This window comes from Streptomyces sp. NPDC005774, from assembly GCF_042871645.1.
Lineage (GTDB): Bacteria > Actinomycetota > Actinomycetes > Streptomycetales > Streptomycetaceae > Streptomyces > Streptomyces pratens.
Genome location: NZ_JBIAIV010000030.1, coordinates 1 through 92,641, shown reverse-complemented (window position 1 = coordinate 92,641; position 92,641 = coordinate 1). Strand labels below are relative to the sequence as shown.

Here is a 92,641-nt window from a genome sequence, read left to right as displayed (position 1 = left end):
TCCACGCCAAGGCCCGCACCGGCACCATCCGACGTCACCTCATCCAGGTTCCGGCCCGCATCGCCCGCCCGGGACGACGCATCGTGCTGCACCTGCCCCAACACTGGCGCTGGGCCGACGACTTCACCGACCTGTTCACCGCCACCGGCCAGCGCATGCAGACCTGACCCACCGGACCCCCGCCCGCCCATCGACCTGGAAACCCTCGGAGAACCCGCCACCGGCAGCGGCAACCGGAAACGCCTGCTGCCGGAAACCGAAAAACCACCCCGAAAGCAATCACACCGCGTGATCAGGGATCACGCGGTGGATCGAGGCTGAGCGGCGGGGCGTCCGGCAGACACGCAGGAATCCGGCAGAAACACGAAATAACGACGCCCCCCCTCTCCCACCGCCCCGCCCCCGCCCGGGACGGTTCTTCTGCGCCCGGACCTGTTCCGAACCCCGGCGACGCTCCGCCGACCTACCAGGAAACGGTCCTGACACCCTGCCGGACGGGATATCGGCGCCCCGTGACAGGAACCGACGTGACGCGTTGGCACTCATGCTCTACGGGGATCCGGGACAGCGCGCAGTGATCGCTCCTCCCAAGCCCCCACGGCACACCCCCATACGTGTGCCGCTTTTCCGATGAGTCGAGAACAAGGAAGTCACGTGCCCCTGTCGACACACCGACGTCTGGCCATGAGCGCCACCCTGATCGCCGCCCTCGCCGGCGGTCTCGCCCCCGCCACCGCGGCCTCCGCGGCACCGGCAGCCCCCACGGCCCCTGCCGGCCCCGCGACCCCCGCCGGCCCCGCCGCCCCCGACATGGACGGCGTGGCCGCGGCCCTGAACTCCGCCATGGCCAACGGCGCTCCGGGCGCGATGGCCCGCTTCACCGGTCCCGACGGCGTCCAAACGCGCACTGCCGGCGTCCGCGACCGCAACTCCGGCGAGGCCATGGACACCCGGGCACGCTTCCGCATCGGCAGCGTCAGCAAGACCTTCTCCAGCGTTGCGCTGCTCCAACTGGTCGACGAGGGACGGCTGGAGCTCGACACACCGGTCAACCACTACCTTCCCGGACTGCTGCCCGACGACCGCATCACGGTCCGTCACCTGCTCACCCACCGCAGCGGCCTGGCCGACTACACCGAGGCCATGTTCGCCAAGACCGTGCCCGGCTTCGAAGCCGTGCGCAACCGCGTCTTCACCTACCAGGAGCTGGTCGACCTCTCACTGGCCGAACCCCGCACCACCGAGCCCGGTGTGGCCTACAAGTACTCCAACGCCAACTTCGTCGTCGTCGGCATGCTCATCGAGAACGCCACGGGGACCTCGGTCGCCAAGCAGTACGAGCGGCGCATCATCAACCCGCTGAAGCTGCGTCACACCTCTTACGTCCACCCGGAGACCCGGATCGAGGGAGCGCACGTGCGTGGCTACCTCCACCCCGACGAGGCGGGGGCGCCGCTCGTCGACTCCACGGAGCAGACCGCCTCCTGGGCCCAGTCGGCCGGCGCGGTCATCTCCGACCCGGCCGACCTGAACACCTTCACGACCGCGCTGATGCGGGGCAGGTTGCTCTCACCTCGGATGCTGGACGCCATGACCACGGTCACCCCGACGGACGCCACCCAGACCCGCTTCTACGGACTCGGGCTGCGCCGCTACGACCTGTCCTGCGGCACCCAGGTGTACGGGCACACCGGCACCGTGCAGGGCTTCTACACGTATGCCTTCGCCACCCGTGACGGCCGGCACGCGCTCTCCGCCATGGCGAACACCTCGAACCGGGGCGCGGCGAACACGGCGCTCGGCGGGACGCTGGAGGCGGCCTTCTGCGGGAAGGAGACCGCGCCCGCGGCGTCGTCGACCAAGGCGCCGCGCACGCTCTCCGCCCTGCCGGCGGAGGCCGACCTGCCCGAGCGCCGCTGAGGCCGGCCTCGGCCTGAAGCCGCGGCGGACGGAAGACGGGGCCGACGGCGCGCATCGTGCACCGCAAGGGATGCAGGACACCGTCTCGCCCGGGGTCTGCCTCACAGCTCCTTTTTTCGGCCTGGCGCGCCCCGGCAAACTGTGATCTTGAGGTGTATTCAACGTCGAGGAGAGTGCCCCGTGCGCGCGCACGACCAGGGAGAAGAACGATCAGGGACGAAGGTCGGCACCCCGGCGGAGGCGCCGGCCGGCCCGGAGCGATGCGCCGGAACGTCGATGTGCACCTGGACGGCGTGGAGCCGGCCCTCCACGGCCCTGACCCTGGCCGCCGCGTCACGGGCAGCCTCGGCGGCCCCGACCTCTCCCCCGCGGATCGCCTCGGCCAGGCCCACGGCGTCGTGGTCACCAAGGGCGTCGTCACGGAAGGCGTGCCCCCGGTCCGTTCCTCGGAAGTCGTCACCGGTGGCACCGCCCCTGAACGTGTGGATGATTGCCCGCCATCATTCCTTACCGGCGAGTAACAGGCGAGGGGGCGGCGAGTCCGAGTCGGGGCTCCGCGGTCCGCGACACGCCACGGTCGGCGAGACGCGTGACGCCGAACCACAACAGCACGCCGGTGGCGAGCAGCACGAAGGCCGCGCAGTTCACGATGGTCGGGTTCACCCAGGCCGGAACCAGGTCGTAGTGCGCGTTGCACTTGTTGCTCAACGGGAACAGCCCGTTGAACTCCTCGATGTGGGCCGCCCGGTAGGTGCTGTCGTACGTCTGGTGATGGGCGTACTCGCATGCCTCGCCGACGTCGAACGCGCCGCTGAGCGCACCCCGGACCCAGGCGACGCAGCCGACGAACAGCGCGAGGGACCACAGGCGCGCCCACCACAGCGGGCGCTGCCACGATCCGTCGCGCAGGCCGACGGGGATGCGGTAGAGGTTCCAGAGGCTCCACAGCAGCCACGCGACGAGGAGCCCGGAGACGGCGAGCACACCGATTGCCTCCACGCGCCATTCCTTAGGGTCCGTCCGGGCCTGCTTGTTGCTCCAGCACCCCGACAGGGGCGTGGAGTTGAACCGGACGAAGCCGGCGGGTCAGAAGTTGATGCTGCCGATCATGCCCGCGATGTTGGTCGTCAGCTCACTGATCGTAGGCGCGATCGTCGACGACGCCATGTAGAAGCCGAGGAGCATGCAGATGACCGCATGCCCTGCCTTGAGGCCCGACTTCTTGATCAGCAGGAAGACGATGATCGCCAGCAGCACTACCGCCGAAATCGAGAGTGCCACGGCGGCTCACCTCCAAGGATCCCAGGACGACAGGGGGGTAGGAATATGGGGGCAGATAAATCCACACAGCAGCCAGCAGGTTCATACCCACTATGCGCTAACGATCATAACTATCCGTACGTGCGCATCGGTCGGCGCACGGCCGCACAAGGGGGCGCATGGCCAATATGGTCATGGCATGACGACCGACGCTGACTCCTTCCCCCGACGGCACGCCCGCACCCAGCGCTTCACGCTCGGCGCGCCGCGATCGTTCACCGTGGCACCCGACGGTTCCCGGGTGGTGTTCCTGCGTTCCGGTTCCGGTACGGACCGGGCGAATTCGCTGTGGGTGCTCGACCCCCAGGACGGCGGGGAGCGCGTGGCGGCCGACCCGCGCGCCCTGCTGGGCGGCGCCGCGGAGAGCCTGTCGGCCCAGGAGCGGGCCCGGCGCGAACGCAGCCGCGAGGGAGGCGCCGGCATCGTCGGCTACGCCACCGACGGGGAGGCCGAGTTGGCCTCTTTCGCCTTGTCAGGACGGCTTTTCACAGCCGGGCTGCGGGCCGGGGCGACGCGTGAACTGCCCACTCCGGGGCCGGTGATCGACCCCCGGCCGTCACCCGACGGGCGTCACATCGCCTACGTCGCGCAGGGTGCGCTGCGGGTCGTCGGAGCGGAGGGGGCGGACGACAGGGCCCTGGCGACCCCCGAGACGGAGAACGTCACCTACGGGCTCGCGGAGTTCATCGCGGCCGAGGAGATGGGGCGTTCGCGGGGCTTCTGGTGGGCGCCCGGGTCGGACCGGCTGCTGGTGGCGCGCGCGGACGACACGCCGGTGAAGCGGTGGTGGATCTCCGACCCGGCCCATCCGGATCGGGAGCCGCAGCGGGTGGCGTACCCGGCGGCGGGGACCGCGAACGCGGAGGTGCGGCTGTTCGTGATCGGGCTGGACGGGGCGCGTACGGAGGTCGTGTGGGACCGGGCGCGGTACCCGTACATGGCGCATGCGCACTGGTCAGCGGCGGGTGCGCCGCTGCTGCTCGTACAGGCGCGCGACCAGCGCAGTCAGCTGTTCCTGGCGGTGGACCCGGACACCGGGGCCACCCGGATGGTGCACGCCGACGAAGATCCGGTTTGGCTTGATCTTTTCGCGGGGGTGCCCTGCTGGAGCCCTTCCGGGCAGTTGGTCCGGATCACGGACGAGGGGGGCGCGCGACGACTCGCCGTCGGCGAACGCCCTTTGACCGGACCGCAGTTGCACATCCGCGCGGTACTGGACGTATCGGACGACGACGTACTGGTATCGGCGTCGGCGGGAGCGGAACCGGGATCGAGGCCGGGGTCGGCGGACGGCGGCCCGGAGATCGGCGAGGTGCACGTCTACCGGGTGAACGAACTCGGTGTGGAGCGCGTCTCCCAGGAGCCCGGCGTGCACTCCGCGGTACGCGCCGGGGGCGTGACCGTCCTGGTGTCCGCGACACCGGACCGGCCGGGGGCACGGGCGCGGATTCTGCGTGACGGGAAACCGACGGCGACTGTCCGCTCGTACGCCGAAGACCCCGGTATGCCCCCTCGGTTGACCCTCACCCAGGGGGGCGCACGTAAAATTCCGTGCGCCGTGCTTATGCCAACGGACTACCACGGTGACACTCCCCTCCCCGTCCTCATGGACCCCTACGGCGGCCCGCACGGCCAGCGCGTGACGGCCGCACACAACCCCCACCTGACCTCGCAGTGGTTCGCCGACCAGGGCTTCGCGGTGATCGTCGCCGACGGACGCGGCACCCCCGGCCACTCCCCCGCCTGGGAGAAGGCCGTCAAGGACGACATCGCCGCGATCACCGTCCAGGACCAGGTGGACGCGCTCCAGGCCCTCGCCTCCGACTTCCCGCTCGACCTGAGCCGCGTCGCCATCCGGGGCTGGTCCTTCGGCGGCTACCTGGCGGCCCTCGCGGCACTGCGCCGGCCGGACGTCTTCCACGCGGCCGTGGTGGGCGCCCCGGTCACCGACCTGCGCCTGTACGACACCCACTATCAGGAACGCTACATCGGCCACCCGGACGAGCAGCCGGAGGTCTACCGCCGCAACTCGGTGATCGACGACGCGGGCCTGGTCGACGCCGCCACGCCGCACCGCCCCATGATGATCATCCACGGACTGGCGGACGACAACGTGGTGGTCGCCCACTCACTGCGCCTGTCCTCGGCCCTCCTCGCGGCCGGCCGCCCCCACGAGGTGCTGCCCCTCTCCGGCGTCACCCACATGACCCCTCAGGAGGAAGTCGCCGAGAACCTCCTCCGCCTCCAACTCGACTTCCTCAGGCGCTCGCTGGGCCTCACGGGCTGACCATGGCAAGGAACCACAGGGGGCACAACGCCGGGCGGGCACACATCATTTCCTCGCCGGCCCGGCGGAGGGCCGCAGCCGCCACGTCATCACCGCCCGTCCCGCCAGCAGCACGAGGACGACGACCGCCACCAGCCGTACACCGCTCCAGGTCGTATCGACGATGGGCTTCTGCAGCGGCGATTCGACGTCCAGCCGCTCCGACATCTCCACGACGGCCACCACTGGGACCAGCATCCGGAAGGGAAGACCACGCAGTCCGCGATCCCGTGCCAGGTTCCCGGCCAGCCCCAGCACAGGCCCCGTGACACAGGCGACCACGCACCAGAGCAGCGTCTTCGAGGCGAAATCGCCCCAGGAGACATAGGGCGTCGCCCAGGGGGGGTCGCCCCGGTCGAGCGTCAGGTACTGCCCCTGCCCCAGCTTCGTCAGGTAGTACGCGATCACGGCGGTGACCAGGGACGCGGGGGCCAGGACGACCGACTCGGCCCTGGACTCACGGGCGAGGCCGACGCAGAACGCCAGTGCCGCCCACGACCATCCCGCGGACAGGACCAGATGTACGGGGTGGCCGACCGGATCGGTGGCATTGATCAGCAGGGGTCCGAGCACCCCGAGCACCACACCGATCGTCAGCGCGGCCGAGGAGGCCAGGATGCGGGAACGAAAGCGGGAACCGGTACGGGTGTGGAAGCCCGTGCGCGAAGCCGACACGATGTCCGAAGGGTCCTTTCAGTGGCCGGATCGGGGCGCGGAGAGCCCCCGATCCGGCCGGAGCCTACGGACAGCCGCCGTGAGGGACCACCGGGAGCCCGGATTCAGGACATCCTCGAACACGCACTCGCCCCGCTCCAGGCAGGAAGACCCGAACTGCCTTAACACGGACGCAACTTCAGGGAAGCGGTGCCGATATACGGACACGCGAGGCTGTTCGGCGTACGGCCGTGCGGGTGCCGTGAACGGGCCGGGGCGCGCCATGTCACCCCGGCCCGTTGCCCTGCCGGGCCCTGCCTGAACCAGCCCAGTCCGGTCGGTCCGGTCGGTCCGGTCGGTCCGGTCGGTCCGGTCGGTCCGGTCGGTCCGGTCGGTCCGGTCGGTCCGGTCAATAGAACCGGTCGGCGGCGGCTTCCCCTACGGGACCACCTGCTTCTCCTCCGCGAAGTGGCACGCCGAGTCGTGGGCCGCCGGGCCTCCGGCCTTGCGGAACACCTCGGGGACCGCCAGCAGCGGCACCTCTTCGGCGCAGCGCGCCTGCGCCTTCCAGCAGCGGGTGCGGAAGCGGCAGCCGGAGGGGATGTTGGTGGGGGACGGGACGTCGCCGGTGAGGATGATCCGCTCACGGTGTTCCCGTGCCGTCGGGTCCGGTACGGGGACGGCGGACAGGAGGGCCTGCGTGTACGGGTGGGTCGGGTGGTCGTAGATCTGGGTGTCGGTGCCGATCTCGACGATCCGGCCCAGGTACATCACGCCAACCCGGTCGGAGATGTGCCGGACGATCGACAGGTCGTGGGCGATGAAGACGAACGCCAGGTCGAACTCGGACTGGAGCCGGTCCATCAGGTTGATGACCTGGGCCTGGACGGAGACGTCCAGCGCGGAGACCGGTTCGTCGGCGACGATCACCTCGGGGCGCAGCGCCAGCCCGCGCGCGATGCCGATGCGCTGGCGCTGGCCGCCGGAGAACTGGTGCGGATACCGGTTGATGTACTCCGGGTTGAGCCCGACCACGTCGAGCAGGTCCTGGACCTTCCTGCGCCGGTCGCCCTTCGGCGCCACCTCGGGGTGGATGTCGAAGGGTTCCCCGATGATGTCGCCCACCGTCATCCGGGGGTTGAGGGAGGTGTACGGGTCCTGGAACACCATCTGGATGTTGCGGCGGACGGCCTTGAGTGCCTTCCCCGACAGCTTGGTGATGTCCTCGCCCTTGTAGCGGATCACGCCGGCCGTCGGCTTCTCCAGGTGGACCAGCATCTTCGCGACCGTCGACTTGCCGCACCCCGACTCGCCCACGATGCCCAGGGTCTCGCCCCGGCCGAGTACGAAGTCGACCCCGTCGACGGCCTTCACCGCGCCGATCTGCTTGCGGATCAGGATGCCCTGGGTCAGCGGGTAGTGCTTGACCAGGCCGGAGACCTCCAGGATCGGCTCACCGGCAGGCCCACCGGCAGGCCCGGCGCCCGCCACGCCCGTCGCGTCGGCCGCCCCGCCCTTCTCGAAGCCCGGCTTTCCGCCCGCCTCACCCCTCGACTCAGCCATGCAGGCACTCCCTCCAGAAGTGGCAGGCGCTGCCGCGGTCGGCGTCCGACTCGGTGACCTCGTACAGCGGCGGCTCGTCGGTGCGGCAGACGTCCTGGGCCATCGGGCAGCGGGGGTGGAAGGCGCAGCCGGGCGGGATGCTCATGAGGTTGGGCGGCAGTCCCTTGATGGCGTAGAGCTCCCCGCCCTTCTGGTCGAGGCGGGGGATGGAGTCCAGCAGGCCCCGGGTGTACGGGTGGGCGGGGGCCTTGTAGATGTCGTGCACGGGGGCCGACTCGACGATCCGCCCCGCGTACATGACGGCGATCCGGTCGGCGACGTCGGCGACCACGCCGAGGTCGTGGGTGATGAGGATGAGCCCCATCCGGTACTCGCGCTGGAGTTCCGCGAGGAGCTCCATGACCTGGGCCTGGACGGTGACGTCGAGGGCGGTGGTCGGTTCGTCGGCGATGATCAGGGCCGGTTCCAGGGCCAGCGCCATGGCGATCATGATGCGCTGGCGCATGCCGCCGGAGAACTGGTGCGGGTACTGCCTGACCCGCTCCCGGGCGGCGGGGATGCGCACCCGGTCCATCAGCTCGACGGCCTTGGTCCGCGCGTCCTTCTTCGACATGCCCTGGTGCACGACGAACATCTCGCCGAGCTGGTCGCCCACGGAGATCACCGGGTTGAGGGAGGACAGCGCGTCCTGGAAGATCATCGCCATCTCGGCGCCCCGGACCTTGCGGCGCTGTTCCTCCTTCAGGGTGAGGAGGTCACGGCCCTGGAAGACGACCTCGCCGCCGGTGATCCGGCCGGGCGGCATGTCGAGGATGCCCATGATCGCCTGCGCGGTCACCGACTTGCCGGAGCCGGACTCGCCGAGCACCGCGAGCGTCTCCCCCTCGTCGACGCCGTAGCTGACGCCGTTGACGGCCTTGGCGACACCGTCCCGGGTGTGGAACTCCACGTGCAGGTCGTGTACTTCGAGCAGCATGGCGGCGGCTCACCTCAGCTTCGGGTCGAGGGCGTCGCGCACCGCGTCGCCGAGCATGATGAACGCCAGGACCGTGATCGCGAGGGCGCCGGAGGGCCACAGCAGTGCGTGCGGGGCGTTGCGGATGTAGGGCGAGGCCGAGGAGATGTCGATGCCCCAGGAGACGCTGGGCGGCTTCAGCCCGACGCCGAGGTAGGACAGGGTCGCCTCCAGCGAGATGTACGTGCCGAGCGCGATGGTCGCCACGACGATGACCGGGGCGATGGCGTTGGGCGCGATGTGCCGGAGCATCAGGCGGGAGTTGGAGGCGCCGAGCGCCCGCGCGGCCTGGACGTAGTCGTTCTGCTTGACGGTGATGACCGAGCCGCGGGCGATGCGGGACAGCTGCGGCCAGCCGAGCAGCACGATGAAGCCGATGACGGGCCAGACGGTGTTGCTGGTGATGACGGACAGCAGCACCAGCCCGCCGAGGACGACCGGGATGGCGAAGAAGACGTCGGTGAGCCGGGACAGGAGCGAGTCCGACACCCCGCCGAAGAAGCCGGCCAGCGCACCCAGGACGCTGCCGAGGATCGCGACGCCGAGCGTGGCGCAGACACCGACCGTGACGGACGCACGGGCGCCGTAGACGGTACGGGTGTACACGTCGCAGCCCTGCCCGTTGAAACCGAAGGGGTGACCGGCCTGCGAGCCCTCCTGCGCCTTGGCCAGGTCGCACTTCAGCGGGCTGCCGGAGGCGATCAGCGAGGGCCACAGGGAGATGACGATCAGGAAGAGGATCACCAGGGCGGAGACGATGAAGACGGGGTTGCGGCGCAGGTCGCGCCAGGCGTCGGACCACAGGGAGCGCGGTTTGCCCTGCGGTCCGGTGCCGTCCGGCCCGCCCGGGACCTTCTCGAGGGTCTCGGCCTCGTCGACGCCCAGGTCCATGGTGCCGCCCATACCTGTCCCCGCGATGGCGCGGTCGGGGTCGAAGTGTTGTTCAGGCATAGCGGATCCTCGGGTCGAGAACAGCGTACAGAAGATCGACTACGAGGTTGGCGACCAGGAAGACCAGCACGAGGACGGTCACGAAACCGACGACGGTCTGGGTGTTCTGCCGCAGGATGCCCTGGTAGATCTGGTAGCCGACGCCGTGGATGTTGAAGATCCGCTCGGTGACGATCGCGCCGCCCATGAGGAAGCCGATGTCGGCGCCGATGAAGGTGACCACCGGGATGAGGGAGTTGCGCAGCAGGTGCCGGGTGATCACCCGGCGCCGGGGCAGCCCCTTGGCGATGGCGGTGCGGACGTAGTCGGAGCGCCGGTTCTCGGCGATGGAGGTGCGGGTCAGCCGGGTGACGTAGGCGAGGGAGACGGAGGCCAGCACCAGGCCGGGCAGGATCAGCTCGTCGAACGGGGCCTCGGAGGAGACCGACGGACTGATCCACCCCCACTGAACCCCCAGCAGCAGCTGGAGCAGCAGACCGGTGACGAAGGTGGGGACGGAGATGACGACGAGGGTGAGCAGCAGGACGCCGGTGTCGACGGGGCGCCCCCGGCGCAGTCCGGTGACCACGCCGAGGGCGATGCCGATGACGATCTCGAAGAGGATCGCGATGACCGTGAGCCGGATGGTGACGGGGAACGCGGTCGCCATCAGCTCGGTGACCTTCTGGCCGTTGAACGCCGTACCGAAGTCGCCGGTGAAGACGTTCCCCATGTAGGTCAGGTACTGCTGCCAGACGGGCTTGTCGAGGCCGAACTCCTTCTCCAGCCGGGCGGCCGTCGCCGGGTCGCAGCGCCGCTCGCCGCAGAGGCCCGCGATGGGGTCACCCATCACGTTCACCATCAGGAAGATCAGCAGCGTGGCTCCGATGAACACCGGGATCATCTGGAGCAGGCGCCGGACGACGTAGCGTCCCACGACGGATCAGCTCACCTTGATCTGGTCGTACACGGGGACGCTGAAGGGGTTGAGCTTCACGTTGGACAGCCGCTCGGACCAGCCCGCGCTGCCGTTCTGGTACCACAGCGGGATGGCGGCCATGTTGTCGCGGACGACCTCCTCGGCCTGCTGGAACAGGCCGACGGCCTTGGCGGTGTCGGTCTCCTGGTTGGCCCGGTCGACGAACTCGTCGAAGTTCTTGTTCGACCACTTGCCGTCGTTGGAGGAGGCGTTGGTGTAGTAGAGCGGCTGGAGGAAGTTCTGGATGAGCGGGTAGTCCATCTGCCAGCCGGCGCGGAACGGGCCGCTCATCTTCTGCTGGGTGATCTGGTTGCGGAAGTCGGCGAAGGTGCCGACCGGGTTGCCGGCGCAGGCGCGCTCGTTGTCCAGCGCGTTGTTGATGGAGTTGCAGACGGCGTCGACCCAGTCCTTGTGGGAGCCGGTGTCCGCGTTGTAGGTGATGGTGACCTTGCCGCCGGGCAGGCCGCCGCCCTCCTGGATGAGCTTCTTGGCCTCGTCGGGCTTGTACTCGCAGGCGTCACCGCACAGTCCGTCCTGGAAGCCGCCGTCCTTGCCGAGGACCGGGGAGGTCCAGTCGGTGGCGGGGGTGCGGGTCTTCACGAAGAGGGTCTCGGTGATCTGGTCCCGGTTGATCGCCATGGACAGGCCCTTGCGGACCTTCTCCGAGCCGGTCTTGTTCCAGGCCTTGTCGTAGAACGGGAAGGCGAGGGTCTGGATGATGCCGGCGGGGGTGTTGAGGTAGCGGTCGCCCAGGTCGCTCTTGACGTTCTTCAGCTGGGCGGCGGGGACGTCGTCGACCAGGTCGAGGTTGCCGGCGAGGAGGTCGGTGTAGGCGGTGTTGTTGTCGGTGTAGACCTTCAGGTCGACGCCGCCGTTCTGCGCCTTGTCGTTGCCCGGGTAGTCCGCCCACGCCCGCAGGGACATCTGCGAGCCCTTGGTGTACGTGTCGACGGTGTACGGGCCGTTGCCGACCGGCTTGGCGACCCAGGCGTCGTGGTCGTCGAAGAAGGCATGGGGCAGCGGGGCGAAGGCGGCGTAGCCGAGGGTGTCGGGGAAGGTCGAGAACTTCTGGGTGAGCGCGATGGTGAAGGTCAGTTCGTCGGTGACCTTGAGCCCGGAGAGCGTGTCGGCGGTCTGTTCGCCCTTCTCGGGGTGGGTCTTGTCATAGCCCTCGATGTAGCCGAAGAAGTAGGCGTTGCGCTGGTTGTTCTTCAGGCTCGCGCCGTAGTTCCAGGCGTCGACGAAGGACTGGGCGGTGACCTTCTCTCCGTTGGAGAAGGTCCAGCCGTTCTTGACCCTGACGGTGAAGTTCTGCGAGTTCTTGGTCTCGATGGACTCGGCGAGCATGTCCTGGGCCTCGCCGGTCTCCGGGTCGTAGCGTTTGAGACCCCGGAAGATCATGTCGAGGACCTTGCCGCCCTGCACCTCGTTGGTGTTGGCCGGCTCCAGCGGGTTCTGCGGATCGCCCCAGGAGGCACTCAGCGCCGCGCCGGTCTCACCGCTGCCGCCGTCACCGCCACCGCAGGCCGTCGCCGCGAGAGCGACCGCCACCGCGCATACGGCCCATTTGGCGTGCGTGGCTCCGCGCATGGAGTGCCTCCTCGTACGTACGCAGGGGTGCGCTGACGCTTTACGCCAATATCGGCGCAAAAAGCGCGGGCCGCACTTGCACAACACCTGTACGGGGACGACTCCCACCATATGTACGTGTGCATGGCCGGGTCCGCTGTACGTGTGCATGACCGGGTCCGCCACGTGCATGACCGGGTCTGCCGCGCATGCGGCCGCGGGACCGCCACCACCAACGGCTGCTGCCCGCCCCTTTCCGGGGCGGGCAGCAGCCGTTGGTGGTGCTTCGCGTCGTGTGCTCCGAGTCACTCCTTCTCGGCGGACTCTTCCTCCAGGGCCTTCAGCGCCGGGTCGAGGACGATGTCCTCGCCACGGGCCTCCGTGGTCGGGTCCTCCGGGAAGTGGCAGGCGGTCAGGTGCCCCTCACGGTTGCCGGAGATCTGGACGAGCGGCGGCTCCTCGGTGGCGCACTTGTCCTGTGCCTTCCAGCAGCGCGTGCGGAAACGGCAGCCGGACGGCGGCATGATCGGCGAGGGCACGTCCCCGGCGAGCCGGATGCGCTCCCGGTTCTCGCTCTCGTCGTCCATGGCCACCTCGGGCACGGCCGACAGCAGGGCGTGGGTGTAGGGGTGCCGGGGCCGGTTGTAGATGGAGTCCCGGTCGCCGACCTCGACCACCTTGCCGAGGTACATCACGGCCAGGCGCTGCGAGAAGTGCCGGACCACCGCCAGGTCGTGGGCGATGAACAGGAAGGCGATGCCCAGCTCTTCCTGGACCTTCTGCAGCAGGTTGACGACCTGGGCCTGGATCGACACGTCCAGCGCGGAGACCGGCTCGTCCGCCACGATGAGCTTCGGGTTGAGCGCGAGGGCGCGGGCGACGCCGATGCGCTGGCGCTGGCCGCCGGAGAACTCGTGCGGGAAGCGGTTGTAGTGCTCGGGGTTGAGGCCGACGAGCTCGAGCAGCTCACGGACCCTCTTCTCCCGGCCGCCCGCCGGGTCGATCCCGTTGACCTCCATCGGCGACCTGATGATGGTGCCGACGGTCTGCCGCGGGTTCAGCGAGGAGTACGGATCCTGGAAGATCATCTGGATCTCGGAGCGCACCGGGGCCAGCTGTCTGCGGGAGGCGTGCGTGATGTCCCGGCCCTGGTACTCGATCCTCCCGCCGGTCGGCTCCAGGAGCCGCGTGATGAGCCGGCCCGTGGTCGACTTGCCGCAGCCCGACTCACCCACCAGACCGACGCTCTCTCCGACGCCGACCGTCAGGTCGATCTTGTCGACGGCCTGCACGGCGCCGACCTTCCGTTTGATCGGAAAGCCGCCGTAGATCGGGAAGTGTTTGGTGAGGCCCTCGACCTTCAGCAGCGTCTCGGTCGACGCGCCGGCGGAGCCCTGCTGTGCGGGGAGGGTGAGGTTGTCGCTCATGTCTCGGATCTCCCTAGCGCAGCCGGGGCTGGATCTTGTCGATGAAGATGGTCTGCTTCTGCTCCGCCGTCAGGTGGCACGCGGTGGCACGGCCTTCGCCGAGCGGCGGACGTTCGGTGCTGCACAGGTCGCCGGGCACCTCGCCCGTGAAGGCGCAGCGCGGGTGGAAGGGGCAGCCGGAGGGCGGGTTCAGCAGGCTGGGCGGCGATCCGGGGATCGGGTTGAGCGCCTGCGAGGTGTCGCCGCCGAGGCGCGGCATCGAGCTGAGCAGGCCCCAGGTGTAGGGGTGCTTGGGCTCACGCAGCACCTCACGGACACTGCCGCGCTCCACGGCCCTGCCCGAGTACATCACCAGCAGGTCGTCGGCCATGTCGGAGATGACGCCGAGGTCGTGGGTGATGAAGATGATGGCCGAGCCGAACTCCTGCTGGAGCTCCTTGAGCAGATCGAGGATCTGCGCCTGGACGGTCACGTCCAGGGCCGTGGTCGGCTCGTCGGCGATCAGCAGGTCGGGGTCGCAGATCAGCGCCATGGCGATCATGACGCGCTGGCGCATACCGCCGGAGAACTGGTGCGGGTAGTCGTCCACCCGGGTTCCGGGCTGCGGAATGCCGACCTTGGCCAGCATCTCGATCGTCCGCGCCCGCGCCTCCTTCTTGGAGGCGCCGGTGTGCTTCATGTACGGCTCGGCGATCTGCCGGCCCACCGTGTAGTACGGCGAGAGCGCCGTCAGCGGGTCCTGGAAGATCATCGCGACCTTGTTGCCGCGGAGCTTCTCCATCTCCTTCTCGGCCGTGGTGACCAGGTCCCGCCCCTCGAGGAGGATCTGGCCCTCCACGGTGGTGTTCTTGGAGTTGTGCAGGCCGAGCACGGTCAGGTTGGTGACGGACTTGCCGGAGCCCGACTCACCGACGATGCCGAGCGTCTTGCCGCGTTCGACGTCGAAGGACAGTCCGTCGACCGCCTTGACGATGCCGTCCTCGGTGGAGAACCGCACCCGCAGGTCGCGGACCGAGAGGAAGGCATCCGGCCCGGTCGGGGCCGTCCCGCCTTCGGTCTTGGTCAGAGTGGTCACGGTGTCTCTCCTAGCTGAGGCGCACGCGCGGGTCGATGTAGGCGTACGCGAGGTCGACGATGATGTTCAGGATCAGGATGAAGAAGGCCCCGAACAGCATGACGCCCATCGTCACCGGCAGGTCCTTCGTCAGTGACGAATCGACCGCGAGCCGTCCGATACCGGCCAGGTCGAAGGTGAACTCCGTGACCACGGCACCGGACAGCAGTGCGCTGAGGTCCATACCGAGGATCGTGACGATCGGGATCAGCGAGCCGCGCCAGGCGTAGCGGAAGAAGACGTACCGCTGTCTCATGCCCTTGGCACGGGCGGTGCGGACGTGCTCCTCCTGCAGTTGCTCGATCATGGTCGAGCGGGACATACGGGTGTACTGAGCGGTGAAGATCGTGGCCATCACGGCCCACGGAATGATCAGGCCGGCGGCCCAGGTGAACGGGTTCTCGGTGAAGGGACTGTACTTCGGGTTGTCCATCCAGCCGGTCTGGTAGACGAAGATGCCGAGGGCGATGGGGCCGAGGAAGTAGATCTGGAACGAGCTGAGCACGATCGAAGCACCGCTGACGGCCTTGTCGGCCGCCGTGCCGCGCTTCCACGCGGCGAGCAGACCCGTGCCGAGGCCCACGATCAGGAAGATCACCAGACCACCGACGGTCAGCGACAGCGTCAGCGGGAAACGGTCCATGATCGAGTCCCAGACGAACTCGCCGCTGTCGAAGGACATCCCCAGACACGGCGCGGAGCAGTGCCCCTGAGCGAAGTCCCGCCCGGCCACGATCCCCCTCATGAACTCCCAGAACTGGGCGGTGATGGGCTTGTCCAGGCCGAGGTTCTCGCGGATCACCGCGATGTTCTCCGGGGAGCAGTTCTTGCCGCAGGACAGCTCGGCGAAGTCCTGGGGGATCGTATAGAACAGGAAAAACGTGAAGGCGCCGATCAGGAACATGATGACGACGGCGCCGATCAGCCTGCGGATGAGGAACTGAAGCATGGCGGGTGGATGCTCTCTTCGAAACGCGGCGGCAGGGAGGGGGTACCGGCCGCGGGGGTGCGCTCCGCCTGGCGCACACCCCCGCGGTCAGCCGAGCTGACGGGTTACGGCTTCTTCAGGTACAGGTCGTTGATGTCGATGTAGCTCGACTCGTTGCTGTACCTGGCGCCACCGATGTTCGAACCGTAGAGCTGGATCTGCTTCGAGTAGTAGACCGGGGCGGCCGGGTTGATCTCCTCCACGATGCGGTGGTGAGCCTTCTCCCAGGTCTTGGCGGCCTCTTCCGGCTCCTGGGTCAGTGCCTTCTTGATCAGGTCGTTGACCTGCTTGTCGTTGATGTGCGAGTAGTTCGACGCACCGTCGGCGACGAGTTCGCCGTCGTAGACCGGGGTGATGACCGTGGACGGCGACGACCAGTCCTGGCCCCAGCCGGTCATGTAGAGGTCGTACGGGTTCTTCAGCTTGCCGATCTGCTCGTAGTAGCTGGCGCGCTCGATCTCCTTCGCCTGGACGTCGTAGCCGATCTTGTTGAGCGCGTCCTTGATGATGACCATCTGGGCCTGGCCGCGCGGGGTGTTGGAGTAGGCGTAGGTGAGCTTCGTGCCCTCCTTGACACCCGCCTCCTTCAGCAGCTCCTTGGCCTTCTCCGGGTCGCCGTTGGGCTTCTTCAGCTTGCCGAACGGGTCGTAGGTCGGGTCGTAGTTCGGCAGGGTCGGGGCGAGCAGACCGCCGGCGACCTCACCGCCGTAGCGACCGCCGTCCGCCTGGACCATGGACTGGCTCGGGATCGCGTGGGTGATCGCGTCACGGACCTTCTTGTCCTTGATCCGGTCCAGGTTGAAGGTCAGCTGCCACACGTAGGGCTGGTAGCCCTGGACGGTGCGCTTCTTGGAGTCCGCGTTGCCGATGACCGTGGACATCTGGGCCGGGTCCACCGAGTCGGTGAACTGGATGGCGTTCTTGGCCTCGCCCTGGTCGGCGGTCAGACGCTTGGTCTGGCTGGACTGGTCGATGGTGCTGCTGAAGTTGTATCCGTCGACGTACTGGTGGCGCACCGCGTCCGTCTTGGCGTCCCACTGGTCGTTCTTGACCAGCTTCATCGACTTGCCCGGCTTGTGCTCGGCGATCTTGTACGGGCCGAGGGACTTCGGGGCCTTGTCGTACTTCTCCTTCGTGTCCGCCTTCTCGGGCACGATGGAGTAGCCGGCCATGGCGAGAGCCTGCGGAAGGTCCGGGCGGGGCTGGTCGAAGTGGAAGACGACCGTCTTGTCGTCCGGGGTCTCCAGCACGGAGTCCGGCAGGTGCTTGCCCTTGTAGGGGCCCTCCGGCAGCGCCTTGCGGTAGTCGTTGCCCGAGAGCCAGGACTGGACGAAGGTCGGACCGTCGAAGATGACCTTGGAGTACAGGCGCTCGATGGTGTGACGGACGTCGGCCGAGGTGATGGCCTTGCCGTCCTCGTCCTTGACGCCGTCCTTGAGCTCGAACGTCCAGGTCTTGCCGTCGTCGGAGGCCTTGCCGGAGTCGGTGGCGATGTCACCGACGACCGTCAGGTTGCCGTCCTTGTCCTCCTGGAAGTTCGTCAGACCGCGGTGGATCAGGTTGGAGAACTGACCGGCGTCACTGACGTAGATCTGCCCCGGGTCCATGTGGGTCAGGTCCGACTGCATGTACACGTTGATGAAGCCACCGGACGTGGCACCGGCGACCTCTGCGGCCGGACCGTTGGACGCGGCGGCGTCACCGTAGGCGACCGGGTCCTGCTGCTCGGCAGCGTCCTTCTGGGACTTGGAGTCGTCCTTGCCCTTGTTGTTGCTGCCGCCGTCGCCGGAGCAAGCGGTCAGGGTCAGCGAGCCGGCCACGAGGGCGACGGCTATGGCACGCACGGTACGCGTTCTGATGGGCTTCATGATGCGGATGCACCTACCTGTCATTAGTTGTCCACGAGTGCTGCCTGACGGTCCGGAAGCCGGAACGGGGGCGGCAGCTCCCCCACCCACCAGTGGACGGTTCAGCGTCCGGTCTTGGGGTCGAATGCGTCCCGGACGGAGTCTCCGAGAAGGTTGAAGGAGAGCACGAAGGCCACCAACGCGATGCCGGGGAAGAACATGAACATCGGGTCCTGCTCGTACACCTCGGCACCGATGGCGAACATCCGGCCCCAGTCCGGGGTCGGCTCGACGAAGCCGACGCCGATGAACGAAAGGAAGGCGATGGTGAGGATCGTGCTCGGCAGAATGTAGGTGGCCTGCACCAGGATCGGCGTGACGACGTTCGGCAGGATCTCCTTGCGCACGATGCGCCAAGGAGAGGCACCGGACACCTTGGCGGCCTCCACGAACTCCCGGTCGGCCAGCGACAGTACGGAGCTGCGCACCAGACGGGCCAGGCTCATCCAGCCGAGGAACCACATCACCAGAGTGATCGCCACGGCTCGCAGGTAGGTGGGGGTCTCGTCCTGCGGGGAGACGAACATCGCGGTCACCACGGGCATGAAGGCGATGAAGAACAGCTGTTGCGGGAAGGCCAGGAAGAAGTCGGTGACCCGTCCCACCCAGTAGTCCACCCGGCCCCCGGAGTAGCCGCTGACCATGCCGATGAGCACGCCGGTCACCACGCACAGGGTCGTGATGACGACGGCCATGTACAGCGAGGTCCGCATGCCGTACAGCAGCATGGTGAACACGTCACGGCCCAGCTTGGGCTCGACACCGAACCAGAACTCGCCCGACATGCCGCCGAAGGAACCGGTGGGCATGGCGAAGTCGTCCAGAAGGAACGGGAAGTCCGGCTCCTGGGCGTAGAGCGTGTAGGGATCCTTGCCGTACACCTTCGCGATGAGCGGTGCGAGCGCGGAGACCACGAAGAAGAAGATCACTACGTACGCGGACACCACTCCGGTGCGGTCGCGCTTGAAGCGCTGCCACATCAACTGCCCGGGGCTGTGGCCCTCGAGCTTCTTCGGCTCCTGGGCGTCGCCCTGCGGCTCGCTCTCTTTGTCCAAGACGAAAGAGGCCTCAGCACCCTCGATCTCTATTGGACTCGTCATGATTCGTCCGTTTCACAGGTGTTGGAGGTCGTCGGGAGTGCACAAGCGGTCCCACGGCCTTCGCACGGCGTACGTCATTCGAAGCGCGCGACTGGAACAGCGACTGGAGGTCGACCCCATCGCCGGGGGACCCTGGCCCACGACCGACGCCGGCCGGTCACGGGCCGGGGCAGTCAAGGAAGTTCGCGACGCCGGATCGCTGCCTCGGCCACGAGAGCGGGAACAGGAACGGGAACAGGAACAGGATCGAACGCACCCACGGGGCCTACACCTGTCATCGGGGACGACGCGACCCATATGGCGTTTATGACACCTCGCATGGGTTCCTCCTCATGAATCCACTGGTTCACCGCAAGGGGGAGCACACGACATGTCTTCGTTCACCGCCCGTCGCTGGTGTCGGAGATCGTCAGGTGCCCCCTGGCCCGCGGGCCCGCATCGATGACGCGTGGCCCGTTCGGCCGAGTTCTACGCGCCTAACTATCTGCCATGCGACAAGACCGAACCACACCCCCGAGGTCTCGGTTCGATCACAGCTAGGTACCACATCTTCCAAAATCCGGACAAAGGGTTTCGTCGGAGATCCCTGCGAAACGGACTTGTTACACATCTATCGGGAGTGCGCGTCCGTATATCGGACACGTGTCTTACGAAAAGCCATTGCGAATGGCGCGGCCCCGTGCAAGGTCCTTAAAGGACTGTCGTGCACTCAACACGCTTGAGCGGCAGGGCCGTTGGCCACCGGGCCGCGCAGCGGGCGTGAATCGGAACGCGAATTCGGCCACGCCGACGCGACAACCGTCCGCTTCGGGAGAAGGGTAGTGGGCATCGCCCGCTTCAGGGGCATCTCCCGGGGAGATCGAGGGTTATCCCTACCGTTCCTGGTCAGGGAGCAGGAGTGGGTTCTGGACCCATTCCCGCTCACCGCGGACATCCTGAACGGTGTGGGGTGTCCTGGCCGCCCGCGTTCGCTCCGCGTCCGGTGGCACGGAGCGTGTCCGTGGTCCGGGAAGGCGGCGGCGGGGTCCCTCACCCCGGGGGTATCCGGTCCGGCTTGGACGGTCCGATGCCCGCATCCATCGCTCCGGTGGGTGCGGGGCGGTGTCGTCCGACGCCGGATGGGATACCCCTGGGCGCGTCGTCCGATCGCGATGCCGGCGGCATCGATGGGGGTGCCCCCTGCTTGAGCGCAGTCGAGAGCTTGGGGGAGGATGGTCCTGCGGGTGGTGCTGGTCAGGGGTTTCTGCCGGTGCTGGGCGCCCCACCGGGAGGTGCAGGCCGGGTCCACGGCGATGACGGTGATCCCCGTCCGGTCGGCCATCGAGGTCAGGCGGGCGCGGAGCCGGCCGGTGGGCAGACCGGAGACCAGCCGCCGGAACCGCCTTTTGCGGCCGTGCTTCTCGCGGGTCTTCTCCGCGGTGAAGTCCAGGTCCTCCACCGCGATCGCCCGCACCCCACAGCTTCGGGCCCAGTGCAGCAGCCGGGTCAGGGCGTGGCGGACCTGGGCGTCGCGGTGGCCGGCGGTGCCGGTCAGGTCGTAGGAGAAGCGGCGCGGGGTGCCAATCGGGTTGCCGTGAACATCGAGGCGCCAGGCGGCGAGGTGGTCGGCGTTGGTATCCACCCCGATCACCCCGCCGGACAGCGCCGCTGCCAGGGGAATCGTCTGCGTGACGGGGGTCTGCCAGGAGGCGGTCGCATACCAGCGGCCCCGGGCCACGTCGTGGTGGATGCGGTGGGCGATGGCCCGGTTGGCCTCCACCCTGTTCCGACGTGTCTCCGCCTGCTGATCCGGGGCGAGTTCCGCCGCCCGCACGAACGGCACCGGGCACCCCTGCGGTCAGGGGTGCCCGGTGCCGTATGTGCCCGCGTGCGCGGGCGGGGTGCCGGCCGACGTGTCGGCCGACGACGTGTCAGCCGTGCTTGGCGCGGCTCACGGCGCGGGCGCGCTCGCGACCGTCCAGGTTCACCTTGCGGATACGCACGGACTCCGGGGTCACCTCGACGCACTCGTCGTCGCGGCAGAACTCCAGCGACTGCTCCAGCGACAGCTTGCGCGGCGGGACGATCGCCTCGAACGAATCGGCCGAGGCCGACCGCATGTTGGTGAGCTTCTTCTCCTTGGTGATGTTGACGTCCATGTCGTCGGCGCGGGAGTTCTCGCCGACGATCATGCCCTCGTACACCTCGGTGCCGGGGTCGGTGAACAGCACACCGCGCTCCTGCAGGTTGGTCATCGCGAACGCGGTGACAGCGCCGGCCCGGTCGGCGACCAGGGAGCCGTTGTTACGCGTCGTGAGCGGTCCGAACCAGGGCTCGTGGCCCTCGTGGATGGAGTGCGCGATACCGGTGCCCCGGGTCTGGGTGAGGAACTCGGTACGGAAGCCGATCAGACCACGCGAGGGCACCACGAACTCCAGGCGCACCCAGCCGGAGCCGTTGTTCGACATGTTGTCCATGCGGCCCTTGCGGACGCCCATGAGCTGCGTGACCGCGCCCATGTGTTCCTCGGGCACGTCGATCGTCATGCGCTCGACGGGCTCGTGCACCTTGCCGTCGACCTCCCGGGTGACCACCTGCGGCTTGCCGATGGTGAGCTCGAAGCCCTCACGGCGCATCTGCTCGACCAGGATCGCCAGTGCCAGCTCGCCGCGGCCCTGCACCTCCCAGGCGTCGGGGCGGTCGGTGTCCAGGACGCGCAGCGAGACGTTGCCGATGAGCTCGCGGTCCAGCCGGTCCTTGACCTGGCGGGCGGTGACCTTGCGGTCCTTCACGGCCGCCTTCGCGTCGGCACCCTTGCCGGTGCTGCCGCGGCCGACCAGCGGCGAGGTGTTGGTGCCGATGGTCATGGAGATCGCCGGCTCGTCCACGGTGATCAGCGGCAGCGGAACCGGGTTCTCCGGGTCGGCCAGGGTCTCGCCGATCATGATGTCCGAGATGCCGGCGACCGCGCAGATGTCACCCGGGCCGGCCTTCTCGGCGGGCTTGCGGGTGAGCGCCTCGGTCATCATCAACTCGGAGATCCGCACGTTCTGCACGGACCCGTCGCGCTTCATCCAGGCGACCGTCTGGCCCTTCTTCAGCTCGCCCTGGTGGACGCGGAGCAGGGCGATCCGGCCGAGGAAGTTGTCGGCGTCCAGGTTGGTGACGTGGGCCTGGAGCGGGGCGCCCTCGTCGTACGTGGGGGCCGGGATGTGCGACAGGATGGTGGAGAAGAACGGCTCGAGCGAGTCCGAGTCCGCCGGGACCGTGCCGTCCGCCGGCTTGGTCAGCGAGGCGATGCCGTCACGGCCGCAGGCGTAGACGATCGGGAACTCGATCTGGTCCTCGTCGGCGTCCAGGTCGAGGAAGAGGTCGTAGGCCTCGTTGACGACCTCGTCGATACGGGAGTCCGGCCGGTCCGTCTTGTTGATGCACAGGATGATCGGCAGCCGCGCCTGGAGCGCCTTGCGCAGCACGAAGCGGGTCTGCGGCAGCGGGCCCTCGGAGGAGTCGACGAGCAGCACGACACCGTCGACCATCGACAGGGCGCGCTCGACCTCGCCACCGAAGTCGGCGTGGCCGGGGGTGTCGATGATGTTGATCGTGATCGGGTCCCCACCGTCCTTGGGGTGGTACTTCACCGCCGTGTTCTTGGCCAGGATCGTGATGCCCTTCTCACGCTCCAGGTCGCCGGAGTCCATCATGCGCTCGTCGGCCTGGTCGAGCTGGTGGGCGGCGAAGGCACCTGCCTGCTTGAGCATGCCGTCGACGATGGTGGTCTTGCCGTGGTCGACGTGGGCGATGATGGCGACGTTGCGGATGTCGTGACGCTGGATGGACAAAGCCATGAGTTGGCGTACTCCCGGAATGGTGAGAAGCGCCCTGCGCAGACGGCTGTGGTGCGCGGGCCCTGCCGGGCTGAACACGCCACGGCCTCTCCCCATGGTACGGGCCCTCGGCACCGGGGGCTCGCCCTCCTCGTCCGGAGCGACCCCTGGGGCCCGTCACACGGGGTGATCAGGACTGATCAGGACTCCGCGTCCGAGTCCGCATCCGAGTCCGAGTCCGAGGCGGAGTCCGGGTCCGGGTCCGATTCCGAGGTGGAGACGGAGGCGGACGGCTCGGTGGACTCCTCCCCCGGTGTCCGGGCCGGGCCCCCCGCGCCCTTCTTCAGATAGCCCATGTCCTCGTAGACCGGGGTGCGGAACCCGAAGGCTCCGGCGTTGACCAGGTCCTTGCGGGCGGCGGTGAGCTGGGGGCGCTGGTAGAGGGGGATCGAGCCGGCCACCGCCCAGATACGGGCGTCCGCCTTGCGGATCAGCTCGGCGCGCTTCGCGTCGTCGAGCGTCGCGAGGGCCTGGTCGAAGAGCTGGTCGACCTGGTCGGTGCCGACGCGGGTGTAGTTCTGCCCGACGTTCAGCGAGCCGTCGGCCGCCGGAACCGGCTTGGCGTAGACCGGGCGGGCGTCGGTGGCGGGGAAGGCGGTGGCGGGCCAGGAGTAGAGGGCGAGGTCGTACTCCCCGGAGGCGATGTGGTCCGTGAAATAACTCTCGTCGTCGACCTTGGTGATCTCCGTACGGATGCCGACCCGCTCCAGCATCTTCGTGATCCGTTCGGCCACGGTGGCGAGGACCTCCGAACCGGGCCCGGAGGGAAGCACGAAGTCGAGCGTGAGCGCCTTGCCGTCCTTGGCGAGCGGGGCGCTCCCGGCCTGGGCCGGGGCGGCGGTGCCCAGGGGCGCGTAGGCGCCGGGGGCGCTGCCCCGCTTCAGCCGCGTGTGCTGGGTGCCGTCCTGGGCGAGGTGGCCGTCCCCGTTGTTGCCGTCGCCGTTGTTGCTGTCGCCGTTGTTGCTGTCGCCGTTGTTGCCGTCGCCGTTGTTGCCGTCCCCGTTGTTGCCGTCGCCCTGGGTGCCCCCGTCGTCCTCGGTGTCCCCGCCGTCGCCCTCGCCGACGATGTACGTGCCGTCGCCGGCGCCGTCCGCGGAGTCCTTGCCGGACGATCCCGCTTTCTCGCCCTTCCCGCCGGCGGCCTTGTCCTCCTTCTTCTTCACCGGGCCGCCCGGTACCCAGCCTGCGTCCGCGAGCAGGGCCCGCGCCTCCTCGGCGTTCTCGTCGCCGAGGGCGCCGCTGCCGTCGGCGTAGGCGGTCTGCCCGGCGAGCGCGAGATGGCTGCCGAGGGGCTCGACGGGCAGACCGAGCGGCTTCAGGATCGCCTCCGCCAGTTCCCGCCGGTCCAGGGCGCGGGCCACGGCGCGGCGGACCCGTTCGTCGGCGAGGGGGCCCTCGGCTCCGTTGAGAGCGAGCTGGGTGTAGGCGGGCTCCAGCGACTTGCGCACCTCGAAGCCGCTGAGGGCCCGCTGCTCACGCGTGAGCTCCGCGGCGGCCTCGCGCCGCTCCTCGCGTGCGGAGATCTCCTCGTCGGCGGCCTCCTCGTCGGAGCCGTTCGCGACGGCCCAGGAGCGCAGGGCCTTCGCCGCGGACCGCCCGTCCCCGAGACCTGCGGCTCCGGGGCCCGTCAGGGACTTACCGTCCTCGGCCGCACCGCCCGGCGCGCTCCCGCTGGTATCCCCGCTCGCGCTCCCGCTCGGGCTCCCACTCGGGCTCCCACTCGTATCCCCACTCGCGCTCCCACTCGTGCCCCGCGGGCCGGCGGCGACGGAGATGCGGCGGGCGGCCGTGGCGTCGACCTCGGCCAGGTCCAGGGTTCCGGCGGTGAGCGCGGCGACGCGTTCGTCGTGGGGCACCTCGCGCAGCACGATCGTGGAGAGCCGGGCCGGTTCGCCCCACCAGCGTGCGTTGCGGGTGAGGGTGACCTCGTCGTCCTCGCGGTCGACCTTCTTCACCTTGAACGGTCCTGCGGTGACCTTCAGCTTCGTGCGGGCCCCGTCGTTGAAGGAGTCCGGGGTGCCCATGACGTCCTTCGGGTACAGCGGTGCGAACAGCGACTTCCAGTCGGCGTAGGTACGGCTGAAGGTGACCTTGACCTCCAGGTCGCCCTTGCCGCGCTCGACCTTCTCGATGCGGTCGTAGCCGGCGTTGCGGGCGGTCCAGTAGGCGGAGTCCTTGCCGGACAGGGCTCGCCACTGGGCGGTGAAGTCGGCGGCGCCGATCTCCCGGCCGTCGCTCCAGACGGCCTGCTGGTTGAGCTTGTAGAGGACGACCTGCTTGGGCTCGGTCTCGACGACCTCGGCGAACTCCAGGTAGTCGGGGTTGCGCGCCGGACGGCCCCGGCTGTCCATCCGGAACATCGACGGCAGCACGACCTGGGCGATCCGGGCGGTGGTGGCGTCGGCGTCCGCCTGGAAGGTGTTCAGGGTGTCCGGGACGGTGTCCACGCCCCAGCGCAGGGTGCCGCCGTCGGCGATTCTCGCGCGGTCGGCGCGGGCGATGTCCCCGCCGGCGAGGGGCCGGCCGGCCGGGTCGTCCTTGGAGCTGCATCCGGCCAGCGCGGGCACCGCGAGCGCGCCCGCGGTGAGGAAGGCGACCGATCGCATGACCGCGCGCGGGCCGACGCCGTCGTGGGACATCTCTGGTTACCTCCGTGAAGCCGCGGACGTTATGATCACTTTTATTGTTATTTAGATCTCATCTGATGTATGCGGCCACTGAAGAGGAAAGGGTTCGGCAACCAAGAGCGACACGGCGGCCACGGAGCGGAAGGGCACCCGTACGGCGCACAACAACCACACGGTGCACCCATGCGCCTCGGCCAATCGATGCACATCCCTTCACAGCGCAAGGTGTGACGCGCAACACTCGCAGGCGCATGAACGTTGCCGCCTTGGGCCTGAAGGACCCTGAAGGACCCGCGAGAAGTGAGGGCAAGTCATGTCCGTGCACGACGAACTGGCATCCGTCCAGCGCAGTCTCGACGACCTGATCCGGTCGGTGGGACGCCTGGAGAAGCAGCTCGGCAGCGGCGGCCTGGAGATGCGCCGCGTCCGGTCCGACACCAACCATCTGCGCGAGAGCGTCGCGCTGCTCCGGGAGACGGTCGTCACCACGGCCGGCGTACCGAAGCGGCCCGATCTCGTCACCATCTCCGACGCACCGTACGACCCGTCCCTGTGGGTGGACTCGGACGACGAAGGGCTCGGCGTGCGCGACCGCCGCGCCCCCTGACCCCCTCCCCCTCCACTCCCCACCCCGCAGGATCCGCCGCGCCCCCCTGACCCCGACCGGAGCGGACAAGTGGCCACTGGTACGGAACCTCCCGCCACAGACACCCAACCTCGACGTACCGGCGTGAGAACCGGTACCCGCGCCACGATCGCCGCTCCGCACCTGCGGACCGACCGCTGGTGGCTGGCTCCGGCCGCCACCGCGGCCGGTCTGCTCGCCTTCGTCGTCTACTCGACCTGGCGGGCCCTGTCGAACGCGGACTACTACGCGGCGCCGTACGTCTCGCCGTTCTACTCCCCGTGCCTCGCCGAGAACTGCGAGCCGATGCGCGGCGGGCCCAACTGGGAACTGTTCGGAAGCTGGTGGGGCCTCTCGCCGGCGATCCTCATCCTGATCTTCCCCCTCGGCTTCCGCCTGACCTGCTACTACTACCGCAAGGCCTACTACCGGGGTTTCTGGGCGTCCCCACCGGCCTGCGCGGTCGCCGAGCCGCACAAGAAGTACACCGGGGAGACCCGCTTCCCGCTGATCCTACAGAACATCCACCGGTACTTCTTCTACGCGGCGCTCCTGGTCGCCGTGGTGCTGACCTACGACACCGCCCTCGCCTTCCGCGACGAGCACTACGCGTGGGGCCACATGGGGCTCGGCACCCTCGTCTTCCTGGTCAACATCGCGCTGATCTGGGCGTACACCATCTCCTGCCACTCCTGCCGGCACATCGTCGGCGGCAAGCTCAAGCACTTCTCCCGGCATCCCGTGCGCTACCGGATGTGGCAGTGGGTGGGCCGGCTGAACGCCCGGCACATGCAGCTCGCCTGGGCGTCGCTGGTGAGCGTGGCGGTCGCCGACCTCTACGTCTATCTCGTCGCGTCCGGCGCCTTCGACGATCCGCGCTTCTTCTGACCCCCCGAGCGCTCTGCGCGTTCTGTAATGTCTGCACGTTCTGCGAGTTCTGCGAGTTACATGAATTCTGCGAGTTCTGCGAGTTACATGAGTTCTGTGAGTTCTGGCAGGTTATGGCGGTTTCCGACGAGTGGGGCCTTTAAATGACCGTGGTCGACCGGCAGGAATGGGACGTCGTCGTGGTCGGTGCGGGCGGTGCCGGGCTGCGCGCCGCCATCGAGGCACGCGAGCGGGGCGCCCGTACGGCGGTGATCTGCAAGTCGCTGTTCGGCAAGGCCCACACCGTGATGGCCGAGGGCGGGATCGCCGCCGCCATGGCCAACGTCAACACCGGCGACAACTGGAAGGTCCACTTCCGCGACACCCTGCGCGGCGGGAAGTTCCTCAACCAGTGGCGGATGGCGGAACTGCACGCCCAGGAGGCACCGCGGCGGGTGTGGGAGCTGGAGACCTGGGGCGCGCTGTTCGACCGGACGAAGGATGGCCGGATCTCCCAGCGCAACTTCGGCGGCCACGAGTACCCGCGCCTCGCGCACGTCGGCGACCGCACCGGCCTGGAGCTGATCCGCACCCTCCAGCAGAAGATCGTCGCCCTTCAGCAGGAGGACTTCCGCGAGACCGGGGACTACGAGTCCCGGCTGAAGGTCTTCCAGGAGTGCACGGTCACCCGCGTGCTCAAGGACGGCCGCCACGTCTGCGGTGTCTTCGGCTACGAGCGGGAGTCCGGGCGCTTCTTCGTCCTTCAGGCACCCGCCGTGGTCCTCTCGACGGGCGGCATCGGCAAGTCGTTCAAGGTGACGTCCAACTCGTGGGAGTACACGGGCGACGGCCACGCGCTGGCGCTGCTGGCCGGGGCACCGCTGCTCAACATGGAGTTCGTGCAGTTCCACCCGACGGGCATGGTCTGGCCGCCGTCGGTGAAGGGCATCCTGGTCACCGAGTCGGTGCGCGGCGACGGCGGGGTGCTGCGCAACTCCGACGGCGAGCGGTTCATGTTCGACTACGTGCCGGACGTCTTCAAGGAGAAGTACGCCGAGTCCGAGGAGGAGGGCGACCGCTGGTACGACGACCCGGACCACCACCGCCGTCCCCCCGAACTGCTCCCCCGCGACGAGGTCGCCCGCGCGATCAACGCCGAGGTGAAGGCGGGCCGCGGCTCCCCGCACGGCGGGGTCTTCCTGGACGTGTCCACCCGGATGCCGGCCGAGGTCATCAAGCGCCGGCTGCCGTCGATGTACCACCAGTTCAAGGAGCTGGCGGACGTCGACATCACGGCGGAGGCGATGGAGGTCGGACCCACCTGCCACTACGTGATGGGCGGCATCGCCGTCGACTCGGACACGGCGGCGACGCGCGGGGTACCGGGTCTGTTCGCGGCCGGTGAGGTGGCCGGCGGCATGCACGGCTCCAACCGGCTGGGCGGCAACTCCCTCTCCGACCTGCTGGTGTTCGGGCGCCGGGCGGGCCGGCACGCGGCCGAGCACGCGGCGGGACAGGACCGGGAGCGGCTCCGGGTGGACGACGTCCAGGTGGACGCCGCCGCCGCGGAGGCGCTGCGCCCGTTCTCGGCGGAGAGCGAGAACACCGGCGGGAGCCCCCCGGAGAATCCGTACACCCTGCACCAGGAGCTCCAGCAGACGATGAACGACCTGGTCGGCATCATCCGTCGTGAGCCCGAGATGGAGCAGGCCCTGCGGAAACTGGCCGAGCTGCGGGGACGCGCCCGGCGGGCCGGTGTCGAGGGGCACCGGCAGTTCAACCCGGGGTGGCACCTCGCCCTGGATCTGCGGAACATGCTGCTGGTCAGCGAGTGCGTGGCGCGGGCCGCGCTGGAGCGTACCGAGTCGCGCGGCGGCCACACCCGCGAGGACCACTCCGCGATGGAACGCGCCTGGCGCAACGTCAACCTGCTGTGTGCGATGGCCGATCCGACGGACGGCGTCGCGGCCACCGACCCGGAGCGCGGCCAGATCGTCCTGACCCGTGAGACCACCGAACCCATCCGCCCCGACCTGCTCGCCCTCTTCGAGAAGGAGGAGCTGGTCAAGTACCTCACCGAAGAGGAGCTGTACGAGTGAGCAGCTATGAGGCCGGCTTCAAAGTGTGGCGGGGGGACGTGCGGGGCGGCGGTCTGGAGGACTTCCGGATCGAGGTGCACGACGGCGAGGTGGTCCTCGACATCGTCCACCGGCTCCAGGCCACCCAGGCCCCCGACCTCGCCGTCCGCTGGAACTGCAAGGCGGGCAAGTGCGGTTCGTGCTCGGCCGAGATCAACGGCCGCCCGCGACTGCTGTGCATGACCCGGATGTCGGTGTTCGACCGGGACGAGACGATCACCGTGACCCCGCTGCGGGCCTTCCCGGTGATCCGCGACCTGGTGACGGACGTCGGCTTCAACTACACGAAGGCCCGCGAAGTGCCGGCCTTCGTGCCGCCGGAGGGGGTGGGGCCCGGCGAGTACCGGATGGCGCAGGAGGACGTGGAGCGGTCGCAGGAGTTCCGCAAGTGCATCGAGTGCTTCCTGTGCCAGGACGTCTGCCATGTGGTCCGCGACCACGAGGAGAACAAGCAGGCTTTCGCCGGACCGCGGTTCCTGATGCGGGTGGCGGAGCTGGACATGCATCCGCTGGACGCGGCCGACGAGTCCGGTCTGGACCGGGGACGCACGGCGCAGGACGAGCACGGGCTCGGCTACTGCAACATCACCAAGTGCTGCACGGAGGTGTGCCCCGAGGGCATCAGGATCACGGACAACGCGCTGATCCCGCTGAAGGAACGGGCGGTGGACCGCAAGTACGACCCGCTCGTCTGGCTCGGGACCAAGATCCGGCGCCGGTCGGCGCCCTCCTGAGACCCCGGGCCCCCGACGTCCCTGGCGCCCCCGGGCACCGGGGCCCGGGGGACTCAGGGGCGGGGACTCAAGGGCCGGGGGACTCAAGGGTGTGCGCCGGTGTCTCCGCCGGGGTGCGCACCGCCCGTAGATAGCCGGAGTGCGCCACCTGGCCGAGGAACGTCAGCCTGGTGGCGGTGGTCATGTGCTTCTCGAAGGCCTCCTTGATCCCAGGCCACTTCGGATGCCCGAAGTCGCCCAGGACGACAATGCCGCCGGGCGCCACGATCCGCTCGGCCCACTCCAGGTCCGCGGCGACACCGGCGGCCGAGTGGTCGCCGTCCACGATGATCACACCGTAGGAACGGTCGGAGACCAGAGCCCGTACCTCGGGGTCCTCGGAGAAGCCCCGCTGGATCCGGGTCGCCGTACCGGCCACACCCGTCATGGCCAGGTTGGCGCGCACGGCCGCTTCGCGTACGGGGGTGCCGGAGGCGTCGTCCGTCAGGGAGGCGCCGGGCTGGAGCTGCGTCCCCGCGAGCGGGTCGACGATGGTCAGCTTCGGATCGCGTCCGGCACGCTCCATCATCCGGATCAGGCCCGCGCCGAACATGCCGTACAGCGTGCCGATCTCGAGGATCTCGTCGTTCGGCGGATCGAGCAGGGGCACGGCGGAGAGCTTGCCGCAGATGTTCATGGTGCCGCCGGCGATCCGGCCGACGCCGAGCGCCTCCAGGGCGACGAGCAGCCGGAAGGCCTGGGCGACGTTGCGTTCCGCGCCGTCGCGGTCCCCGGTGACCTCGGTCAGCTCCTCGATGCTCCGCTCCAGATGGGAGGCGGAGGGAAGCCGGGACGCGCCGCGCCCCGTCCCGTCGAAGAAGAGCTCCAGGGGACGCTGGCGGTTGTGCAGTGTCTTGAGCTCCTGCCGCGACGGTTCGCCCGCGGTGTCCGCGAGGGCACGTCTGATCTGGCGCTGGATGCGCTGGTCGATCAGGTCGACGATCGGACGCAGGCCGCGCCGGGCGACCTTGCTGGTGAGTAGCGCGCGCATGGGTCGGTGATCCTCACAAGGGTGGGAGGTGGCACCGACCGTAGGGGGCCGACCGGACACCCCCAACGAACACCGCCGTCCCACTGCGAAAACTCTCGATGCCGACGGTCTGCCGTCATGGGGTGTCCACCCAGTCTTTCCGGTACGCGGCCCAGTCCTCCTCCGTCGCCGCGAAGTCCACATAGAGGGCGACACCGAAATCCGGCCGGTCGGCGTCGGCGCGGGACAGCCCGAGCCGCACGCCGCGGACGGCGGCCGGAACGGTCTCGGCGTGGGCCCAGTGGCCGAACCGGTTCTCCTTGAAGAAGGGCAGACCCATGAGCAGGTCGGTGCCGAGCGGGGTGGCCTCCAGCGCGAGCGCGGTCTGCTGGGCGACGTACCCGCCGTAGGTGCCCTCCAGCGGCTGCATGGTGTCGTACGACATGACCGCGATCTGGTCGACGCGGCGCGCGACCTGCCCGAAGAACTCCTGCGACCACCACTTGGGATGACCGGTGACCGCGCCCCAGAAGGAGTGGAAGCCCGGGAGCGGGTCGATCTGGTGGGCCGCGACGGACAGGGGGACGCCGCGGGAACCCGTCTCCTCGTGCAGGGCGTCGAGCAGCGTGAGGTAGTCGCCGTCGCCGGAGTGCAGCGGCTCCAGGTCGAAGTGGACGCCGTCGTAACCGGTGTCCAGGATCTCCCGGGTGGACCGGAGGATCGCGGCACGGGACTCGGCGCGCTCCAGGTGCAGCGCCTCGGGGTGTTCCGGGGCGAGGATGTCGCCGAGCCAGGCCTGGACCCGGACGCCGGGTATCTCCCGGTGCACCGACTCGATCAGCCAACGGGCACGCGGGTAGGCCGACTTCGGCAGGCTTCCGTCGTGCTCGAGCGGACCCGAGTGGACGTACAGGTCGCGTATCCCGGTGCCGTCGAGCTGCCGGGCGAGGGCGGTGACGTCGGCGTCCTTCTTCCGCCCGTCGACCCAGGCGTGCCCGAGCCAGATGGCGTCGCGGCCGCGGGTGTACGTCCCGTCGGCCGGGTCACCGGTGAAGTTGACCCGCAGCACCGTCCCGGCGGTCAGCAACGGCACCAGCACCACGAGCACCACCGCGAGCACGGCCCACGTGAGCCGGCGCTTCCAACGCCGGGGCGGCTTCCCCTCGCCCGGCTCGGGACGGGTGTTCCCCTCCTCGCCGGATCCGGACTCGCCCGGCTCGATGGGCACCGTGGGCCCGGTGGGCTCCGCGGGCGCCATGGGCTCATCTGACTCCGCTGACTCGGGCTCCGTAGGCCCCATGGGCTCCGTACGCTCCGTGCGTGACATCGCGCGTCCCCTCCGCCGCCGGCCCCGTCCGGACCCGCGGCTGATCTTGAGGAGGAGGACGAGGACGGGGACACCGCGGTTGCGGTCGGGCGACGGTGGGCGCCTGACGTACGCGCACGTGCCCGTCCAGGGGGGAAGGCGGGGGGTACGGCGGGGAGGGTGCCCGGCCTTGGGGCCCATCGGTACAGCGGTTGACGCCAAGCCGGTGATCATGCCCTCCGGCTGGGGTTCGCCTACTCGATGTCGTGCTCCTCGGCTTCGGCGAAGGCCCGGTACGGCGAGGCGACCGACGGGTGGCGCCCCGCGTTCTTGCCCGTCTTGATCGTCAGCTTCTTCGCGATCTTGGGGACGGGGACACCCCTGTTCTTCAGCGCGACGGCGAAGGTGAGCATGTCGTCGTCGATGACCTTGGGGCATCCGCCGTGGTTGCCCTTGGCGGCGGCACTCTGCCGGGTGCTGGGACTGCCCGGTGGGCAACCGGGCGCGGCCGGGGATCAGGCGCGGCGTGCGGCCCAGACGATGCGTTCGGTGCGCACGGCCAGATCGTCGCGGAGCAGGATGCTGCGCGGGCTGTCGGTGTCCAGGAGCTCAGCAAGCGCGGTGAGATCCTCGGGGCTGAGCGCTCCTTCGGCGGTGCTGCGGATGCGCTGCAGGCCAATGAGGGCGTAGCGGCCGATCGCTGCACTGCGGTCGCCTTCGATGTTCACGGCGATGGTGCGCTCGGCTTCGACGGTGAATCCGGCGGCGGTCAGCATCGGCCCCCAGTCGGCGCCGCGGTGGGGCACGTGCTCGGCGTGGAAACCCTCGGTCGCGGTGTGGCAGCGTTCTTCGAGGCCGGGCCGGTTTTCCGGGGCGTCCACGGGCAGGAAACGGGGGAAGCCGGCCAGCTCGACGACGGCGAACAGGCCGCCGGGCGCGAGCATGTCGTGGACGCTGCGCAGGGCGCGGTCGGGGCGGGCCATGTGGTGCATCGAGGCTGAGGCCCACACCAGGTCGGGTGAGCCGAGACCGGGCCAGCCGGAGGTGTCGAGGTCGACCTGTACGGTGCGCACGTGCTCCTCCACTCCACGGGTACATGCCTTCTCGCGCAGGCGCTGGAGGTGTCCGGCCGAGGTGTCGACGGCGGTGACGTGCGCCTCGGGGAAGCGGTCGAGGAGGGCGAAGGTGCCCGCTCCCGTGCCGCAGCCCAGATCCACGATCTGGCGGGGCCCGGTCTTCAGCGGTAGCCAGGCGGTGATGGAGGCGATGTGCTCGGCGAGCACCTCGGCGTCCAGGTCGAGGATCTCGGCCTGGACGCCGTTGTCGTGGTCTCGGTGGTGGTCGTGCCGGGCTTCGTGGTGGGAGGTGTGCTGGTGCGCTTGGGTCATACCGGCACCGTAAGCCGGTCATGCGCGTGCAGCAGGACTGCTTGCTGTTTACGCAAGAAAACGCCTCTGCCTGTGGCCCCTTACGCACGATGCCACACGCGATGACCACCCGGCGCGGCCCACGCCTTCACTCGGAGGCGTCCTGCGCATCGCCGTAGTCGCTGCCCTCGCGCTGGTGGCCGCGGCGGGCGTCGCGGTCGAAGATGCCCAGGATCTCGCAGGGGCCGCCCTCGGCGCCGATGGCGTGCGGCATCATCGTGGGGAACTCGGCGGCCTGGTTGGTCTCGATGCGGAAGCGGCGGTGGCCGAGCATGAGGATCGCGGTGCCGGACAGGACGACGAGCCATTCGCGTCCTGGGTGGGCGCGCATGCGCGCGGGGTTCTCGGGCGGCGGTTCGGTCATGCGCTGGCGCACCACACTCACGCCGGGGTCGCCCTTGACGGGCCAGCGCATCCGGCCATGGGCGCCGTCGATCATCGGGCTGGTGACGACGTCGTCGGCGGCGGTCTCCACCAGTTGATCCAGGGTGGTGTCCAGAGCGCGGGCGAGGGTGACCAACTGGTCCAGCGCGAGGCGGCGCCGGCCGTTCTCGATGCGGCTCAGTGAGGACTGGCTGAGGTGGGCGCGGGTGGCCAGTTCTTCCAGGGACCAGCCCTGTGCCACCCGCAGGGCGCGGATGCGTTTGCGTACGAGGCTGTCCAGCTCTTCATCTTCTTGCGTCATAAGCAACACGGTATGCCCCTGATGCAAACCGGGGTTAGCGTCGTGTGCAGATGGTCCGGAACGTCTGGGACCACGCACGACGGAAAGGGTGGGGCCATGTCTGACCTCGCCGCGGCACAGGCCACCACCGACTGACGCTTCCGCGGCGCCCGCAAGCCGCACGACCTCCCCTCCCTTTTCGGCGACCGGACCCGGTCCGGCACCGAGCCCTGCCTGTCCTTCGTCCGAGAGGAACCCATGAGCACGAACCAGCCCCTGCCGGGAGCAGCCGACCACACAGGAGGCGGGGGCGCGCCGGATGCGCGTCAGCTGCGCACGATCCTGATCGCCGTCTCGATCGCGTTGATGGCCGTCATCGCGTCGGTGTCCGGGCTGAACGTCGCCCAGACCCACATGGCCGTGGAGTTCGGCGCCTCGCAGAACACCGTCTTGTGGATCATCAACATCTACACCCTTGCCCTGGCCGCGCTGCTGCTGCCGCTCGGCGCCGTCGGCGACCGCCTGGGCCGCAAGCCCATGCTGATCACCGGGCTGGGTGTCTTCGGCCTCGCAAGCGTCGCCGCGGGTCTGGCGCCGACGGCCGAGGTGATGCTCGCCTCGCGCGTGGCCGGCGGTGTCGGCGCAGCGATGATCATGCCGATCACCCTGGCCGTCATCACCTCCACCTTTCCCAAGGAGCAGCGGGGCAAGGCGATCGGTGTGTGGACCGCTGTCGCCGGAGGCGGCGGCATCCTGGGCATGTTTCTCTCCGCGCTCCTCGTCGACGTCGCCGACTGGCGCCGGCTGTTCGTCCTGCCGGTGGTCCTGGTCCTCGTGGCCCTGGCCATGACGGTGAAGTCGGTCCCCAACTCCCGCGAGCACCCGCGCCATTCCTTCGACACCGTCGGCGCGCTGGTCTCCACCGTCGCCGTGGTCGGCCTCATCTTCGTCCTGCATGAAGGCCCCGAGCGCGGCTGGACCGCGCCCGTGACGCTGATCAGCCTCGCCGTCGGCCTCGTCACCGCCCTCAGCTTCGTGGCCTGGGAGCTGCACCGCCGCGATGCCTCCCTGCTGGACGTACGCCTCTTCCGTGAGCGCAGCCTGGCCGGCGGCTCCATCACGCTGCTGGTCGTCTTCGGCGTCCAGGCGGGCATCGCCGTGGTCCTCTTCCCCTTCTTCCAGGCCGTCCTCGGCTGGTCCGGCCTGCTGTCCACGGTCGCGATGATGCCCATGGCCGTCATGATGATGATGGCCTCCGGCCTGGCCCCCCGGCTCGCCGCACGCATCGGCGCCCGCTCGACCATGGCCACCGGAATCGCGCTGGCCGCCCTCGGCCTGACGCTCATGGCCCTGTTCGTCTCCGTCGACGGCGGCTACCTGTCCATCCTGCCCGGCCTGCTCGCCATGGGCACCGGGATGGGCCTGTCGATGACGCCCTCCACCGAGGCCATCACCAGCTCCCTGCCCCGCGAGGAACAGGGCGTGGCCTCCGCCCTCAACGACGTCACCCGAGAGTTCGGCACCGCACTCGGTGTCGCCCTGCTCGGCGCGCTCCTGTCGGCCGGCTACCGCAACGCCATCGACGACGAACTCGACGGCATCCCGAACGGCGCCGCGGACACCGCACGCGAAGGCATCGCCAACGCCGTCGAGGTGGCACCCAGCGCCGGCCCGCACGCACAGAACCTGCTCCATGCCGCCCAGCAGTCCTTCGTCGACGGATGGCAGCAGGCCATGTGGACCGGCGCCGCCGTCATGGCAGCGCTCTTCGTCCACGTCGCCCTGCGCGGCCCGAAGAACACCGCCCCCGCAGCGTCCTCGCACAAGGCAGAGACCAGCGGCACCATCCCCGCCTGACCTTCGTGTCCGGGCCTGCCTCCTCCGGACGCTCGGCCCTCTGCCTCCACGTCGCGTCCAGCACCGCGACCAGCACCGCGACCAGCACCCGCAGGTGCCCTTCGGCGTCCTCGTCCAGGCTCGGGATCACGCGTCCCCTCCGCCACCGGCCCCGTCCGGACCCACGGCTGATCTTGGGGAGGAGGACGAGGACGGGGGCACCGCGGTTACGGTCGGGCGGCGGTGGGCGCCTGACGTACGTGCACGTGCCCGTCCAGGGGGAAGGCGGGAGGTGCGGCGGGGAGGGTGCCGGTCAGCGGGAACCCGGCCTTCTCGGCGACCCGGCAGGAGGCCGTGTTGTCGACCTGGTGCAGCAACTCCAGGCGGATCAGGCCCTCGTGGGCGAAGGCCGTGAACGCCCAGTCGGCCAGCGCCGTCAGAGCGCGCGGGGCCACTCCCCGGCCCCGCGCGTGGGCGGCGGTCCAGTAGCCCACCTCGGCGGAACCCGAGCCCCTGGCCGCGCACTTGAGGACCACGTTGCCGACGAGCCGCGCCGCGGTGCCGGGTGCCCGCGTCTGCACCGGCGCCCCTTCCCGTGTCTCCTCCGGCGTCTCCTCCACGGCGAACGAGAACCGGTCCCCCGCCTCCCGGCCCTGCTGCTGCGCCGTCACCCAGCGCGCCGCGCTCGCCTCGTCGTGCACGTCCTCACTCGTCCAGCGGCGCAGCGCCTCGTCCCGGTACAGCTCGGCCAGGCTCGCCGAGTCCTCCGGGCTCCAGGGCCGCAGGGTGAGGGTGCCGGCCGTCAGGTGCATCGGAGTCGTCTGCATACGGCGAGGGTAGGAGGACGGGCCGCCCGGCTCCGGAGCGGGGTCGGGCGGACGGACGGGTGAGGTCAGAAGAGGCTCAGGAGGGCCTCTGCGGGGTCGGTGAGGGTGGTGTCGGCGCCGGGGAGGGGGAGTTCGAACCAGACGGTCTTGCCGCGGGGGGTGCGGCGGGAGCCCCAGGCCGCGCTGAGCAGGCCGACGAGCTGGAGGCCGCGGCCGCCCTCGTCGGTGTCCCGGGCGCGGCGGCGGCGCGGCTGGACCAGGCCGGCGTCCCAGACTTCGCAGACCAGGGTGCGGTCGAGGAGGAGACGGAGCCTGATCTCGCCCTCGCCGTACCGCAGGGCGTTGGTGACCAGCTCGCTGACCAGGAGTTCCGTGGTGTCGACGAGGGGTTCCAGGTCCCAGGCGAGCAGTTGGGTGCGGGCGTACTCACGGGCGCGGCCCACGCTGCGGGGTTCCCGCGGCAGTGCCCAGTCGCCGACGGAGTCGGCGGGCAGCCCCTGGACCCTGGCCATGAGCAGCGCGATGTCGTCCTCGCCGTGGTGGGTGTCGAGGGTGTTGAGGACGTGGTCGCAGACGTCCTCCAGATTCCGGGTGTCGGCACGCGGTGGCACCGAGCCGTCGTAGGGGGCGTCGCCCGACGGCCGGGCGGGGTCGGTGAGGGCGCCCACGAAGGCCCGGAGGCCCTCGTCGAGGGGGTGGTCGCGGCTCTCGACCAGTCCGTCCGTGTAGAGCGCGAGCAGGGCGCCCTCCGGCAGTTCGACCTCGACCTCCTCGAAGGGTTCCCCGCCGACGCCGAGCGGCAGGCCCGGCGGCACGTCCAGCATCAGTGCGGACTCGCCGGGTTCGACCAGGACGGGCGGCAGGTGGCCCGCGTTGGCGAAGGTGCACCGCCTGGTCACCGAGTCGTACACGGCGTAGATACACGTCGCCAGGTAGATCTCGGAGAGGTCGGCCTCCCGGGGGCGGCGGGCGGCCCGGGTCGCCTGCTGGACCCCGCCGGGGGCACCGAGGCCCCGGGCGATCTCGTCCAACTGGGAGAGGACCTCGGCGGGTTCGAGGTCGAGCTGGGCCAGGGTACGGACGGCGGTGCGCAGTTCACCCATCGCCACCGCGGCACGCAGACCTCGCCCCATCACATCCCCGACGACCAACGCGGTGCGGTGGCCGGGCAGTTCGATGACGTCGAACCAGTCGCCGCCGACCTCGCCGGCCCGGCCGGTCGCCGCGCTGCCGGGCAGGTACCGGCAGGCGATGTCGAGGCCGGACGCCTCCGGGTCGCCGGGCGGGAGCAGGGACCGCTGCAGTATCAGGGCGCGTTCGTGTTCGCGCCGGTAGAGGCGGGCGTTGTCGATACAGACGGCGGCGCGCGCGGCCAGCTCCACGGCGAGTTCTCGGTCGCGGTCCCCGAACGGCTCGCTGCCCTTGGTACGGGCGAACTGGGCGAGGCCGACCACCGTGTCGTGGGCGACCATCGGCACGGCGAGCGTGGACCGCACCAGCCCGCCCTCCTCGCCCGGCACGGTCCGCGGGCGGGCGGTGCGCAGGGCGTCCGCGCACGGCGAGTTGAACGCGTAGTGGTGGACGGCGCCGAGCTTGACGGGCTCCCCGGTGACGCTGAACGGCGCGTCGGAGACGGCGCTGGCGAAGGCGACACGGCGCACCTCCGCGCTGCCGTCGGCGAGGCCCGGCGGGGTCTCGTCGCCGGCCAGCAGTCCCTGGTAGAGGTCGACGGTGGCCAGGTCGCAGAAGCCGGGGACGGCGACGTCGAGGAGTTCGCGGGCCGTGGTCTCCAGGTCGAGGGAGGTACCGATCCGGGCGCCGGCCTCGTTGAGCAGGGCGAGATTGCGTCGCGCGGAGGCGGCCTCGCGGGCGGCGGCGCGGCGGGCCGTGATGTCCGTCGCCAGCCATGCGATGCCGATGGGACGGCCGCTGCCGCTGTGCACCCGGTACAGGTTGATGGACCAGTGACGGTGCCCCTCGGCGCCCGGCACGAAGCCCGTGACGTGCATGTCCGTGATGGATTCGCCGGTGTCCAGCACCCTGCGCATGGTCGCGTCGACCCGCTCGGCCTCACCGCGCGGCAGATAGTCGTGGACGTCCTTGCCCCGGTGGTCGTCGGGCGTACCGCCGAAGATGGAGGCGAACCGCTGGTTGGCGCGGCGAATCCGCAGGTCGGGGTCGATCAGTAGGAATCCGAAAGGAGACTGACCGAAAATGGCCTGCGAAGCGGCAAGATCCGTCTCGATACTGCGCAGGGTGCGCACGTCGACGACGATGCAGACGGCCGCCCTCTCGCCCTCCACGGTACGCGTCGGCATGACGTAGACCTCGGCGAGGGCCTCCCCGCCGGGCTCGCCGCCCTCCCCCGTCCCGGGGAGCCGGAAGGGGACGACCCCGGTCCACTCCCGGCCGTCGAGGATCTCGGCCATCTTGCGCTGGCCCCGCTCACGCCGGTCCGGGTCGATGAAGGCCGCGATGGGGTCCGTCCCGACGGCCCGCTCCGCCGGGACGCCGAAGATCTGCTCGGCGCGCAGGCTCCACTGGTCGACCAGTCCGTCGGGGCCGATGGAGAAGGACGCGACCCTTATGTAGTCGTACATGGATCCGGGAGGACTGACCTGCCACGTCCCGCCCGCCGACGGGACGTCACCTGCGGGCGGACGGCCGCCGAAAGAAGTGACGGAGGACGAGGTGCCGGCGGCCGAGCTGCCGGTGGCCGGCAAGCGGGCGGACGAGGCATCGCCGGAAGAGAGGCCGTCCGCAGCCTCGGCTCTCGCGCCGCCCGACGGGTCCTTGGACTCCGTGGCCTTCGCTGGTATCTCGCTCACGCGAACCGTCCCCTCCAGCTCACCGCGTCCGGCACCGGTCACCGGGGGCGGCTGCCCGCAGTATCCAGCACTACGGCGCCGCACAACACGGTGTTCACGATCACAGCACGGTCCCGATGCTTTTCGGTCCGGACTGTGAGAACACTCCCAGTCTTCTAACCAGCGGACACGTCATCGAACCCCCTTCATCGACAACCATCAGGGGCCTGAACCGGCCGTTCGACAGGGACGGCCCGTACGTACACCGGCGAGGAGCGGCACAGCGCCTCATTTCAGCCGGGGGCGAACGCTCACTTCGGCACCGCGAGTTCGAACCACACGGTCTTGCCGACCTCGCCGGGCCGGGTGCCCCAGCGGCGGGTGGTGCGGGCGACGAGCTGCAGTCCGCGTCCACCCTCGTCCCCGGGCCGGGCGACCCGCTCGTGCGGAAGTTCCGGCAGCGGGTCGGAGACCTCCACCCGCAGAACCGGGTCGAGGCCGAAGGGGCGCCACAGGCAGACGTCTATGGGGCCGGTGGCGTACCGCAGGGCATTGGTGACCAGTTCGCTGACCAGCAGGGTCACGAGATCACCGACGCCGTCGAGGCCCCAGCCGTGCAACTGGGCCCGGACCCTGGAGCGCGCGGCACCCACGGCGCCCGGGTCGGCGGGGAAGGTCCACGTGACGTGGTCGCCTCCGGTGTCGATCACGTGGATCACTTCCGTCACTTCCCTGTCGGCAAGTCCACCCACACCCTTCTCCATGGGGACTAATAGTCCTATACCCGACATTCGGGGCCGAATACCGTCCGTGCGGCGCATCATGGCACCCCCGGCGGCGGGACGGCTCCCCGCCCCGCCGCCCCGCCCCGCGTCACCGCCGAACGCCACCGCCCGCCCCGGCCGCTCCGCGCTCCGGCGCTCACACGGGCGCGAGGGCTTCTTCCACCAGCCCGGCGGACAGCCAGCGCACCCCCGCCTCGGCGCTGTACTCACCACCGTCCGGGGCGATGTGCCGCAGGAAGCCCAGGTCCTGGCCGATGGTGACGACGGGTGGTTCCACCACGCCCCTCGGACGGCGCTGGCCCGGCCCGACGGCGGCGAGCAGCCCGTTGCACAGACACTGCCGGCCCTCCGTCTCCTCGAGGGTTCCGCCCTTGCGGACATGGGCGGCGGCGGGCTCCGCCGGGCAGCGGTAGCCGATGGTGCCGCGGTCGGTGCGATACAGGGTCCGCAGACAGCCCAGGTCGCAGACGCGGGTACGGACGGCACTCGTTCCCGCGTCGGCGAGGGTGCCCGGCAGGTCGGCGACCTTGAACGGGAAGGAGGTCGGGGAGGCCGCCGGATCATTACGCACCGTCAGCTCACCCGCGAGCTCACGCACGATCAACTCCCGCCGCAGCCCTTCCCCCAGGCCCGACTCCTCGCAGAGCGCGAAGACGCTGCCGACCTGAACGCCCGCCGCGCCCGCCGCCCTGGCCCGGCGGACCTGCTCCGGTCCGCACCGGCCGCCCGCGATCCAGAACGGCAGACCGAGAGCGGCCATCCTCGTGAAGTCGGGTGTGTCCCGGGGTCCGTAGACGGGGTCACCCTGCTCGTCCAGGCGCAGGGGGCCGCGGGGCGGGGCGCCGTGGCCGCCCGCACTGTACCCCTCGACGACGAATCCGTCCGGCCTGGTCTCCTCGTCGCGGTTCAGATACGCGGCCAGGGCGGGCAGCGAGACGATGGCCAGGACCCGGGGCCGGCGCAACGGACCGGGGCCGGCCCCGCGCAGCACCGGAGCAGGGTCGAAGCGAAGCTCGTGCGGCTGGTCGTCGCCGTCCACGTCCACCCGTGCGAGAACCGGCTCCCGCCGGGCGAGCCCGCGCGCGATCCGGGGGACCTGCGCGGGAATGCCCGCGCCGACCAGGACGTAGTCCACGCCGGCCAGGATCGCCCCGAACATCGCCGGGAGGGTGGCCGGCTGGACCTTCTCCAGGTAATCGACGCCGACCGGGCCGCCGTGCCCTTCCTTGGCCAGCCACACCTCGCAGAAGTTGGCGACAACGGTCAGCGACCGGGACGGGCACGTCTCGGCGGCCGTCATCAGGGGCGTGGCCGCGAACCGCTCTCCTTCCCGGATCCCGCCCTCCACGAAGTACCGGTCCCGGACCGACCCGGCGAGTTCCGGTACGGGAAAGGCCGCCAGCGCCCTCCTGAGGTGCCCTCCTGGGTCACCGGACTGCAGCCCCCGGATCAGCAGGGTGTCGAGGGCCGTACCGGAGACCACGCCCAGCTGCCCGGTCCGCGCGACGGCCCGGGCGAGCCGCCACCCGGACACCCCCAAGCCCATTCCCCCCTGGATCAGCCAGGGCAGTTCGGAAGTTGTCCGGGGTGCGTTCATGAACCCCCACTCACGTTCGCCGCAGGGCCGCAAGCCCGCAGTGCCGCAGTGCCGCGGGGAGCCAGCCCGGTACCGTAACTTACGGCACCGTAGGTACGTGCGGGCACCCGGGTGCCCGCGAGGATCCGCGCAGGCGGTCCGCCCTCGAACGGGAACAGGAGCGGGCGGCCGCGTGACGTGAAGCGGGGCGGGATGGGACGGGGTGGGCTACGCGAGGTCGCCGGCAGCGGCCAGATCGTCGAAGAGCGACTGGTCGACGGGAGGCACCCGGTCCCGGTCGGCGTACGAGAACCAGGCCACCTCCTCGATCTCGCTGCTCGGCACCAGTTCCCCCCGGTACTCGGCGGTGTAACAGGCCATCCGCACGACGGCACCGGCCGGGAGGCCGGGCCCGCCGGCCTCGTACGTCCCCACATGGGCAGCGGTCCGCGGGTCGAGCACAACCGTCAGCTCTTCCTCGATCTCGCGCAGCAGGGTCTCCAGGTCGCTCTCCGCACCCTCGCGCTTGCCGCCGGGGATGTAGAAGACGTCCTTTCCCCGTGGCCGCGCGCAGAGAATCCTGCCGCCCTCCACATGCACCCACGCCACCGTGTCGATCAGGACCGACATCACTCCGCCTTCACCCTGGGAAACCCGGTCGGGCAGGACCTTAGCGGGGCGGCGTCACGCTTCGACCTGTACCTGTACCTGTACCTGTACCTGCGCACGGCACGTCCGACGGTCGCGGACCGCGACCGGAGCCGTCCGGGCTCCCCCTCACGAAACCCGACGACTCCCCGCCCGGCGACCGACTCGCCCGCGGAACGCCGGCCACTGCCCATGCCCGGCCGGGTCCGTGGGAAATCAGTCGGCGGGTGTCGCGTTCCGCCCGATGCGCTCGACCCAGTACAGCCGCTTGTGCCCGCGGCCGTCGAGACTGTCCGCGATCTTCTGCGCCTCGGCGCGGGTCGCGTACCGGCCCACGCGGTAGCGGTTGCCGTTGTCGTCCTGTCGCACCACGAGCCAGGGAAGCATGGACGCACTGTCGTTCATCGCATCCCTCCGCTTCCCGTCCGCGACCCGTGCCACGCCCCACCCGGTAAGGAATCCCCAATCCGCATATGCCCGAGCGTACGCCTTACCTTCACGCAGCGAATACGGCTTTGCACAATAAGGTACGCAACCGGCCATGACGCAGGGGGCGCATCGCGGCGAATGCGCCGTACACAAGTTCGATGCATACGGTCAGGGACATACCGCCCCCACGCCCGCCTCCCGGGGGCCACCTGCGAGAACGGCCAGATTCGTACGGCGCCCGAACGGGCATGCCGCTGCCCGTCCGGGCGAGCGAACGCCCGGGCGGGGCGCAGAGGGAGCGCTTCAGGGTCGGCGACGGCTCGGAGTCGCGGTCCGTGACGGCCTCCGGTTCCGGCCGCCGGTTCGGCTACTTCACCGGGAGGTGGTACGCGACCCGGTACCGGTCGGCGGGGATCACCACGTCGGCCGTCTCGACCGGGCGGCCCGAGGCGTAGTACGTGCGCTGGATGACCAGGACGACATGGCCGGGGACACCGCCGAGCAGCACCAGTTCCTCGGCGAGGCCGGGGCGGGCGCCGACCTCCTCGGTCACGTTGTCCACGATCATGTCGATGGCGCGCATGCGCTCGACCACGCCCATGCCCCCGAGGGGGCCCTCCTCGGGCAGCATCACGGGCGTCCGGCCGGTCAGGGCGAGCGGCTCCCAGGACGTGGAGAGCATCATCGGCTCGCCGGCCTCCCGGAAGAGGTATCGAGTGCGCATCACTCTGTCCCCCGGCTCGACCTCGAGCCGCTCGGCGACGGCCCCGCGGGCGTCGGTCTGCTCGCTGCTCGACTCCCAGGTGCCGTGCACGTCCCCGTCCGCCTGCTCCTGCCGGAAGGGGGTGGCGCCACGCTCCGGACGGAACCCGGAACGGGCCACGCGCCGGGGCACGGGCTGCTCACGGACGTACGTCCCCGAACCGGAGCGGCCCTCCACGAGACCCTCCGCCATGAGCACCTTGCGCGCCTCCAGCGCGACCGTGTCGGAGACGCCGTACTCCTCGCGGATCCTCGCCTGGGACGGAAGGCGGGTATGCGGGGGCAGCCGACCGTCGACAATCTTCTTACGGAGATCACCCGCGACGCGCAGATACGCCGGCTGCTCACCGAATGTCACTGGCCGCTCCCATCAGGTTGTACAGACAGCGACAGCGTGGCAACCGCAGGTTGTACCAGGCAAGTAAAGGCCAAAGAATCACTCGAAGTGATGACAGGCTCCGGCGGGGGTCTTCACGCAGGCTCTTTCTCCCCGCTACAGCGAGCCTCACACCTCGATACGGTCCTCATCGGCACCGTCGTCCCCGGCCCCGTCCTCGTCGTACGTGGGCGGGGTGGTGGCCAGGCCCAGCGCCTCGCGCGCGGTGACCGTCTGCCGGGGGTCGCTGAACTCCCACCCGTTGTCGGAGTGCTCGTAGAAGGTGTCCACGTCGTCGGCCCCGGCGGCTTTCGCCCATGCGGCCTCGGCCTTCTCGAGGTTACCGGCGAGATCCGTCACCGGCCCCTCGGCGCCGGCGGGCCACTCGTGCTCCCGCAGCATCCCGCTCTGCTCGGCGAGCGCCCCGGCGAGCTCCCGGGCCCACTCCTTGTGGCCGGGCAGGTCGTCCTCGACGGACTCCGACTCGGGGACCTCGTCCAGCGCCGCGTTGATGACGTGCGTGCTCTTCAGATAGGCCACCTGGTGTACGTCGAGCGTGGTCTCGTCCTGGCGCAGCGAACCGGTGAGGGTGGCGTTCTCGTCCTGGTTGCCGAACACACAGGTGATCACGCGGTCGCCGTAGCGCCAGCTCTCCCGGGACGGGGTGAGGTGGTACACGTCCACGTCGGCCGGCAGGGCCCAGCCGTCCATGGCGTAGGCGTCCTGGAGGGCGTAGCACCGGTCGTCGGCGGTGTCGGCGAGGCTTTCGTCGCCCGGGTAGGAACCGTCGGACAGGAGGACGACGCCGAAGACCTCCCCGTCGTGCTTCCCTTCGCACGGCACCCGGTCGGCCTCGGAGGCCCAGCCCACCAGGCCGCCGGGCGAGTCGAAGCACTCGCCCTTCTCGAGAGTCTGGATCTCGTTGCCGCGCATCCCCTGGAGGTCGTCCCAGGAGTCGGCCGTGGCGCCGGAGAGGACCAGCCCCACCCATGCCACCATCCCGGCGGCGGACATCACGGCCCCGCCGATCGCCATGCCCCGGCCCTGCTCCCCCCGCCGGCGGATCTGCCGCAGCGCGACGAGCCCCAGCACGAGCCCGAGGACCGGCACGATCCACAGGATGCCGAAGACGAGCGAGGCGATGGCGAGACCGTTGGTGGGAGGCGGGGGCCGGAACCCGTACGGGCTGTAGGGGGTATGGGGGCCATTGGCGCCGTACGGCCCGTACGGCCCGTACGGCCCGTACGGGCCTTGGGGGAACTGCGGTGGTGGATAAGCCCCTTGGGGCTGGGGAACGGGGTACTGGCCCTGGGGGTGCGACCCCTGGGAGCCCTCGGGCTGCTGGGGCCCGGCGGGCGGGGGTATGGACACGAGTACCGTGCTCCTGGTTCTGCCGTGCTGTCGCGGAGAGGTGCATGCGCTGGTGCGGGCCGACATGCGGCTCCGCGCATCGTAAGCGCGGCCGGACAGGGCAATGAGGGGTACCCCTGTTCGAGCCGGGCCGAGTCCGGCACACCTCCCGCGCACACGCCTCGCCCCCGCGGCGGACGACCGGATCACCGGCCCGGAGCCCGACCACGGGGACGAGGAAGAGGAAGAGCGCGAAGGGGACGAAGGGCCGGGCACCTGCCCGCGGGCCGGCCCCGTCACATCAGAACTGCAGGGCCCAGCCGTTCAGCCGGCCCGTGTCGCGTGTGTAGTTGTCGCTGACCCGCAGCTTCCACGTGCCGTTCGCGGCCTCCGAGGAGGCGTTGACCGTGTACGTGGTGTCGATGTTGTCCGCGCTGCCGCCGGTGCCGTACGCCTTCAGTGTGTACACCGAGCCGTCGGGGGCGACCAGCTGGACCCGGAGGTCGCCGATGTAGGTGTGGGTGATGTCCACCTCGACGGCCAGGTCGGAGGGCGCGTTGCCGGAGACTCCGGAGACGGCTATCGGGGTCTCGACGGTGGAGTTGTCGGCGATGGCGACGCTCTGGGTGCTCTCGAAGCGGTCACCGGTGGGCGGCGGGGTGGTGCCACCCTCCCCGACCCGCAGCAGGAGGTTGGGCGAACCGGTGCCCGGGTTGCCGACGACGCCGCTGGTGGCGGCGGAGGTCAGTGCGGAGGAGACCTGGGCGGGGGTGGCCGAGGGGTTGGCGGCCAGGTGCAGGGCGGCCGCGCCGGCGACGTGCGGGCTCGCCATGGACGTACCGGAGATGGTGTTGGTGGCCGTGTTGCCCGTGTGCCAGCTGGAGGTGATGGAGGAGCCCGGGGCGAAGATGTCCACGACCGAGCCGTAGTTGGAGTAGCTGGCGCGGGCGTCGGTGGAGGTGGTGGCGCCGACGGTGATCGCCTCGGTCACCCGGGCCGGGGACTTGGTGGAGGCGTTGGTGGACTCGTTGCCGGCCGCGACGACGAAGGTGATGCCGGCATTGACCGCGTTGCGCACGGCCGCGTCGAGGACGCTGTCGGCGCCGCCGCCGAGGGACATGTTGGCGACGGCCGGCTTGACCGCGTTGCGCGCGACCCAGTCGATGCCGGCGACGACCCCGGCGGTGGTACCGGAACCGGCGTTGTTCAGCACGCGGACGCCGACGATGTCGGCCTTCTTGGCCACACCGTGGGCGGTGCCCGCGACGGTGCCCGCGACGTGGGTGCCGTGGCCGTTGCCGTCCTGGGCGACGTTGTCGTTGTCGACGGCGTCGTAGCCGTGGGAGGCGCGGCCGCCGAAGTCGCTGTGCGAGATGTGGACGCCGGTGTCGATGATGTACGCCGTCACGCCCTGGCCGGCCGAGTCCGGGTAGGTGTACGAGCTGTTCAGCGGCAGGTTCGCCTGGTCGATGCGGTCCAGGCCCCAGGAGGGCGGGTTGTTCTGGGTGGCGGTGGTGTGGAAGGTCCGGTTCTGGACCACGGAGGCGACGGCCGGGTCGGCGGCGAGACGTTTCGCCTCGGCCTCGGAGGCCTCGATCTCGTACCCGTTGAGCGCCTTGGTGTAGGTCCGCTCGATCTCGGCGCCGTACTTCTTGGCCACGGCGCGGCCCTCGGCGGAGCCGGACTTCGCCCGGTCCGCCTTCAGGGTCACGATGAAGCTGTCGCTGACGGCGTTCGCGGCGCCCTCGTACTGGATGTGGCCTTCGGCGGCAACCGGGGCCGCGCCGGCGGGGAGCGCGGAGACCAGGCCCGCCATGAGCGCCGCGCTGGTCGCGACGCCGAGAGTGGCCAGTCTTCGGTGGGGGTGACGCATCAACGCCATGTGAGGGTTCCTCCTGGGTCGGGGTGCGTTGCTGTGGGGGGTGGTGCTGTCGACGCACGTGCCGTGGGTGTGGCACAGCCGAACACGGATGACGTGCCCATGACAATAGCTACTGTCGGAACAACCGCGTGCGTCAGTCGAAAGATTGAGGGTTCCACAGGAATCGCACAAGAGGGCCCACGCGAACGAAACAGCCCCGCCATGCAGGCGACATATGTGCCGACCCGCCGGCCTCCCCCGCCCATGAAGCCCATGAAGCCCGTGAAACTCTTGAAACCCAGGGCAGCGAGGGCGCCGAGACGGTGCGGCGAGCCGCACATGACACCGGCCGACCGGCCGCCGAGGGTACGGCGGCCGGTCGGCCGGTGTCATGAGGGCGCGTCAGGAGCCGCTGCGCGGCTCGTCTTCGTGGTGGCGGGCAGAGGCCCTACCGTGCCGCGTCCGGCGCCTTGACGGTCGTGAACGGCAGCACGAGCCGGGAGGGGTGCTCGGCGTCGCGGTAGATCTTGTGGGTGACGGGGCGGCCCACCGGCAGGTGGAAGGCGTCCGGCGGCAGCAGCGCGTTGTGCTCGTCGGCCAGCGGCTCGGCGTTGGAGAGCTCCACGACCAGCTTGTGGCCCGGCAGGAACGTCGCCCCGAACGGGTAGACGCGCAGCACGTACTCCTCGATCCTCCCCGGCTCGACCGGCACCGCCCGGGTGTGCGGGTGGTGGGGGTCGCCCTCCGTGGTGCGCTCCTCGTCGAGCTCGCGGTGCGAGGCCTTGAGGTAGGCGGTCGTGATGAGCTGGCGCTTGCCGTTCGGGGCCTCGTCCCACATGCGCAGGATGAGGTTCGTGTCGGGCTGGTCGATCTCCACGAAGAGGTGCGCCGCGCCCTGGCCGATCATCTCGGTGGGCTCGGTGAACGGAGCGGTGCTCCAGTTGAGGATCTCCACCTTGTCGGTCACCGTCAGCGGCGCCTGGTAGAAGCCGTCGGGGGCGGCGTACTCGGTGCCCATGAGCTCGGGTTCGAAGGACAGCTTGCGGCGCGGGCGCAGGTAGAGCGACTTGTGCTCCACGTCCTTCGGCGGCCACTGCGCGCCGGTGACGGTCTCGCGCGAGCCCTCGACGTGGACGGTGACGGCGGGCTCGTCCATGATCCCGTTGTCGATGCCCTTGAGCCAGTACTCGTACCAGCGGAACATCTTGTCGTGCTCTTCGATGAAGGGGCGCGACTGCATCGGCGGGTAGGGGCCGATGTCGAGCTTCTTCGGGCCCTTCAGCGACTTGTACAGCTCGATGGTGCCGTCCATCGTCCAGCCGCGGCCCTGGTCGATCTGGAGCCAGACGGGGATGTCGATGTTGGGTGCGAGCGTGATCGGGTTGCGCTCCTCGTACCACTCGCCGTCGACCTCGTTCATCACGATGTCGAACCAGGCCTCGTGGTTCTTCGGGTAGTTCAGCACATGGACCAGGTTGGGCCAGGCGGCCACGTCCGGGTCCCGCAGCCGCTCGGCGACCTTCTCCTTGATCTCCTCGGGGGAGAAGGTCTCGAGCATGCGGGACTTGACGCCGTCGGTGAAGGCCCAGCCGGAGTCGCCACCGCGGCCCTCACGAGCGGCGCGCGGCATGAACCACATGACGCCGCCGTGGTAGGTGGTCTCGTAGAAGTCGTAGTGGCCGCCGCTGACGAAGATCGCCTTGAGGCTCGGCGGCCGCTCGGCCGCCGCCAGCACCTGCATCGAGCCGAAGTAGGAGATGCCGATCATGCCGACGTTGCCGTCGCACCACGGCTGCTGGGCGACCCACTCGATGAAGTCGTACGCGTCCTGGCCGAGGGAGACGCCACCGGCGTTGTAGTTGCCGATGTGCTCGCCCTCGGAGGCGCCGGAGCCGCGCAGGTCGCCGATGACGTGGACGTAGTCCTCCTGGACGACGCGCGCGATGTCACCGGCCTCGATGCAGCCGTCCCACATCGGGCTGGGGCGCCGCTGCGGCGGCGTGGTGAGCGCGAGGGCCTGCAGCTCCTTGCCGTACGGGCTGAGCGCCACGAGCGCCGGCCTCGGCTTGTCGTCGACGCCGCTGTAGGTGTCGGCCGCCAGCATGACACCGTCGCGCATCGGCACTCGGAGATCCTTGCGGACGGCGATCTCCTGCCGGCCCGCCCGGATCGTCTGGAAGTCGGTCATGAGTGTGAAGCTCCTCCGGGGGTCTGGGGGGCGTCCCCCAGGACAGTGCGGTACGAGTTCTGGGGGTGCTGCGTGCGGTAGCCGTGCATCGACGTGAAGAACGGCGACGGCTCGAGCGTGGGGTCGCCGGTGTAGCCGAGGCCCTCGGCCACGCCGGCGAAGGGGGAGTACGGCGAATCCGTCTCCTTCAGGCCGGCCTCCAGGCAACCGCAGGCGGCCGAGGCGACCCGGCCCTCGACGGAGAGGCTCTGGTCGATGGCCTCCCGGGCCTGGAGGGCGTCCAGCTCGACGCCGTACGGCGTGCCGTCGGCACGGCGGTACGGGTGTCCGAGGTACAGGTGCTGCGGACGGATCTCGTCGCGCAGGTACTCCAGGCTGGTGCGGTAGGCGACCGGGTCCGTGTAGCCGGGGAAACCGTTGGCGGCCCCGTGGACCTGCACGGAGTCGCCGACGAACACCGAGCGCTGCCCGTCGACGACGTAGGCGACCGATCCGGGCGTGTGGCCCGGTATCGAGTGCACCGAGACGGTGACGTCGCCGCCGAGGGAGAGGGTCTCGCCGCCCTTGACGAGCAGGGTGGGCTCCATCTCGCCGGAGATGACGGCCTTCGCCGCGGCCGTCACCTTCGCCTCCCCCTCCGGGTCGCCCAGGTACCGGCCCCGCCCCGCGAGGTACTCCTCCACGTGGGCCCGCCGCGAGCGGAGCATCGGCGCGTCGGCCTCGTGGATCACCACCTGTGCCCGCCGGCCGGTGAGCTCCCACAGGGCGTACGCCCCGCCGACGTGGTCGATGTGACCGTGGGTCAGCAGGATCCAGCGCACATCCTCGATACGGCGCCCGATCGCCTCGAGGGCGGGAGCCATCCCTTCGGCGGGCGAGGAGCCGATCCCGGTGTCGACGATCGCCGGCTCGGGTGCGTCGATGAAGAAGCTGTAGAGACCGAACCGGCCCCACGGCGAGACCAGGGGATGGACGGTGGCTGCGTGCGTCATGGTCCTCTTTCCGAACTCGTACGCGGTCGGCCGGGTCAGCGCCGGCCGAGGAAGTCGCGCGTCTCCTCGAAGACCCTGTGGTACTCCGGGATCCAGGAGAAGTGCTGGACGAATCCGTGGCCCGCGCCCTCGTAGCGGCTCACCGTCGCCTGCACGCCGGCCTCCTGCAGCCGCCGGCCGTAGAGCTCGCCCTCGTCGCGCATCGGGTCGTACTCCCCGGTGACGACGAGGGCCGGCGGCAGCCCGGTGAGGTCCGCCCGCTTGATCGGCGAGACGAGCGGGTCCGCGGGGTCGGCGCCGCTGTCGATGTAGAAGGCGTTGAAGGGCTTCAGCCCCGCCGTCTCCAGGCCGTAGCCCACGGCGTTCTCCCGCAGTGAGGCATAGCGGTCGACGTCGAAGTCCAGGTCGAGCGAGGGGTAGTAGAGGATCTGGTGCGTGATCCGGTCGAAACCGTCGTCGTGCGCCTTGGCCGCGACCGCGGCGACGAAGGTGCCGCCGGAACTGTCGCCGGCGACGGCGAGGGTCGTGCCGTCCCAGCCCAGGCTCTCGCCCTCCTCGGCGGCCCAGCGCACGACCGCGTAGCAGTCGTCGAGACCGGCGGGGAAGGCGGCCTCGGGCGCCAGGCGGAAGCCGACGGAGACGACCTTGAGCCCGGTCTCCTTCGCCAGCGAGCGCGCGACGTGGTCGTGCGTCTCCAGGCTGCCGAGGAAGAAGGCACCGCCGTGGAAGTAGACCAGCACGCCGTAGCTGTCGGCCTCGGCCGGCGTGTAGATCCGTACCGGCACCTCGCCCGACGCCGTCCGTGCGGTCACGTCCTCGACCGCGTGGAGCGGCAGGCGCTCCTCGAGGGGAGCGACGTGGGCCTCGTCCCCGGCGCGCATGGCGACCGGGTCGAGCGGGCCCCCGGGCGGGGCCGGCAAAGTGGCGAGGAACTTGGCGATCTCGGGGTGCAGGGGCATTTCCGTTACTCCTTCGGCGCGGCGTCGGCGGGCTTCTGGCCCGGGAAGACGTCTTCGATCTCTTCTTCGGACCAGCCCTGGCGCGAGATGGCCTGCAGCTTGTCGGTCTCCGGCTTGCGGGTGGCCTGGTACCGGGCGAGCGCCTCCTTCAGGGAGTCCGCGTCCCGCAGCGCGTCGGCCAGCGCGCCGGCGTCCTCGATGGCGGAGTTCGCGCCTTGGCCCTGGTGGTGCAGCATCGAGTGGGCCGCGTCGCCGAGCAGGACCACCGAGTCGGAGTGCCAGGTGTCGACCGGGTCGATGTCGTAGACCGCGCGGATGTTGACCGTGGACATGTCCAGGTCGCGGGTGATGGCGACCAGACGCTCGTCGAAGCCCTCCACCGTCGCCAGGATGTCGTCCTTGGTGACCTCGGGGTTCCAGGCACCGTCCGGGCACAGGGCGGTGATGTCGAACGAGACCTGGCCGCGGTGGCGCAGCGGCAGCAGGTAGACCTTCGTGCCCTTGCCGATGTACATCCGCAGGTTGTCGTCGGTGACCATCCCGTGGGCGTCGTCGACGGAGATGACCGCACGGTAGGCGTGCTCGCCCGAGAAGACCGGACCCTTGTCGCTGAACAGTTCCTTGCGCACCACCGACTTGATGCCGTCGGCGCCGACCACCAGGTCGGCCTCGACGGTCCTGCCGTTGGCGAAGGTGAGGACGGAGCGGTCGCCGTTGTCCTGGATGCTCTCCAGCTTGTGGCCGAGGTGCACCATGCCCTGGGGCAGCACGCCCAGCAGGGCCTCGATGAAGTCGCCGCGGTGGATCAGGTGGGTGTGGCTCTGCTCGCCGTCGGCCGGCCACGCCTCCTTCATGATCGGGTCACCGGTGGCGGTGAGGATCTCGAAGTACTCGCTCGGCGAGGTCACCTTCGCGATCGCGTCGAAGATGCCCCACTGCCGGAACCGGTTCATGGTGGCGGGCCGTAGACCGATCCCGGCGCCGACCTCCCGGGTCTGGCCCGCCTGCTCGTAGACGTCGACCTCGGCGCCCAGCAGGCTCAGCGCTTTGGCCGCCGCCGCACCGCCGTATCCCGCACCGACGATGGCGATCTTCAGGTTTTTCAGTTCTGAGGTCTGCATGGTGGTTCTCTCTGATTCTGGAAGGTCAGGAAGACCGTGAAGGGTCGGGAAGTTTCTGGGGAGTCAGGAGGACTTCTGGAGGGTCAGGAAGTCGGCCGGGTTGTCGACGAAGATCGTCTTGATGGCGGCCTCGTCGAGACCGGCGGCGCGGAGGTCCGGGATGAGGTCCTCGAAGATGTAGTTCACGGTGTGGCCCTTCACGCCCGGCCAGCCCAGGGGGCTGCAGTTGGCGTCGGCGGAGGCGAGGACCTGGTGCAGCCGGCCGTCGCCGATGAACCGGAGGAAGTGGTCGAGGCGCTCCTGGCGGGGGCGGGCCCAGAACGGCGGGTCCGGCAGCTCGGTCTCGTAGCCGAAGGTGTCGAAGCCGATGCGCCCGCCCTGCTCCGCGATCCAGACGTCGCGCGTCTTGTCGGCGTTCACGCCGTCGTCGACGTGCCCGAACAGGACGCGGTCCAGGGGAAGACCCTCTTCTTCGAAGATCGCGATCGCGTTCTCGGCGTCGATCGCGAGGTGGGTCAGGACCGGCACGCCCGTGGTGAGCGAGGCGCGGGCGGCGGCCCGGTAGATGCGCTTGTCCAGGTCCGTCATACGGCCACCGCGGCTCACCCCGACCTTGATGACACCGGCGAGGCTGCCGGTGTCGCCGATACCGACGGTGATCTCGTGGACGAACTGGCGGGTCAGGTAGTCCACGTCGGCCCGGGCGAAGTGCGGCAGGGCGGTGTCGCCGCCGACGAAGCCGGTGCAGGCGACGATGTGGACGCCGGTCTTCGCGGACAGCGACTTGTAGTAGTCGACGTCACGGCCGTTGCAGATCCCGGTCGCGTCGACGAAGGTGCCGCCGCCCAGTTCGTGGAACCTGCGCAGCTTCGGCACGGTCTCCTCGTACCGCTGCTCGGGGGTCTTCCACCACTTCGTGTCCAGCTCGGAGCCGGGCATGCCGTAGCCGATGTGCTCGTGGATGGCCACGAGACCCAGCTCCTCGGCCGGGATCTGCCCCAGGACTGTGTTCACTCTCGACACAACACTCACCTTTGAGAAAAGAGACTTGACGGTCGCTCGCGGGGGCGCTCAGCGCGCCGACAGCAGGTCGCGCGGGTTCTCCACGAGAATCCGCCGCGTGTCCTCGTCGCTGAGACCCTGTGCCTTCAGAAGCGGGACGAAAGTGGTCAGGACGTAGCTGTACGGCAGGTCGTTGCCGGGGTGCCCCTTGGCCACGCCGGTCGCGCTGCTCGAGAGCAGGATCCGGTCGCCGAAGCCGGCCCGCACGAGCTCGGCGACCAGAGCCGCGCGCTCGTCATCGGTGATGTGGGCGTCGTCCTGCGTACCGACGTGGTCCAGGGCGACGTAGGCCCCGCGCCGTGCGATCCCGAGGGGGGCGCCGGCGGCGACGGCGTCCTTGCGGTCGAGTCCGCCGACCACGACACGGTCGGCCGGCAGCTTCTCGTCGAGGACGACGTCGAGGTCGTGGAGGGCGTCGGCACCGTAGCGGACGGAGACCGCGACACCGGTGCTCAGGGCGGTCCGGGCCGCACCGCGGAACAGGCTCTCGTCGGTCGCGGTCATGCCCTCGGGGGTCGCGGTGGTGGCCACCAGACCGGCGGCGCCACGTCGCTCCACGCGGGGCACCACCATGCCCTCGGTGACCTCCTTGGTGAAGAGGTCGGCGAACTTCTCGGCCGGCCACGGCGTCGGCGGGTTGGTCTGCGGCGTCAGGAAGTAGCCGCCGAGCATCTCCTCGGGGCCCTGGCCCGTCGAGGCGACGATGTGCACGCCGGTCGTACGGGAGAGGGCCTCGTACAGCCGGACGTCCCGGCCGTGGAACATGCCGGTGCTGTCGACGACGGTGCCGCCGCCGTGGGCGCGGAAGTCCTTCAGCTTGGCGGCGAGCGTCTCGAAGATCTCGGCACGGTCGAAGGTGACGTCGTAGGCGTACTCCGCGCCCGGGACCACCGACAGCAGCGCCTCGTGGACCGACACGACGCCCAGATCCTCGGCTGCCACCGGGCCGAGGACGGTGTTCACAGTGTTGCTCTCGACGCTCATGCCTGCCTCACGTGTCCGGGGTGGGGTACGCCGCAGGGGCGCACCGCACCCTTGTGGCTGATGTCAAGGTAGCCATTCGCTTTACACGACGTCAATGAAACTGACACGACGAAAAAACAATTCACGGGAAACGGATCGGACGCACGGCACAGCCCGTCCACCCTGCGGCGACGCCCCGAAAAGCGGCAGGACGCCACCGGCGCGGACCCCCCGCCGCAGGCACCCCACCCCGAGCAATATGCCTGAATTGCACTAAAAGCGCATCGCTTGCTTCGGCAAGGACGACAGGGTCCGACCCGATGGCCGAGGCCGGCGGGCGAACGAGGTCCCCCTGATCCAGGCCCGGCGCGCCTGCCGAGACTTCGGCACCGGCGACCAGCACGGCCGGCCGCCGGCCCGCCCCCGCGGCATGACCTCCCGCATCGAGACACTCGTCCAGCAGCTCGACGGCGAGGCGGACGCGTCCTCACGACGCCCGCGCGGAACCGATCGGGGTCGGCTCCGAAACCGCCCCGTCCTCATCGGCCTACTGAACAGCGAGAACCCGACCGTCCACCGGTGGGCGGCGGCCTCGGCCACGGCAAGCCGCTCTCCGGCTCGACTCGGCTACTCGGCTACTCGGCTACTCGGCTACCGTGAGTCTCTCGTCCGTCATACCCAGGCGCGCTTGTTCCTCCTCGACGATCCGGCGGGCCAGCTCGGTGTCCGACACGTCGACAGCATCCGGAGTTGCTTCGGCCACGGCACTGCGGCGGGCATAGGCGTCGAACAGGCGGGTCTTGTCCTCCAGCATCCTCACCATGCGTTCGTCCACTCCCCCGGTGGCGAGCAGGCGGTGCACGCGGACCGGCCTGACCTGGCCCATACGGTGGGCCCGGGCCACCGCCTGGTGCTCGAGGGTCGGCTTGATCTGGGGTTCGCAGATGACGACGACGGAGGCGGCCTGCATGTTGAGGCCGACGCCCGCTGCCTGGATCTGCGCCAGGAGCACCGCGGGGCCCGGGACACCGGCGAAGTCGTCGACGACCTGCTGCCGCCGCCCGGCCGGGACACTTCCGGTGAGCGGACCGAACACCGGAGTGCCGTCGGTGGTTTTGGCCACAACTGCTTCCTTCACCACGCTCAGTACGTCCTTGAAGTTGGAGAAGATCACCGTCTTCTGCCCGTTCTCGCCGGCTTCCTGAACGATCTCCCGGAGCCGGTCCAGCTTGGCCGACTTCGCGGGGTGCGTGTACGCGGCCCTGCGCATCGCCATGAAGTTGCCCGCGCGCACGGCTTCGCGGTATGCCTCCTCGTCCGATGCGCTTAGCTCCTCCCACTCGTCGGTCTGCTGAAGACTCGGAAGCTCCGTCAGCACGTCCTCCTGATTGCGCCGCAGATAGACCGGGGCGACGGCCTTGCGGAAGGCGACCGATCCGGCCAACGCCTCCCGCTCACCCAAGGAATCCGCGACGTCGCCGTCGAGCATCCGGACCAGGTTGCGGAACTCCACGACCCTGTTCTCCATCGGAGTGCCCGTCATGAAAAGGGCACGCCCGCAACGTTCCGCCCACAGGGCGACCGCCTGGGACCGCTTGGCCTTCGGGTTCTTCACGGAGTGCGCTTCGTCGACCACGAGCAGTCCGACCTCCCCGCCGCCCGGCGCGGGAAAACCGCGCAGCCCGTCGAACGTGGCCACCGCGACTCCGCCCCGCCCCTTCCAGTCGGCGAACGCGTCGTGCCGATCGGGGCCGTGGAGCACCATGACACGCAGGGCGCTGCGGGCCTCGATCTCCCGTGTCCAGTTCACGAGGACACTCGCCGGGCAGACGACCATGAAGTGGCTCTGCCCCTCGGCGGCCAGGTGTGCCAGCACGGCGATCGCCTGGATGGTCTTCCCGAGGCCCATCTCGTCGCCGAGTATCACCTTGCGCTGCGCAAGCGCGAACCGCGCGCCGAAAGCCTGGTAACCGCGCAGGGAGACCCGCCGGTGCATGTCGTCGAGGTGCTGGGTGCGTACCCGCTCGGCGATCTCGTCCGGCAGGAAGCCCTCACCGGCGGCCGCGTCCGGCAGCCGCCCGGAGATCTCGGCGAGCAGGCTGTAGTACTCAGTGGAACGGAGTTCGAAGTCCACCCAGGCCGCGATGTCGGACGAAGGCCCTCGGAGCAGGTCCACCGACGCCTGGGCAAACAGCCCGGACAGGCCCGACCGCTCCCCCTCGTCCACCAGTGACCGGATCTCGGTGGCCGCCGCCAACGCGCGGGCCTTCTTCTCCCGGCCCGCCACAAGCATCCGGAATCGTCCGGCGGCGGGCCTGGCGTCGGCGAGCAACGGACCGAGCCGTTCCGACAGGACGGTGGCCCTGTCGACCGCACGACGAGCGTCCGGGCCGGCTTCCACCAGTACGTGCAGGGCCATGACGAGTGCGATGGTGCCCGGGTCCGGCCGGTCCACGTCGATGTGGACGGCCACGGTCTCGCGCACAGCCTCGGAGAGCCGGCGGGCGGCGGCGAGCATCTGGTCGACGGTGCGCTGCCCGACACCCGGAATCTGCCGCAACCGGTAGGGGCCCGCTTCGAGGACACCGCCCACTGTGCGCAGCCCGCTCTTCTCGACACTGCCCAGCCGCAGCCGCCCTTCGGTGACGTCCTGCAACCGGGCGACGGGGATGGCGTCGAGTTCCCGCTTCACCGCTGCGTCGTGGATCGGCTTCAGCGCCGCCCGTACCGCCTCGGCCGCCCTGCCGTGGTCCCCGGCCACCGCCTGCGCCGCCTCGTACAGTCGCGTTCCCCTCGCGACCGTGTCCCGTTCGCCACGCCCCACGCTTCCCGCCCCTCCTCGCCCTCCCCGCATCCTCCCCCACCGCCTGCACCGGCCCCGACGGACTCCCGGAGCTCTCCCGGCCAGGCTCTTGGTCACGCTTCGGGCATTCGGTCGGGCGTTCAAGCGGGACACCTGCGGCACCCCGCAGACCTGCGGGTTCGCCGCCGGCCCGGCGCGACCCGAACGTACCCGGCGATCAGTGGTGGGAGCTGGCGACCAGGACGATGATCCTTTGGCCCTCACCCTGATTCTCGAAAACACGCCTCACACGACACCGTCAGCAGGGTCCGCGGCGTCCGGATCGATCCATTCACGATCCGACACGTCGATGTCACTCAGAGCCTTCTCGTACGTCTTGAGCAGACGTCGGGAACCCCTTTTCCACCCCGGTGGCGCTTACTCCGCGCCTCATGATGTACACATGGTCCACTCCGTACGATTGTGCACACATGGTCCACTCGGTACGCTTGAGCGCATGACGCAGTCTCTGCCCATAGAGTCCATCCGCGATGTCCGCGCGCATCTCGCCGAGGTGGTGGAACGCGCCGATCGCGACGACGTGCCCACGGTGATCACACGCCGAGGCAAGGAAGTCGCCGCGGTCGTCTCCATCGAGGTACTACGCAAGTACCAGGAGTGGGAAGAGCGCGAAATCAACCGGATCATCGACGAGCGCATGGCCGACTCGACGCCGGGTATCCCGATCGAGGACATCATGAGGGAGACGCTGGCGCGTGGTGAGTGAGTACCGAACCGTCTTCCGGCCCGAGGCACAGGCCGAACTCCGGAAGATCCCTCGCGACATGGCACTGCGCATCCTGGCCAAGCTGACCGAGCTGGAAAGCGATCCCCTCGGCTTCCACACCACCGCGCTCGTATCCCAGCCGGAACGCCGTCGGCTGCGAGTCGGCGACTACCGCGTCGTCTACACGCTCGACACCGGAGAGCTGGTGGTGTGGGTCGTGCACATCGGGCATCGCTCCACCGTTTACGGCACTTGAGGGGCGGCTTCGTCGAATCGGAAGGCGTGCCGGAACCTACTGGTTCGAAAGCGCCGGTCACCAGCACCGGCCCTCCCCGCTGCCGATGCGGGAGCGTTCCGGCGTGCCCATCGCCGTGCCGTAGGCCACCGGCAGGGCGGCGAGCTCCCGGTCCGAGAGCAGGGAGTCGCTCACGTCGTGGACGCGGGCGGCGTCGACCGCGACGTAGGAGGCGAAGCCGCCGTCCGCTTCGCTGCCCAGCAGCCCGACAGGCGCGGCGTCCGCGCGCGCGTCCGCGTAGAAGGCGGGATCGAGCAGAACCCGGCGCCCCACCCATGCGTCGGGCACGTCCTCGGCCGTCTCACTGGCGACGTCCGCGATGTCGCCGCCCTGGACGCGGGGGAAGTCCCCGCTCCGCGCCGTCTGGCCTTCGCCTCGGGGCGACCGGGCAGTCCGTACGCGCCTTCCCTGGTCCACACGTCGGTGTTGTTCACCGCGGCCGCGCCCACCCGCACGAGCACCTGCCCGGGTCCCACGCGGGGCCGGCGGCCAGTCCGTCCGGAACTCGAGTGCCTCAGGACCTCCGTGCCGACGCAGAACGGCGGTCGGTCATCGTCCGGTCGCTCATCCACCCATGATGCGGCCCACGCCTCACGCCCGCCGAGGACCGAGCGGGCGGCGTTCGCCGCGCCGGCTTTCCCTTCCTGCGCGTTCCTGCGGAGCCGCCGGCCTTCAGGACTTCCTGGCGCGGCCGGACTTCGGCACCGCAGCTGCTGCCACGAGGTTCTGGCCGTCCAGACCGTCCGGGCCGTCCGGGCCGCTTCGCCGATGCCTCCCCGTTCATGAGAATTGATCCGTTCACGCGCCGTCGGGCCCGGGCTCGGGCGTGTAAGTGACAGGAGAGCGGACAGACGCGCGGAATGAGCAGCTACCCCGAGAGGATCACCCCGAGCGACAACGGGTTCCCGTCCACGGTCTCGCGGCGCGGCCCGTCGCAGGGCGGGGTTGCGAGTGCGGGCCCGTCCCCGATGCAGCCACGGCGGGACGGCGACGGCAGCCTCGCTCATGTGGTGGAAACCCTGCTGGACAAGGGCCTCGTGCTCAACGCCGACATCATGGTCTCGGTGGCCGGGGTGGAACTGCTGGGCATCCGTCTGCGCGCGGCGCTGGCCTCTTTCGAGACGGCCGCCCGCTACGGGCTGGAGTTCCCGTCCGGCACGGACACGGAGACCGCCGCGTGGCGCGATACGCGTGAGGAGAAGGAGAGCTGCCCGGCCTGCGGCAAGCGCTCCCCTGTCGAGCAACTGCTGGAGAAGTGGTGCCCCTGGTGCGGGTGGCTCAGCGCGCAGGCCCAGATGCGGGGTCGCTCCGAGCACACACAGCCGGCGGAGCTGACCGAGCGCCGTGAGGAGCCCGCCGCCGACGACAAGGGCGAAAGCGACGGCGACAGCGACAGCGACGAGGACCAGGACCAGGACCACCGGGCGGCCGAACCGTCCCCGGCCGAGGGCGAGGCGGAACGGCGTGACGGCTGACCTGTCACCGATGCGCCCCACGCGGGATCCGCGGGTCACCCTGGACGACCTGCTGGAAGTCGTGCTGAACAAGGGCGCGGTCCTGCACCTGGACCTGATCGTCGCCGTGGCCGACATCCCGTTGATCGGCGTCTCCCTGCGGGCGGCCATCGCCGGGATGGAGACGATGCTGGAGTACGGGATGATGCGCCACTGGGACGAGGACACCCGAGCCTGGGCCGAGCGGTCCGTCGCCCGCCGCGCCCTCGACCTGGGGGAGGACGAGAACGTCGTCTGCCGGATGACCGGCGGCCACCTCCTGACCGAGGGCCTCTACCACGGATGGCGGCCCGGCACCGTCTACCTCACCGACCGGCGCCTCGTCGTCCTGCGTGACGAACCACGGGAGATCCTGTGGCAGACCGGACTCGACGCCGTCACCGCCGTGCGTCTCGAACCGGAGAGGGCGGTCGGGGGCGAGGAACGGCTGCGTCTGGACGTCGCCCTGGCCGACGGCGGTCAGGAACGCCTCTCGGCCCGTCAGCCCGGAGAACTGCACGCCCTCCTCACCGAGGCGTGCGCGGGCCGCCCGGTGCCCGCCCTCCCCTTCGCGCCCCCCGTCGAGGAGGAGCAGCCTCTCGTCGAGGAGCACGTGTGGTACCACGAACCGCGCCGGGGCGGGCCGTTGTGGCGCGGCGGTCAGGGACGGCTGACCGCCGACAGACTGATCTGGAAGTCCCCCGTGGACTCCCGGCCGGCGCTCGTGCTGTCCACGGCGGACATCACCGAGGTGCGGCGGGTACCCGCGTACAGCCCCGCCGGAGAAGGCGGCGTCATCGCCGTCCACACCACCGCGGGCGACGAGGTGAGGCTGGCCACGGACGATCCGGCGGCCTGGACGGAACGGCTGCGCGCGGCGGGGTCCCTGACGGAACCTGCGACGGGACCTGCGGCGGCGGCCGGATGAGTGACCGGGTGAACGGCTGGGTGAGCAACCGGGTGAACGACCGAGCACGACAGCAGGAGGGTGGAGAGCCGACATGCCGTTGACCGTCGACGAGAAGAGCCTCAAACACGGGGTGCTGTCCTTGGTGGTCACCTTGGTGGAGGTCATCCAGGAGGCGCTGGACCGCCAGGCGCTGCGCCGTATGAACGGCCACGACCTGACCCCGCAGGAGGCCGAACGCCTGGCGAACGCCCTGCTGGAACTGGACGAGGCGATGGAGCAGATCAAGGAGGACCACGGCATCGTCTCCTCGGTCGCCGACCTGCACCGGGGGCTGGACGAAGTGGTCGACGACGTGGTGGACAAGCTGATCAACCCGCAGCGCTGGGCGGAGGAGGCGGACCGATGACCGAGCACACGGCGTTGTACGTGTACGCACTGCTCCCGGACCGGCCGGACCGGCGGGGCGCGGCCGACGGCGTCACCGGGATCGACGGTCGCCCGCTGCGGCTGGTGCGCGTTCCCGGCGCCTCCGTCGCGGCACTGGTGCACGACGCTCCGCCGTCCCCTCTCCAGGGCGGCGACGACCAGGTGCGCCGCTGGGTGGAGGAGCAGAGCCGGGCGGTGGACGCCGTGTGGGAACGCACCGGCAGCATCCTGCCGATGACCTTCAACGTCCTGGTCGCCGAGAAGCCGCCGCCCGAGGGCCGGCCCGCGGCCGGGCGGAGCGCCGAACAGCGCCTGACGGAGTGGGTCACCGAGCAGGCGGCGGACATCGCGGGCCAGTTGGAGGACCTGGCCGGCCGGTGCGAACTACGGGTCGACATCACCGTGGACCGTGCGGCCGTCATCACGGGCGACGCGGGCGAAGCGGGCGAGGACGCGCCGGAGGACCGGCCGGACGGCCTGTCGCCCGGCATGCGCAGGCTGATGGCCAAGCAGCGGGAGCACCGGGCCCGCAACGCGGCCGGACAGTTCGCCGACACCCTGCACGCCGAGACCAGACAGCGGCTGCTGGCCGTCGCCGAGGACTACCGCGACCGCAGCCCCACCCACCGCGCCGCGGGCGAGACGGACGTCCTGTGCGCCGCCCTGCTCGTCCGGCAGGAGGACATCGACACCGTCGGCACGGTCCTGAACGAACTGCGGGTCCGGCAGCCCGCCGTCCGCATCCGCTTCCTGGGCCCCTGGCCCCCGTACTCCTTCATCGACACCCGCCACCGCACCCAGGCGGAGGAAATGGCCCCCTGAGCGTCCGTGAAGGAACTGATCCCTGCCGGTACTCGGCACTGCGGTGGCGCATCCTGCCTGAAGTGACGGCCGTCGGCGGACGGGCGGCCGGGGGGCCGGGAGCCGGGGGGCCGGCAGACGGCGAGGCCGCTACCCACCGGGCCCCGGCTCGTGCTTGCTTCAGGCGACCGTGCCGTAGAGCCAATTGCCGGCCGCGTCGGCGTCGGGGCTGAGGTAGTACTGGCGGACGGCGGCCAGCAGCTCGTCGACCGTGAGCCTGCCGTTCCCGTCGGCGTCCAGCTTGCGGAAGGCGTCGGCCCTGTTCTCGGGCGCGGTGCGGAACACCTCCTGCCATGCCTCGAACTCCCGCTCGTCCACCTCACCGTCCCCGTCGGTGTCCAGCAGCGCGCACACCGCCTCCGCCAGGGGCCGGAACGAGGTGTCGAAGCCCTCGGGCGACTCGACGAAGGCGCCGGTCATGCAGTCCCGGTACTCGTCGCGGGTGAGCCGCTCGTCGCCGTCCTGGTCCGCGGCGGCGACCAGGGCGTCCCAGAAGCGGGTCATGCCGTCCATCAGCGCGGTGCCCTTGGGCGAGGTGACGGGCTCGCCGAACTTGGACAGCAGCTGCGATCCCAGGGTCAGGAGGTCCTCGCGGTCGATGAAGCCGTTGTCGTCGGTGTCGAAGTGCCGGAAGCACAGGTCGATCTTGCGGTGGAGCAGGGGCATCCCGGAGAGCGTGGTCATGTGTCGGCCTTTCTGCTGGTGCCGGACTGTCCCGGCAGAGGGATACGGGTGGAGAGAGCCGGCCGGGCCTCCCAGGGCATTCCGGCGGCGGCGAGGTGGTCGAAGGGCTCACCGGTCCCGGTGGCGAGGCTGATGCCCTGGAGGCGGGTGGTGCGCAGAAAGGAGACGTTGGCCTCCCCGAAGACTCCGCCCGACAGCCCCGTGCCGCCGACGATGGGCAGCACGGGCAGGGTCCCGATGTGGCTGTCGTTGACCTTCAGAACACCGCCGTTGGTCACTTCGTCCGTGAACCGGTGGACGACGTGCGGATCACGCGCCCACAGCGAGTTGCGCAGCCCGTACCGATTGGCGTTGACGAACGCGAGGACCGCGTCCAGCAGCGCATCGTCCGAGGCCGCTGCCGGAGGCGTGGCGGCCTCCGGCACGACCACGCACATCAGGGGGAAGAACGTCTCCTCGGTGACGGCGTTCATGGTCGCCGCCCGCTCGAGACCCCGTACGCGCAGCAGCACGGGCCGGACGAACGGGCCCCGCGGGGAGGGACGGCCGTGCACGTCGACCAGGTCACCACCGCAGAGCAGTTCGGCGTCCCGGGCCACGGCGTCGTCCAGCACCTCCTTGCACTGGTTCCGCTTGATCACCGGGGTGAGCACGACCTCCGGGTCGTCCGGCAGCCCCACGCCCAGGGCGGCCACCTTCCGGTGCAGCCGCTCGGTGAAGTCGTCCGCAACGGCGGGGTGCACCAGGGCGAACTTCGGTGCCAGGCAGAGCTGCCCGGATCCCAGGTAGCGCTCCAGTGCCGCTTCGACGGCGCCGTCCAGGTCGGCGTCCCGCCAGACCACGAGGGCGTCGTTGCCGGCCAGCTCCATGATGGGCTTCTTGCCGTGCTCCAGGCAGGAGCGGGTGAGTTCGGCGCCCTGGGCCGAACCGCCGAAGAAGAAGATGTCGTCGCAGTGCGGGGAGGCGAGCCACGTGCGCAGCATCGGCCGGGCCGGCGCGCACAGCACGCTCAGCGTGCCGGGCGGCGCCCCGTGGTCGGCCAGCAGCGGGGCGACCAGCTCGTGGAAGAGGTAGGCGGTGCTCAGCGGGACCGTCGGCGGGGCGTTGACCACCAGCGCGTTGCCCGCCGCCAGCGTCGGCACCCCGGACAGAGCGGTGAGCATCGGGGCGTTGCGCGCCGGGTCCAGGCAGACCACCCCGTCGGGCTTGCGCACCAGCCGCACCAGCCGGCCCGCGTGACCGCCCTCCCAGACCATGGCGGCACGCGCGTACGCGACCGAGTCGGGGTGCGTCAGATTCAGCGCGGCGGACAGGGCCCACCGGCTCACCTGCAGCGGATTCCCTTCGGCGACGAGGACCGACATGAGTTCCTCAGCCCGCTCCCGCAGCAGGCGGTGGAAGGCGCGGACGAAGTCCAGCCGGTGATCGAGCGGGACGCGCGCCCAGGCCGGCTGCGCCTCGCGCGCCGCGGCGAGCGCCGCGAGGGCCTGCTCGCCGGTGGACCGCGCCACCCTGCCGACCAGCCGGGGGTCGTCGTGGTCCGCCGGGTCGGCCCGGTCGTGGTCGAGACGCGCTTTGAGCGCGACCGTCTCGTAGGTGTCGAGCAGCACGGCGCTGCTCCTGGGCCAGTGCACCCAGCTTTCGCCGGCGGCGGGTACGCCGGCCAGCAGGACCGGATAGCTCCGAAGCGCGGTCCCCGAGGAAGCATTCACACCCCGGATTCTTCGCACCGGGGCCCGGCTTCAGACCTGTTACGGCACCCTCCACCCTGAACAGGGGAAATCCACCCATTGCCGCCCGGCCCGTCTCCCTCGCGTGGTAAGCACCGGTGCCGGCCGAGGCGCCGCCCGACGGTCAGAAGTGCGCCACTGACCAGCCCGAACACGTCAAGGTGTCACCGTTGCTCTCACGGTTGCTGGTGCTGAAGCTCCGGACTCTGGGCGGACGAGGTCCGCGAGCTGCTGCGGCGGGCAGTGACGGATCGGCTCGGCCTCGCCGGTTCGGTTTCCCTGTCGGCCGAGGCCGAGAACGCCCTGGTGCGCCTTTCCGCCGGCCCGACGCCCGACGCCCGTCAGCCTCCAGCGGAGGAGTCCAAGCCGATGAAGGCGATGAAGTGATATCGCCGAACCGACGCGGCCAACGAGATCCCGAACGCAGCGGCTGATTTCTTCACGGCCAAGCTCCACTGTGCCCCGGACGGCACCAGACAGCCTCCGTGTCGACCTCATGTTCGAAACCGGCACGGAGGACGATAGTGACATCCCAGCGCGGGAGCAGCATCCCCAGGAACGGCCTGCACCGCCCGAGCGGTCAGTAGCGGTAACGAGCCGCGAGGATGACGATCTCCCTGTCCGTCACCAGATAGACGAGGCGGTGCTCGTCGTCGATCCGCCTCGACCACACCCCGGGCAAGTGGTACTTGAGGGGCTCGGGTTTGCCGACCCCCGAGAAGGGATCACGCTTGACGTCCTCGATGAGCTTGTTGATCCGGGCAAGCATCTTGCGGTCGTTCTTGAGCCAGGACGCGTAGTCCTCCCAGCCCTGATCCTCGAAGACAAGCCTCACGCGGCACCCGCAGCAGGATCCGCCGCGTCCGGATCGATCAGCTCGCGCTCCGACACGTTGATGTTGCCCAGGGCGTTCTCGTACGCCTTGAGCAGACGTCGTGCGTTCGCAGGCGAGCGCAGCAGGTATGAGCCCTCACGCAGTGCCGCGTAGTCCTCGGCCGAGACGAGTACGGCGTTGCCGTGCTTGGAGACGATCTCAATGGCCTCGTGGTTGTCGTTGACCTTCTTGATCAGCGGAAAGAGAGCCTTGCGGGCTTCGCTCGCAGTTATGGACATGACCTGCCCCTCTCCATCAGTGGTACTGAATAACGTACCACTCTCACTGCTCATGGGCAGAGCAGACGCCCGGTGATGGGGGCAGACCTCCCAGCATGAGCAACAACAAGGGGCCGGCTCTCATCGGGCTGCCGAAAAGCGATAACCCGACCGTCCGCGAATGGGCGGCGATGGCCCTGGCGATCCTGGAGATCGACGGCGCGGTCGAGCCCCTGCGCCGCGCCTACCGCGATGCCTGGAACAGCAGACCCACCCGACTGGACCAAGCCGGGCGGCATCCGCTGGTCCCTGACCGAACTCGGCGCACGCAGCCCTGTCGTCCCGCCGCTCACCGCGCGCCTGCGAGCCACCGCTGCGGACGACGCCCCGGGCTGGCCCTCAGCCCACTTCACCGAGATCGTCAACGACCTGACCGACCACGCCCAGGTGATCCTCTACTCCCAGTTCTGGCGGGTGGACGCCAGCCGCGCATACGGCGTCTCCGGCACCGGCCTGGACCGGGAACTCGACTGGACCGCGCCCTGGCTGTTTGTAAGCACTTGTTTGGGCTCCAGTGCACGGAGTTCTTTTGGCTCCGACAGCCGTTCGACCGCCGGGCCGGTGATGGGCTGATGCGCAGGCGCAGCCAGCGAGAAGAGGCCGTCAGGGGCCGGGGTGAACGGTCGGCCACCGGTTCGAGGGTGGTACCAAAACTCGTCCGTACCGTGGGGCCGACTCACGTGCTTACAGACACCTGGCAGCACCTCGTCGAAGAGTCCCGCTCCTGGCCCCTGCTGGAAGCCTCCGAAGGCCCCGCCGACGACAACATCTTCGTCGCCCCCACCTGGATCGACCGTATCGACCTGTCCCCGAAGAGGTGACCGATGCCGTCCCAGCACCCCGGGGAAACCGGCTGAGGAAGGACTCGGACCACCCGCGCCACCTCGAACCGAACAGCGCGCATCCTGCGACCGGAAGGGGCGGCAACGGTATCTCCGGAAACCGTATGGCTGGGCCGGTAGTGTCCGCGCGGAAGGAGGCAGTGAAGAGAAGACCGCTCCACCATGACTCATGTGACCTGCGGAAATGCGAAGTCGTTCCAGAACGGGATCCGCGACGAAGTACGAGGAGTCTCAGGAGCGCCGGCTACGGGCCGAGGTGTGCGGGACGTCTCCGGCTTCTGCGGCCTGATCGCGCTCACCGGCTCCCGCTCCTCACCTGTCATCCGCCGCTCACAGTGGCCAGGCGGTCAGCAGATCGCCGGGACCATAGGAGGTATCGAGCCCCGGGCAGTCGACTCCGCTACGCGAGACCGCCACGACGGGAACAGGTTCGCCGGTGAGGGCGGCCCGGTGTCGATGGAGGGCTGCCAGGTCGTGCCGGTCGAAGGGCGACTGCTCCAGCCACTTGATGGAGCCGACGAAGAGCAGTTCCTTGGCGATGGGGGCGCGGTCCGCCCCGACGATGTCGATCTCGACGTCGTTGGTGCGGGTCCAGTAGCCGCCCACTGCGGGGGCCGCGGGCAGCCTGTCATCGGGCAGTATCCGCGCCAGGGCCTCGCGGACAAGGGGCTCGACGGCCCGGCCGCGCCAGCTGGTCCAGTTCTCCCGGATGCGCGCCAGGGTCAGATCACCCCGTCCCCGCTCGATCTCCTCCATGGACGGGCCGAGCAGGTGCAGCCAGAAGCGCAGGTAGGGATCTGTCACCCGGTAGCGGCGATCCTTTGAAGGACGCAGCGATACGGGTAGCTCCGCAGCGACGATCCGCTTGTGCGTGAGCAGTTCCAGGGCTCGATGCAGGGGCGTGGCCCCGATCCCGCCGGCCGCACGGGCGATGTTGGTGAAGGTCCGCTCGCCACTGCCGACGGCTGCCAGCACCGTACGCGCCTGAGCCTGCGGGGGGAATTCGGCAGCCAGCGAGCGCTCGGCCGACACCAGCAGGGCCGAGACCGGGTCGCTCAGCGCCTCGCCGAGGAAGTCCCACAGTCCTGCGCCTCGCGGCCACTCCGCGCAGATCAGCGGCAGCCCGCCGGTGACCAGCGCGGCGTCGAAGGCTTCCGCCGGTTCCAGTCCGAGCATCTGCCCCACCTCGGCGGGGTTCAGGGGTCCCAGCACCATCTCCCGGCCGCGCTGATGGAAGGGGCGCCCGTAGCTGTTCAGGGCCTCCATCATCGACAGATCGGAGCCGATGAGGACCAGCAGCACCGGCTTGGTCTCCAGCACCCGGTCCCAGGCCCGTTGCAGCATCCCCTCAAAGGCGCCACCGGCATCCATCAGGTACGGCAACTCGTCGATGATCAGCACGCTCGCCCGGTCAGCGGGCAGCGCGGCTGCCAGCACGTCGAACGCGGCGTCCCAGCTCTCCGGCCGCGCGGCGGCCACGAGCCGTGCCATCGGCAGCGTCGATGCCTGGGCGTCCCGGGCGAGCCGTGCAAGATCATCCCCAGGGGACGCACCGGTCGCCGCGTAGAACAAGAACGGGGCCCCGGAGCGCTCCGCGAACCGCTCGACCAGCCGCGACTTGCCCACCCGGCGCCGCCCACGCAACATCACGCACCGACCGGGCCGCTCCCCGCCGGCCCCTGCCGCCACCTTGTGCAGCTCTCGCTCCAACGTCGCCAGCTCTTGCCGACGACCCACGAAGTCCACCATGCCCGCCAACCTCCGTGCATGTTACTAATCAAAATGTTAGTAACATGCACGTTAGTGGATGACCTCGCCAGGCCGCAGGAAGCCGTCACTCCAGGCATGGTCGATAAAGCCTCACCCTGTCACTCTCGATCACTTTGTCCCGATCATGGTCGAATCAGGTCGCGGCAAGGAACAGACGGAGAACACCGGAGAACGGAAGAGGCAACAGACAACCCCGCCGAACCCCGATTCCCGAGGCGCGCCTCGCGCCAGACTCACTCTCGGATGCGAAGCGAAATGACTCCGTCACAACGGGTGTTCACCGTCGGTCTTCGCGGCGGCCAATGACGAGGAGGTACCCGAGCTCTTCCGTCACCTGCTCGTACCGCACGTAGGTACGCGGAGCAAGGCGGCCGTCGGGGGCCGACTGCGGGACGGACACGGCCAGGGAGGAGGAGTGTTCGAGCCCGAGGAGGAAGTAGGCGTCTCGGATCGGCTGCGCCTGTTGCTGGCGGCGGGTCTGAAACCGGTGATCCGGACGGCGAGGTACGTCTCATGGCCGTCGTCGGCGCGGACCTGCAGTCCCAGGGTGAAGGTGTCGAAGTCCACGGCGTGCTCACGGCCGTCCCGCAGAGTGTCCCGCGTCAGGTCGAACAGGATGGTGCGCAGCCGACGGACGAAACGGACACCTGCTTCGGCCCGATACCGGATGGGGTCCTCTCTCGTCGGCAGAAGGTTCGCCGTGGACGTGACGGTCCTCAGCGCCTCGGCATGCATGGCGTTGTACTGCGCACGAGCCGCTTTCCCCTCCGCCTCCAGCTTGGCGTAGAAGTCGTCCCCCGAACCGTCCTCCCGCCTCCCGGCCGCCACCAGCCACGGCAGATCCGCGTCTGTCCAGACGGCTGCACGCCAGCGCTGCACCTTGACCTTGAACAACACCTGGTCGTCGACGGCGCGGATGCGCTCGTGCTTGACCTCGGCATCGGCGAACTGTTCCGCCGCCTTGGCAACGATCGGATGGTCGGTCTCATCCAGTGCCGCAGTGACCGGCGGAAGCGGGAGATCGAGGTCCTCCTGCACACAGCGCAGGGTGGGGCGTGCTGAGCGCATCAGGTTCCCGATTCCGTTACTCGTCGATCCCACCGACCGCGTCGATCTCCTCCGCGGTCAGCCCGGTCAGCAACATCACGTCCGACTTGAGCGACCCGTCGAGGACCTGGAGCGCTTCGACCATGCCGGCCCTCAGATCCTCGCGCCTCTGTTCCAGGTAGACCCGCACGGCCTCAGCGACCAGGTCCTTCTTCGTCAGGCCCAGAAAATGCGCGCCCTGGCTGATCAGCTGATCCGTCTCCGGATCCACCTTCAGCGGGGACTGCCGAACCGCCTTCGACGCTGCCACCATGACCCTCACCTCCAGAGCCATGGTACCCAAGTACCTCATTCACCATCCACCGAGTACGTGTCGAGCGGCACGGTCGGAGCGACGTGCATACAGTCGTCATCGCAGGTGAATCAGCATGACGCAGTCATGCACAGCACTCCAGGAAGGCCGGAACCACCCGAGCAGGACAAGGAGGGGCCAGATCTGAGACCTGGCCCCTGACTTGAGGTTTTACACCCCCTGACCTGCACCTCGGCAGATCGAGGAATCCACCGCTACACGTTGAAGCGGAATACCTGAGGGCCGAGCCTGACCTGCGGCGGAGTCCAAACCAGGGCGCTGACCTGCGGTTTCGCCGTTTGGTTGCGTTGGCCTCCGACGGGCGTTTACGAGCGTCCTGCGGACTGTGTGCGGACTGGCTGGTCCTCCACCTGCCTGGAAATACATGGCGGATCCGCCGGCAGACGCCTGCGTGCTCGCGCCCTCCCCACCTTTGCCTTCCGGCCTACGCCCAGGTCGCCTTCAGCCAGGTCAGGTCCGTGCCCGCAGTGCGCCGAGTCTGCCGCTCGCGCGTGAACAGTGCATCGGTCTTGGTCAGGACCAGCGTGTACGGGCGGCCCTGGCGCCGGGTCGAGTGGCTCACCGGAAGGCCCGCCAGGTCGATGGCACTGTGCACGTGCCGCCGTCCGTCCTTGGCCAGCGGCCACTCCCGAACCCGCTCGGTGGAGGAAGCGAGGAACGCGGCCAACGTGTCGCACAGCTCGCACCCGCCCGCGTGCGTCCGCCCTCTCCCGGCGACGAGCCCACGGCCCGCCCCGCAGCCCGCCCAGGCGATCGACCAGTCGCCCTCGGCGCGCTGCGGGGTGGCGAGAAACGCCTCGAGACGCCCGACGCAGTCCCGCGCGAGCAACGCGACCCCCGCCGCCCCGCGTACTTGTGCCGGCAGCTTCGCCGCCGCGCGCAGGGCCGGGACCACGCACTCCAGGACGGTGTCCGGGTATCCGCGCAGCGCCTGCGCAATCGCGGCCCGCCGCTCGTCCTCGGCCGCCTGCCAGACGCATGCCAAGGGCAGGCCGAGTTCGGCCAGGCGCGGCCCGCGCTCCTCGGCCCGCGCCCGGGCGCACCACAGGCCCAGCTCTTCCTCCAGCCAGCGCCAGGCAGCGTCCGCGAGCAGCCGCGCCGTGTACGAGTCCCCAGCGGCGCGCAGTGCGTCGCACAGCTGGGGCAGGCCCTGCACCCACTCTCCACGGTCGGCCCCGGACACGCGCCAGACGCGCTGTGCGGGGAACCATCCCCCGACGAGTTCACGCGTCCACTCTCTGCCGTACGCCCCGGCCACCGCGGCCAGCGCATCCGCGTGGTCCGGGGTGAGCGCCTCCGCGTGGAACGGCTCCAGCAGCATCGCCGCCGTCCCGGGCACGCCCAGGCCGGCCGCGACCTCAAGGGCCGTACCCAGCGCTTCGGCCCGCGGCGCGGTCTGCGGCCAGAACGACGCCAGCGAGGCCGCATCGGCCCGGACCCTGTCCAGCTCCCCAGCCGCGATCCGGTCGCGCAGCTCGGCCAGCGCGCCTTCGGATCCGGCCTCGGCCCGGGCCGCGAACGCCCGCTCGCGCGGCCACAGCAGGACCGCGGAACGTCGGTACCAACGGTCAAGGGTGTTGCCGTAGTTACCCATGTAGCCCTCGTACTCCGACCGGAAGGGCTCCAGGTTCTTGTTCGGCGTGGAGGCACACCGCTCCTCGTAGGAGACGGGCAGACAGATCGCCTCGCCGCCCCCGCCGCCCGGCCGGGTCCACCAGCCGAGAGTGATCTCGTCGTCGATCAGGTCGTTGAGCTCGTAGTCCGCATAGTCGTCGTGGGCGCCGCTCCCGGTGCCGGGGGCCAGGTCCTCCTCATCCTCCTCGTCATAGGAGTCGTCGTAGTAGTCGCGGTCCCACGGGTCACCGCCGCCGGGCGGGTAGGCGTCCCAGGTTTCCTTCACCTCGGCGAGCGCGAGCATCGCCTCGCAGCCGGCCCGCGCCGCGGCGGCACGCAGCAGCGCGGCGCGCTCGGCGTCCGCACCCTTGAGGCGGCTCCAGGACAGTCCGCGCTGGGTGTACTCGTGGTCGAGCAGGTAGACCAGCCGGTTCGGCGGAGGCAGTTCCCGGCCTCCCCAGCGCGGGAGGGCCGGCTCGGCGAAGTGTTCGGTCAGGCAAACCGCGAGGTCGGCGACCGGGCCGACGTCCCCGGACGCGTCCTCGTCCTCGGCTTCGGCGAGCAGATTGAAGGTGAGGGTCACCCGATAGCCCGACTTCACCGGCTTGACCTCGTGCCGGCAGTCGGCGTAGAAGGCGACGAAGGTCAGCCGCTCCTTCGACGCCTGGTAGACCCTGCTCTCACCGCCGTGCTCCACCACCAGTTCGCCGCCGGTGTGCGCCGAAGGCAGCGACACCACCAGCGTGCCCACCATCGCGTCGTCCTTCTCGGAGTCCTGGTGAGGGAGGAAGAACTGGCCCTTGCCGTACACGAGGAGCGCGTGCGGCTCGGCCCGCAGCCGGGTCTTCGCCGGCAGCCCGAGCTCGTCACGGAAGTACTCCAGGGCGGCGTCCAGCATCGGCACCCACCCTGTCCCGCCCAGCTCGAACCGGTCCGGAGCGATCTCCCAGGTGTCGCGGACACCGGGGTCGCTCAACGTCTCCTCACCGCGCCCGAACTTCGCCGGCCGCGCCACCTCGATCAGCTTCTTCGTACGCGGCGCGCGCAGCGGAAGCGCCACCGGCCCAACACCCTCCACGTCCAGCCGGAGCGCGTCGGCCGGCGCGTTCATCCGGGCGGCGAACGAGCCGCCCGGGTCCGAGCCACCGAGCAGTCGCGCCAGCCGCTCCCGTGCCGAGATCGCCATGCCCCGCCCCCTTCTCACGTCCATGCCCTGCTTCGTACCACCGGGGACACCCCGGCTTCCCTGACGATCGTAGTGACGGCGGGCACCGCTCCCGCGCGAACGACCGACCGTCGGCACCGTGCTGGTCCTGCTCGATGGCGCGGCTGCGGCTGCTCCCCTTGAAGCTCGGACCAGGCACATCAGCAATGACTTTCCGTTACCACCGCATGTGAGACAGGGCCGTTAAATTGACACACCCAAACCCGGCGGTCGAGCGAAAAAGACTCAGGGGGTCATCCCCACCCCCTCGAAACCCGCCCCACATCGACGCCATATAGGAGTATGGTGCTGGTATGGCTACCAAGAAGGTGACGATCACCCTCGATGAATCCTTGGTCGCGGCCCTGGCGGGCGCCGCCGAGGAAGAAGGCATCCCGCTGTCCCGGCTCGTCGCCGGAGCAGCTGAGCGAGAGTTGCGGCTGCGAGCCGGACGGGCCGTGGTCCAGGAGTGGCAGGCGGAGCACGGAGGCTTCACCCCCGAAGAGCTCGCCGCCGCCCGCTCCGAGATGGCCGACGCCGACGCCGAGTACCTCAGCAGCTCGAGGGCCTCGGCCGCGTGAACATCCCCTACCTGTACGACGCCGGTGCGCTCATCGCCATCGACAACGGCGACCGGCACATGTGGGCCCGCCACCATCTGGCTCTGGAGGACGGCCGGGACATCCACGTCCCCTCTGTCGTCGTGAGCCAAGCGTGGCGGGACTCCCGGCGCCAGGTCCGGCTCGGCAAGTTCCTCGCCGGATGCGATGTCGCGCCCGTGGGCCTGGAGACCGCCAAGGCTGCGGGCATCCTGTGCGGCAAGGCAGGCACTGCCGATGTCGTCGACGCCACCGTCGTCGTCATGGCCGCCACCCTCGGCGCCATCATCTGGACCTCCGACCCGGACGACATCCGCACCCTCATCGACGCCCAGGACATCAAGCCCGCCCCCGTCATCCGCACCGTCTGACCTCCCGTGATCCCCGGCTGACACCCGGCCGGAGGGTCAGCACCAAGTCAGCACACGACCCGGAAACGGCCCAAATCCGCAGGAGAAAACAGGAAGGGGCCAGACCCGAAGACCTGGCCCCTGACCTGGGGTTCCCTACCCCGACCAGCCTCTTCCGGCGATCAAGGAATCAGGCACTACACGTTGAAGCGGAACTCCACCACGTCCCCGTCGCGCATGACGTAGTCCTTGCCCTCCATGCGGGCCTTGCCCTTGGCGCGGGCCTCGGCGACCGAACCGGTTTCGACGAGGTCGGCGAAGGAGATGACCTCGGCCTTGATGAAGCCCTTCTGGAAGTCGGTGTGGATGACTCCGGCGGCCTCGGGGGCGGTGGCGCCGCGCTTGATGGTCCAGGCGCGGGACTCCTTCGGGCCTGCGGTCAGGTACGTCTGCAGGCCGAGGGTGCTGAAGCCGACGCGGGCGAGGGTGGCGAGGCCGGGCTCCTCGGCGCCGACCGACTCCAGGAGCTCCATGGCGTCCTCGTCGTCCAGCTCGGCGAGGTCCGCCTCCAGCTTGGCGTTGAGGAAGATCGCCTCGGCGGGGGCGACCAGGGCGCGCTGCTCGTTCTTGAAGTCCTCGTCGGTCAGCTCGTCCTCGTCCACGTTGAAGACGTAGAGGAACGGCTTGGTGGTGAGCAGGTGCAGGTCGTGCAGGAGCTCGGCGCGCTCGCTGCCCTGGACGATGCCGTGCGTGAAGAGCGTGTCGCCCTTCTCCAGGATCTCCTTGGCCTCCTCGACCGCCTTGGCCTTGGGCGCGATGTCCTTCTTGATCCGCGACTCCTTCTGCAGGCGCGGCAGGACCTTCTCGACGGTCTGCAGGTCGGCGAGGATCAGCTCGGTGTTGATCGTCTCGATGTCGTCCTTCGGCGAGACCTTGCCCTCGACATGGACGACGTTCTCGTCCTGGAAGGCGCGGATGACCTGGCAGATCGCGTCGGACTCGCGGATGTTCGCCAGGAACTTGTTGCCGAGGCCCTCGCCCTCGCTGGCGCCGCGGACGATGCCCGCGATGTCGACGAAGTCGACCGTGGCCGGGAGGATCCGCTGGGAGCCGAAGATCTCCGCGAGCTTCGTCAGCCGGGCGTCGGGGACACCGACCACGCCGACGTTCGGCTCGATGGTGGCGAACGGGTAGTTGGCCGCCAGCACGTCGTTCTTGGTCAGGGCGTTGAACAGGGTCGACTTGCCGACATTCGGCAGACCGACGATTCCGATCGTGAGCGACACGTTGCGACTTCCCGTACGTGAGGATGGGGGGCGAGGACCGGCCGGCTGGGCGCGTGGGCCGATCCACCAGTCTACGGCGTACCCGCTCCGCACCCCGTCGGTAAATCGAACGCATGGACAGCCTTCGCTCCCCGGCGTGTCCGACGGTTCATTCGGCACATAAACAGACCTAAGTTGGTCCAGTGGAGCAACACAGCACGCGACCTGCTCAGTACGGACCGCCACGTGACCGGCCGCCCCAGCCGCCCCAGCCGCCCCGGCCGCCGCTGCCTCCGCAGGCGGGGCGGACCCCCGGGGGCGGTGTCGCGCGCTCCGCCCGGCCCGCCCGCCCGGCGCAGCGCAGACCCGCTCCGGACCTCCGGGGGTCCGCTCCGGTCCCCCGGCCCGCCCCCTCCCCCGCGGCCCGGTGGCTGCCGAACCCCCGGCTCACCGGGCTCGGCGGAGGCCTCTTCTGCGGGCTCGTGATGCTGACGCTCGGATTCCTCGTCGCGCTGCTGTTCGGGATGTCCCAGACCGTGTACGGCGTGCTGTTCCTGCCGGTGTGCGTGCTCACCGCGCTGTGGGTGCGCGAGGGGGACCTGCTCACCGCGCCCGTGGTCGTCCCGATCTCCTTCGCCCTGGGCCTGGCCCCGGTCGCCGACGAGGGCGACGGCGGGATCGGCGGCCGGCTCATGGGCCTGGTGACGGGGCTCGCCACCCAGGCCGGCTGGCTGTACGGGGGGACCCTGATCGCCTGTGCGATCGTGCTCGGCCGGCGGATGCGCATGATCCGTACGATCAACCGGCGGACCGCCGCCGCCCGGAGCCGGGCCCAGGCCTGACATCCGGGCGGCCGGCGACCCCGGTGCCCATATGTGCCTACCTGCCCGTGGCCGCCCGCATCGCCGCTCCCACGATGCCCGCGTTGTTCTGCAGTTGCGCCGGGACGATCTCGGCCTTGATGCCCTCGATGTGGTGCAGGAACTTCTCGGACTTGCGGCTGACCCCGCCACCGATCACGAACAGCTCCGGCGAGAACAGCATCTCCACGTGGGCCAGGTACTTCTGCACCCGGTGCGCCCAGTGCTCCCACGTCAGCTCGTGGTCCTCCCTGGCCTTGCTGGAGGCCCGCTTCTCCGCCTCGTGGCCGTGCAGCTCCAGGTGGCCGAGCTCCGTGTTGGGGACCAGGACGCCGTCCACGAACACGGCGCTGCCGATGCCCGTACCGAACGTCAGCAGGATGACCGTGCCCCGGCGGCCCTTCGCGGCACCGAAGTTCATCTCGGCGACGCCCGCCGCATCCGCGTCGTTGACGACGGTGACGGGCAGACCGCCGAGGCGGTCGCCGAGCAGGACCCGCGCGTCGGTGTCGACCCAGCTCTTGTCGACGTTGGCCGCCGAACGGATCGTGGTGCCGTCGGTGACCACGCCCGGGAAGGTGACCCCGACCGGGCCGGTCCAGCCGAAGTGGTCCACGACCTCCTTGACCCCGTCGGCCACCGCGTCCGGCGTGGACGGTTGAGGGGTGAGGACCTTGTAGCGCTCCTGCGCCAGGTCCCCCTTGTCCAGGTCGACCGGGGCACCCTTGATCCCGGACCCGCCGATGTCCACACCGAAGATCTGCATGGAACCACGTTAAGCCGGGCCGTGAACGGTCACCGAACCGAACGCCGTCACCAATCGGACATGAGGTGAGGATTGGGGACGTGACGCCGTCACATCCCCCCGGATCCCCACCGTCCGTCGGCGCACTACGCCGACGCCGGGGCCTCTCCCGGCCCGGTGCCACCACGCTCCGCCACCAGGGCCGCCGCCTCCTCGCGCAGGTCGCGGCGCAGCTCCTTCGGCAGCGAGAAGATGATGGACTCCTCGGCGGCCTTGACGATCTCGACGTCCTCGAAGCCGCGCTGCGCGAGCCATTCCAGGACCTGCTCGACCAGCACCTCCGGCACCGAGGCGCCCGAGGTGAGGCCGACCGTGGAGACGCCCTCCAGCCAGGACTCGTCGATCTCGTCGGCGAAGTCCACCAGGTGGGCGTCGCGGGCGCCCGCGAGCTTGGCGACCTCGACGAGCCGCACGGAGTTGGAGGAGTTCCGCGAGCCAACCACGATGACCAGGTCCGCCTCGGCGCCCATCTGCTTGACCGCCAGCTGGCGGTTCTGCGTGGCGTAGCAGATGTCGTCGCTGGGCGGGGAGATGAGCTGGGGGAACTTGTCCTTGAGGGCGTCGACGGTCTCCATGGTCTCGTCCACCGAGAGGGTGGTCTGGGAGAGCCAGACGACCCTCGACGGGTCACGGACCTCGACCTTGGCGACGTCCTCGGGGCCGTCGACGAGCTGGATGTGGTCGGGGGCCTCGCCGGAGGTGCCGATGACCTCTTCGTGGCCCTCGTGCCCGATCAGGAGGATGTCGTAGTCCTCTTCCGCGAACCGGACCGCTTCCTTGTGCACCTTGGTGACCAGCGGGCAGGTCGCGTCGATGGTGGCGAGCCGGCCGCGCGCGGCCTCCTCGTGGACGACGGGGGCCACGCCGTGCGCGGAGAACATGACGATGCTGCCCGGCGGCACCTCCTCCGTCCGTTCGACGAAGACGGCGCCCTTCTTCTCCAGGGTCTGCACCACGTACTTGTTGTGCACGATCTCGTGCCGGACGTAGACGGGGGCCCCGTACTGCTCCAGGGCCTTCTCGACGGCGATCACGGCGCGGTCCACGCCCGCGCAGTAGCCCCGGGGGGCGGCGAGCAGGACACGGCGGCCAGGCGAAGCGGTCATGCGTCCCATCGTAAGGGCCATGTCCGGCAGCCCGGTGATCGCGTCCGGGGGGAGGCTTCGGGCCGGTCCGGATTCCGGGTGCACGGGGGCGGTGAGCAGGGCGTACGGGGGTGGCAAGCAGGGCGTACGGGCGCACCGGGCGCATGGGTGAGCGGTGCAGGGGCACAGGCACGGGGCCACAGGGCCACAGGGCCACAGGGCGAGCACGGGCACAGGGCGGGCACGGGCACAGGGCGCCCGATGGTGGCCGGCTGTGTCGGTGGCTCGGACTAGTCTCGCGACATGGCTGTCAACACGTCTGCGGAAGCGCCCATCCCGGTCGGTGAGGTGTCCCGGCTCATCGGGGGGTGGATCGACCGGCTCGGCGCGGTGTGGGTCGAGGGGCAGATCACCCAGCTGTCGCGGCGACCGGGCGCCGGGGTGGTGTTCATGACGCTGCGGGACGCCTCGTACGACATCTCCGTCGGCGTGACCTGCTACCGGCAGGTGTTCGACGCCGTCTCCGACGTCGTCGGCGAGGGCGCGCGGGTCGTGGTGCACTGCAAGCCCGAGTGGTACGCCCCGCGCGGGCAGCTGTCGCTGCGAGCCGCCGAGATCAGGCCGGTCGGGGTCGGGGAGCTGCTCGCACGCCTCGAGCAGCTGAAGAAGTCCCTCGCGCGGGAGGGACTTTTCGCCCCCGAGCGGAAGAAGCCGCTGCCGTTCCTGCCGCGGCTGATCGGGCTGGTCTGCGGACGTGCCTCGGCCGCCGAGCGGGACGTGCTGGAGAACGCCCGCCGCCGTTGGCCCGCCGTCCGCTTCGAGGTGCGCAATGTCGCCGTGCAGGGCGTACACGCGGTGCCGCAGGTCGTCCAGGCCGTGAAGGAACTGGACGCGGTCGACGAGGTGGACGTGATCGTCGTGGCGCGGGGCGGGGGCAGCGTGGAGGACCTGCTGCCGTTCTCCGACGAGCAACTGGTGCGGACGGTGGCGGACTGCCGTACGCCGGTCGTCTCCGCGATCGGGCACGAGCCGGACAACCCGCTCCTGGACCATGTCGCCGACGTACGGGCCTCCACTCCGACGGACGCGGCCAAGAGGGTCGTTCCGGACGTGGGCGAGGAGTACGAGCGGGTGCGGCTGCTGCGCGACCGTGCGCGGCGCTGCGTCCAGGCGTTCGTCGACCGGGAGGAGCGGGGGCTGGCGCAGGCGCTGGCCCGGCCCTCGATGGAGGAACCGCACCGGATGATCGACGGGCGGGCCGAGGAGGTCACCACGCTGCTCGACCGGGCCCGGCGCTCCCTGCGGCACCAGCTGGACCGGACCGACTCCGAACTGACGCACACGCACGCACGCGTGGTGGCCCTCTCCCCCGCCGCGACGCTCAAGCGCGGGTACGCCGTGCTGCAGCGGGCCGACGGCCACGCCGTGCGTGATCCGGGCGAGGTGGAGGCCGGTGAGGTGTTGCGGGCACGGGTGTCCGAGGGCGAGTTCAGTGTCCGAGTCGATGCGTAGGGTGGGCGGATGACCAGCAAGACGGAGCAGGCGGGGCAGGCGGACCGGACGGGGCAGGCGGAGGCCGCGGCCGAGGCTCTCGGGTACGAGCAGGCGCGGGACGAGCTGATCGAGGTCGTACGCCGTCTGGAGACGGGCGGTACGACGCTGGAGGAGTCGCTCGCGCTGTGGGAGCGGGGCGAGGAACTCGCCAAGGTGTGCCGGAACCGGCTGGACGGGGCGCGGGCCCGGCTGGACGCTGCACTCGCGGAGGAGACCGCCGGCGTGGGACGGGCGGAGGACGGGGACGGGGGGCGGTAGTCCACGCCCGGTCCGCCCGCGCCCGGCCCGCCCACGTCCGGCCCGGCCCGCCAGGGTGGTCCCGCTCCGGTGAGCCGGCCCGTCTCGGCGGCCGGGGCTACTGGGCGTTGTCCTCGGCCAGTGTGTGGGCGACGAGGGCGTTCGCGTGCCCGTGACCCAGGCCGTGCCCGGTCTTGAGCCAGGCGACCAGCTCCATGTGCTTGACGAGCGGCGAGGAGCGGATCAGCTCCTTCCACTCCGTGATCGAACGGCCGTACTTCTTCTCGATCGACGGAAAGTAACTGGCGGGTCCTTTGACGGTGTCGGTCATGTCAGGTGGGTCCTCTCCCGGATGAGTGGCGGCGTGCTGCCCTTGAAGACCGCGGGTGGCCGAGGAAATGATCGCCGGGTCGATGTGGCGCGCGTCACCACAGCGCGGTTTCCTTGTGAAGCAGATCACCGCGTTCCATTTTTTGTTGAACTTTGAACTTCCTTGTCGTACGGTTTTCTCATCAAGGGTTTCGCGCCGACCGCGCGGGGCCGACGCTCCCCCCAGAAAGTTCACGCATGTCTCTCGTTCTTGACTCCGCCGCTCAGGACCTGCTCTTCCGCGAGGCGCGCACCGCCAACACGTTCACCGACGAGCCGGTGACCGACGAGCAGGTGCAGGCCATCTACGACCTGGTCAAGTACGGCCCGACCTCCATGAACAATTCGCCGCTGCGCGTCACCCTGGTCCGCTCCCCCGAAGCCCGCGAGCGTCTCGTTCAGCACATGGCGGAGGGCAACGCGGCCAAGACGGCCACCGCCCCGCTGGTCGCGATCCTCTCCGCGGACAACGAGTTCCACGAGGAGCTGCCGCAGCTCTTCCCGCACTTCCCCGGGGCCAAGGACATGTTCGCCGGCGACCGCTCGATGCGCGAGGGCCAGGCTTCCCTGAACGCCGCCCTGCAGGCCGCTTACTTCATCATCGGCGTGCGTGCCGCTGGTCTGGCCGCCGGCCCGATGACCGGCTGCGACTTCGAGGGCATCCGCAAGGAGTTCCTCGACGACGACCACACCCCGCTGGCGGTCGTCAACATCGGCCGCCCCGGCGAGGACGCCTGGTTCCCGCGCAGCCCGCGCCTGGAGTACGACCAGGTCGTCACCACCGTCTGATCGTCGCCTCACGGCATACGGCAGGACCCCCCGACATGTCATGTCGGGGGGTCCTGCCCATGTCGGGGGGTCCTGCCGTGTGTCTGCTGTCCACCGGTCCCCGCGCACTCGGTTCGTCGCGAACCGGTCAGTCGGATTCGCTGCGCAGAGCCTCGGCCATCTCCGTCAGCCGGGCGAAGGACGCCGTGCCCGTCACCACCGTGGTCGAGCCCTCGTCCTCGAGCACCAGCGCGTCGTACTGATCGCCCTCGTACCGGGTCCAGGTCCTGCCGTCGATCTGCTGCGTCTTCCCGGTCTTCTCCGCGCCCTGGGTCTCGTCCTCGATGAAGACCACCGGCTTCCGAGTCGACTGCTCGACCGCCACGTACTCCCCGTCGGGGGCTCGGTAGCCGAGGTGCCAGGCATCGAACTCCTCGCCCTGGAAACGGACGGAGGTGGGCTTCCACGCCTCGGACAGACCCTCGGGCGCGGCCACCGGATAGGTGGCGGCGCGGCGCGCGGTGAGCAGGTCGACGCGGTAGTCGACCCGTTTGAGGTCGGGCTCACTGTCGTCGTGCGGGATGAACAGCCAGATCACTCCCGCGGCGAGCAAAATGAGACTCAGGGAGAGAATCATGTCCCGAGCCGACTTCTGGATGCTGTTCGTTCCTGCCACGCCCCTATCGTCGCAGGTGCCCGGTCCGCTCATCCGTGGGGGGCCCTGCTCATTCTGTCCACCCGGCGCTAGAGTCTGACGCAACACCCTCATCCGGCCGTCGTCGTACAGAAAGGTGCGCTCCGATGACCGAACACCATCAATTGCCGTCCGAGCTCGATGTGCCCTCCGAAGCCCCCGACCGCAACCTCGCCCTGGAACTCGTCCGGGTCACCGAGGCCGCTGCGATGGCCGCCGGGCGCTGGGTCGGGCGCGGCGACAAGAACGGCGCCGACGGTGCCGCGGTACGCGCCATGCGCACCCTCGTCTCCACCGTCTCGATGAACGGCGTCGTCGTCATCGGCGAGGGCGAGAAGGACGAAGCCCCGATGCTCTTCAACGGGGAGCGCGTGGGCGACGGAACCGGGCCCGAGTGCGACATCGCCGTCGACCCGATCGACGGCACCACGCTGACCGCCAAGGGCATGACCAACGCGATCGCCGTACTGGCCGCTGCCGAACGCGGCTCGATGTTCGACCCCTCGGCCGTGTTCTACATGGACAAGCTGGTCACCGGGCCCGAGGCCGCCGACTTCGTCGACATCGACGCGCCGGTGGCCGTGAACATCCGGCGGGTCGCCAAGGCCAAGCGGGTCACCCCCGAGGACGTCACGGTGGTGATCCTCGACCGGCCCCGGCACGAGGGCATCATCAAGGAGATCCGGGAGACCGGGGCGCGCATCAAGCTGATCTCCGACGGTGACGTGGCCGGCTCGATCCTCGCCCTGCGCGAGGGCACCGGCATCGATCTGCTGCTCGGCATCGGCGGCACCCCCGAGGGCATCATCTCGGCCTGTGCCGTGAAGTGCCTCGGCGGCACCCTCCAGGGCAAGCTGTGGCCGCAGGACGACGCGGAGCGGCAGCGCGCGATCGACGCGGGGCACGACCTCGACCGGGTGCTGACCGATGCCGACCTCGTCACCGGCGACAACGTGTTCTTCGTGGCCACCGGCATCACCGACGGCGAGCTGTTGCGCGGTGTGCGGTACCGGTCCGAGACCGCCACGACCGACTCCATCGTGATGCGGTCCAAGTCGGGCACGGTGCGGCGGATCGACTCCGAGCACCGGCTGAGCAAGCTGCGCGCCTACAGCGCGGTGGATTTCGACCGCGCCAAGTAGCTCCGCCTGGTTCGACGAAGGCCGTGCGGGCGGCCCACGGGTGTGCGGTCCGTGGGTCGCCGGGAGCCGCCGGCGGTCTCGTCGAACGGTGCGGACCCGCACGCTGTGGCCGGGCGCGCAGTCCCCCGCGCCCCTTGTGGCCCACAGCGTGGGACGGGTGCCCCCGTGCAGCGGGCGTCGCGCAGTCCCCCGCGCCCCGGTGAGTCCTCCCGGGGGCGGAAACGTGCCTCGCGCCAGGCTGCGGGGGCCGGTCAGCCTGCTGCCGCGATGGAGCCGCCGGTGCGGGCCGTCTTCTGGAGTTCCACGTCCCGGCGGCGGCGTCGGGCCAGGACCACACGGCGCTCGGCGGCGGTCAGGCCGCCCCAGACGCCGTAGGGCTCGGGCTGGAGCAGGGCGTGCTCCCTGCACTCGACCATCACCGGACAGCGGGCGCAGACCCGCTTGGCGGCCTCCTCACGGGAGAGCCTGGCGGCCGTGGGCTCCTTCGACGGGGCGAAGAACAGTCCTGCCTCGTCGCGTCGGCACACCGCCTCGGTGTGCCAGGGCGCGTCCTGGTCCCTGTCTCGCGTCGGCACCCGCTGGGCCGGAACGGCAGCTACCTGCAGGGACGAATGCGGCGGTTGCGGCACGGGTCTACTCCTGACGACGGCTTCGCGAGCGAGAGACGATGCAGCAAGGCTTACCCGCTGTGCGTGCGCCTATGCACTGAGTCCCGAACCGCCGCTTCCGACAACGGAATTCGGCCCCGCCGCCTCCGAGCCGTACGGACGGAGCACCTCCGCTTCAGCGCCTCCGCCCGTCCCGCTTCACGACCGTCAACGGTCCTGGCGCTTGCGCACACCCTTGTCCACCGAGCGCTGCACCCGGTCGAGGATGTCCGCCACCAGCTTGCCCCGCTTGGGCCGCGCCTCGATATTGCTCAGCACCGCCCAGCCGTCCACGTAGACCACCGGTGCCTCGGGGTCGTCCGAGTCCAGCGAGGCCACCTCGAAGTTGCCGAGGACACCACCGCCCAAGCCGCGCAGCGACACGTTCTCCGGGACGCGGACCTCGACGTTGCCGAAGACCGAGAAGGCCTTGATCATGACCTGCTGGTGCTCGAAAATCGCCTCGCTGAGGTCTATCTCGACGTTGCCGAAGATCGCGTACACATGGATGCGGCGGCCGGCCCGCCAGCGACCCTTGCGGGTGGCGGCGCTGAAGACCGCCACCACGTTGTCGTCGGGGTCCATCGGGATGGCGCCCGCGGTGGGCCGGCTGGGCGCCGAGGCAGGGACCGCGCGCCGCTGGTGGGCGCCCGGCAGGTCCCGGACGAACACCTCGAGCTCTCCGGCGGTCTTGGCGGCCAGCACGCCCTCGACGCGCTCGGCGTGCTCGTCGGGGGACAGCCTGCCCTCGGCGAGGGCCTCGCGCAGAAGGTCGGCGACACGGTCGCGGTCGGCGTCCGAGACGCGCAGCTCGGCGTCCCGCGGTGCACTGTCCTGCGGCTGGGCGTGCTTCTGAAGGTCCACGACGGCAGCTTACCCAAACGCGATAGATCGCGACTACCCCCCGTCGTCAACTCCTCGTGAACGACTCGGGAACCACCGGACCGGCCGGACGGAGCCCATCGGACCCATCAGCCCCACCGGCCCGGCAGGAGGCCATGAGGTGACCCGACGGGAAGCCATGAGGCGGTGACCGACCGCTACTGAGGACAACCTCACAGGCTCACCCCCGGCGGCAGGTCCTACGCTGGTGGGCGCCCGCCAACGTCGGCGGGCGGCCGTCTGTCGAGTGAGGAATGGGCGAGATGCCTGAGTTCGAGTACGCCGATCTGCTCCCCATGGGAGAGGACACCACCCCCTACCGGCTGGTGACCTCCGAAGGTGTCTCCACCTTCGAGGCCGACGGGCGGACCTTCCTCAAGGTGGAGCCTCAGGCGCTGCGCAAGCTCGCCGAAGAGGCCATCCGCGACATCCAGCACTATCTGCGCCCCGCCCACCTCACCCAGTTGCGCCGCATCATCGACGACCCCGAGGCGTCGTCCAACGACAAGTTCGTCGCCCTGGACCTGCTGAAGAACGCCAACATCGCGGCGGCGGGCGTGCTCCCCATGTGCCAGGACACCGGCACCGCGATCGTCATGGGCAAGCGCGGCCAGAACGTCCTCACCGAGGGTGGCGACGAGGAGGCCCTGTCCCGGGGCATCTACGACGCGTACCGCAACCTCAACCTCCGCTACTCCCAGATGGCGCCCCTGACCATGTGGGAGGAGAAGAACACCGGCACCAACCTCCCCGCCCAGATCGAGCTGTACGCCACCGACGGCGGCGCCTACAAGTTCCTGTTCATGGCCAAGGGCGGCGGCTCCGCGAACAAGAGCTTCCTCTACCAGGAGACCAAGGCCGTCCTGAACGAGTCCTCCATGATGAAGTTCCTGGAGGAGAAGATCCGTTCGCTCGGCACGGCCGCCTGTCCGCCGTACCACCTGGCGATCGTCGTCGGCGGCACGTCGGCCGAGTACGCGCTGAAGACCGCGAAGTACGCCTCCGCGCACTACCTCGACGAGATCCCGACCGAGGGTTCCCCGCTGGGTCACGGCTTCCGCGACAAGGAGCTGGAGGACAAGGTCTTCGAGCTGACCCAGAAGATCGGCATCGGCGCGCAGTTCGGCGGCAAGTACTTCTGCCACGACGTCCGCGTGGTCCGGCTGCCGCGGCACGGCGCTTCCTGCCCGGTCGCGATCGCGGTCTCCTGCTCCGCCGACCGCCAGGCCGTCGCGAAGATCACCGCCGAGGGTGTCTTCCTCGAGCAGCTGGAGCGGGACCCCGCGCGGTTCCTCCCGGAGACGACGGACGAGCACCTCGAGACCGAGGGTGCCCGCGGCGGAGCCGCCGATGGACAGCCTGTCAAGATCGACCTGAACCAGCCGATGGACGCCATCCTCGCGGAGCTCACCAAGTACCCGGTCAAGACCCGCCTCTCCCTCACCGGTCCGCTGGTGGTGGCCCGCGACATCGCGCACGCCAAGATCAAGGAGCGGCTGGACGCGGGCGAGGGGATGCCGCAGTACCTCAAGGACCACCCGGTGTACTACGCCGGTCCGGCCAAGACACCCGAGGGCTACGCGTCCGGCTCCTTCGGCCCGACGACGGCCGGCCGTATGGATTCCTACGTCGAGCAGTTCCAGGCGGCCGGCGGCTCCAGGGTGATGCTCGCCAAGGGCAACCGCAGCAAGCAGGTCACCGACGCGTGCGACGCGCACGGCGGCTTCTACCTCGGCTCGATCGGCGGGCCGGCCGCCCGGCTCGCCCAGGACTGCATCAAGAAGGTCGAGGTCCTGGAGTACGAGGAGCTCGGCATGGAGGCGGTCTGGAAGATCGAGGTCGAGGACTTCCCGGCGTTCGTCGTCGTCGACGACAAGGGCAACGACTTCTTCCAGGATCCTTCGCCGCAGCAGCCGACGTTCACGTCGATCCCGGTGCGGGGGCCGGGGCTGGCGTAGTGCCCCGGGGGGCGGCGGTCGAGGGTTTCAGCTCCCGCCGCCCCTCCCCTTCCCGCCGCCTCTTCCCTCCCCGTCTCCGGGGCCGCTCCCCGGACCCCCTTCGGCCCTGAACGGGCCCCGCACTCGAACGCCGGACGGGCCGGGGCGGCCCGCCGCCCGCAGTTCATCCTCGACCGGCCGGGACGGCTCGACACCGACCGCACCCTCACGGCAGGCCCCGGCCCCGGTCCCGACCCCGGAAACGCCTGTGGGGGCTGCTGCGGAGTCCCGCGCGCCCGGATAGCGGACGCCATGTTCTTTTTTTGGACAACCTGTCCGCGCGGGCCCCGTTTCCGTTGACTCCCTCGACCTCTGCTGTGAGTCTTCTCGCCAATCTGACATGCACACGCTATGTCGGACTCCCAGTGGCCCACCCCACGGCCACTTCCCGAAGGAGACAGTGTGAGACGACGATTCGCCGTGGCGAGCTTCTCCCTCGCCGTCGTGCTCGGCTGCGGAACACTCCCCGCCGCGGCCGCCGCTCCCGCGGACACAGGCCGGTCCGCCCTCCCCGTGAACGCGCTCGCCGCGCCCGACGTCGACGTGACGAAGGTGCGGGCGCACCTGAGCGAGCTCAGCGCCATCGCCGGCCGCAACGGCGGCAACCGCCGCTCCACCACCCAGGGGTACCGCGACTCGGTCGCCTACGTGAAGGGCAAGCTGCAGGCGGCCGGTTACACCGTCACCGAGCAGCCCTGCACCTCCGGCTGCACCAGCGGAGCCGGCCCCAACCTCATCGCCGAGTGGCCGCAGGGCGACGCGAACAACGTGTACATGTTCGGCGCCCACCTCGACGGCGTCTCGGCGGGCCCCGGCATGAACGACAACGGCTCCGGCTCGGCCGCACTCCTGGAGAACGCCCTGACCCTGGCCCAGCAGAACCCGGCCATGCGCAACCGGGTCCGCTTCGCCTGGTGGACCGACGAGGAGCAGGGCCTCAACGGCTCGGAGTTCTACGTCCGTTCGCTGTCCTCCACCCAGCGCTCCAGGATCCGGGCGTACTACAACTTCGACATGGTCGCCTCGACCAACGGCGGCTACTTCATCAACCGCATCACCACGTCGGCCGCCGCGCCGATGAAGGCGTACTGGGACTCGCTGGGCCTGCAGCCCGAGGAGAACACCGAGGGCGCCGGGCGCAGCGACGACTACCCCTTCCAGCAGGCAGGCATCCCCACCTCCGGCTACGCGATGGGCGCCAGTGCCCGCAAGACGTCCGCACAGGCCGCCAAATGGGGCGGCACGGCCGCTTCCGCCTACGACCCCTGCTACCACCGGTCCTGCGACACCCTCACCAACGTCAACACCACCGGCCTGAACCGCGCGGCCGACGGCATCGCCCACACCCTCTGGCAGCAGGCCGTCTCCTGAAGCCAGGAAACCTCCGGGTCTCGGTCCGGCGGTGTCCGGCAGGTCCGCGGTCGAGGCCGAAGCCCAGGCCGACGGCGGCACGCTCACCATGCCGTCCGACGCCGACGCCGACGCCCGCAGCGGATGCGTGCGGCGCCCGGTCGGCCCGACGGCGTACACGGGCCGCCGGGTGGCCGTCTCCCCGCGGCCGGTGAGAGCGCGTCCCCGCGGACGGGCCTTCTGACCGACGACGTGTGCCTCCGGGCACCTGGCCGGCGCCGGCCTCCACGCAGTGCTCCGCCCCGCCGCCCCTCGCGGCGGGGCGGAGCCCGTTCCGGGTACCCGCGCGCGATGCTGGCGAGGGGACGACGGGAATACCCCCGGCCCACGCCACTGCTGTGATCTTCGGAGGTATGACGATGACAACCACGGACGACAACCGGCGCTACCGCATCGAGCACGACTCCATGGGGGAGGTGAAGGTACCGGCCGACGCCAAGTGGCGGGCGCAGACGCAGCGGGCCGTGGAGAACTTCCCGATCTCCGGGCAGCGCATCGAACGCGCCCACATCGAGGCCCTCGCCCGGATCAAGGGCGCCGCGGCGAAGGTGAACGCGCGCCTCGGTGTGCTGGACAAGGACATCGCCGAGGCGATCGGCGAGGCGGCCGGGGAGGTCGCCGGGGGGAAGTGGGACGAGCACTTCCCCGTCGACGTGTTCCAGACGGGTTCGGGCACCTCGTCCAACATGAACACCAACGAGGTCATCGCCACCCTGGCGACCGAGCGGCTCGGGCGCCCCGTGCACCCCAACGACCACGTCAACGCCTCGCAGTCGTCCAACGACGTCTTCCCGTCCTCGATCCACATCGCCGCCACCGCCGCCGTCACCCGGGACCTCGTACCGGCCCTGGAGCACCTCGCGGCCTCTCTGGAACGCAAGGCCGAGGAGTTCGCCGACGTGGTGAAGTCGGGGCGTACGCACCTGATGGACGCCACACCCGTCACCCTCGGGCAGGAGTTCGGCGGGTACGCGGCCCAGGTGCGGTACGGGGTCGAGCGGCTGCACGCCTCCCTGCCGCGGCTGGCCGAGCTGCCGCTGGGCGGGACCGCCGTCGGTACCGGCATCAACACCCCGCCCGGATTCTCGGCCGCCGTCATCGAGGAGGTCGCCGAGGCCACCGGGCTGCCGCTGACCGAGGCCCGCGACCACTTCGAGGCGCAGAGCGCCCGGGACGGCATCGTGGAGACCAGCGGTCAGCTGCGGACGATCGCGGTCGGACTGACGAAGATCGCCAACGATCTGCGGTGGATGGCCTCGGGCCCCCGCACCGGTCTCGCCGAGATCACCCTGCCCGACCTCCAGCCCGGCTCCTCGATCATGCCCGGCAAGGTCAACCCGGTCGTCCCGGAGGCCGTGCTCATGGTCTGCGCGCAGGTCATGGGCAACGACGCGGCGGTCGCCACCGCGGGCGCGTCCGGCAACTTCGAGCTCAACGTGATGCTGCCCGTCATCGCGAAGAACGTCCTGGAGTCGATCCGGCTGCTCGCGAACGCCTCCCGGCTGCTCGCCGACCGTACGGTCGACGGGATCGTGGCCGACCGTGAGCGTGCCCGTGAGTACGCCGAGTCCTCGCCGTCCGTGGTCACCCCGCTCAACAAGTACATCGGCTACGAGGAGGCCGCGAAGGTCGCCAAGAAGGCGCTGGCACAGCGGAAGACCATCCGCCAGGTGGTCCTGGAGGGCGGGTACGTCGAGCGCGGCGACCTCACCGCGGAGCAGCTCGACGAGGCCCTGGACGTCCTGCGGATGACGCGCCCGTGAAGCGGCGCGGCTGAGACGCTCCCCCCGCCACGCCCTCGCCGTCTCTCCGCTGCACCCCCGCCATGTCCCCGTCATGTCCCCGGTGTACCGCACGGGTGAAGCGTGACGGGGACCGCAGCGGTCTGTGCCCGGGGCACCTAATATCTGCCCATGACAGAGGGCGGAGCGACAGGACACGGGGAAGAGGGCGGCCCACGCCAGGACCGACGCGGCGCGACGGCGGCGGTCGGTCCGGACCGACACTGGGCGCCCGGGACGCAGGTGCTGTGGCGCTACCGGGAGAACGGTGGCGCGCGCCTGCACATCGCGCGCCCCGTCACGGTCGTGCGCGACGATCCGGGGCTGCTCGCCGCGTGGATGGCACCCGGCACCGAGTGCGTGAAGCCGGTGCTCGCCGACGGCACTCCCGTGCACCAGGAACCCCTCCGGACCCGGTACACCAAACCCCGGACGGTCCAGCGCGACCGCTGGGCCGGGACCGGTGTGCTGAAGCTGGCCCGGCCCGGTGAGCCCTGGTCGGTGTGGCTGTTCTGGGACCAGGGCTGGCGGTTCAAGAACTGGTACGTGAATCTGGAGGAACCCTTGGCCCGTTGGGCCGGTGGGGTGGATTCCGAGGATCACTTCCTGGACATCTCCGTACACCCGGACCACAGTTGGCACTGGCGGGACGAGGACGAGTTCACGCAGGCCCAGCGGGACGGACTGGTGGACGCCGCACTGGCCGGCCGAGTGCGCCGGGCGGGCCGGGACGCGGTGGCCGTGATCTCCCGGTGGGGAGCCCCGTTCTCGGACGGCTGGCAGAACTGGCGCCCGGATCCGTCCTGGGCGGTACCTTCACTGCCACCGGACTGGGACCGCACGCCTACGCATCTGTCGTCATGAGACTCTTGATGCACCCCGGGCCGGGAAACGTAGGATCGTCCTCCGCAAGGCACCGGGCGACAACAACTACCGGAGCACGCGCTGGGCTTGACCGAACGTCACCGAGGGGCGGCAGGACGTGAGCGAGGGGTACGGCACTACCGGTGCGGGCCGGGGACGGCCCGCAGGCGGCACAGGAGCACGCGCTCACCCCGCGGGGATTCCGTTCCGGGGGCACGCATTGCGGGTATCGGAGTTCCGGCGGGACGTACGGTGTGCACGGCGTGCGTCCTTGGCCTCACGTTCACGGGGCAGGCGGGAATGTGAGGAACGGGCCGTGGCCCCGGACGGATGGACTCGACACGCGTGACGGAGCAGCCGACCTCCTACGAGCGCCCGGATCCGGGCGTCACCCCCGCGGATGCCCACGGGGTGTTCCTGCCTGCCCCGGCACCGGCACACGGGCCCGGCTCGACATCGTCGTCATCGCCGCCGCCGTCGTCGTCCGTGCCGGCTCCTCCGGCTTCGCCGGCGTCCTTGGCGTCGTCGGGTACGGCCGGGCCCGGCGCCGAGCACTCCCAGCCGCACGCCGGGCAGAATTCCGAACCCGACACCCATCGACCTCGGCCCGCGTCCGAGGGCATCCCGCTCCAGCCGGCCGGAGGACAGAAACCCGACGTGCACGACCACCCGGCAGCGGACCACCCGGCAGCGGCTCCTCCGGCCCCCCGCGGTGCGCCCGAGGAGCAAGAGGGCCAGGAGCGGGGGGAGCAGGACCGCGGGTCCCGGGGACCGGCGCCCCAGGACCGCTCCGCGCCCGTCCCCGACGGCCTCGAGCGCCGCACCGGTCAGATCACCCCGCCCGGGAAACCCACCCCGATGCGGCGGGACGGGGACCGGCTGAGGTTCGTCGGCGCCGCGACCCGGCGGATCGCCCGCGGCATCGATCTCGAAGAGATCGTGATGGGCCTGTGCCGGGCCACCGTTCCCACCTTCGCCGACACCATCCTGGTCTATCTGCGCGAACCGCTGCCGGTCGGTGACGAGCGGCCCACCGGCCCGCTGGTGCTGCGGCTGCGGCGCAGCGACCGGATCCCGGCCGAGCGCGACACCGAGGGCGGTTTCGCGTCGGCCGCCGCGCCCGCGCGCTCCGAGCTGGACTCCATCGGCTCGGAGCGGTGCACGGTGCGGCCCGGCAGCGCGCTCGCCGAAGTGCTGCGCGGCGTACGGCCGGTGTTCACGGACGCGCCCGCCGCGCGCGCCGCGCTGCCCGAACTCCTCGGCGAGGGCGCCGAGTCGACCGTCCCCGACGGTCAGCGGGCGATCCTCGCGCCGCTGCGCGGCCGACGCCGGGTGATCGGCGCGGCCCTGTTCCTGCGCGGCCCCGAACGCATCGCCTTCGAGGCCGACGACCTGCTGGTCGCCGCCCAGCTCGCCACACACAGCGCCCTCGGCATCGACAAGGCGGTGCTGTACGGGCGGGAGGCGTACATCGCGGACGAGTTGCAGCGGACCATGCTGCCGGAGAACCTGCCGCGCTGCACCGGCGTACGGCTGGCCTCCCGCTATCTGCCGGCCGCCGAGACCGCACGCGTGGGCGGGGACTGGTACGACGCCATCCCGCTGCCCGGCAGCAGGGTCGCGCTGGTCGTCGGCGACGTCATGGGGCACTCCATGACGTCCGCCGCGATCATGGGCCAACTCCGCACCACCGCCCAGACCCTGGCCGGGCTCGACCTGCCGCCGCAGGAGGTGCTGCACCACCTGGACGAGCAGGCGCAGCGGCTCGGCGCGGACCGCATGGCAACCTGCCTGTACGCGGTGTACGACCCGGTCGCGCACCGCATCACCATCGCCAACGCCGGTCATCCGCCGCCCATTCTGCTGCATCTGGGCGGGCGGGCCGAGGTTCTGCGGGTGCCCGCGGGCGCCCCGATCGGCGTCGGCGGCGTGGACTTCGAGGCGGTCGAGCTGGACGCGCCCGCCGGGGCGACGCTGCTGCTCTACACGGACGGCCTGGTCGAGTCCCGGCTGCGGGACGTGTGGACCGGCATCGACCAGCTGCGCGACAAGCTCGCCGCGACCGCGCAGCTGACCGGCGCGGACCATCCGCCGCCGCTGGAGGCGCTGTGCGACGAGGTGCTCGACATGCTCGGTCCGGGCGACCGGGACGACGACATCGCGCTGCTCGCCGCCCGCTTCGACGGGATCGCGCCGAACGACGTGGCGTACTGGTTCCTCGAGCCGGAGGACGCCGCTCCCGGCCGGGCCCGCCGGCTGGCCCGCAAGGCGCTGTCCCGGTGGGGCATGGAGGACCTGAGCGACTCGGTGGAACTGCTGGTCAGCGAGGTGGTCACCAACGCCGTCCGGTACGCCTCCCGCCCGGTCACCCTGCGGCTGCTGCGTACGGACGTCCTGCGCTGCGAGGTCGGTGACGACGTGCCCCAGCTCCCGCGGCTCCGCCAGGCACGCGCCACGGACGAGGGAGGCCGCGGCCTCTACCTGGTCAACCGCCTGGCCCGCCGCTGGGGCGCGACCCGGCTGAGCACCGGCAAGGTCGTGTGGTTCGAGCTGAACCACGGCGGCTGAACCACGGAAACTGAACCACGGCACCCGAACCACGGTGTCCGAAGGGTGCCGACGACGGGGGGGGGGGGGGGGGGGGGGGGCGGGGCGCCCCCCCCCCCCCCCCGGACAGGAACCCAGCCTGCACGGCTGTGGTCACCCAGCGGGCCCCCGCGGGGGGGGGCGGGGGGTCCCGCGCCC

General features: G+C 70.1%; 81 protein-coding genes and 1 pseudogene. 29 read left to right on the top strand and 53 right to left on the bottom strand.

The window, feature by feature from the left end:
• Window positions 1-684: 684 nt before the first annotated feature.
• Window positions 685-1,920, top strand: a complete 1,236-nt coding sequence (locus ACFYQA_RS25020) for a serine hydrolase domain-containing protein (protein ID WP_388921899.1) — start codon at window positions 685-687, stop codon at window positions 1,918-1,920.
• A gap of 507 nt (window positions 1,921-2,427) precedes the next feature.
• Here the strand turns inward: ACFYQA_RS25020 and ACFYQA_RS25015 are convergent.
• Window positions 2,428-2,919 carry a hypothetical protein gene (locus ACFYQA_RS25015; protein ID WP_388921894.1) on the bottom strand — a complete coding sequence of 164 codons (492 nt, stop codon included), beginning with the start codon at window positions 2,917-2,919 and terminating at the stop codon, window positions 2,428-2,430.
• 87 nt (window positions 2,920-3,006) lie between these two features.
• Window positions 3,007-3,201 (bottom strand): hypothetical protein, encoded by a 195-nt coding sequence (locus ACFYQA_RS25010; protein ID WP_381204549.1) that lies wholly within the window; start codon window positions 3,199-3,201, stop codon window positions 3,007-3,009.
• Between the two features lie 178 nt (window positions 3,202-3,379).
• Here ACFYQA_RS25010 and ACFYQA_RS25005 point away from each other — a divergent pair, with 178 nt between their 5' ends.
• A complete protein-coding gene (locus ACFYQA_RS25005) occupies window positions 3,380-5,527 on the top strand; it encodes a prolyl oligopeptidase family serine peptidase (protein ID WP_388921890.1) in 2,148 nt (715 codons plus the stop codon).
• A 45-nt stretch (window positions 5,528-5,572) separates the two neighbouring features.
• Here ACFYQA_RS25005 and ACFYQA_RS25000 read toward each other — a convergent pair whose 3' ends face one another.
• The 14 genes and pseudogenes from ACFYQA_RS25000 to ACFYQA_RS24935 form a co-directional block, all read right to left on the bottom strand.
• The gene (locus ACFYQA_RS25000; protein ID WP_388921887.1) at window positions 5,573-6,241 is read right to left on the bottom strand and encodes a DUF6518 family protein; all 669 of its coding nucleotides are present in this window, start codon (window positions 6,239-6,241) and stop codon (window positions 5,573-5,575) included.
• A gap of 417 nt (window positions 6,242-6,658) precedes the next feature.
• Entirely contained in the window at window positions 6,659-7,783 is a 1,125-nt protein-coding gene (locus ACFYQA_RS24995; protein ID WP_388921884.1) for an ABC transporter ATP-binding protein, read from the bottom strand.
• Window positions 7,776-8,759, bottom strand: a complete 984-nt coding sequence (locus tag ACFYQA_RS24990; protein WP_388921881.1) for an ABC transporter ATP-binding protein — start codon at window positions 8,757-8,759, stop codon at window positions 7,776-7,778. Before ACFYQA_RS24990 ends, ACFYQA_RS24995 begins: the two co-directional genes overlap by 8 nt.
• A 9-nt stretch (window positions 8,760-8,768) precedes the next feature.
• Window positions 8,769-9,749: an ABC transporter permease gene (locus ACFYQA_RS24985; RefSeq protein ID WP_388921878.1), complete on the bottom strand. Its 981-nt coding sequence runs from the start codon at window positions 9,747-9,749 to the stop codon at window positions 8,769-8,771.
• Complete coding sequence (locus tag ACFYQA_RS24980; RefSeq protein WP_388921875.1) at window positions 9,742-10,665, bottom strand: ABC transporter permease; 924 nt, start codon at window positions 10,663-10,665, stop codon at window positions 9,742-9,744. Before ACFYQA_RS24980 ends, ACFYQA_RS24985 begins: the two co-directional genes overlap by 8 nt.
• A 6-nt stretch (window positions 10,666-10,671) precedes the next feature.
• Complete coding sequence (locus ACFYQA_RS24975; protein WP_388921872.1) at window positions 10,672-12,297, bottom strand: ABC transporter substrate-binding protein; 1,626 nt, start codon at window positions 12,295-12,297, stop codon at window positions 10,672-10,674.
• Between the two features lie 284 nt (window positions 12,298-12,581).
• Window positions 12,582-13,703 (bottom strand): ABC transporter ATP-binding protein, encoded by a 1,122-nt coding sequence (locus ACFYQA_RS24970; RefSeq protein ID WP_388921869.1) that lies wholly within the window; start codon window positions 13,701-13,703, stop codon window positions 12,582-12,584.
• 13 nt (window positions 13,704-13,716) lie between these two features.
• Window positions 13,717-14,778 carry an ABC transporter ATP-binding protein gene (locus ACFYQA_RS24965; protein WP_388921866.1) on the bottom strand — a complete coding sequence of 354 codons (1,062 nt, stop codon included), beginning with the start codon at window positions 14,776-14,778 and terminating at the stop codon, window positions 13,717-13,719.
• A 10-nt stretch (window positions 14,779-14,788) separates the two neighbouring features.
• Window positions 14,789-15,766: an ABC transporter permease gene (locus tag ACFYQA_RS24960; RefSeq protein ID WP_388921863.1), complete on the bottom strand. Its 978-nt coding sequence runs from the start codon at window positions 15,764-15,766 to the stop codon at window positions 14,789-14,791.
• Between the two features lie 104 nt (window positions 15,767-15,870).
• Window positions 15,871-17,673: an ABC transporter substrate-binding protein gene (locus tag ACFYQA_RS24955; protein WP_388921860.1), complete on the bottom strand. Its 1,803-nt coding sequence runs from the start codon at window positions 17,671-17,673 to the stop codon at window positions 15,871-15,873.
• Between the two features lie 101 nt (window positions 17,674-17,774).
• Window positions 17,775-18,812, bottom strand: a complete 1,038-nt coding sequence (locus tag ACFYQA_RS24950) for an ABC transporter permease (protein WP_388921857.1) — start codon at window positions 18,810-18,812, stop codon at window positions 17,775-17,777.
• Window positions 18,813-19,684: 872 nt separating this feature from the next.
• Window positions 19,685-20,577, bottom strand: a pseudogene (locus ACFYQA_RS24945) (IS200/IS605 family accessory protein TnpB-related protein); the annotation flags it as partial.
• A 145-nt stretch (window positions 20,578-20,722) separates the two neighbouring features.
• Window positions 20,723-22,639, bottom strand: a complete 1,917-nt coding sequence (gene typA / locus ACFYQA_RS24940) for a translational GTPase TypA (RefSeq protein ID WP_388921854.1) — start codon at window positions 22,637-22,639, stop codon at window positions 20,723-20,725.
• Between the two features lie 179 nt (window positions 22,640-22,818).
• Entirely contained in the window at window positions 22,819-25,317 is a 2,499-nt protein-coding gene (locus ACFYQA_RS24935) for an ABC transporter family substrate-binding protein (protein ID WP_388921851.1), read from the bottom strand.
• A gap of 301 nt (window positions 25,318-25,618) precedes the next feature.
• On the opposite strand from ACFYQA_RS24935, the gene ACFYQA_RS24930 reads away from it, so the two are divergent.
• From ACFYQA_RS24930 to ACFYQA_RS24915, 4 genes are all read left to right on the top strand, one after another.
• Window positions 25,619-25,912, top strand: a complete 294-nt coding sequence (locus ACFYQA_RS24930; protein WP_388921848.1) for a hypothetical protein — start codon at window positions 25,619-25,621, stop codon at window positions 25,910-25,912.
• Between the two features lie 69 nt (window positions 25,913-25,981).
• On the top strand, window positions 25,982-26,818 hold the full coding sequence (locus ACFYQA_RS24925; RefSeq protein WP_388921845.1) for a hypothetical protein: 837 nt from the start codon (window positions 25,982-25,984) through the stop codon (window positions 26,816-26,818).
• Between the two features lie 143 nt (window positions 26,819-26,961).
• Window positions 26,962-28,896: a fumarate reductase/succinate dehydrogenase flavoprotein subunit gene (locus ACFYQA_RS24920; RefSeq protein ID WP_388921843.1), complete on the top strand. Its 1,935-nt coding sequence runs from the start codon at window positions 26,962-26,964 to the stop codon at window positions 28,894-28,896.
• The gene (locus tag ACFYQA_RS24915) at window positions 28,893-29,669 is read left to right on the top strand and encodes a succinate dehydrogenase/fumarate reductase iron-sulfur subunit (RefSeq protein ID WP_388921840.1); all 777 of its coding nucleotides are present in this window, start codon (window positions 28,893-28,895) and stop codon (window positions 29,667-29,669) included. The genes ACFYQA_RS24920 and ACFYQA_RS24915 overlap by 4 nt, the downstream gene beginning before the upstream one ends.
• 67 nt (window positions 29,670-29,736) lie before the next feature.
• Here the strand turns inward: ACFYQA_RS24915 and ACFYQA_RS24910 are convergent, their stop codons facing one another.
• The 5 genes from ACFYQA_RS24910 to ACFYQA_RS24890 form a co-directional block, all read right to left on the bottom strand.
• Complete coding sequence (locus tag ACFYQA_RS24910) at window positions 29,737-30,699, bottom strand: class I SAM-dependent methyltransferase (protein ID WP_388921837.1); 963 nt, start codon at window positions 30,697-30,699, stop codon at window positions 29,737-29,739.
• 115 nt (window positions 30,700-30,814) lie between these two features.
• Entirely contained in the window at window positions 30,815-32,005 is a 1,191-nt protein-coding gene (locus ACFYQA_RS24905; protein ID WP_388921834.1) for a hypothetical protein, read from the bottom strand.
• A gap of 233 nt (window positions 32,006-32,238) precedes the next feature.
• Window positions 32,239-32,397: a hypothetical protein gene (locus ACFYQA_RS24900; protein ID WP_388921831.1), complete on the bottom strand. Its 159-nt coding sequence runs from the start codon at window positions 32,395-32,397 to the stop codon at window positions 32,239-32,241.
• 102 nt (window positions 32,398-32,499) lie between these two features.
• Complete coding sequence (locus ACFYQA_RS24895) at window positions 32,500-33,372, bottom strand: class I SAM-dependent methyltransferase (protein ID WP_388921828.1); 873 nt, start codon at window positions 33,370-33,372, stop codon at window positions 32,500-32,502.
• Window positions 33,373-33,499: 127 nt separating this feature from the next.
• Window positions 33,500-34,096 carry a helix-turn-helix domain-containing protein gene (locus ACFYQA_RS24890; RefSeq protein ID WP_388921825.1) on the bottom strand — a complete coding sequence of 199 codons (597 nt, stop codon included), beginning with the start codon at window positions 34,094-34,096 and terminating at the stop codon, window positions 33,500-33,502.
• A gap of 237 nt (window positions 34,097-34,333) precedes the next feature.
• Between ACFYQA_RS24890 and ACFYQA_RS24885 the strand changes: the two genes are divergently transcribed.
• Window positions 34,334-35,932, top strand: coding sequence for an MFS transporter (locus tag ACFYQA_RS24885; protein ID WP_388921822.1), 1,599 nt, complete (start codon window positions 34,334-34,336; stop codon window positions 35,930-35,932).
• Between the two features lie 206 nt (window positions 35,933-36,138).
• On the opposite strand, the gene ACFYQA_RS24880 is transcribed toward ACFYQA_RS24885, so the two are convergent.
• The 16 genes from ACFYQA_RS24880 to ACFYQA_RS24805 form a co-directional block, all read right to left on the bottom strand.
• Window positions 36,139-36,738 (bottom strand): GNAT family N-acetyltransferase, encoded by a 600-nt coding sequence (locus ACFYQA_RS24880; RefSeq protein ID WP_388921819.1) that lies wholly within the window; start codon window positions 36,736-36,738, stop codon window positions 36,139-36,141.
• A gap of 65 nt (window positions 36,739-36,803) precedes the next feature.
• The gene (locus tag ACFYQA_RS24875) at window positions 36,804-39,566 is read right to left on the bottom strand and encodes a SpoIIE family protein phosphatase (RefSeq protein WP_388921816.1); all 2,763 of its coding nucleotides are present in this window, start codon (window positions 39,564-39,566) and stop codon (window positions 36,804-36,806) included.
• Window positions 39,567-39,856: 290 nt separating this feature from the next.
• Window positions 39,857-40,309, bottom strand: a complete 453-nt coding sequence (locus ACFYQA_RS24870; protein ID WP_388921813.1) for an ATP-binding protein — start codon at window positions 40,307-40,309, stop codon at window positions 39,857-39,859.
• Window positions 40,310-40,466: 157 nt separating this feature from the next.
• Window positions 40,467-41,927, bottom strand: coding sequence for a nitronate monooxygenase (locus ACFYQA_RS24865; protein WP_388921810.1), 1,461 nt, complete (start codon window positions 41,925-41,927; stop codon window positions 40,467-40,469).
• A 207-nt stretch (window positions 41,928-42,134) separates the two neighbouring features.
• On the bottom strand, window positions 42,135-42,536 hold the full coding sequence (locus ACFYQA_RS24860; protein ID WP_388921807.1) for an NUDIX domain-containing protein: 402 nt from the start codon (window positions 42,534-42,536) through the stop codon (window positions 42,135-42,137).
• 234 nt (window positions 42,537-42,770) lie between these two features.
• The gene (locus ACFYQA_RS24855) at window positions 42,771-42,959 is read right to left on the bottom strand and encodes an SPOR domain-containing protein (RefSeq protein ID WP_388921804.1); all 189 of its coding nucleotides are present in this window, start codon (window positions 42,957-42,959) and stop codon (window positions 42,771-42,773) included.
• 391 nt (window positions 42,960-43,350) lie between these two features.
• Window positions 43,351-44,103, bottom strand: coding sequence for a GntR family transcriptional regulator (locus ACFYQA_RS24850; protein WP_386403028.1), 753 nt, complete (start codon window positions 44,101-44,103; stop codon window positions 43,351-43,353).
• Window positions 44,104-44,250: 147 nt separating this feature from the next.
• The gene (locus ACFYQA_RS24845) at window positions 44,251-45,492 is read right to left on the bottom strand and encodes a DUF4190 domain-containing protein (protein ID WP_388921801.1); all 1,242 of its coding nucleotides are present in this window, start codon (window positions 45,490-45,492) and stop codon (window positions 44,251-44,253) included.
• A 280-nt stretch (window positions 45,493-45,772) separates the two neighbouring features.
• On the bottom strand, window positions 45,773-47,353 hold the full coding sequence (locus ACFYQA_RS24840) for a S8 family serine peptidase (protein WP_388921798.1): 1,581 nt from the start codon (window positions 47,351-47,353) through the stop codon (window positions 45,773-45,775).
• Between the two features lie 427 nt (window positions 47,354-47,780).
• Window positions 47,781-49,520 carry a CocE/NonD family hydrolase gene (locus ACFYQA_RS24835; RefSeq protein ID WP_388921795.1) on the bottom strand — a complete coding sequence of 580 codons (1,740 nt, stop codon included), beginning with the start codon at window positions 49,518-49,520 and terminating at the stop codon, window positions 47,781-47,783.
• Window positions 49,517-50,512, bottom strand: coding sequence for an MBL fold metallo-hydrolase (locus ACFYQA_RS24830; RefSeq protein ID WP_388921792.1), 996 nt, complete (start codon window positions 50,510-50,512; stop codon window positions 49,517-49,519). The genes ACFYQA_RS24835 and ACFYQA_RS24830 overlap by 4 nt, the downstream gene beginning before the upstream one ends.
• Before the next feature lie 35 nt (window positions 50,513-50,547).
• Window positions 50,548-51,471, bottom strand: a complete 924-nt coding sequence (locus ACFYQA_RS24825; RefSeq protein WP_388921789.1) for an alpha/beta hydrolase — start codon at window positions 51,469-51,471, stop codon at window positions 50,548-50,550.
• Window positions 51,472-51,476: 5 nt separating this feature from the next.
• Window positions 51,477-52,592, bottom strand: a complete 1,116-nt coding sequence (locus ACFYQA_RS24820; protein ID WP_388921786.1) for an FAD-dependent oxidoreductase — start codon at window positions 52,590-52,592, stop codon at window positions 51,477-51,479.
• A gap of 63 nt (window positions 52,593-52,655) precedes the next feature.
• Entirely contained in the window at window positions 52,656-53,615 is a 960-nt protein-coding gene (locus ACFYQA_RS24815; protein WP_388921783.1) for a phosphotriesterase, read from the bottom strand.
• Window positions 53,616-53,663: 48 nt separating this feature from the next.
• Complete coding sequence (locus tag ACFYQA_RS24810) at window positions 53,664-54,638, bottom strand: phosphotriesterase (RefSeq protein WP_388921780.1); 975 nt, start codon at window positions 54,636-54,638, stop codon at window positions 53,664-53,666.
• 622 nt (window positions 54,639-55,260) lie between these two features.
• Window positions 55,261-57,471, bottom strand: coding sequence for a DEAD/DEAH box helicase (locus ACFYQA_RS24805; RefSeq protein ID WP_388921777.1), 2,211 nt, complete (start codon window positions 57,469-57,471; stop codon window positions 55,261-55,263).
• 445 nt (window positions 57,472-57,916) lie between these two features.
• On the opposite strand from ACFYQA_RS24805, the gene ACFYQA_RS24800 reads away from it, so the two are divergent.
• Window positions 57,917-58,186: a type II toxin-antitoxin system Phd/YefM family antitoxin gene (locus ACFYQA_RS24800; protein WP_388921774.1), complete on the top strand. Its 270-nt coding sequence runs from the start codon at window positions 57,917-57,919 to the stop codon at window positions 58,184-58,186.
• Entirely contained in the window at window positions 58,179-58,442 is a 264-nt protein-coding gene (locus ACFYQA_RS24795) for a type II toxin-antitoxin system RelE/ParE family toxin (RefSeq protein WP_388921771.1), read from the top strand. The genes ACFYQA_RS24800 and ACFYQA_RS24795 overlap by 8 nt, the downstream gene beginning before the upstream one ends.
• 57 nt (window positions 58,443-58,499) lie before the next feature.
• On the opposite strand, the gene ACFYQA_RS24790 is transcribed toward ACFYQA_RS24795, so the two are convergent.
• Complete coding sequence (locus ACFYQA_RS24790; protein ID WP_388921768.1) at window positions 58,500-58,898, bottom strand: alcohol dehydrogenase catalytic domain-containing protein; 399 nt, start codon at window positions 58,896-58,898, stop codon at window positions 58,500-58,502.
• Between the two features lie 443 nt (window positions 58,899-59,341).
• On the opposite strand from ACFYQA_RS24790, the gene ACFYQA_RS24785 reads away from it, so the two are divergent.
• From ACFYQA_RS24785 to ACFYQA_RS24770, 4 genes are all read left to right on the top strand, one after another.
• Window positions 59,342-59,956, top strand: a complete 615-nt coding sequence (locus tag ACFYQA_RS24785) for a gas vesicle protein (RefSeq protein ID WP_388921765.1) — start codon at window positions 59,342-59,344, stop codon at window positions 59,954-59,956.
• Entirely contained in the window at window positions 59,946-60,902 is a 957-nt protein-coding gene (locus ACFYQA_RS24780) for a gas vesicle protein (RefSeq protein ID WP_388921762.1), read from the top strand. Before ACFYQA_RS24785 ends, ACFYQA_RS24780 begins: the two co-directional genes overlap by 11 nt.
• A 73-nt stretch (window positions 60,903-60,975) precedes the next feature.
• The gene (locus ACFYQA_RS24775; RefSeq protein WP_055592082.1) at window positions 60,976-61,290 is read left to right on the top strand and encodes a gas vesicle protein K; all 315 of its coding nucleotides are present in this window, start codon (window positions 60,976-60,978) and stop codon (window positions 61,288-61,290) included.
• Complete coding sequence (locus tag ACFYQA_RS24770; RefSeq protein WP_388921759.1) at window positions 61,287-62,132, top strand: GvpL/GvpF family gas vesicle protein; 846 nt, start codon at window positions 61,287-61,289, stop codon at window positions 62,130-62,132. The genes ACFYQA_RS24775 and ACFYQA_RS24770 overlap by 4 nt, the downstream gene beginning before the upstream one ends.
• Window positions 62,133-62,291: 159 nt before the next feature.
• Here ACFYQA_RS24770 and ACFYQA_RS24765 read toward each other — a convergent pair whose 3' ends face one another.
• Both ACFYQA_RS24765 and ACFYQA_RS24760 read right to left on the bottom strand, forming a co-directional pair.
• Window positions 62,292-62,855, bottom strand: a complete 564-nt coding sequence (locus ACFYQA_RS24765) for an EF-hand domain-containing protein (RefSeq protein WP_388921756.1) — start codon at window positions 62,853-62,855, stop codon at window positions 62,292-62,294.
• The gene (locus ACFYQA_RS24760; RefSeq protein WP_388921753.1) at window positions 62,852-64,567 is read right to left on the bottom strand and encodes an aldehyde dehydrogenase family protein; all 1,716 of its coding nucleotides are present in this window, start codon (window positions 64,565-64,567) and stop codon (window positions 62,852-62,854) included. The genes ACFYQA_RS24765 and ACFYQA_RS24760 overlap by 4 nt, the downstream gene beginning before the upstream one ends.
• A gap of 261 nt (window positions 64,568-64,828) precedes the next feature.
• Here ACFYQA_RS24760 and ACFYQA_RS24755 point away from each other — a divergent pair, with 261 nt between their 5' ends.
• Complete coding sequence (locus ACFYQA_RS24755) at window positions 64,829-64,972, top strand: hypothetical protein (RefSeq protein WP_388921750.1); 144 nt, start codon at window positions 64,829-64,831, stop codon at window positions 64,970-64,972.
• Between the two features lie 193 nt (window positions 64,973-65,165).
• Here the strand turns inward: ACFYQA_RS24755 and ACFYQA_RS24750 are convergent, their stop codons facing one another.
• Together ACFYQA_RS24750 and ACFYQA_RS24745 are read right to left on the bottom strand one after the other, a co-directional pair.
• Window positions 65,166-65,420, bottom strand: a complete 255-nt coding sequence (locus ACFYQA_RS24750) for a Txe/YoeB family addiction module toxin (RefSeq protein ID WP_388921747.1) — start codon at window positions 65,418-65,420, stop codon at window positions 65,166-65,168.
• Window positions 65,417-65,698, bottom strand: coding sequence for a type II toxin-antitoxin system Phd/YefM family antitoxin (locus ACFYQA_RS24745; RefSeq protein WP_388921744.1), 282 nt, complete (start codon window positions 65,696-65,698; stop codon window positions 65,417-65,419). Before ACFYQA_RS24745 ends, ACFYQA_RS24750 begins: the two co-directional genes overlap by 4 nt.
• 231 nt (window positions 65,699-65,929) lie before the next feature.
• On the opposite strand from ACFYQA_RS24745, the gene ACFYQA_RS24740 reads away from it, so the two are divergent.
• Together ACFYQA_RS24740 and ACFYQA_RS24735 are read left to right on the top strand one after the other, a co-directional pair.
• Window positions 65,930-66,310 carry a hypothetical protein gene (locus tag ACFYQA_RS24740; protein WP_388921741.1) on the top strand — a complete coding sequence of 127 codons (381 nt, stop codon included), beginning with the start codon at window positions 65,930-65,932 and terminating at the stop codon, window positions 66,308-66,310.
• Between the two features lie 107 nt (window positions 66,311-66,417).
• Window positions 66,418-66,558: a hypothetical protein gene (locus ACFYQA_RS24735; protein WP_388921739.1), complete on the top strand. Its 141-nt coding sequence runs from the start codon at window positions 66,418-66,420 to the stop codon at window positions 66,556-66,558.
• Between the two features lie 351 nt (window positions 66,559-66,909).
• On the opposite strand, the gene ACFYQA_RS24730 is transcribed toward ACFYQA_RS24735, so the two are convergent.
• The 4 genes from ACFYQA_RS24730 to ACFYQA_RS24715 form a co-directional block, all read right to left on the bottom strand.
• Window positions 66,910-68,328, bottom strand: coding sequence for an ATP-binding protein (locus tag ACFYQA_RS24730; protein WP_388921736.1), 1,419 nt, complete (start codon window positions 68,326-68,328; stop codon window positions 66,910-66,912).
• Between the two features lie 351 nt (window positions 68,329-68,679).
• The gene (locus ACFYQA_RS24725; protein ID WP_388921733.1) at window positions 68,680-69,417 is read right to left on the bottom strand and encodes a hypothetical protein; all 738 of its coding nucleotides are present in this window, start codon (window positions 69,415-69,417) and stop codon (window positions 68,680-68,682) included.
• A 16-nt stretch (window positions 69,418-69,433) separates the two neighbouring features.
• A complete protein-coding gene (locus tag ACFYQA_RS24720; protein ID WP_388921730.1) occupies window positions 69,434-69,709 on the bottom strand; it encodes a hypothetical protein in 276 nt (91 codons plus the stop codon).
• A gap of 484 nt (window positions 69,710-70,193) precedes the next feature.
• On the bottom strand, window positions 70,194-72,569 hold the full coding sequence (locus tag ACFYQA_RS24715) for a 2OG-Fe(II) oxygenase (RefSeq protein ID WP_388921727.1): 2,376 nt from the start codon (window positions 72,567-72,569) through the stop codon (window positions 70,194-70,196).
• Window positions 72,570-72,901: 332 nt separating this feature from the next.
• Here ACFYQA_RS24715 and ACFYQA_RS24710 point away from each other — a divergent pair, with 332 nt between their 5' ends.
• Window positions 72,902-73,168 carry a hypothetical protein gene (locus tag ACFYQA_RS24710; RefSeq protein ID WP_109376801.1) on the top strand — a complete coding sequence of 89 codons (267 nt, stop codon included), beginning with the start codon at window positions 72,902-72,904 and terminating at the stop codon, window positions 73,166-73,168.
• Window positions 73,165-73,557: a twitching motility protein PilT gene (locus tag ACFYQA_RS24705; protein WP_388921724.1), complete on the top strand. Its 393-nt coding sequence runs from the start codon at window positions 73,165-73,167 to the stop codon at window positions 73,555-73,557. The genes ACFYQA_RS24710 and ACFYQA_RS24705 overlap by 4 nt, the downstream gene beginning before the upstream one ends.
• A 176-nt stretch (window positions 73,558-73,733) precedes the next feature.
• Here the strand turns inward: ACFYQA_RS24705 and ychF are convergent, their stop codons facing one another.
• Window positions 73,734-74,822 carry a redox-regulated ATPase YchF gene (gene ychF, locus ACFYQA_RS24700; protein ID WP_388921721.1) on the bottom strand — a complete coding sequence of 363 codons (1,089 nt, stop codon included), beginning with the start codon at window positions 74,820-74,822 and terminating at the stop codon, window positions 73,734-73,736.
• Window positions 74,823-75,004: 182 nt separating this feature from the next.
• On the opposite strand from ychF, the gene ACFYQA_RS24695 reads away from it, so the two are divergent.
• Entirely contained in the window at window positions 75,005-75,643 is a 639-nt protein-coding gene (locus tag ACFYQA_RS24695) for a DUF6542 domain-containing protein (RefSeq protein ID WP_388921718.1), read from the top strand.
• Between the two features lie 37 nt (window positions 75,644-75,680).
• On the opposite strand, the gene ppgK is transcribed toward ACFYQA_RS24695, so the two are convergent.
• A complete protein-coding gene (gene ppgK, locus ACFYQA_RS24690) occupies window positions 75,681-76,427 on the bottom strand; it encodes a polyphosphate--glucose phosphotransferase (RefSeq protein ID WP_388921715.1) in 747 nt (248 codons plus the stop codon).
• Window positions 76,428-76,552: 125 nt separating this feature from the next.
• Window positions 76,553-77,581 (bottom strand): 4-hydroxy-3-methylbut-2-enyl diphosphate reductase, encoded by a 1,029-nt coding sequence (locus ACFYQA_RS24685; RefSeq protein ID WP_388921712.1) that lies wholly within the window; start codon window positions 77,579-77,581, stop codon window positions 76,553-76,555.
• Window positions 77,582-77,854: 273 nt separating this feature from the next.
• Between ACFYQA_RS24685 and xseA the strand changes: the two genes are divergently transcribed.
• On the top strand, window positions 77,855-79,063 hold the full coding sequence (xseA, locus tag ACFYQA_RS24680; protein ID WP_388921708.1) for an exodeoxyribonuclease VII large subunit: 1,209 nt from the start codon (window positions 77,855-77,857) through the stop codon (window positions 79,061-79,063).
• A gap of 9 nt (window positions 79,064-79,072) precedes the next feature.
• Window positions 79,073-79,363: an exodeoxyribonuclease VII small subunit gene (locus tag ACFYQA_RS24675; RefSeq protein ID WP_388921705.1), complete on the top strand. Its 291-nt coding sequence runs from the start codon at window positions 79,073-79,075 to the stop codon at window positions 79,361-79,363.
• 97 nt (window positions 79,364-79,460) lie between these two features.
• Here the strand turns inward: ACFYQA_RS24675 and ACFYQA_RS24670 are convergent, their stop codons facing one another.
• Window positions 79,461-79,673 (bottom strand): DUF4287 domain-containing protein, encoded by a 213-nt coding sequence (locus tag ACFYQA_RS24670; protein ID WP_388921703.1) that lies wholly within the window; start codon window positions 79,671-79,673, stop codon window positions 79,461-79,463.
• A gap of 236 nt (window positions 79,674-79,909) precedes the next feature.
• Here ACFYQA_RS24670 and ACFYQA_RS24665 point away from each other — a divergent pair, with 236 nt between their 5' ends.
• The gene (locus ACFYQA_RS24665; RefSeq protein WP_388921701.1) at window positions 79,910-80,500 is read left to right on the top strand and encodes a malonic semialdehyde reductase; all 591 of its coding nucleotides are present in this window, start codon (window positions 79,910-79,912) and stop codon (window positions 80,498-80,500) included.
• Between the two features lie 127 nt (window positions 80,501-80,627).
• Here ACFYQA_RS24665 and ACFYQA_RS24660 read toward each other — a convergent pair whose 3' ends face one another.
• On the bottom strand, window positions 80,628-81,155 hold the full coding sequence (locus tag ACFYQA_RS24660; RefSeq protein ID WP_388921698.1) for a DUF4245 domain-containing protein: 528 nt from the start codon (window positions 81,153-81,155) through the stop codon (window positions 80,628-80,630).
• 125 nt (window positions 81,156-81,280) lie between these two features.
• Between ACFYQA_RS24660 and glpX the strand changes: the two genes are divergently transcribed.
• Window positions 81,281-82,315 carry a class II fructose-bisphosphatase gene (gene glpX, locus ACFYQA_RS24655; protein ID WP_055596342.1) on the top strand — a complete coding sequence of 345 codons (1,035 nt, stop codon included), beginning with the start codon at window positions 81,281-81,283 and terminating at the stop codon, window positions 82,313-82,315.
• 251 nt (window positions 82,316-82,566) lie between these two features.
• On the opposite strand, the gene ACFYQA_RS24650 is transcribed toward glpX, so the two are convergent.
• Entirely contained in the window at window positions 82,567-82,944 is a 378-nt protein-coding gene (locus tag ACFYQA_RS24650; protein ID WP_065002061.1) for a WhiB family transcriptional regulator, read from the bottom strand.
• A 186-nt stretch (window positions 82,945-83,130) separates the two neighbouring features.
• Window positions 83,131-83,826 carry a DUF1707 domain-containing protein gene (locus ACFYQA_RS24645; protein ID WP_388921695.1) on the bottom strand — a complete coding sequence of 232 codons (696 nt, stop codon included), beginning with the start codon at window positions 83,824-83,826 and terminating at the stop codon, window positions 83,131-83,133.
• A 272-nt stretch (window positions 83,827-84,098) separates the two neighbouring features.
• Here ACFYQA_RS24645 and ACFYQA_RS24640 point away from each other — a divergent pair, with 272 nt between their 5' ends.
• From ACFYQA_RS24640 to ACFYQA_RS24615, 6 genes are all read left to right on the top strand, one after another.
• Window positions 84,099-85,802 carry a fumarate hydratase gene (locus tag ACFYQA_RS24640; protein WP_388921692.1) on the top strand — a complete coding sequence of 568 codons (1,704 nt, stop codon included), beginning with the start codon at window positions 84,099-84,101 and terminating at the stop codon, window positions 85,800-85,802.
• Window positions 85,803-86,243: 441 nt separating this feature from the next.
• Window positions 86,244-87,212, top strand: coding sequence for a M28 family metallopeptidase (locus ACFYQA_RS24635; RefSeq protein WP_388921689.1), 969 nt, complete (start codon window positions 86,244-86,246; stop codon window positions 87,210-87,212).
• Between the two features lie 31 nt (window positions 87,213-87,243).
• Window positions 87,244-87,435 carry a hypothetical protein gene (locus ACFYQA_RS24630; protein ID WP_388921686.1) on the top strand — a complete coding sequence of 64 codons (192 nt, stop codon included), beginning with the start codon at window positions 87,244-87,246 and terminating at the stop codon, window positions 87,433-87,435.
• A gap of 175 nt (window positions 87,436-87,610) precedes the next feature.
• Window positions 87,611-89,014, top strand: coding sequence for a class II fumarate hydratase (locus ACFYQA_RS24625; protein WP_388921897.1), 1,404 nt, complete (start codon window positions 87,611-87,613; stop codon window positions 89,012-89,014).
• 150 nt (window positions 89,015-89,164) lie between these two features.
• Window positions 89,165-89,896, top strand: coding sequence for a DUF402 domain-containing protein (locus ACFYQA_RS24620; protein WP_388921683.1), 732 nt, complete (start codon window positions 89,165-89,167; stop codon window positions 89,894-89,896).
• 330 nt (window positions 89,897-90,226) lie between these two features.
• Entirely contained in the window at window positions 90,227-92,464 is a 2,238-nt protein-coding gene (locus ACFYQA_RS24615) for a SpoIIE family protein phosphatase (protein WP_388921680.1), read from the top strand.
• Window positions 92,465-92,641: the final 177 nt, after the last annotated feature.

Coding starts and splice junctions, on each gene's coding strand:
- ACFYQA_RS24960 (WP_388921863.1), bottom strand. CDS start 15,766: ATGCTTCAGTTCCTCATCCGCAGGCTGATCGGCGCCGTCGTCATCATG.
- ACFYQA_RS24770 (WP_388921759.1), top strand. CDS start 61,287: ATGACCGAGCACACGGCGTTGTACGTGTACGCACTGCTCCCGGACCGG.
- ACFYQA_RS24825 (WP_388921789.1), bottom strand. CDS start 51,471: ATGCCCCTGCACCCCGAGATCGCCAAGTTCCTCGCCACTTTGCCGGCC.
- ACFYQA_RS24620 (WP_388921683.1), top strand. CDS start 89,165: ATGACAGAGGGCGGAGCGACAGGACACGGGGAAGAGGGCGGCCCACGC.
- ACFYQA_RS24615 (WP_388921680.1), top strand. CDS start 90,227: ATGGACTCGACACGCGTGACGGAGCAGCCGACCTCCTACGAGCGCCCG.
- ACFYQA_RS24710 (WP_109376801.1), top strand. CDS start 72,902: ATGGCTACCAAGAAGGTGACGATCACCCTCGATGAATCCTTGGTCGCG.
- ACFYQA_RS24725 (WP_388921733.1), bottom strand. CDS start 69,417: ATGCGCTCAGCACGCCCCACCCTGCGCTGTGTGCAGGAGGACCTCGAT.
- ACFYQA_RS24995 (WP_388921884.1), bottom strand. CDS start 7,783: ATGGCTGAGTCGAGGGGTGAGGCGGGCGGAAAGCCGGGCTTCGAGAAG.
- ACFYQA_RS24715 (WP_388921727.1), bottom strand. CDS start 72,569: ATGGCGATCTCGGCACGGGAGCGGCTGGCGCGACTGCTCGGTGGCTCG.
- ACFYQA_RS24745 (WP_388921744.1), bottom strand. CDS start 65,698: ATGTCCATAACTGCGAGCGAAGCCCGCAAGGCTCTCTTTCCGCTGATC.
- ACFYQA_RS24810 (WP_388921780.1), bottom strand. CDS start 54,638: ATGAGCGTCGAGAGCAACACTGTGAACACCGTCCTCGGCCCGGTGGCA.
- ACFYQA_RS24840 (WP_388921798.1), bottom strand. CDS start 47,353: ATGGCGTTGATGCGTCACCCCCACCGAAGACTGGCCACTCTCGGCGTC.
- ACFYQA_RS24910 (WP_388921837.1), bottom strand. CDS start 30,699: ATGCGCGCGCTACTCACCAGCAAGGTCGCCCGGCGCGGCCTGCGTCCG.
- glpX (WP_055596342.1), top strand. CDS start 81,281: ATGACCGAACACCATCAATTGCCGTCCGAGCTCGATGTGCCCTCCGAA.
- ACFYQA_RS24935 (WP_388921851.1), bottom strand. CDS start 25,317: ATGTCCCACGACGGCGTCGGCCCGCGCGCGGTCATGCGATCGGTCGCC.
- ACFYQA_RS24970 (WP_388921869.1), bottom strand. CDS start 13,703: ATGAGCGACAACCTCACCCTCCCCGCACAGCAGGGCTCCGCCGGCGCG.
- typA (WP_388921854.1), bottom strand. CDS start 22,639: ATGGCTTTGTCCATCCAGCGTCACGACATCCGCAACGTCGCCATCATC.
- ACFYQA_RS24885 (WP_388921822.1), top strand. CDS start 34,334: ATGAGCACGAACCAGCCCCTGCCGGGAGCAGCCGACCACACAGGAGGC.
- ACFYQA_RS24990 (WP_388921881.1), bottom strand. CDS start 8,759: ATGCTGCTCGAAGTACACGACCTGCACGTGGAGTTCCACACCCGGGAC.
- ACFYQA_RS24860 (WP_388921807.1), bottom strand. CDS start 42,536: ATGTCGGTCCTGATCGACACGGTGGCGTGGGTGCATGTGGAGGGCGGC.
- ACFYQA_RS24685 (WP_388921712.1), bottom strand. CDS start 77,581: ATGGGACGCATGACCGCTTCGCCTGGCCGCCGTGTCCTGCTCGCCGCC.
- ACFYQA_RS24720 (WP_388921730.1), bottom strand. CDS start 69,709: ATGGTGGCAGCGTCGAAGGCGGTTCGGCAGTCCCCGCTGAAGGTGGAT.
- ACFYQA_RS24785 (WP_388921765.1), top strand. CDS start 59,342: ATGAGCAGCTACCCCGAGAGGATCACCCCGAGCGACAACGGGTTCCCG.
- ACFYQA_RS24835 (WP_388921795.1), bottom strand. CDS start 49,520: ATGACCGACTTCCAGACGATCCGGGCGGGCCGGCAGGAGATCGCCGTC.
- ppgK (WP_388921715.1), bottom strand. CDS start 76,427: ATGCAGATCTTCGGTGTGGACATCGGCGGGTCCGGGATCAAGGGTGCC.
- ACFYQA_RS24900 (WP_388921831.1), bottom strand. CDS start 32,397: ATGCTCACCTTCGCCGTCGCGCTGAAGAACAGGGGTGTCCCCGTCCCC.
- ACFYQA_RS24950 (WP_388921857.1), bottom strand. CDS start 18,812: ATGACGAGTCCAATAGAGATCGAGGGTGCTGAGGCCTCTTTCGTCTTG.
- ACFYQA_RS24765 (WP_388921756.1), bottom strand. CDS start 62,855: ATGACCACGCTCTCCGGGATGCCCCTGCTCCACCGCAAGATCGACCTG.
- ACFYQA_RS24870 (WP_388921813.1), bottom strand. CDS start 40,309: ATGGAGAAGGGTGTGGGTGGACTTGCCGACAGGGAAGTGACGGAAGTG.
- ACFYQA_RS25005 (WP_388921890.1), top strand. CDS start 3,380: ATGACGACCGACGCTGACTCCTTCCCCCGACGGCACGCCCGCACCCAG.
- ACFYQA_RS24830 (WP_388921792.1), bottom strand. CDS start 50,512: ATGACGCACGCAGCCACCGTCCATCCCCTGGTCTCGCCGTGGGGCCGG.
- ACFYQA_RS24820 (WP_388921786.1), bottom strand. CDS start 52,592: ATGCAGACCTCAGAACTGAAAAACCTGAAGATCGCCATCGTCGGTGCG.
- ACFYQA_RS24730 (WP_388921736.1), bottom strand. CDS start 68,328: ATGGTGGACTTCGTGGGTCGTCGGCAAGAGCTGGCGACGTTGGAGCGA.
- ACFYQA_RS25020 (WP_388921899.1), top strand. CDS start 685: ATGAGCGCCACCCTGATCGCCGCCCTCGCCGGCGGTCTCGCCCCCGCC.
- ACFYQA_RS24905 (WP_388921834.1), bottom strand. CDS start 32,005: ATGTCACGCACGGAGCGTACGGAGCCCATGGGGCCTACGGAGCCCGAG.
- ACFYQA_RS24625 (WP_388921897.1), top strand. CDS start 87,611: ATGACAACCACGGACGACAACCGGCGCTACCGCATCGAGCACGACTCC.
- ACFYQA_RS24880 (WP_388921819.1), bottom strand. CDS start 36,738: ATGCAGACGACTCCGATGCACCTGACGGCCGGCACCCTCACCCTGCGG.
- ACFYQA_RS24805 (WP_388921777.1), bottom strand. CDS start 57,471: ATGCGGGGAGGGCGAGGAGGGGCGGGAAGCGTGGGGCGTGGCGAACGG.
- ACFYQA_RS24855 (WP_388921804.1), bottom strand. CDS start 42,959: ATGAACGACAGTGCGTCCATGCTTCCCTGGCTCGTGGTGCGACAGGAC.
- ACFYQA_RS24895 (WP_388921828.1), bottom strand. CDS start 33,372: ATGACCCAAGCGCACCAGCACACCTCCCACCACGAAGCCCGGCACGAC.
- ACFYQA_RS24865 (WP_388921810.1), bottom strand. CDS start 41,927: ATGAACGCACCCCGGACAACTTCCGAACTGCCCTGGCTGATCCAGGGG.
- ACFYQA_RS24740 (WP_388921741.1), top strand. CDS start 65,930: ATGCCTGGAACAGCAGACCCACCCGACTGGACCAAGCCGGGCGGCATC.
- ACFYQA_RS24890 (WP_388921825.1), bottom strand. CDS start 34,096: ATGACGCAAGAAGATGAAGAGCTGGACAGCCTCGTACGCAAACGCATC.
- ACFYQA_RS24675 (WP_388921705.1), top strand. CDS start 79,073: ATGACCAGCAAGACGGAGCAGGCGGGGCAGGCGGACCGGACGGGGCAG.
- ACFYQA_RS24930 (WP_388921848.1), top strand. CDS start 25,619: ATGTCCGTGCACGACGAACTGGCATCCGTCCAGCGCAGTCTCGACGAC.
- ACFYQA_RS24640 (WP_388921692.1), top strand. CDS start 84,099: ATGGGCGAGATGCCTGAGTTCGAGTACGCCGATCTGCTCCCCATGGGA.
- ACFYQA_RS24665 (WP_388921701.1), top strand. CDS start 79,910: ATGTCTCTCGTTCTTGACTCCGCCGCTCAGGACCTGCTCTTCCGCGAG.
- ACFYQA_RS24955 (WP_388921860.1), bottom strand. CDS start 17,673: ATGAAGCCCATCAGAACGCGTACCGTGCGTGCCATAGCCGTCGCCCTC.
- ACFYQA_RS24670 (WP_388921703.1), bottom strand. CDS start 79,673: ATGACCGACACCGTCAAAGGACCCGCCAGTTACTTTCCGTCGATCGAG.
- ACFYQA_RS24920 (WP_388921843.1), top strand. CDS start 26,962: ATGACCGTGGTCGACCGGCAGGAATGGGACGTCGTCGTGGTCGGTGCG.
- ACFYQA_RS24775 (WP_055592082.1), top strand. CDS start 60,976: ATGCCGTTGACCGTCGACGAGAAGAGCCTCAAACACGGGGTGCTGTCC.
- xseA (WP_388921708.1), top strand. CDS start 77,855: ATGGCTGTCAACACGTCTGCGGAAGCGCCCATCCCGGTCGGTGAGGTG.
- ACFYQA_RS24985 (WP_388921878.1), bottom strand. CDS start 9,749: ATGCCTGAACAACACTTCGACCCCGACCGCGCCATCGCGGGGACAGGT.
- ACFYQA_RS24800 (WP_388921774.1), top strand. CDS start 57,917: ATGACGCAGTCTCTGCCCATAGAGTCCATCCGCGATGTCCGCGCGCAT.
- ACFYQA_RS24975 (WP_388921872.1), bottom strand. CDS start 12,297: ATGCGCGGAGCCACGCACGCCAAATGGGCCGTATGCGCGGTGGCGGTC.